Origin of the sequence: Sphingobacterium alkalisoli (genome assembly GCF_005049105.1) — a bacterium.
Classification (GTDB): Bacteria; Bacteroidota; Bacteroidia; order Sphingobacteriales; family Sphingobacteriaceae; genus Sphingobacterium; species Sphingobacterium alkalisoli.
In genome coordinates this window covers 460460-575802 of record NZ_SUKA01000003.1, presented here as the reverse complement: position 1 = coordinate 575802, position 115343 = coordinate 460460, and the positions used below count along the sequence as shown (strand labels likewise).

Sequence of the window (115343 nt, the reverse complement as noted above, 5' to 3'; positions counted from 1 at the left end):
AAAGGCTAATTTAAGTAGTTTTGATAGCAACTTACAATCTAAATATGAAGAATTCCCTTATTATCATGATCGCCTTTCTCACTCGTATCCAGTGATGAGTTTTCCACCAGTGTTCGGACACGCCTTCCCCAAATACAATAAACATAGCGCGGAGCCTCAGCTGCCGATAAGTAAGTTGTATTCGGTAATTCTTATTACACTTGAGATCGGGTTTTTAGTGTTTACGGCGAACTTACTTTTTATTATAGCAACCATTTATGCCATCGCTAGCCTCATTTTATTATTTAAGCCGCCTCATGCGAAAATCAATGCCAAGTTCGAAAGGTATTATAACACGTCGATTATACTAACGGACATATCGATATTTTCTGCAATATCGATTCATATAACGCTTCATTTACTAACAAACAGCCCGTAAATGGTGCAGGAGCTAATAAGCTACTGGCTTTGCAGCACGACGAATAGAACCGGCCTTTCTCCCGTACTCATCTTGCCATTCCGACCCATTTTTTTGTTTCAGATAATCATACATGACCTCATTGTATCTCTCAGCTCCGGGGAAAAAGCTACCTACATTAAGAAGGGTACTGCTATTCTCATAAATTAATGTAATGATAGTTACACTTGATAGCATCAACACACCATGCTCGCTAAATACATTAGGGGTATTTCTACGACCACCCCAACTTGAGGTCGCAATTTGCGACTTCAAGATTTCTACCTCGTCCTTGTCAAGAGTGAACATGAAATCCTCTGGAAAGCGAGTTAAATTTCTACGAACTTGTTCGTTTAAGCGCTTAGTTTCCACGCCATACAGTTCGGCTAGATCACTGTCTAGCATAATCTTTTGCCCTCTGAATTCGTATATCTTGTTCAAGAGTATGTCCTCAGTGATAAATTTTGGTGTTACATCTAGTTTATTCTTGCTCATAATTCCCCGTATTTATAATTTGCTATTAGCGGTCACACATTTTAATCTTAATGCATGGATATCATATTTATTACGATATAAATATACTAAAAATATTAGTTTCCGGGGGATGTTTATTTGTAAAAAAATCTTTTTAAACCATTTTGAGTTATATCGATCAAACCATTATTCATTGACTTTTTATTTATTCGGTATGAGATTTTTCTTGTTATGTGTACTGCTGATTTTCACAGGTCATTTATTTGGACAAACTATTAAACTTAGTACTGACAATCAAGACAAGAAACAGTTATTGCTTATGGAGACTAATGGGTTGATTGTAATGATATATTCCAATGGCAGTGTCCAAGACAAAGATCTTTCTTTCCCGAAAAACACGAGCGGAAACTCCGTTGATTATGATATACGCGATCGGGTCAGTAGGATTGGAGATATGACAGTAGACTATGATATCCATGATCGGGTCAGTAGGATTGGAGACAAGAGAATAGATTATAATATCCATGGCCAGGTAAGCCGTATAGGAGATGACCGTGTTGACTATGATATCCGCGATCGGGTCAGTAGGGTCGGAGACAAGAGAATAGATTATGATATCAGTGATCGTGTCAGCCGTATAGGGGGTGACCGTGTTGAGTATGATATCCACGATCGGGTCAGTAGGATCGGAGACAAGAGAATAGACTATAATATTCATGGCCGTGTCAGCCGTATAGGAGATGACCGTGTAGACTATGATATCCACGATCGTGTCAGTAGGGTCGGAGACAAGAGAATAGACTATGATATCCACGGCCGGGTCACCACGGGCGGATTAGGCAATTATTCCCTGCTTCTTGAATTGATTGAGAAGTATAATAGCAAATAATTTCAAATACTACCATATATTCGATCAGTTTGTGATCTCTGAGCGGGGTTAATTGATGTCATAATTTGATACTGAGGTAAGCTAAAATATGTAAAAAATAACGTATTCTTGGACAAATCTAAAGTTGAACTTTAAAAATGGCTAAATCAGAGTTTTTATAACGAGAACTAAAAAGTGAAATCCAACGATTGTCTAGTTTGTACGCTGTTATTGTAGTTACCGGACCAAGACAGTCTGGAAAGACGACCCTATGCAGAAATCATTTTCAGATTACCACCTTTCTTTCGAAATATAGGAAAAAGGTTGGTTAAATCTCCGAAACTGTATTTTTACTATACGGGCTTAGCTTGTTTTCTTTTGGGGATCGAAAATGAGCAACAATTAGCAATGCATCCATTGCGGGGAGCCATCTTTGAAAATATGGTGGTATTAGAGTTTTTCAAGAACAGGTACAATCAAGGTAAATTACCTCATCTTTATTTTTACAGAGATAAATCGCAACACGAAGTAGATCTCATTGAAGAAAAAGGTACAAAATTGTATGCTTATGAGGTCAAATCGGCAAAAGCATTTACCAAGAACTTTATAAAAAGCTAGGGTACTTCCGACGTGTGGTAGGTGATGATGTAGTCTCTACACAGGTTATCTACGATGGAGAAAATGACATCTACAGTTCGGAAAACGGGGGGCAGACATAATGAATCTTTTGTTCCAGTTTCTTGTTCAATTACCCCGATTTCGGAGTAATTAAAATTAAGATTGTTGATCTTTTCCCATACCAAGATATTCAAGGATTTTTTTATTGTTGATCCATTTTCCGATCAATCCACTGCCTCACGAAAAGAAGATGTAAGAATTCGGGAAATTAGTTGTCTGTGATTTGTATTTTTCGTTTATTTCGAATATTTCGTTTATATTTGTTTTATAAACAATAACATGAAAGACATGGAAACCCTAGATAGAATTAACAGGCCTTCAAAGGCTGAACAAAAAGTCGCAATGACATCGTATGATTCATTGGCTGCTGTTATCGAACAGCTAAATGCAGAAGAGACTGAGATTGAAATCGAAGAAACCAAGGACAAAATAGTCGTACCCTTACGGGCCCTGAAATTATTTGGCGGTATTCTGAAAGCGATGGCCGAGGGCAAGCCGATTTCAATTGTGCCACTTGCTACAGAGGTGACAACTCAAAAAGCTGCCGAAATGCTTGGGTGTTCGCGGCCTCATTTAGTCAAGTTGCTTGACGAAGGCAAGATTCAATATACAAAAGTAGGGAAGCACCGCAGGATAGTTTTTGAAGATGTCGTAGAATATAAAAAGCAAATGAAAGCTGCACAGAAAAATCATCTGATCGATATGATGAATTTTGACGAAGATCTTGGACTCTATGATACATAGCGTAAGATTTACAGCTGTACTGGATACTAATGTGATTTATCCGGTAATTATACGCGACCTTTTGCTGTGGTTTGCGCATTATGACATGTATACGCCAAAGTGGAGTGCAAACATCTTTGAGGAATGGAAAACAGTTATGGTACGTAAAGGTATTCCAGAAGAAGAAGCCAAAAAGAGAATACAAGCTCCAAATGCGGCTTTTCCGGATGCATTTGTGTTAAACTATGAGGGCATTATCCCCAGTCTTACCCTGCCTGATCCCAACGACTGCCATGTGTTGGCTGCTGCTATCAAATCCAACGCCAATGTCATTGTCACCAATAATATCAAGGATTTTCCGAAGGACTATCTGAATTCCTTTGGTGTTGGCATAAAAACCGCAGATGATTTTTTAACTGATATTATAGATCTCAATCATGAGGTATCTATACAGGCATTTCGCGAAATGGTTGTCCATAAGAAAAATCCCAAAATGGATGTCTATGAAGTGTTGGATCAACTTCGAAAATCCGGTTTAACAGACACAGCAAATTATTTGCATTCCTTACTTTAGTATCTGCATCCAAGGATTGTAGGGAGTGCACATAAAAAACTCCTGAAGCGGGGAGCTTCAGGATTTTCTATACTCTCGTTGGATGATCATACCTACCAACCAGCTCAGATTCTTGCAGTAACTATATAATTTTATTTTTCGTTGCGCGTGTATTCGTTAAAGTTTACGATAGCAGTATATAAAATCTTATATTGCCAATGAATAATCCATCGCTTGGGAGTCATCACAAAACTGTTCAATCCAGCTTGTTTTCTAAACCCCTCGAATTCGACGGGTTTAAAATTGGGATTATATATTGTCTCCCAAAAACCTAAGAGTTCAATTGTATTTCGGTTTCTCATCCAGTTTTTAACCAGATCGTCAGTATGGTTTGGATCTTTATGTCGTGCGATGTCCGTAAGTGATATGAAATCTTCATGGTTATTTTGATACAACAGTATATCAACTCCTTTGACGTTTATTTTTTTATTCTTGTTCATAATTCCCCGTATTTATGATTCGCTATTAGCGGTCACACATTTTAAATTTAATGCATGGATATCAAATTTTTTACGATATAAATATGCTAAAAATATTAGTATACAAAGTGTTTATTTGTAAAAAAACTACTACTACTATTAAACAACATCCTCGTCTCCAAGAACAGTTTGATCTGGTCAAGCACCGAAACCTTTATTTTATCCTCGTTCTCATCATAGCGGTGTATAAAGCAAATTTGTGTGCAACAAAATATTAAATAAATAATTGAGTAGGAAGGACACTTTGTTTTTACGTATGATCACACAAAAAACTCCTGAAGCGGGGAGCTTCAGGAGTTTTAACCTAACCAATTATTAACCTAAATTATGAATACTATATAAACGGCAGCATCTGTTCGAATATTACAGTATCTGGCGGAATTAACAAAAACTTAACATCCTATTGCTGCATCAGTGCTTTCACGATTGACAGATCAGCCGCCGCCCAGTCGTAATTCATTAGCCCACTATTAGCCGACCATAAAGCTTGCGTATGTTCTGTCGTTGTAGGCTACCCAAGTTTTGCAAGTATAGAAACGTCCCAAATCACATAACAGATACCTATTGATAAATTGTTCTTATAAAGGTTATATTAATATAAAAATAAGACGATGCGGCGAATAGTTGATTTATTCGCCGCAAAAATGCGGCGAATGTTTCGTATATTTGCCGTAAGAAAAGACTTCAGCAATGGCAAACTACATTTACCAACATAAAAACTGGACGAATTTCACCTGGGACGATAAGGTAATTAACGTTGTGTTTGGTGAAGTGCGTCACCTGCAAGGAAAAATTGCTGGTCAGATGAGTTCTTTAGGGTTCTCTATAAAGGAAGAGACCAATTTGATTACATTGACTTTGGACGTTGTTAAATCTTCCGAAATTGAGGGAGAACAACTTAATTATGATCAGGTACGTTCATCTATTGCCAGAAGGTTAGGTTTAGAAGTTGGAGGATTGGTTCCTACGGATAGGAATGTCGAAGGTGTGGTCGAAATGATGTTGGATGCTACGCAAAATTATCTGCAGCCTTTGACCGAAGACCGGTTATTTGGCTGGCATTCGGCTTTGTTTCCGACCGGAAGAAGCGGAATATATAAAATAGAAGTTGGACGTTACCGAACTGGAGAAATGCAGATTGTCTCGGGCGCGATGGGAAAAGAGAAGATCCATTATGAGGCTGTTCCAGTAGAAGCCGTCAAAAAAGAAGTGGATAATTTTCTGGATTGGTTCAACAATGACAGTTCGACAGATTTGGTTTTGAAAGCAGCTATTGCCCATTTCTGGTTTATCATCATCCATCCTTTCGATGACGGAAACGGTCGGATAGGCAGGGCTATTTCAGATTTATTGCTGACCAAAGCAGATAAAAGTCCGGAACGCTTTTACAGTATGTCGAGCCAGATTTTGGTAGAGCGAAAACGCTATTATGAAGTTTTGCAAAAAGTACAGCATAGCAGTGGCGATATCACCGAATGGTTGGACTGGTTCTTACATTGCCTGAAAAATGCTTTGCAGGAAACCGAAAAAACACTTGGTAAAGTAGTTTATAAAGCCGAATTCTGGAAACATCACGAACAGACCCTGTTAAACGAAAGACAACGTTTAGTGCTGAACAAACTGTTAGACGGTTTTGAAGGAAAACTAAAATCTTCCAAATGGGCAAAAATCAGCAAATGTTCACTGGACACCGCATTGAGAGATATAAAAGATCTGATGGAAAAAGGAATTTTACGACAAGAATCCGAAGGCGGAAGAAGTACGAATTATGAGTTGGTAGAATTAACAAACCAGAAATAAACGTAAAAAAAAATCCTGAAGCGGGGAGCTTCAGGATTTTCTAACTAACCAATTATTAACCTAAATTATGAATGCTATATAAACGGCAGTAGCTGCCAGAATATTACACGACCTGCCGGAATTAACAAAAGCTTAATATTTTTTTTCCGATCAAGTTTTTTTATCTTAGCTAATAGCTAAATATATACTTACTTATGAAAGAAACAAATCGAGCGATATCACCAATTGGCAATAAATTATGCATGCTTTCCGACGCTAAAGAAGAAATACAGCAACAGGTGGCCTTATTTAAAGATTACCTGGCTGATGGTCATATTGATGCAGCGTTAAAAACCTTCGCAGACGCATATCCCATGATCATTTCCCTTTACTATTCATTCGAGAAAGCGCAGAAATCCAAAGACAGCGATTGGATGAAAACGCAGGTAGATCTGTTAGTCCGTCCACTAAGTAATTTGTTTTCTGAAGATAGCTTTTCCACCGAACAGAAAGAATTATTATATCAGTCGCTCAAACTAACCTTTAACAGAGACTTGATTTCAATTCAGGATATTTGGTCTATTGCTAGTGCTGCATATCTTTTTATTAACCTTTGTATCGACCTAGAAAAAGATATTGAGATGAATGAGCTAATGGACGAGTTACATGATATTGACCTTCAGATTGGTCCTGCAAACCTTATTGCATCTATTTATTACCTCATGGCCAAGGTCAGAACGCACGAAGAAGCTACACGGTTTGCAAAGGAAAATCTGCATAGAGATCGTCATTTAGCAATAAATGTGAGCCGCAGTTTAATGAGTGACAACGGAGAGCAATATGTCGAAACTGTACGGGAGTTCTTGCTGCCCACGCTGCAGGATGATTATCCCGGAGACGAAGAGAAGTTTCAAGTAATGGAGGCAGTAACCTCACTGCTTGAAATCGATAAGACTAATGCTGCAGTATTAAGGAATTTTCTAATCCGGATGTTTAAAGAACATTGCGAATTGATGGGGAGAAGGCAGTACCAACTGATAAAAGACAATTCAACCACCGAAGAATGGGAAGATCTGTTTCCTAAGTTAGAAAAATGGGCTATTGCATTTGAGAAAAAGAATAAAGTAAACCTTGTTAAAGAATTATACGCGGTTTATAATAAGTAGTCAAGGTAGATCAAACGTTACAATCAATGAGGTGCCGAACACTCAGTGTCCCGTCGAGCTTTTTTTCTCGGGCTTCAGCGTAGTATGCTTTTCGCATCCAATATGATATAAATGGAAACAGTAAAAAGGGGAAAAGAAGGAACATTAGTATTAATCAACCTTTCGCCAGGTTCAATTTTACCGCCCTTTTCACTCCTTTCTTTATGTGTGAATTCAGCTATTAGGCAGTCGTAAACATAGCTGGCAGCGTATTAGATTAATGTTAGCATCATTCAGAAGGGGATAACCATATCAAATGATTTTCGTATATTGAGCGCTAACCAACATTATCTATACGCGTGACAGAGAAAAGTTTATCCGTTTTGACCGCTAATGGTATCTCATTCCCATACTTTACATCCGAAGAAGAAATTGAGCGTTTGATTGATTTATTTCGCGCACAGGTTTCCGAAAATAAAATAGATGAAGCAATTCAAACATTCTGTAAAGTCTATCCAACTGTTATTCATGATTTTTATGAGTTTGACCGATATGATTACCGAGATTGGAGGGACATTAGAATGCATCAGGTCAGACGGTTAAGCTATCCCTTATTTGTTCGGATCCTGGATGATGGGTTATCCGTCACTCACAAAGAGACCTTATATGCACCCGCAAAACTGACACTCTGCTGCGATTTGGTTCCAAATGGCTTTATTTGGAATATTTCATGTGCAGCAAACCTCGCCGTTTATTTATGCATCGAATTGGAAGATGACAAGACAATAAGTACCCTTTTGGACGAAATGCGTAACGTTAACCTTAGAACCCATAGATCTTCCATCACCACTTTATTTTATTTGGGTATAAAAGAATTACGTACGGTTGATGCAGCTATAACGTTCGCGAAGAAATACTTTAATGGCGATTACAAGCTAAAGATAGATGTAGTTCTTGATTTGATACAAGTCGAGGGACTCTCTTATATCGAGACGATAAAAGATATTTTACTGCCCCTTGTAAAGAGCGAGCGAATAGACGATGAAGAAAGAGAACAACTCATGATGGCCGTGACCAAATTTATAGAGCTTGATGGCGGCTGTCAAGAGCTATTAAGTGATTATCTTATTCAGATGTTCCGTGACTACTGCCCTTACATGGGGAAACCACATTATCGATTTATTAAAGAAAACTTGAGTACCGACGCGTGGAATGAATTATTTCCAGATCTGGAAATGTGGGCTATCGATTCTGACAGGAGGGAATCTCGTTTTTGTTCTAGTCAATTCGAATTGTACGATGCAGTTGGAGATCCAAAACTGATGCTCGATCTCTTCGCTCAAAACCCCTACAAACTAAGGGGATATCTTCGCAGTTTATTACCACAATACGGAAAAGAAGTAACGAAAATTTTCAGATCTTACTTGAAAACAGAACGAGCCCGCAAAGACTACATGGAACATTCCTTCGGTTTCATTTTTTTCTGCAAGAAGGTTTTAGGTTTCGAGATGCCCTGTCCAGGCATTTTGGCACAATATCGACTGCATACAGGATCTCCAGAAGGGATTTATTTCATTGATAACAAACAGGAAGCAGACATTTGTTTAGCATTTGTCAACCAATTATATGCGGCGAATAATTGCGTACCATTTTCAAACAAGCTTATGCGATATTTAATCGATGAAGGCTACCAGTTACTGATACATGACATATCTGAGGACGTGCTGTGGGCGTCCAAGGAAAGCATATCGTATTCCATTCACAACAGAAACTTTCCAGTAGATTGCGACGATATCATGTACATTTTATGCAATATTGCAAATGCTCCACATAATTTGGAATACTATTTTCATCTGTTTGGTATGCCTATCAAATTGGATTACACCTTGTAGTTTGCTGTACAATTTGGACATTATCACCACATTCTCCACATAAAAAACTCCTGAAGCGGGGAGCTTCAGGAGTTTCTAAAAGCTACACCCGAATTTCTTTTAGTTGATTTGGTTAATCATCTTGATAGTCTTGCAGAGGATCCGGGATATGGTTTTGAAAAATGCTTTGCTCAAGGCTAAAACAATGGACTTCAATAAATTGAAGTATGCCGTACGCGAGTATGGCCATACGAAGACTAAAAAGTTAATAGAACCAGTGCTAGATCAGAAGAAATCGGAAGCCTATGTCAACTAGCTATTTGCACGAACATAAGAACTTTCCAGACCTTTCACGTCTCATAGCGCAATGGAAGCTAAGTTTGACTGAGTTCGAGACGAGATTGATTTTTTGTTTGATATTTCAATCGTATTGTTTATTTTTGATCGAAATATCAAACATTTAGAAATGAAGAAACAAGTTGTTTTGCCAAAATATGGTATTCTCTTAGAAAAAATGGGAGAGAATATTAAACTCGCTCGTAAGCGTAGAAAGCTCACCGCTGTACAGGTGGCGGAGCGGGCTGGTATTGCTCGTTCTACCTTATATTTGGTTGAAAAGGGAGATGCAGGTGTAGCAATGGGGGCCTATTTTAATGTTTTACGTGTGTTGGGGCTGCAAGATGATTTTTCTAGGTTAGCTGCAGATGATGCATTTGGCAGAAAATTACAAGATTTAGCATTATTGTAAGATGGCAAAAGGTAAAATCGATATATATGTTTACGCCCACTGGGCGGGGATGTCACAACCAGAATTACTGGGTGTATTATCCGCGCATCAAGCAAAGGGTAGAAAAGCTTTTAGTTTTGAGTACGATAAAAATTGGTTGAAAACAAAAGAACAACGGTTGATAGATCCTGATATTCAATTCTATTCAGGACAGCAATTCCCTAATGACAAAGAAAACTTCGGGATTTTTCTAGACAGTATGATCCGAGACCTACGCCGGATTGCGTGACGGTTTTAGTGGTGTTGTTAACTACATCTTGTCCAAAGACCGCCGTGATCAATGACAAGAAAAATAGGGTTGTTACTAGCCTTTTCATATCTATTTGTTTTCTCCAATTTTGAATCCTATCTCGCCTTTCGAATTCGGCTTTGATACAATATTTTCCTGTTTATCCTGCAACCGGTCGATGTATTCGAAGAGCAGTTCGATGTTCTGATCGTGGCCTTTTTGTTTCTTAGCGATCTGTTCTACGGTATATTTCATCTCGGCGATTTCCAGTTTCATTTCTGTATTGATATGCAGTATGTCCCTCAGCTTCACAAATAAATCAATAATGCGGATGCTCATCGTGATAGCTTTTTCACTCTTTAATACATTTGAAAGCATCAGTACACCGTGTTCGGTAAAAGCAAAAGGTAGATACTTTGAGTAACGCCCCTGTTCTAAGGTCGCATTTTGCGATCTTAGAATTACATCATATTCTTCTTTCGTCAACTCGAACATAAAATGTTCGGGAAATCGGATGATATTCCTTCTAACTTGCTCTTTGAGCCTGCGCGTTTCTACATTATATAATTCAGCGAGGTCACTGTCCAGCATTACCTTTTGCCCTCTGAACTCGTATATCTTATTCACGATAACATCATCGGTTATGCTCTTTGGTGTAATAGATGTTTTACTCTTACTCATAATTCCCCGTGTTTATTAATTGGCTATTGGAGGTCACAAATTGTGATGTCCAGTTCCCAAACTGTTTATTTATCATCAGCTGTTCCTCATTACTATCCTTTATTTCTTTTAATACCAAGTTTTTCAGTTCCTCAGTAGGCAACAATAACTGATATTCCGCTATACCTATCGGTTTATTGATATCCTGTAGCGCTATTTCAACATCTAAATGATCTTTGTCTGCACACAAGATTATTCCTATGGATGGGTTTTCGTCGGGCTGTTTTTCTAGTTTGTCCAGTAGCCCAAGGTAAAAGTTCATCTTACCGACGTATTCTGGTTTGAACGACCCAATCTTTAGTTCGAGAGCCACTAGACTACGAAGGTTTCTATGGTAGAGTAGGATATCAACAAAATACTCTTTACCGTTATATTCTAGCCGATATTGATTCCCTATAAAAGTAAAACCACGACCCAGCTCCAGAACAAAATGCTTTATTTTCTCAATCAGCCGCTGTTCGAGCTCTTTTTCCTTCACAGATTGAATCAATCCTAGGAAACCTAGGTTGTAACTACTTTTTAGCATTTCGTCGGCTTGTTCTGCGAGAACTTCGGGCAAGGCTTCTGAAAAATTATGGGACTTCGGGAGATGTTTTTCATTGTTAAAGGCATCGGCTTTTATGTAATTTAGAAGTATATCTCTCGTCCAGCCAAGCTGAATGGCTTTCTCAGCATAGTACAACGCTTCCTTATCATCCGTGACTTTCTCTATCAATAGTAGGTTACGCCTCCACGGCAAAACTGCAACGCAGCGTTGCAGTTTTGGATCAACATGGCAATAGCGCTCATAGAAGCGTTTCATGTGCCATAGGTTACGGGGTGAAACACCGATATCTGGGAACTTTAACTTAAGATCAGCCGACAACCTTTTTACTACACCGGCACCATGGCCTCTTTCGATTTTCTTTTCAGGTATAGGCTCTTCTTCTTACTCTTCGCGACATCTAACCACCTTGCTCTCCATTCTTCGTTTTCTTTATCGCCGATTCCAGTTCTTCAATTGTAGGCATATCGCTTTTAAGTTTTTTCGGAAGTTGATAATCCGCTACACCTAATGGAGATTTGATCCCTTTGAGTGAATATTTGACTACCGTTTCGTTCGGTGTTTTGCATAGTAGCACGCCAATAGTCGGATTGTCCTGCTTGCCTTTTATCTGTTCGTCTATGGCATTGACATAAAAATTGAGTTTTCCGGCATACTCAGGTTTGAAAGCACCGATTTTCAGTTCAAAAACCACGAAGCAATGCAGGTGGAAATTGTAGAATAGCAGATCCAGGTAAAAGTCCTCGCTATCTACTTGCAGATGATATTGGTTACCAACATAAGCAAAGCCCTTACCGAGCTCTAACATGAGCTTCCGGATTTCTTTGATCAAGGCTTTCTCCAGTTCAAGTTCCTTTATATCTTCCCCCATACCCATGATATCGAATACGTACGGGTTCTTTAGCATTTGCTTGGCTATATCGGATTGTAATTTGGGAAGCGTGCTGTCGAAATTGGTGATTGCCTTTCCTTGACGTTCGTGGAGGCGGCTTTCTATTTGAAAAGTCAACACACTTTTAGTCCAGCCATTTTCTGCGGTCTTACGTATGTAAAATAATCTATCGTCAGCAGATTTGATCTTGTCCAGTATGATGGTATGATGTGTCCACGGTATTAGTGCAACCAATGGTTGCAAAATTGGATGATTAACTTGTGCAAGTGCGCCTTGCGCAAATTCATGCTGTTGATTATCTGTGCTTTGTAATTGTGCAACCGCCGGTTGCACAATTACTTTTTCAGATTTTGAAAAGTCTTCATGCAAAAAATCAGGATAGGCATCTGCGAATGCCCGCATATACTTTAGGTTACGAACAGAAAAACCCTTACTATCTGGAAACTCATTTCTTAGGTCTTTGGAAATTTGGTCAATAATCTTTGCACCCCAACTTGCTTCTTTAATCTTGATAGAAATATCAATTCCAATAGACCAGTAGAGAACTAGCATCTCTGTATTTACAGATAATGCAACGCGCTGTTGCGCCTGCCGAATTTTCTGTTTTAGTTCGGTAAGTAACTGTATATAGGTGTTCTCTGTTTCCATTGTCCTGATATTAAAATTTAGTTATGCCACGTCCATAAGATATGCTTCCAAGGCAAAACTGCGACACTGCGTCGCAGTTTCGGACCACCATGGGAATAATGCTCGCCAAATCTCGATCCAACATTACTTTCCGCTTTCTGATGATGTATATCTTGCTTGCAAGTATGTCGTCTTCTGGTGGTGTGATCTGTGTTAAAACTTTTTTACTCATAATTCCCCGTATTTATAATTTGCTATTAGAGATTAGACATTTTAAACTTAATGCATGGATATCAAATTTTTTACGATATAAATATACTAAAAATATTAGTATACAAAGTGTTTATTTGTAAAAAACTACTACTACTATTAAACAACATCCTCGTCTCCAAGAACAGTTTGATCTGGTCAAGCACCGAAACCTTTATTTTATCCTCGTTCTCATCATAGCGGTGCATAAAGCAAATTTGTGTGCAACAAAATATTAAATAAATAATTGAGTAGGAAGGACACTTTGTTTACGCATGATCACATAAAAAACTCCTGAAGCGGGGAGCTTCAGGAGTTTCTAACTAACCAATTATTAACCTAAATTATGAATACTATATAAACGGCAGCATCTGGCAGAATATTACAGCACCTGGCGGAATTAACAAAAACTTAACAGATTATAGTTATTGTATACAGGTGCCGTGTATTATGTTGGGTTAAAGAATAATAAAAGTCTTATTGATTTCTTATCTTTAAATCGCATATGAATCAACTCCAAACCTACCTTCAGGCATTTTTCAAACTTAAACGAGGTGGTACTAAGTATGGCCTAGCACCGCACAAGCCTATATTGCTTTTAACCCTTGTCGAGTTAATCGAAAAAGGACTTGATCAGGAGAACCATTTTCAGGTCAATGCCGATCTGGTTGGTATCTTTCAGGAAAACTGGCGCTTATTGGTTACGACTGCTCATCAGTCTGATTTTACGCAGCCATTCTACCACCTGCAGAATGATAAAGTCCAAGGACATCCGTTTTGGGTATTGCACACCTATACCGGGCTTCCCGTGCAGGCGCCTATTAAGAGTGTAAGTGTTTTATCTCAGGTAGTAGAATTTGGTACTTTATCAGCAGATCTTTATCTGTTATTACAATCTGCGGAAAATAGGCAGGAAGTACGTGGCAGTTTGCTGATGCAGTATTTTTCAGACCGGGCAAATAGCTATTATGAGCATAAGCAATTGGGAGATGGATTCTATCACGACATTCAGGCGTTGGTATTGAATGATCCTGAAACTAAATACAAGCGGATCGAAATCCATACAGAGGAAGATATCTTTGTGCGTTCCAATTTATTTAAGCGCTACATCCCTCAACTTTACCAAGATACATGTGCCATGACCGGCATGCAGCTGCGTTCAACCTACAATCACAATTTTATCGATGCATGTCATATCGTTCCTTTTGCTGTAACACATGATGACAAGGTAAGCAACGGATTAGCGCTTTGTCCTAATCTACACCGCGCATTCGATCGGGGTCTAGTGTCTGTTGATCAGGATTACAGGATAATGGTGTCAACTCATATACGTGAAAAAGTAGACCACCCTTATAATTTAGGCCAGTTGGCAGGTAACAAAATTATTTTGCCGTCCAATATCCAATACCACCCGTCCGCAGAAAATCTGGAATGGCATCGCATGAAAGTATTTAAGGGGTAATTAGGAATTTACTTTTCTTTTAGAAGCATAATAGCTACTTCCACAGCTTCCTCGTCTCCAAGAACAGTTCAATCTGATTAAGCACCTTAGGTAAGCTCTTTAGTACATCCTGCGACCAAAAGCGGAATACTGTATAACCCATATCGCGGAGGGCACGGTTCGTACGTTCATCCTTTTGCATATTACGTTCTATCTTGGGTATCCAGAATAGGCGGTTGGATTTAATCCGCTCGCGGTTCTTCTTCCAGTCGAAGCCATGCCAAAATTCACCATCCACGAAGATCGCCAACTTGTATTTTTTGATCACGATGTCAGGTCTTCCGTGGAGCGACTTATCGTGTAAGCGGAAGCGGATGTTCTTCGCCCATAGCGCCTTGCGCAATAGGAGTTCCGGCTTAGAATTTTTGCTCTTAATGCGCGACATGGTATAGCTCCGCTGCGTACTCGTGTAGAAGCCCGCCGATTCCTCAAACCGCGGTACCTTTATCTTATCTTCTTCCTCTTCATAGCGCTGCATAAAGCAAATTTATGTAAAACAAAATACTAAATGAATGACAAGTAGGAGGGACACTTTGTTTTTACGCACGATTATATAAAAAAGTCCTGAAGCAAGGGCGCTTCAGGACTTTCACTAACTAACCAACTATTAACCTAAATTATGAATACTATATAAACGGCGGTATCTGTTCTATTATTACACCCACGCTCGGTATTAACAAAAACTTAACATGTGGTATCTTAACCTCACGACTAACCTTTGACTTACGCTTGCATCTTTAACGACTTTCCGACCTCCATTTGATTGAGCGTGCGGATTACTTCCTTTCCTACCGCATACGCCAGATTTACCGGTACGGCATTGCCGATCTGTTTGTATTGTGCAGATACAGGCCCCGCAAACTTCCATTCATCGGGAAATGTTTGGATACGAGCATATTCCCTCACCGTAAAGGGTCTGGTTTCGTCTGGGTGGCAACGTTCCGTTTGTTTTTGAGCAGGACTACACGTTAACGTAAGGCAAGGCTCGTCCCAACTAATTCTTCTGGCCATACCTGTTTTACCTCCACCAAGGTAAAAACTCTTTTGCATATATTGCATTTGTATATCCAAGGGAAGATTTCGCCAATAACCACCCGGGGGAACCAATTCCAATACCTTGCGCTTGCTTTCAGGATATTTTGTACCAGGTGAATCCGGAACGTCAGACGCAAAAAGTTCTCCTTTCTTAAGCGCATCCTTCAGCGTGTATATCGTTTTCGAAGGCTTTGGATACTCGAAAGAAATATCCAGGTCCTTGCGTATCCCCACTAAAATAAGACGCTCACGCTTTTGTGGTACGTCGTAATAGATTGCTTTCAGTACGCGAGGTTCAAGCACCTTATAACCGATCTCATCTAAGATGGAAATCATGCCCTTTAAGGTATTTCCCCCCTCGTGGTTTAAAAGACCCCGTACATTTTCCCCGATGCAGATGGCAGGTTGGGTCTCTTGTACGGCACGGGCAAATTCGTAGAACAACGTTCCCCGGGCATCTTGTAAGCCAAGTTTTTTACCAGCATAGCTAAAAGCCTGACAGGGGAAACCACCCGTCACGACATCTACCTCACCTTTATATTTTTCAAAAGAGATATTTTTAATATCATCTTCGATCACGTCCCAGTGCGGTCTATTTGTACGAAGGGTTTCCGCTGCCCAGTGATCTATTTCATTTAGTGCTACACATTTTAATCCCGCTTTTTCTAGACCAATAGCTAGTCCACCTGCGCCGGCGAATAGCTCCAGTACACGGTATGGTCGAATAGGGGATATTTCAATATCAAGTTTTTTATTATCTATCATCTGAATGTTCTCAAACATCTGTAACTGTTCTTTTCTATATATCCTATAATTACTTATAGGTTCTCTCATAGCAATTAATTTCCCCTCTCTGTCCCATCTACGTAATGTTTCCGTACTTTTGCCTACCTTATCGGCAAATTCCGCAATTGTTAAATAATCTTTCATTATCTAAGTTTTAAAAGGATTAAAATTTATTAATATAAAATAACCAACTGGGTTAACCTTATACATGGTTACAAATATATTGGTTATATTTTTACTAAAAAAATTAGTTTTCAACATTCGACGTTTTACTAACATTTTTTTGATTAGGTTATTCAACCAATTTTATATAATATTGAACTATTAACTTGATGATATGGCATATTTGAACTGGATTTCGGACGAAGATTTAATAGAAGCTACGAAGAATTTGCTCGATAAAGCGGGCATGATTAAAATCGCCGCAGAAAAAAATATTAATAAAAACGTGGTTGACCCGTTTTCTTCATTATTTCAAATTGGTGGTTTTGGTATAGGGTATGAGGAGTGGTTTATTGGTGAAATAACAAGACAGGCACAAAAATCATTACAAAACCACGTGGGCGATTTCCATCAAAATATTTTGGGATCTGTTGTTGGATGGGATAATAAAAAAACAGGAAGTGTTATTGATCTTGTCAACGTCGATCGAATGATTATTGCAGAGGTGAAAAATAAACACAATACTGTAAAGGGGTCAGATTTGGTCGGTGTCTATGATACTTTGGCGGAGGCAGTCAACCGGAAAATGAGTGTTTATAAAGATTTTACCGCTTATTACGTTACCGTAATTCCTCCTAACACGCAGAGATTTAACAAGCCATTTACTCCCTCGGATAACAAAAAAGGGCAAAGGAGAGAAGCTATTGAACTAGTTCGTGCAGTGGACGGTGCATCATTTTATGAGCTGGTAACTGGAGATCATTACGCTTTAAGAAACCTTTTCAATATTTTGCCCACTATTATTACTGAATTAACAGGCAAAGTATTCGACAATCAGGAAGTCAGATCGTTATTATCATTGTTCAATGGAGCATATGGTACAGAATAATCGGAATCAACAGCCGAAATAATTTTTTCGTCGAAATTAAATAAGGGAGCATATTGCACTTCTTCGGTAAGGCGGATTAACTATTCTGAAACTAATCCATTTTATTGTTTTATCGCTATGCTCCAATCGGTTGTTGGTGTGATTGGCACATTAGTATGCATGCAGTATGTACGTAGGGATTAATTAAGTGCCCTGCTAATTGATAAAAATCTGAACGACGAGTCGCGAGGAAGATTTATTTAATGGTTTCCCGTAATTTAATCATTATGACTTATTGTAATTTTAGGTGAGTTTCGTTCAATACTATATCTAGAATATTCTTTATTATAAACTGCAGCTGTTTAGTAGTTTATTTGTAATTGATTATATTTATTGGTATTTTAACGCAGACCATTGACAAATGAAACGACGCTAGACAAAAACGTTATTGCTAGGTTTTGTTGGTTGAATATGAAAAGTATTGACTTGAAGATGAGCTAGTATGCCAATTAAATTTTTGAATAATTATCCAGAGAATAATCTAAAGGATTCTATTGTTAAGAAAGATGGGTCTCCATTAAATGGGGAGATTTGGCTTTATCAACAATTGTTAAATATTAATAATCAAATTGACTTTCAGGACAATGATGAATGGTATTTTTACCATAACTATAATCTTTCGATGCATCCTGGTAGTAAAGGCAAAGTAGAAGGGCAAGTTGACTTTTTATTATTAAATAGAGATGGCCTAATTGTAATAGAAGTAAAAGGCGGGACAGTGAAAGTCGAAAATGGCTGTTTTTATTCTTTAAAAGAGGAAGATTTTTATATAGCTCAAAATCCATTTATTCAGGCGAAGGAATATGTGAATTCTTTAAGGGACTTAATAGGGAACTCTAAACTATTTATTTGTAAGGCGATAGTTTTTCCTCATACAAATAATTTTCAACTGGTAGGTCCAGAACTAGAAGGTTACAAGCATTGTTTTTACTCCTATTCTAACTTTAGAAATATTCAAACAGATTTTGCCAAAACTGAAAATTTTTATAGGTTTCTCTGTGGACTTATTAAAGAAACAAAAAAAGTCATTAATAGTTCAATAAATGTTTACAGGGAAAGAAATAGAGTTTTTACAAACTTTCCTCGAATGTCTCTTCAAGAATTAAGAAGAATTAAAAACCAATTATTTCCGAATCAAATAGCATACAGCTACAATATTGACACAATAAATTCGGATTTAATTTTAAATACGAATTATGATATTTTAAAAGGATTGAAGAAGAATAGGAGGGTCTTAATCCAAGGTAAACCGGGAACAGGAAAAACTGCGCTAGGATTAAAGTTAATTGCCGAAAATTATTTAAATCAAAAAAAAGGAGTAATATTTTGTGCTAATTTATTAGTGAAGAAAAAAATTGAATATTTGCTAATTTCAGAATACAAAATTGATCCTACTTATATAGCCTTTGAAATTTTTTCTAAAAACAAAGCAGAACAGTATTTAACCAAGGAATTAGATTACTACATATTTGATGAGGCTCAAGAGTATTTCGATAATGACCTTTATGAGTATGTAAATCAATTTGATAAACTAAATTGTGCGCCCATTTTTTATATATTGTATGATATTGATCAAACTATACTTTCTGATACGGAAGATTTAGGATTCTATGAGGATTATTTTATTCAAGAAGGGTTTATCCATTATTTTTTTGATAATGTTTTTAGGACAGCACAGCACCCACAGATTAACGAGATATGCACAGCGATTAGGTCATTAAATATTGGGTTTGTTTACAAAAAGTTGGGACAAAAATTTCTCCAAAGTGACGATGTCATAAAAAAAATAGCGTTCTTCTCGTATTTTATTAAAAATAATAGTTTTCATCCTAAGGATAAAGTGATTCTGATTGAAAGCCACATATTTGACGAAGTTAAAAATCTGTTAATCAGTTATTTTGATGATTTTGTGCTTGAACTTTCTGAGAATAATATCAATCTGCTCTCGGAAAAGATTAAATTTACTACCCCAATAAAATATAGAGGGTTGGAAAATGAGGATGTTCTTTTAGTAGGTAAAGGTCTTTCAGATGTGAATCGAACTCAATTGTATATTGGTGCTACTAGAGCCATGGTGAGCTTAAATCTTATGGTATGGAATTAGCCGGTTTCAAGAGAATAAATAATGTAGTCTTAAAAAGTTTAGATATAAATGATTTAAGGATTATAAAAGAGTTGAGCTTTATTGGCAAGATCTATTTTCGTTTCAAGCAGTCTAATGCTAATTCAATTTGTATTCATCTCCCATTTTTTTCTAAGCAAAATATAAAATATTTTGAAAAATATATAAAATATTTTGACCATGCTATTAACATGCAGAACCAAAGTGAACCGATTGGTTTAGATGAGTGTTTCTTGATTAATTTTTTCGATGATAAAAATGAGATTTTCAAATTTAATGAAACATTCGATAATGTGTCAAAATGGGGGGATGCAAACAATTATTGCTATACAACGGTAGATGCTTTTACCCCAGTATTTTATTCGAATGGAGAGAATGAGCTTAGTTACATAAAGAATAATCTACCGTTGTATCAAGCGATGCGAGAAGTAGACGTTGTAAAAGATGTCGTGAAGATTAATTTGGATGTAAAGAATATTTACGTTCAAGAATACGATAAATCTTTGGAATGCTTTAAAAATGGTCTGTTCAGTGATTTTAGATTAGAATCGACGGGTGATACTGATTATCTAAATGAAATTTATGAAGAAATCCATGGACAAAATGTTATGCTGCAGATATCAGTTAAATATCCATACTTTTCCAATATAAACTCCCACTTTATAAGAGATGATATAAATAACCTCCAAGTCACATTTAATAATCGCTTTACAATTAGAGATGCTAAGGCAATTTCTAGTAATGACTTGATCGTGCTGCCAAATGAGTTGTTTGAATGGGAGAAGCCTTTGATCGATGCAAATCCTTATTTTGAGATTGTCCAAACGAATGCAGGTGGTAGAATTCGAGAATTACTTACTGATGTTTTGGAAGGTTGGAAAAATTTAGATGTTAATAAGTATCAATATCCATTTCCAAAATATTTTTTCTTGTTGATTTGCAAGGAAGAACCAATTAGCTTTTGGATATCAAACTTTAAAAAATCGTATCCGTTCATTTTCGATAAACCAATTTATCATCTACTATCGGAGTTGTTTAACCTCATCTATGAATTAGATTGGTCAAGGACTTTAAGTAAAGTTGATGAAAAGATAAATTTTATTTTTCCTGATTTAGATAACAATTCTACTAAATCGAGGATATTAAGAGAACCTTTTGGCGTTTTTAAGCAATATCATAGTAAACTTAAAGCTTATACCTCTTTTTCTAGCGAGATCAAAGAAGATAAAATGAACTATGTTCTAAATAATTTTGATATTAACTATTTGATCAATAATGCACTTGTTGATAGGAAGAAGATTGTTAAAGTTGTTATTCCGGATTTTCTTTACTACAATATTAATCCTTTCGGACTATATCAATTATATAATTATCAGTTTTTATCCTACTTTACTGATATCCGTCAAAGAATTTTTCCGGAAATAACCCCTTATAGAGCTGACTGTGAATCCTATAAAAGCAAATTATTAAGTAAATCGAGGGAAGATTTAAAAAAATACGTTAAATCGATTAGTGTTGAGGAAAAATCGAACGTAAATGTTGATAAGTTCGATGTTATTACATTCGATGAGATTTTAGATGAAGTTGAAGAAACCGAAAAGGTTAAAATTTTACGGCGGAATATAAATGAAAATTCGATAAAAGTAACTGGAAATTTAAATGGTGAAATAGTTTCTTTTGATTCGGAAAGCCTAGTTTATATACTAAGGAATAATTTTTTAAAAATTAAGGCTGTGGAAATCCTCGAAAATGATTTGTATCTGAATATAAAAAAGATCAAAGTCAGTATGAAGAATGCATTTTTAATTCAACTAGAAGCAATTCCTGAAAGTGTAAAATATTTTAATTATAATTTATATCGAAAAGGTGATGCGTTTAAGAAATTGAAGAGGATTGGTCTTAAGATTACGGGGGAAGATTACTTTAACAAAACTTATATATCGAACGTAAGAGAGTTTGATATAGAGAATTTCAAATTACCAAGAAAGCAAGATAGAGGCTTAATCTGTGAATTTCTAAATATAGCTTCTTCGGAAATGCAAATAGCCTATGTAGCAAAGTATAAAAATAACGTAGAGCTTAAGAGGTTATATTCGGAAATAATAGATTTAATAATCGATGAGGGCTACATTGATATTGTAAGATCAGATATAGTAACTAATAGAATTGTTAAGATACTTGACGATAGTAGCTTGGATATTTCTGAGGAATACAATCTTGAAGAGTTTGCAAATAATATAGTCGATGGTATTCTTGATAAATTAACAGACTTTTTAGAACCAATTACTAATTTGAAACATGAAATTAAGTCATATAAATAAAAGAGAGGGACTTGAAAACCTCGTTAGGGAGCAATTAATCGGACCTGGAGCTTATAAGTTTAAATATCATTTTCAGGCTGATTTAAGCACAGATAACAAAGATTTCGAAGTGATTCCAGAAGTGCCGGCTTATCAATATAGTACTGCTATACTATTTCCTGAAACGGAGTCCGAAAATGAAGATTCGTTAAAAGATGTTGACGGTCAAGAAGGTGATTTGGACGAGGTGAACCGACAGGATACTTCAGCAAACAATGATGAAATAGGATCTGATGTTTCTGAGACATTATCCAGTAAGCAGCAGAATTACCCAACTGATTTTGGTTTGTCTTTTGTTGTAAATGAAGACGCGAATGTGAATAATGAATTGGATATAGTGTTATCTTTTAGAAGATATAATAGGTTCACTAAGAAAAAAATCAGAGAATTAGGATATTCTATTTTGTTATTTGAGAACCAGGATGATATTGAGAGACTAGTTAATCAATATTTAAGTCAATATCTGAAGATAATACGAAGAGATAATTTGATTTTTATAGGTTTTGGAAATGATTTTGACGTCGATAGTTTTTATAAAATTGACTATGTAAATTTAAATTCATTAATATCTGACATAATTGTCGAGCCATTTAAAAAATTATTAGGTAATGACTTGGTGCAGTTGGAGGAAAAATCTAATGTTAAATATTACGGACAAAATAGTTCAGGAAAGAAATATTTTGCAATCGGAGAAAGAAAGTATGGTTCCGAGAATTTTGCTGAAGTTTATACAATCTATGAAGACCAATTCGTTGATTATTTTAAACAGCTGTTGGCGGGAAATTGTGACTCTTATGAGAAGATAAAAGAGATCATAAATGGCTTTGAGTTATATAATCAACTGAAAAGTATTATATTAGATTTTAAAGATGTTTTAAAAAAAAACTCTCCTACGCATGTTTGGAAGTCATTTTCTGAAAAAATATCCTTAAAGCTGCCTGTTTATACAGGAGGAAAGATTGAAAGGTTTAACCCGTTTCCTGTATCGGCTGAATACCCTGACCTAAGGTTTGCCGTTCAATATCTCCGTAGCGCCAAAAATGGGGGGATATATGTCAAAATTCTTATTTCTAACAAAGAAAAGTTATTCCTTAAACCCAACGAATTTCCCGCTTTAAACAAAAAAGATGAAGCAAATTTAAAATCATATTTTGGTATTGAACTTAAGGTTGTTGAGAAGGTTAAGAATACGTTGATACGATACAATTCCCCACAATTTATTGCTTTCGATCAAGAAGATAACTTTAACAAGCTATTGTATAGGAATTTTGAAGATTATGGAGAGGGTTATAATACCTCAATTAATTGGTCGAAATTGGAATTGAATAGGTTTATAAGTACAGATTTTCTACCCGTTCAAGATTCGCCTAGCATTGGGTTTTCTCCCAGTAAGATTACAGACAATGGTGTCGTTTCTCTTTTGACAGATGAGTCCGTCTTGTCTATGAGGGATTTGTCGACATTGTCTTCTATTCATGACATGGAAATAGCTTTTAAATTACATCTTTTTATCGATGATTACCGGAGTTGGATTATTGCTAAAAGGGTAGAATTAGTTAATGATCCTAATGCAGAAATTTTGTTAAATCAATTGAGATCCTGTGAGATTGATTACAATAGGCTTAAGCGAAATGTGAGACTTTTAGAGTCAGATTCGGCTGCGATGGCAGCATTTCGGTTAATGAATACTGCCATGTTTATGCAGCTGCATAACAGTGTCCTGAAAAAAAATAATTCGTCTGATTTATTAAATCACAAGCTAGATGAAGAATACTATAAAACTGTCTTTATAGAGCAACCATATAGGTGGAGGGCTTTTCAGTTGGCTTTCGTACTTTTGAATATAGACGGCTTTGTTAAACCAGATATCGGTGATAGCACAATTGCAGATATATTTGAGACAGGCTGGCCAGAAAGAAATGAAATAGCAGATTTGGTTTGGTTCCCAGCGGGGGGAGGGAAAACAGAAGCATATCTTGGTATCATAGCGTTCTGCATTAATTATAGAAGATTCATGAAGGGGGCTCTTGGCAATGGGACTACCGTTTTAATGCGATATACATTGCGATTGTTGACGTTACAGCAGTTTCAAAGAGCCACGATTCTAATTTGTGCCTTAGAGGTAATTAGAAAAGCTAATTTTGAGATACCTAATAATTATTCGCTTGGAGGTGCCAAAATAACAATCGGGCTATTTGTAGGAGGGGACTCACTACCAAATAACTGGACAGGGTCGGGAGATCGTAAAGGTATGAAAGAAAATTTGATGGATATATCCGAGCAAATTTCTAGTCATAGGAAAGCAAATAAGGATATAGAGACTATAATATTAAAAACAAATCTACCTTTTGTTGAGTGCCCTTGGTGTGGATCTGATTTATTTATCCATGAATCATTGTTAAATGTTTCTCCTAATCATTTTAATGGAAGGTATCGAAAGGAGAGTCCAGTTAATATTTGTTGTAATAATAAAAAGTGTGATTTTCATAATAAAGGAACATTTTTTGGTGAGGGAGAGAGTATACCATTTCTATTATTTGACGAAGATATTTATAGATTTCCACCGACTTTACTTTTTGGTACCGTTGATAAATTTGCCGCATTAGCCAATAAAGTATCAATAAAGAAAGAAGAAGTCAGTAAAGATTCTAGTCGTTTTTTTGGAAGGTATAATGGTATACAAACGAATTTTCCACCGGAGCTGATTATACAAGATGAACTTCATTTATTGTTGGGTCCGCTGGGAAGTGCGGTTGGATTGTTCGAGAAATCCTTAGACTCGTTATGTTCTTACGTCGATACACATGGTACAAAGGTTAAGCCTAAAGTTGTGACATCTACTGCTACCACTAGAAATACGGATAAACAAATATTTGGCTTGTTTAATAGAAGAAGCGAAATATTTCCAAAACAGGGTCCATCAGCTGATGATTCTTTTTTTGCATACTATGATCGTGACGAATTTAATAATTACCTGTCCAAAAGACGTTACATGGGAATTTTACCTGTTGGCAAAACCCAAGTATGGATGCAACTTAGGGTAGCATCCGTTGCATTAGCTCATAGGCTTCAGTATCTAAAGGCTAACTTTTCCTTGGAGGATATATTTAATAACACAGAGGAATTTAAAAATGCCCAGTCAATTTTTGATTATTATCATACCGTTTTATCCTATTTCAATAGTTTAAAAGAAGTAGGCAAAACACAGTCTCAAATTAATCATTATTTACCTGGTGATGTGAACTATGTAGTTAGAAACACTGTTTCATGGACATTTATCGATAAGTTAATTAGAGATGATGACAAAATATCATATTCTGAATTGACAGGACGCTTGACAGGTGAAGAGGTGAAAACTAATTTAACCGAAATTGGTCAACAATTAAAGCTAATCAACGTTGAGGAAAATAAAATAGTTTTAAATTCTAAATTACCTCCTGAATTTGTGATTTCGACAAATATGATTTCTGTTGGTATTGATGTATCGAGATTCAATACCATGATAATTAGTTCCATGCCAAGAAATATAGCAGAGTATATACAAGCATCAAGCCGTGTCGCACGTGATAAAGAGGGAATCGTCTTTACAGTTCATCACCCTTTTAGATCAAGAGATATTTCACATTATCAGCGGTTTAAAGAGTTTCATGAGAAGTTTTATAGTTATGTTGAACCCATATCAGTAACTCCGTTTGCTAGCAAAGCTCTCGATCGATATCTACCGATGTATTTAGCTGTAGTCATTAGGCATAATTTAGAGTTTGGATTGACTAATAATGACAATGCTATAGATGTCGATAATGATGTTTCTAATAGAATTTTGAATTATGTAGAGGATGAAATACGAGACGTATTAGAAAATTCAGTAAAACTAGAGAAATATCTGAAATGCCCAACTAAGCCCGGATTTTCGACTTCAATTGATGGTGTTATTTCTGAAGAGTTAGTCACAGAGGTTCTTGTTAAATCTAAAAAGTTATTGGATAATTGGCAGAAATTAATCACGGAAAGTGGTGAAAATACCTTTTTTTACAGAAAGGACACTATGCCGAATGAATCTTTATTTACGACATTGACTGATAACTCACGCCCTTTAAAATGGAAAGTAGGTCATTCGTTGAGAGAAGTTTCTCCAGAAGTGGTTATTAGGACCGTTCAACAATAAAATTAATCGATCGATGTTTACTTTATCTAGAAACAATCAAGCAAACGAGTCGCTAAGTAAGTTTAAACTACTATCGGCATATGGAGGAGCAGGATCTATATTACATACTCAATATGGAAGTATAATTGTGTCTTGTATAGAAGAATGGGGCTTTTTAAACAAAATTAATCAATTACACAAAGACGCTATAAATCGAAAAGAAGAAAATGTTTTTGAATCAGTGAGAAAGCATGCTATAGCTTCAAATGAGGGAGGGATTGCCTTATCAAATGACAATAGATTTATTTCATTGCTGAAAAATAAGAAGAAGTTAGAGAATCTTAAGTACCTAGTGCTTATCCCTGACCTAGAAATAAACGAGAAATCGAACACCGTAGACTATGGAATCGGAAACTTGACTATAGCTAGTACATATATGCCCAAGAATTTCTCCGATTCTAATTATACTATTAAGCCATATAGCAGTTGGTATAAAGAATGGGTGGAGAATAGCTTAGGAGATAAATTTGCGACACAATTTTTTCCAGTAAAGAAGGAAATAATATCCAAAAAAGGTACTTCTTTTTTTCAACCATTGAAGCAGGATAACGTCGTGTTGATATGCTCTAACGGTCATATAAGTGATTTTCCTTGGTCAAAATATTTGAATTGGAAGAGCTCAAATCCTCACTATGATCAAAAAGGTCTAGATCTATTCAATTTTGATGATTGTTGTTCCGAGCCGGAGCTAACAATTAGGCTGGCAAATTCGAATGCGTCCGGATTTGACGGTAAATGGTTGCGATGTGAAAATAACGGATGTCGAGGAAGCAAGGGAACCTCCTTAAAAGGTCTGTTTAGCATTAAAGTGCTATGTCCCGGTCATAAGCCATGGGAGGCATCTGTTTCGGATAATGACAATTTTCCGTATTCCGGCTCTAAAAATTCAAGAAGGAATGAGTCGCCAAGAGAAAATTGCAAAGCAGTGAAGCCTATGAAGGCAGCACTTACAACAGGAAATAATTTGTATTTCTCAAGAATAATGTCAAGCATATATCTGCCATCTGAGTTGTTCAAAAGTCAAATTGAAATGAGAATTGAAGACCTCGTAAAGAAAAAAAATGAGGCCATGAGAAATGATGACTTTGACTTAGCAAAGGATTTAAATAAAAATATTTTAGAGCTAAAGGGTGTGCAACCCCCTGTTGTAGATAACGTCAGTGAAGCAGAACAGGATCTCAATTATAAATATGAAGAATTTTCTGCATTCCATTTTAAGACGGAAGATGAAATTAATATAGATATTTCTAATCTAAAAGTAAAAGATACCACAAGGAATCTAGATGGGTTATTAGAAGAGTATTTTGCTAAGATATTGAGAATTGATAACATGAAGATGTCTTCTACACAATTAGATTTCTCTCGTGTTGAACCATTTGACCCCGACCAAGAAATGAAGGTTCAAGATATATTTAGAAGTCGCCCTGAAGATATTATTAGTTATCCAGGGATTGAAAATTATGGAGAAGGTATTTTTTTTGCATTAAATCAAACACTGCTTGAAAAATATGAAATCGAATTCAATAGCTATATAGGGGATTGGATATCACAATTGCCGAGTCCTAGAGATCACTATAGTCGTAAAATTATCGAAAAAGCTCGATCAGAGAATTGGTTATTGTATTTAATCCATACACTTTCCCATTTAATCATGAGAGAATTGGAGTTTCGATCAGGCTATCCAACAGCGTCACTACAAGAGCGATTATATGTCTCAAATAATGATTCTTATAAAATGTCTGGATTTTTGATATACACAGTGGAGGGCTCGGAAGGCAGTATGGGAGGCTTGATAGCCCAGACAACACCGGATAATTTAAATAACTTAATAAAAAGTGCTTTAACAAGAGCGACGATTTGCCAGAGCGATCCGCTTTGTTGGACATCTGAAGGGCAGGGGTTATTTAATTTAAATTATGCTGCATGTTTTTCGTGTGGTCTAGTAAGTGAAACTTCTTGTGAAGAACGAAATCTTTATTTGGATAGAAAATTACTTGTTGACCAAGAATTTGGCTTTTTTAAGAATATTCTAAATTTCGAATAATATGGGATTTAAGGCATCAAATAAGAATTTTATAATTCACGAATTGAATCGTCCGGTGAAACATTTGGATCTGACGGCTAGACTTGAATATTACAAAACTGTACAAATCGAAACAAGAGTTCGTTTAAAAAGGTCGTATTTAACGTCAATAAATGATAAAGAACAATTCTATATAGATGCCTTCGAAGTATTAGGTGAGTATGAAAGTGAATACCTTCTTACAAATCTCTTATTGGAATCAAAATGGTTTCAATTACTTAAAAAAGTATTACTAAAAATAAAAGAAAGCAAAATTAATATCCAATTTCCTTTAGTATTAAACAGTTTTATAGAATCAATTGAAAATTCAAGTCATGATCAATTAAGATTAAACATTGTAGAGAATACAAAGTATCAAGGAGATTTCGCCTATGTTCTGCCATTTTTTGAACGTTTTGTCAAGAGTGATATAGATTTGGTGGCAGACTTTCTTATTCCTAGATCTAATGAACTTATTAAAAGTTTAGCAGAATATTTTACTAATGTAGATGATAGTAATGATTTAAAGTTTTGGATATTTTTATTTTTCAATAAAATCTGGAATGAGTATTATTTAGATGGAACTTTGCATCGTCTACGGGGAGCAATTTTTTATCGGGATTTAAATAAACATTTGAATAGAGAAGACGTACTCTCAAATTATATAAAATTTCTTGATTTTGTCAATAATAAGTTGGATGAATACTTTGTTTTATTTCAGAAGTCTTCACTGCATCTTAATATTTCCGATTTTGAGTCAAGTACTGAGTTGAAGAGATATTATAATGAATATCAAATTCGTATAAACGAAGGAAGAGAAATTATGAGACTGTGTGAAGAATCATCATTTCTAGATATTTTAAAATATGTGGAAGAGCAAAAAAACTTTAATAAAAGAGCATTAACAGTTATCCGGAACAAACTTACAAAGTTTCAATACCCCAGTTCAACTGAACTGGGGCTCTTCGAAAATTTGTATCGAGATTTCGGATATCACAGCAAGGATGTAAGGAAGATTGCTAGAACCTTATATTTGTTCCAATTAATCTGATTGATTTGCAATAGATACAATCTTATTAACTCCATATAAAGCAAGAATCTGTGACAGTGGTATTTTGTCCTTATATTTGAAAATTTTAAAATCTTTGGATTGATGATAAAACTCATTTTCAGCAGAAATTCTGTTTATAATACCCTTCAGATCATCTATTAAATAAGTTGGTTCTTCCTTATTACCAACTGATTTTTGAGATTCGTACATTTTCTGCATCAGCCTAGAATTAGCTACTTTTTCAGAAAATCCATTATTTATTATTTTAAGGAACTGGAGCCCCTCTGGTAACTCTTTTTTGATGATTTCTTCTAAAGATTTATAAAAATTATCTTCAATAACTTGATGTCGGAAATTTATTCCAGTACCATATTGAATAGATGTCATCCATCTACCGTCAGGTTTATTTTTTTCTTTTATATCAAAGTTGGATAATGTAACTGTCAAGTTACCATCCTTGATAGGATGGCGTCTAAACTTTGAATCTCTGGTTCTTTTAGGTGGGTTTGTGAAAACTGTTTCAATAAAGGTGTTTAAATTTAATATTCCTTCTAAACGTACTTCTTTCTCTAAATTTAACTCGGTTGGCACCGGATAATTATTCTGTATCAAGAATTCCTTGGCTAATGCTCTGCTTACACAGGGGCATACCGCATTCCCTACCTGTCTCCATTTAGCGTATTGGTTGCCAGTAAATTGATAAGTAATTGGAAATCCCATAATACAAGCAATTTCGCGGATTGTGGGGGACCGAAATTCTCCATCTCCAGTGCGATTGTAATCGGATTTATAGATAAGTGCTTCTCGCGAAGTACTGCTTTTTGTTGCGGTGACTGTTCTACTCGGATTTTCCATATTCTCGGGAAATGCCATTTTACCCATACAATGGTGATTAACTTTCAATTCTCTCGACTGTCTCCACTCACATTCATATAACCCACTGTCGTAAAAATGGTCCGTCAAATCATCCATTTTAATTTTGATACTAGGATAGATTGGATCTCTAACAATACCTACTGCAGATTTTAATATAGGGATAGGAAGTTTTACTATTAGCTCACCAAGTGTTTTCCATTGTTCTTGTTTTACACCAGTATTAATATGAGTAGAGGACGGGACGATAAACTTACCTTTTGAAATTATTTCGCCAGATATAGAACGTTTTCTTGCTTGATGAGATCCGTAGTCTGCAGAATTTATTACGAAGGTATTTGGATTGACTCGCAAAGCTTCATCTTCTGGATTCTTTCCGATACTAATTGCCCAATCACTGAGATTGAGATCTTTAAATGTATAATATACTTGGAGATATTTTTTGGAGTTGGTTACGTTTTCCATAAACCATCCTTCTAAAATCGAGTTAGATTGGTGCTTTTTCACAGCAATGACGCGTAAAAAAGATTTGATTAATTTGAGTCCTAGGCCTTTTTCACCTCTTCCTGATTTATTAGATGTAGAGAAACTAACACAGGGAGGGCTGCCCAAGATAACTGTGCTATCAGGCACATTATTGATTTCTTCTATAGAATTTAAAAAAACAGATACGTCTTTTGTTCCACAATTCAGTTGATAATTGTGATTATACGTTTGGGTAGCAGGTAACCAGGAATCATATCCATATAAGGTCTGAAAGCCCATTTGGCGAAACCCTTCGGTAAATCCACCAGCACCACAAAAAAAGTCTATTAAGGTATATTGTTTTAATTGTTTCACTTTAATGATAAAAAACTAAAAATACTAATTGTTTTTTGAGTTGACAAACCTCTTTTAAATGATATTCTAGATTCCCCGGTTTGGATTATATAGTGTAGATATTTAGAAAGCACACTGTTAGATGAGTTTTTTAAAAATTGCTTTCTTTTCGCTAATTTCTTATCTGACAAAAATTTCAATGAATAATCCTAGAATAATGAATAGTTCGCCTAATACGAAAATAACAATTGAATATTTGAATAAGATCCAGGTACATTTATCTTTTTGTGTCACTTCATTCCTCAAACTTTTAATATTAGTTCTATTCTCCGTTTCACGTTGTCTAGCGATTTGTGCGGTGCTTTTGAAAGAGTTTAATCTGTTAAGCATAACTAACAACAAAATAATCGTATCAAATAGAAGTGCTAAACTTCCTATTAATATGAACACTTTACCTATGCAACTGTTAAATGAGAAGTCTTTCTCAAGAAATTTGGAAACTACAAAACCTATTGTAGCTAAGCACAAAGCTAATAATAAATTGACAGTTTTTCCTAACTCTTCGATTGCTCTTCCTTGCCAGCGGATGAAGCTTTGATTTTTATTAGTCATGTCATTTTCTTTTTTAGATTTCATTTCAGGTAAAGGCTTAGACTTATCTTAAGTATTAAATATTATAATAATTAATAATTCTGTTGAAAATCTAGTGTGTATCCAGGACATTCTTGAATTACAACGTTATTAAGGAATGTAAAGATTCACCTCTTTTTGTCCTTGCGATTTGTCTTAATCCCGTCAAATATATTGCTTTTCGAGAAATAGCGGTTTTTTTTGGCCTAGATCTATTTTATATATTTACAGTTTTATGTCCTCTCTTTCAATTTCTTTAGCATCTTTGAAAGATATTATCAAGCCATTTTCTCTGTTCTCATCTGACTTCATTCCATTGCTAAATTTGCAAGTGCAGAACAGAAATTTACCCATCTGGTATTTCTCCTAAACTAGCAGATTTAACTGTTTGGTTCTCGATTATCTCGTTAAGTTTATCTGTTAATTATTTCAAATCTTATTTCTCAGTTATATTTTTTCTTTCGGTTGTCTCGATTGTTGTATTTGTTCATTCCATCCTCGATGCAACATTCGATGACAATTAGCACAAACCAGCATCAGGTCATCCAATCTTGTACTTGTATTCTTGGTAAGGAGATGTAATGGTTTTCGATGGTGGCACTCGATAAATCCGTATCCTTTTTCACCATAAACCTTAAAGAAGTCAAATGAGCATAATTCACATTCTAGTTTACCATATTTTTTTAATGACTGCTCTTTTTTCTTTTTTACTAAAGTTGGATTACGCTCTCTCGACAGATGGTATCGATATAAGATCGAACCTTCTTGTCGTTCGTAACCTTCATCCTCTAAATCTTCTTTGGCTGTTAGTATCTGATCTTTTATTTCAGGATATTCAGCAGTTGATCTGATAGCTTGAGCTAATTGTGCTAGCAATTCTCTTTTGTTCTTAAAATCAGAAAAGACTTCCTTATCCAATTTGCTAGTAGCTACCATGCCCTTACCTTTGTAAGTGTCATCTAAAGCCAAAAAATTACTGAGTTTTAGACCAACACCGTTTGGATTTCTGAATTTTTCATATTCTTCTTTATCCCCATGAATAGGTAGCTTGTTTAAAGTGTCTGATAATTCAATAACCAACGGATTTCTAGCATGTATCTGACCTGGTTCCAATTGAAAATATAGATCCAAAGCGAGAATAAGCTCATCACGCTGCCATTTCGGATTACGCTTTTTTTCCATCGGAATCTCTTACTTTTTCTTCGAATTCTTTTAGCCAAGTAGGATCGACACTTTCTCTTGCTTTTTTTATAAGTTCAGCTGAGATAGGAGAGATCAACTTATATACTTTTCTTTTAATTTCGGCCCCTTTATTTATATCTTCAAAACAATGTTTAATATTTGTTTTACCTAGTTCAATGGACTTGTTGATTAAATTAGGTGGTAAGTAAAGACGGATGACTTTATTACTAACTATATCACGTGTTTTATAGTGCTTAGCAATTATAATTATTAAGTATGAAGTCAAATCTAATCTTTCCTGGCTTCTCACTGTGTTACGTCCAGCTGTTAATTCTCGAATTTCTTTAGGTAGATTATCCTCTTTAGGAATTTTTCCATCTAGGTTCAATAGCTCCTTCACAGTTAGATTGTATATCTTTTTGCATACGTCTCGCAATGATTCTAAATCAATCTTTTGATTTTTTCCAACCATCCTTGAATATTGACCTGCTTTGAGTTCGGCCAACCTGTCTACCTCATTTTTTTCAAGTCTAAAATGATTTCGTAGGAATTCCAAAAGTTCAATAATAGAAGCAATTTCGTCAAATTCAGAATGATCCATAATTTTTAAAATTCGAGTATTAAATATTTTTATATTCGCATTATTGTTCTTACATTTGTTTAGTTAATTGAAAAAGCGACAACTTGGGTAGCGCTTAAGCGTCACCAACAACGATGTCTCTCGCCCAAAAACCGCAAAAATTTGTCTGCGAGAAGATCGGAGGTTCGCCATTTTTCTACTGGAAATGCTATCTTTACGATATATTACCCAGTAGGGCGAACTTTCTGTAAGTCTTCTTGAAGACAAGATCGGAATCTCGTGTAGGTTCCGTGACTGGTTTCTTTGCGGTTTCCAGGTCAAGAAGCGTGAAGTTCGCCTTATTGGTTCTTTCAAACCGATAGGCTTCTTTTCAAGCTTTCTGAGTAAACATCGTTATCATAAACTAAATGATTATGAAAACGAATTGTAAAACCACAAGTATCCACCACGTCTCGATCAATGATCGTTGCCCACGGTTTTCCCGTAAACTTCTCTTTAAGAACATTATCCGACATCCCGAATAAAGGTTTGCGCAAAAAACACAGACAGTAGGGGATAGGAGAATGTAACGCCCGCAAACGCAAGGGGTATTACCAGTCAATACAGCATAATATTGCTTCTCCTAGTCCCGCTATTGCCTGTTTACCGATCTTTCTATATTATCTGTAACTAATCGTTTGCAGAGGTTTTTGGAATCAGTTTTCTATTATAAATTTTAACCGAAATAAAAATAGGTTATTTTTTCCTTACGTCCAAATGATTTGAAAAAACATTTTGTTGTTTTACAATAATTAGAAGATCGGTATTTTCCATATTTCCGTGAATGGCGTAACAAAGAACCGTTGAAACCTTGTTATGAAGAACTAAACGCGCATTCGGAAAAAGAATTAATTAATTTTTTTGATCTGCAAAGGTTGGGTAGGATTTAGGTAGAAAGAGATAGGCTTAAGTGTGATAGCTTACTGACAACCTTTGCATTAAGCAATTAAAAGAATGCGAAAATTACGTAAAGGGGAGAGGTATGCGCTATGGCGAGACCTTGCTAATACATTTAATAAAGTAAAAAGATTACCGCGTCACTGCGTTCCTCGTAATGACGAGTATAAAAAATCGATTATGCCATCCAATGGCAGATCGCTTCTTCGCTGTGCTCATCGTGATGACGGCGAGAGCGGAAGGAGTGAGCAGGTAAAATTTGATTTATCGAAATCTTATCGGCCTTTCAAGGCTATCTATAAAGGAAATTATAACAGCAGTAGAACATTGTTCTCGCTGCTCATGGTCTGGTTTGTTGTGTTGTTTAGTGATGCCCAGGCGCAGTCCGCTGGAGAGCGGGCTGCCGATGGGCTAAACAAGATCAAGCCACTGGAAATAGGGGATAGGGTGCCCGAAGAGCTGTGGGAGAGCACAGTGGAGATCCAATTTACAGACGGACGTAAACAGTCCCTTCGCCTAGACGAATTGTGCGGCAAATTGATACTGATTGATTTCTGGGCATCGTGGTGTGCGTCCTGTATCGAGGGATTTCCCAAAATGGAAAAAATCCAACAAAAGTACGGAGATGATGTTGCTGTACTGTTGGTGAATACCGTCCAGAATAGGGATACCGAGGAGCGTGTCAATAAACTGTTTTCCGGTTACAGCGTGAAACATGGGTACTCACTTTCACTTCCTTACATCCTGCAGGACAGTGTTTTTCAGACAATGTTTCCGCATAATACCATTCCACATATTGTATGGATCAATAAGGATGGTGTATTGATCGCCAATTCCTATCCTTCCGCATTAACTTCAAAAAACATCGAGGCTGTTTTAACCGGTGGCAGTGCGGTTATACACCAGAAAAAACTACAGGAAGTTACGGACCGTCCGGTCAAACTGATTAACGAAGGCAATATCGTATCCGGTTCCTTTTTTACCACCCATCAGGAGGGTTATAAAGCACACGGTGGGAAAATATACGAGGACAATAACCAGACCATTTATCAGGTGATCAACATGAGTTTGCTGCGGGCGCTCAGTTCGCTTTTTCGACCCGAAATTAATGGGCTCCCCTCGCGGCAATGGGTCTTTGATACGACAGAAGGTGCCGAATGGAAACACGATATTTTACTGAATAGAGGCTATGATAAGATGTTTTGCTACCACGGAGTCCATAATAAAAATGTGGGTATGGAAGAAGCCAGGGCTGTATACAAACAGGATTTCAGGAGGGTGTTTGATATAAATGTCGCAAGGCGTGATACCATACACGATGTCTTCGAAGTACACTTTAACGATAATATACAACGTATAAAGACTAAGGGAGGAATACGACAGGCGATGGTAGACTCGGCCGAGGAACCCGTAGTTTTCCAGAATATAGATCTCGATTTTGTGATCAATCATTTGAGCGTCTACTTCGATAAACCCCTGATTCTCGACACAGCTTACAGGGCATCTGTAGATATTGTTATCCCGCCTGACTTTTTCGATTATACACTCGGCGCAAAGTTGGAATTTCTGTCTGCACGTGGTGTGGATCTAATGCCTGTCACACGGCGCACAGAAGTCGTCCACTTCTATAAAAGTTCCGGAAAGGAGGGCGAAGCGATATGAAAGCGTTAATGTGTGTACTATTATTCTTTACTACCCTGCTTACAGTTAGTGGGCAGACAGGCAAGGCCCCGTTACAGGGGAGAATTTTGTCTGCAGGCACGCAACATCCGGTGGAAGGCGCGCGGATCGACGATATAAACGGCTTACATATTACTGTCACCGACAACAAAGGTTATTTTAATATTGCTGCCCGCGAATATCCGGTTTCGTTAAAGATTTCTTCCATGGGCCACCGGGATACCGTAGTGGTTTTTGATCCTACGCAGCAGCCCTTTACCGTATATCTACAGGAGATCATAAACCAACTGCAAGAAGTGAACATACAGACGGGATACCAGACGCTGAAACCCAACGAAGTGACGGGAGCTGTGGAGGTAGTTTCCAAAGAAACCCTGAACCAACAGACCGGCACCAATATCTTACAGCGGCTGAACAATGTCACCGCAGGTATACGTTTTGACAACCAGCCTATAGTAAGTCCCGACCGGCAGAAGCTGAATGTCTCCGTGCGCGGTCTGAGCACCATAAACGGTAATCTGGATCCACTAGTGGTATTGGACGGCTTTATATACGAAGGCGATATCAACAACATCGACCCCAATAGCATCGAATCGGTCACGATTTTGAAAGATGCTGCCGCCAGCTCCATCTGGGGGGCGAGAGCGGGTAATGGCGTAATAGTAATAACCTCAAAGAAAGGTGCTTTTTCGGTAGATTCGCCCACCAGCGTATCCTTTAACAGCACAATGATATGGCGGAACAAACCTGATCTGCACCAGATCTATCAGTTGGACAATGCCGATTTTATCAAAACGGAGGAGATGCTCTACCATAACGGATATTACGACTGGATCGTCAAAGGACTGGATTACATGGCCGTCACACCTGCCATCGATATTTTTGACAGACGGTGCCTGGGATTGATAACGGCTTCGGACTCCGCCGCGGCCATTCAGAACCTGCTGCTACAGGACGGAAGAGCTGCCTATGCAGATAATTTTTATACCACACCATTTTCCAATCAGTACAGCCTGAATTTAACAGGAGGCGCACAGCGGAATACCTATGGGCTCTCGGTGGGTTATACCGGGGCGCGGAATGAAAACAGCGTACGGGACAGAAAGATAAATCTGCAGCTTACCAACAGTTACAGGCCGACCGATAAATTGCAGATCGACCTGAATGTTCTTTATACCCGTGCAGACAATGAATCGGGAACACCAGCTTACGAGTCATTGTCTTTTAATGGCAAGCGAGTTCCGTACCTACAGTTTACTGACCAAATTGGTGGTGAAATACCTTTTTTTATGGATTACAGGCAACTTGTTTTGGAGGATAGATATGCCAGTGGATTTCAGGGCTGGGCGTATTACCCGCTTTCGGATTACAGAAATGCGAAAATCAATGCAGTCCGAAACGAATTGTATGCTACAGTAGCGGTGCGCTATAAGCTGCTGCGTATGCTCGATCTCAATACGAGTGTGCAATATCAACAGCAGACAGTGGATCAGATCAATCTGTATCAGCAGGACAGCCATTATGCCCGGAGATATATAAACCAGTTTACCGAAGTAGATCCCAATACCGGAGCTGTAAAATATAATGTTCCAGTCGGTGGGATAAAGGATCAGGATAATGCAAGGGTCTCTTCGTACACAGCACGGAGTCAGTTGAACCTGAATGAGACCAGGGGCGACCATCGGATCGTGGGAATTGTTGGAGCGGAGATCCGCCAAATTCTGACAGAAGGGAACAGCTTTACAGCATACGGTTATAATGATGATCCGTTGCGGACAGCGCCCGTAGACCACGTAAAAACATTTCGAATCAACCCCACAAACCAGGCGCGGACGATCACCGGCCATCCCCTGTACTCAAGACGCATAAACAGGTTCGTATCATTATATGGTAACGGAAGCTATATCTTCAAAAATAGATACGCACTCTCCGGAAGTATCAGAAGGGACGGAGGTAATATATTTGGTGCCGCTACGAACGATAAATGGTCTCCGCTGTGGTCCATCGGAGGGTCATGGGATGCAGCGAATGAAGAATTTCTCAAATGGGAATTCATGGACCGGCTAAAATTTAGGACCACGTTTGGCTATAGCGGAAATGTCGATCTGCGTAAGACACCAGATCCTGTGGCAAGCATAACAACCGGTACCTACACGTTGTTCCCCGCACTGACCATAGGCACAATAAATGATCCTGAGCTACGGTGGGAAAAAATTTCCACCCTGAATTTTGGATTGGACTTTTCGGTATTTAACGGTAGGATCAGTGGCTCGTTTGATCATTATATTAAAGATGGACGTGACCTCTACGGCTTGACAGCTTTCGATTACACGGCATGGGGCAGACAGAGTACCGTGACAAAAAATGTGGGCAGAATGGAAGGGAGAGGCTGGGATATTACCTTAAATGTTAAGAATATCGATCGTGTGTTTAAATGGGATACCCGGTATATCCTGAATTTAAACAGAAATAAAACAGTAGAATACTATAATACCGTCAACTCCGGCGTGAGTTCATTTTTGAGCAACGGTAATACGATAACACCGATTGTCGGTATGCCGCTTAATGCGCTTGCCGGATTCAGATGGCTTGGTCTCAACGAGGAAGGCGATCCTATGGGTATGTTGGATGGCGCACCAAGCACGAACTACATCGGCATAAATACGCAGTCCCTGTACGAGGGGGAAGACAGTGGCAGCATCGTTTTCTACGGTTCCGCGAAACCTCAGATTTTTGGATCCATGATCAATTCATTTGGATGGAAAGATTTTTCGTTCACCTTCAACGTCAGCTTTAGAGGCAATTATTACTTTCGGAAGCCGGTTACTTCCTATACCAGCCTGTTCAGCAATGGTACGGTATATCCTGATTTCGAGGAGCGTTGGCAGGCCCCCGGAGATGAAAACAGTACAGATGTTCCCGGTATGCAATACCCTTTAAAATCTAACAGAGACAGTTTTTATGGGCAGGCCGAGATAAATATACATCGGGCAGATCACCTCCGTTTAGAATATATTACTGCATCATGGCACAAGGGCTTGATGCTGGGCGGCAAACAGATCAATAGTCGTTTGTATGGCAACGTTGCCAATCTCGGGCTCTTATGGACAGCCAATAAAAAGGGGATAGATCCAGAGTTTGCGTATCGCCTGACTCCACCGACGACATTTTCTTTGGGTATTCAGATAGATTATTAACTCCTAACAGAACACGATGAAAACAATAAAAAAATACCGATTAATGCTGATGTGCGTACTCCTGTGTACGTTATTGCCATCCTGCGAGAAGTACCTCAACGTGAAGTCAGATGCCAGATTGGTCAGGCCGGATGATTTGGAGAGCTTGCAGCAGATCCTCGATGCCTCGCAGAACATGAATTTTAACATCTGTGCATATGGTGAGGTGGCTGCGGATGACTACTTTTTGAAACAAGCGAGCTTTAATAGTCTTGCTGACGAACAGAAGCGGGCCTATGTCTGGGAAAATTATGTTTATAATTTCAACAATGACTGGGCGCGCGCGTACTATACTGTTTTTAATGCCAATACGGTATTGGACAGGTTAGGACAGATAGAGCGTACTCCGGCGAATAGTGCCACCTTTGACGCGATAAAGGGAGCTGCGCTCTATTTTCGAGCGTTGCAGTATTTAAGTTTGGTGTGGACATATGCGAGAGCATACAATTCGGGTACGGCAGAAGAAGATCTGGGCATTGTTTTACGTACGTCGGCAAATTTTAACGATCCTTCTTCGAGGTCATCGGTGGCAGCATCGTACACTGCAATATTGGCTGATCTGAAAGCGGCCGAAGATTTAGTGCCTGCAAGTACAGCTCATGTGATGAGACCATCTAAAAGTGCTGTATATGGGAGTTTGGCGCGTACATATCTTTCTATGGCCCGCTACGATTCTGCTTATTATTATTCAAATGCATTATTGCAGGTAAATGATCAGCTGTTGGATTTTAATGAAAATGATGATATGAACAGTGCCGTTACCTATCCTTTTTCGAGATTTAACCGTGAAACTGTATTTTACGCCGAGCTGACGACAGCCAATCCGCAGATAGGAGAAAGTAATCTGAGGATAGACACCAACCTATATGGTTCGTACAGTGACGACGATCTGCGAAAAGTAGCCTATTTTAGGCTGAACACGGATGGGTATCGATCTTACCGGGGTAGCTACTCGTCAGCCAACCGTATGTTTGGCGGGATAGCGACCAATGAAATGTACCTGATCCGGGCAGAATGCGCTGCAAGGATGGGTAAAGCGGCGGAGGCTCTTAAGGATCTGAATATACTGCTGAAACATAGGTTTAGACATGATACATTTCAACCCTTGGTCGTCGACAACGATCAGGAAGTTTTGACCTTGATATTGCAGGAGAGGAGGAAAGAACTCATTTTCCGGGGTCTACGTTGGATGGACATAAAGCGTCTGAACGAGACCGGAAGCAGTATCCGGATAGAAAGAAAACTAGAAGATAGAGAATATACGTTGATGCCTGGGGACAATAGGTTTGCGTTACCTATTCCAGACGACGTGATCAAACTATCTGGTATGCCGCAAAATCCTATTTAGTTTAACAAAGAAAACCGTCCGCGCTTGCGCGGACGGTTCCCCTCCAAAAGAATTCTTACTAGTTTCGATTGGATATTTCGGGTTCTGTCGGGCTTTCACCTCCGGTCTTTTCTGGGGTATAGCCGGTAGGACTCTGAGATGCACCTAACTGTATCTTATTGGGATCCAATGTACCTGACGATGTCAGGTCGTCCGTATCAACCGCCATGGAACACGCCAGGTTTTCTCCACTGCAGGACTGCCCGTTTGGCGTATCGCTCCAGTTTGATTCGTCTTCTACCTCACTGGGATTTGTTGGATCACCGTGAAAATAGATCGTAACCGGGGCTAATATTTTTTTTGTTCCTTGATCAGCCATTTTAAATGCTGAGAATCCGAGTATTGTAACTACCGCTGCGATAGCTAAAAATTGTGTTTTGATGAATTTATTCATCTTATGGTCTTTTTTATAATAGCAAAAAAAGGTTGCCTCAAAAAACTTTATGTCAAGTTTGATCTCTCTTCGATCTTTAGCGGGGTGGAGTGATCACTAAAGCCCCGGATATACTTTTTACGGGGTATATCAGCACGTATCATAATTTATACCCATACCGGCCTACCCGGGAAGGGAGCAAACTTTCTTGGAAAACGCCTATAAACAACTAAAACAATATGGTAGACCGGTATCGAGACAAACAATAGGAAGGTACGAAACAGCTTGATGGATTTTTTATAGCGTATAGCTGTATCGATTGGGTTGGTTGGGCCACTCAAGTACCAACCGAGGGTCGATAGCCCCAATAACACTATATTCACCAGCAGGTGCCATTCCCATGATAGTCCAGAAAATACCGAAGCGCATCCACAGGGCTTTTTGGCGTAAAGACCGGCTACACCTAAAGCGATGTATATGGTAAAGATCAATAGGAGTAGGGCGGAAAGGAGGTAGGGATTAAAAACCACGTCATTGCGATGAGCGAAGCGAGGAAGCAATCTTTGTTTATTTAAAAGATTGCGTCGGTCATCCTTTCCTCGCGATGACGCCACGAACGCAAGTAGTAACGCTATTACCAACTCCGTCAAAGGAAGCGCCCAATATAGGATATCTGCCCACCAATTCGGAAAGGGTTGCCGCAGTAATGAAACGTGGAAAGCTTTTAGTCCCCACAATTTATCCAGTGCAACGTACAGCCAAAAGATCATCAGAAAAATCTGCAGGCTATAACCAATTATATGTCTTTTTCTTGTTTTCATTTTTGCTATATCTTTATTTCTAGATACGGTTACTTAATTAGTACCGATTGTCTAAAACAAAGGTATAGCACAAATCATACGTGGACTTGTCCAGTTCCGATTTCTTGATTTAACAGGTTTCGAAAAGTAAGATAGTTTTGTGGTTCGCCGAGGATTACAATGGCTTTATAAAAATATTTCGAAATGCAATGGAGTCGGTATGGTTTTGCAAAGCAATCTTACCGTTACTGTAGGTCGCAAAATCTGGATACGCTTTCATGTGGCTATCTGCAACTTGTTGTTTAAATGTTATGCTGTTAATATCCGATGTAAAGGTGAGCTTGTCGTTGAGCCAAAAGCTCACTATGCCGTTCTGCTGTTTTATCCGGCTTCGATTCCAGCTGTTATATGGCGCGGGGTTAGAATCTGCAGCCTTACAATCCACACCGTACAGACAACCCGCCCAATGGGTCGAATCTTTTTTGTGACGTTCTTCCGCATGCGCATTGTCCAGAAGTTGCATTTCAAGTCCTGTTGCAAATGTTGCGGCATACTTCGCTTCTTCTTCGACATTGATAAATACACCACTATTTCCACCTTTTGCCACTTTCCAGTCAAATAGTAATTCGAAATCATGGTAACTGCTATCGGCAACCAGATCCGCAAAGACACCGTCCGGTTTTCGAGGATCGCAGATAAGCTCCCCATCTTTAACGGTCCATTTCGATGAGGTATCGCCCAGATTGTACAGGTGCCAGCCATTTAGGCTTTTCCCGTCGAACAAAAGCTTCCATCCCTCGCGCTGCTGGGCGGAGCTCAGTGTATTGATGCCTTGTTCGTTCGACGTGCAGCCAATGATAAAAAGTGCAGCTATACAGTAGTATAAAAGTTTCATAGGCTGCTAAGATAATTAATGTGCTTCCCATTTCAAATGGGCGCTGATCTTTTCCATAGGAACTTCGTTGCTATTCGTCAAATCGTAAAAGTATTCACATTGCCACTTTTGGCTAGCTAGCGCTTGGCGATTTGTTGGCGTGTCCCAGGCAGGGTAGAGGCGGAAGCCCCGCTTGCCTTCTTTTTGCGCACTACTGAGGATCTGTTTACCAGCGAGTGCCGCCTTTGGGAAAATAAATATACCCAATTGATGATCCTGCCGAACAGCTATAATGTAGCAATCAAAAGGATCATCAAGTTGAAAAGGCTGGGTTTGTCCATCTGCGCCTCTTTTCCAGAGCGTAACAAACTGCCCGACTTTCTTTGGCGTTATTTTAGCCTTACGGTATTTAACGGCCATGGCATTCAATCGGAAGTTGTATCCACTATATTCCTCGGCTTCTTGATCCGCTTCAAGGGCGTTAACACTTAGGCCAAGTGGCTCGAATAAGATCTGTTCTAATACCCGTAGTTCATCCGTCATGCTGCAAAGGTAATGCTATTATTTGCCCTTTATAAATTCGATCGCCTGTTCAAGCAATTCGTCTTTTCCATTTCGTATGCCCTCGATAGTCGGTTTAACCTCGATGTCCGGAATAATTCCTACACGCTGCGTTTCAGTACCATCCGGATAATACACGCCTATCCCCGAAATTGCAGTACCGAGACCACCTGGAAGATAAAATCGAGAAACATTGCCATCTGCTCCAGCCGTAGTACTCCCGATCACTGTTGTGTTTTGTCCTGCTTGGAGAGACATCGCCGCGTACTCAGCCGCACTCTGTGAGGTCTCATTTAACAGAACGACGACTGGACCGGCATAGCTTTTATTGTCATTTGGTATATCAGCACCTTTTCTAAAGATAAACTCGCCAGGATTATTAGCAACTGAGCTTGTAAATTTAACGAATGAAGTCGGAGATGACAGGAAATACGAACCGAGACTAAAGAGCGTAAATGGAGCCGGATAATTACGGATGTCGATAATAATGCCCTTTGCATCTTTAAAGTGTTGCTTTATTAACGGTATATCATCATCTTTGATCGTTTGTAAAGTAATATATCCGATGCTATCTTCGAGCATCTTATAAGATTCAGGCGGTTTTTGGTTAATCCGGGTGAACGTCCTAAGGCTGTCACTCGAATAAAGCGCCAAGATCTTCGTTTGTTTTTGGCCACTAACAGATGTAAATTCGATCGTTATGGATTCCTTATTTGATCGCAATAGGTCGTAAGCCATATTACGTAGCTGTGTCGGTTTGTTGGAAGCGGGATAATAGGGTGTTTGTTTGGTTATGATATCGTCTATCTTTTTTCCGTCAATGCTATGGATAACGTCGCCAACGGTGAGCCCGGTTCTTTCTTGCAGTTCGGGATAGAAAAAGTCGGTTACCGTAAGCTTTTCTTCAATAAAGCGTACCCGGAAGGGCGCGTAGTTTTTTCCTTTCCATTCGGCGATTTTATCTCCTCCTTCCCAAAGAGTAGCGTGTGTATCGTTTACTTCGGCTATGATCTGGAGTACAGCTAGTTCGTAAGCTAATTCATCTTTTGCTTGTATAAACATTGGCAGGTATTCGGATAATGTCATATCCCAATTCTTGTCTGTTAGGTGTCGGTAAGGGAAGAGGTAATTTACGATGTTCCAATATCTGAACAATGATAGCAATCTGAATCCGTCATCGGGATAAGAAGTCATCGCATAGGATTTTTCATTTTTGAAATCGGGGTTTCCAACATTTGGATGCCAGCTGACGTAATGTTGCTTTTCAGATTGTCGATTTTTATAGACATGCTTTAGCGCATTTTTGAGGTTTTCGGTCTGTTTCTCGACCCAACCTAAGTCGGCCCTTAAAAAAGCATTGCTCGCTGTAGTAACGCAATTTTGGCAGGATTTGACTTCGCCCAACGAACTGATCCAATGAACAAGCATCTTGTCTCGCTCTACTTTTCCTTTGTTAAGGAGATAATTTGGAACAAACCGAAACAATTCGTAATCCCAATTGAAATTGCCTTTGGCTATCTCTGGATGGTGATATTTTAAAAATCCCCAAATCTTTCCCAACAATTCAAGATCGTCTAATTGTTGTGCGCTTAGTTCCTGGAGTTCGACCAATGAACCGTTATCAAATTCTTTATCGGTGAGTGCTTTGGGCATTTGTTTTTGAATCTCCTGCAACGTCTGAATATCCTGACTATCGATCTTTACGACAAAGTCGTCAAACCAGGCTTCTCCTTTGCCAGATAATATGCCTGCCACGTAAATAGTTTCTCCGTACTCGGGATAGGGTAATGTTATGCTATATTTCTGCCAGTCTTTTGTACCCTTGACTTGCTGACTCTGCATGTTATCAAGAGCAAGCAATTCACCGTTGCCATCAATGCGCAGCAACAGTCCAGCAAAGCCATCAACATCTTTTATTTTTATGTTTCCCTCCAGCTGGATTGTTCGGCCATCGTAATTGGCTGGAATACTGTATACAATACAACCGAAGCTGTTACCCCCCGGGTCCGAGGTTATCTTTCCTGCGAAATTTCCCGAAAGAGCGGACGAATCGATGGACAGGTCATAATTATTCCATTTAAACCAACCTGTTGGGAGGCTTTCATTTACTTTCTTATCTTCAAATCCCAGGTTAAATTTGTTCGTGTCCTGCGCTCGGGAAGTTATTGTAAGACAAAGTATTGTAATGAGGATAAGAAACGGAAATACTTTTTTTTTCATCAGTCTTTGTGGTTTATTGGGAAAGCACAAAATAAGTCTTTTTTTGGACCGGTACAAATCTTCACCATTTTTTATTCTTCTCCCGTTCGCAATCGCCGTACATATTCACTAACACTCATGCCGGCCTGTGTTTTAAAAAAGCGACTGAACGAATAAATGGAGCTATAATTAAGCACATAAGCAGTTTGGGTAGCGGTCTGACCTTCGCGGAGGTATTCTTTTGCTTTTTCCAGTAGCAGTTCTTCTCGTAGGTCGCTTAAGGTCGTGTCTAGATTAAAGGTACGGAGGAAATAAATCTAAAAATCGGTTAAAGTTGTGGTAGTACTGATAAAAGTTGTGATTTTTTTTGGTTAAAGTTGAGAAAATGTTGGTGAAAATTGGGGTAATACTGGTGGAGGTTGTGATAATTTTGGTAAAAGTTGTGATAATTTTGGTAAAAATTGGGATAATGCGGGTAAAAGTTGGGGTAAGATTAATTTAATATAAATTTAATGGGTAGATATAATGATTTGATAATCAGTTTTTATTAACTTTACCTTACATCACTTAAACTAAAATTAGCCATGCCACAATTTATCAGTATTCCGAGTGTTATCGAACGCCAGAATAAACCTATTACGCAACTTACAGCTCCATTGGACAAGCGTCTCCAACTTTTTGAATCAGGTGCTGGATATTTAGTGGGCAATCTGGCCCTCTCCCAGGGGCTTGCTCCTTACCGGAACATCAACAGTTCCCCTGCTTCGATCGATTACCAGCTATTGGCTAAAGCCGGTCTACTGGTAGCTTCGGGTGCAAAATCAGGTGAATTGGTTTTAACGATTGGATTCCCTTCGGCTGTTTATGACTTATACAAGCAGCAAGCAGAAGATTTTTTTGCCCTAAGGGATGTCATGATTGATTATCAGCTAGATACAATCAACAGTATTGAACGCGGCCGTACGCAGCTAACCATTACCCATTTGGAAATAACTTCTGAAATACTGGGCTGTATCAATGGGTTGCGCAAAGGGCCGCAGGCTGAAGCCGATAATTTCTTTATCGTGAGCTTAGGGTACGGCACCTGCGAAACAGCGCTGAGTACCACCGCTGGACCGGTAGCCCGTACCTGTATGAGTGCGCCTGGACTCCGTTATGCCGTCAATAATCTCTATCAGGAGCTGAGTGGTAGCTATTACCTTGGTATGAAAAATGAACACATGATCAATCAGGGTTTCCAAAAGGGAGAAATTGTAATTGACCGGAAGCGTAAAGATCTGCTTGGACTGCGACGCAACCACCTTGCTGGTTATTACGAAGAAATTCTGTCTCCAACATTCAGAAAAGCATTTACGGATTCTGATTACGAACAGGCGAGTAAACTGTATCTTGTGGGTGGAGGAGCGCTTTATCCTGAGCTGTTAGAGCTATTTCAGCGCGAATTTGACGGTGTACTGGATATTATTGTTCCTGAGGATGCCGGTAATACCGCGGCCATGGGATATTATCATCGATCGGCACAATGGTGTGGTCCAAACCATACGCAAAAGGCGGTAGGGCTGGATATTGGAAATGCCTATACGGTAATCGGTACGCCATCAGCAGCTAAGGTGGAGAATACGGTACCGATTACGAACAATAATTTTCAATCAACATTTTCTGCAGTAACCGATTAACTGTAGTAAGTAGGGTTCAGCGCCTATAGCTGCTGAACCCTAAAATACAATGCGCAGGTCAAGTGGCTCGAATAAGATTTGTTGTAATATCGTTAACTCTTCGCTCGTGTTTCAAAGATAGTGCTACTATTTTTCTTTAATAAGCGATATGGCTTTTTCCAACAATTCATCTTTTCCATTGCGTATCCCTTCGACAGTTGGTTTAACCTCGATGTCTGGAATAATGCCTACACGCTGTGTTTCCGTGCCATCAGGATAATAAATACCTACGCCCGAAATTGCAGTACGGAGGCCACCGGGAAGCCATATTTCCGAAACATTCCCGTCGGCTCCCGCCGTTGTACTTCCCATGATGGTCGTATTTGTACCAGCCCTAAAGGCCATAGCCGTATATTCGGATTGGCTGATGCTTAACTCGTTGACAAGGACGACGACAGGTCCTTTGTAATGCTTTTGCTTGTTGGTTATTTTTAGATTATCAGAAAGCGTAAAAAAGCCAGGATGATCCAGACTTCCCGTAGTGAACTTCACAAAGGGGCTGCTTCCTGAAATGAAATAAGAGCCTAACGTAAATGGAACGAATGTGGCAGGATAGTTCCTGATATCTATGATGATGCCTTTTGCCTGACCAAAATCCTTCTTGATATGAGGAATGTCTTCCGACTTTATCGTCTGTAAGGTGATGTACCCGATATTATCGTCGAGCATTTTAAAAGATTCAGGCGGTTTTGGGTTGATCCGCGTGTAGGTACGGAGGCTATCACCGGGATAGAGCGTCAATACCTTCGTTTGCTTTGCGCCATTAGCGGAAGTAAATTCGATCTCTATGGATTCCTTATCGGATCGCAACAGATCATATGCCATATTACGCAACTGTGCCGGTTTGTTGGATGCAGGGTAATAGCGTGAACGCTCGGTAATGATATCTCCAATTTTTTTCCCGTCGATACTATGGATTACATCACCGACGGCAAGTCCGGTACTTTCCTGCAGCTCGGGATAGTAAAGGTAGGTTACCGTAAGTTTATCTTCTATAAAACGGGTCTGGAATGTGGGGTAATTAATACCTTTCCATGCCGCGATTTTATCGGCCCCTTGGCCAAGACCTGCGTGTGTATCGTTAACCTCGGCTATGATTTGGAGTACAGCAAGTTCGTAAGCTAATTCGTCTTTTGCCTGTATAAAAACGGGTAAGTATTCCTTTAACGTCGTATCCCAATTCTTGTCTGTTAAATATTTATAAGGAAAGAAATAGTTGATCATATTCCAATAGCGGTAAAGAGAGAGCAGCCTGAAACCGTCGTCGGGGTATGACATTTTTGCATAGGCTTGTTCGTTTTTAAACAGCGGGTTTCCAACTCCTGCTGCCATGCCAATATAATAGTGTTCGTCACCTGTACGGTTAATATAGACATGTAGTAGTGCCGTTCTTAATTTGTCATGCTGACGTTCGATCCACGAAAAATCAGGCTTTAAATGAGTTTCGGAGGGAGCTTCCAGACAAGGTTGGCATGCTTTTACCTCGCCTAAAGAATAGATCCAACTCACCAAAAGATCATCTCGTTGCGTGTCTATATTTGCATCAATATACTTCGGTAGAAAACGGAACAGTTCATAATCCCAATTGAAGTTTCCTTTGGCAATCTCAGGATGATGATATTTTAAGAAGCCCCAGATTCTACCCAATAGCTCTAAATTATCCAGTTGCTTTGGTGATAATTTGGATAGATTTATAGTAGATCCGTTATCAAACTCTTTGTCTGTTTGTGCTTTTGGTAATTGCTTCTCTTGTAGCATCTGCACGTCCTGACCATCGATTGTGACCACAAAGTCATCAAACCAGGCTTCGCCTTTTCCAGATAGCATACCCGCTACAAGGATAAGTTCTCCATCTTCCGGATAATCGAGCGTGACGCTGTATTTTTGCCAATCTTTGGTGCCTTTTACCTGTTGATTCTGCATGTTATCAAAAACGAGTGATTTTCCATTGCCATCAATACGGAGCAACAACCCGGCAAAGCCTTCAACGTCTTTTATTTTCATGTATCCTTCTAGCTTGATCGTTTTGCCACTGTAATTGGCTGGAATGCTATACGCAATACTTCCGAAGCTACCGCTCGCTTCATCAGACGTGATCTTTGCAGCGAGATTGCCCGAATGATTAAGCGAATCGACGGATAGATTATAAGTCCCCCATTTAAACCAACCTGTTGCTAGGGCGGCATTTGCTTTTTTTTCTTCAAAACCTAAATTAAATTTATCGTTTTGCTGGGCGTGGCAGTATATCGTGAAGAAAGTAAATATTACGGTCAGAATGCTTTTCATAAGTATAGAGCGGTTTAATTAAATAACATACTCTAAAATAACAATTTTTGGACGCTAAATGAAATTATTCTTCTCCCGATCGCAACCGCTGTATGTATTCACTAACGCTTATGCCGGCCTGTGTTTTAAAAAAGCGACTGAATGAATAGATGTAACTATAATTAAGCGCATAAGCAGTCTCGGTAGCGGTATGCCCCGCGCGGAGATATTCTTTTGCTTTTTCCAATAGCAATTCTTCTCGTAGGTCGCTTAAGGTCGTGCCAAAATAGCGCTTGTAAGATCGGCTTATGGTATCCGAATCGAGCTTTAAATCTGTTTCTAATCTTTTCAAGCTGGCAGACTGTCCTTCGTCTTCAATATACAGCGCCAGCAGGTTTCGGGCATTTACGGCAATGCGCTTATCATGCTGCTCTTTGGTTTGCTCCTGCCCAACTTTTTCCAAGGAGAGTTCGATCAGTTGGATCAGCTTAGCGTAGATAAAAGCTTCGTTATTGAGCTGCTTCGCGCGTAGTTCCCTACAGATGATCTCGATCTGCAGCTTCGTCTGCGGGCCGACTCTAAAATCGATACTGCATTGTGGTTCCGCTGCTTTATCACGGTAGGCGCTATTATTTGCGCTTTATAAATTCTATGGAGTTTTCGCCGTTGGGATCATTTCGAAGATATCCTCGAAATGATCCGAAAGCTGCGCGTATCATGGTAAAAATATATAAGTACGGTTATCAACTGCATGCAGTCGTTAAAGGTGTTCCGTTTTTATTTAAGGCCAAGATTCGCGTTAGCATTAAAAACTATGGAATTTTAAGGTCGGTTGTAATGTAAGCAAACATTTTAAGGTGAAAATTTACGTTTACCTTAAAAAATGGATTGTTTTAAGGTGTGATGATCTTTTTTTTACATATATTTGTATATGGCTTATAAAATAAATCCAGATCGTAATAAACCATGGAATGAATTACCGGAGCTGCCTATTGAGCAAAAAATTTATCAATCAATAGCTATTTATGAACAGCTTGGAAATGCCAAAGCTGCGCTAGGTCGTTTACAGGGGCGAAGTATTGTAATTCCAAATCAAGGCCTGCTCATTAATTCAATTAGTTTACAGGAAGCAAAAGCTTCAAGTGCGATTGAAAATATTTTTACAACAGATGATGAGCTGTATAAGGCTTATAGTCAAGACCAAGTTAAACAAGCAAGTGGACCAGCAAAAGAGGTGCTCAATTACCGATCGGCACTTTGGGAAGGTTATCAATACTTAAATGATGATCAGAAATTCGATGTAGCTTATTTCGAAAAAGTATACCGTGCGGTTACCGGATATAGCGATGGGATCAGACCTCCGGTCGCGCAGACATATATTAAACAAGGAGGAACCGGACTAAATGCAGGAAAGGCTATTTATACCCCGCCTAGAGGAACGGGAATTATAACAGCGAAGATTAACAATCTAATTGATTTTATGAATGACGATCAGATATACCCTTTAGACCCGCTATTGAAAATGGCTATAGGACATTTTCAATTTGAAGCAATCCATCCTTTTAGAGATGGGAATGGGCGTACTGGTCGTATCTTTAATATTCACTATCTGACAAAAAAAGGCTTGCTCGATTACCCAATCCTTTATTTAAGCCGTTATATCCTCGAAAACAAAGAGGAATATTACGCCGGATTGGCAGGTGTTACCCAACGTGGCAACTGGGAAAAGTGGTTGATATATATGCTCAAAGCACTAGAGGTAACAGCAAATATTACTTATAATAAAATTAATGATATTGTCAGCGCTAAAGATGCAATTTTACAGTTGGTTGAAAAAGAAACAGATTTTAGTAGACCAGCTATTTTAGTAAATGCATTATTTACCCAACCATTTACTCGTGTACAACATTTGGATACCGATTATGCCGAAAATACCGCAAGAAAGTATCTTGATCAACTAGTAGGTATGGGCGTATTAGAAAAGAGAATAATGTCTGGAAGTGCTTATTATCTTAATTTGGAACTTTACCGCATTCTTTCTGAATAATTTTTCATTCTTCTCCCTTCCGCAATCGCCGTACATATTCACTAACGCTTATGCCGGCCTGTGTTTTAAAAAAGCGACTGAATGAATAGATGGAACTATAATTAAGCGCATAAGCAGTCTCGGTAGCGGTATGCCCCGCGCGGAGATATTCTTTTGCTTTTTCCAATAGCAATTCTTCTCGTAGGTCGCTTAAGGTCGTGCCAAAATAGCGCTTGTAAGATCGGCTTATGGTATCCGAATCGAGCTTTAAATCTTTTTTCAATCTTTTCAAGCTGGCAGACTGTCCTTCATCTTCAATATATAGCGCCAGCAGGTTTCGGGCATTTACGGCAATGCGCTTATCATGCTGCTCTTTCGTCTGTTCCTGCCCAACTTTTTCCAAGGAGAGTTCGATCAGTTGGATCAGCTTAGCGTAGATAAAAGCTTCGTTATTGAGCTGCTTTGCGCGTAGTTCCCTACAGATGATCTCGATCTGCAGCTTCGTCTGCGGGCCGACGCTAAAATCGATACTGCATTGTGGTTCCGCTGCTTTATCGCGGTAGGCTGCAATGAGTGGCTTAAGAAAATCGTAGGGTCGCTCGTTGCCGTGCCGAAATATCCGCCCGCTAAAATAAAGTCCGAAGATCTGCGAGCGGCCCTTAGGCAGTTCTATCGCGTAATCATCTGGTGGCAGATAAAGGTAACGTGCCCGCTCGCAAGCAATGTCGGTAAGGGGCTCGGCAGTTGTATCGTATAGAAAGAGGGATCCATCACTGGATAATACGTACAGGATATGGAGATCGCTCCGGTCGATTTCAAGTGGAATCATGCGAGCCGCTTCGAGGGTGACATCAAGGTGGTAGAGGAAGCCCCGCTGCCCGTCAAATTCCTGTAGGATGGCCTCGTCCTTACCGGTCTTCCAGTAGCTGGCTTCGGCATGCTGCATCAGGAGGGTAGGTTCGAGTTGTAGCTCGCCGAGGCTTTCTACCGAATTAAAATATTCGTGGAGCTGTAAATGGAAACTTTTCTTCATAATCGTTTAGTATTTAATTAGTTAAATATAGGTTTTAAAGTTCCGAATACATTTTTAGAAAAACGAAAGTAAGCCTATAATGCCATTTGCTACCCCATAAAGTGCCGTTTGCCTATAATCTTTTTGGCAAACAACATCATTACCTTATGCAACCTGCATCTTACCTACAGGAGCTTTGATTTCGTTTCTTTTTACCACAATTTTATCTCGATCGATCGCTAGTCTTCAGTGCCTGAAGCCGTAAATCCGGTGCGAGACCGGACTATGGTTTTATATTGACATCATATTCAAAATGGAATTAAATCAGCTTTTGGAAATGTGGGATGTATTAGCCAATACGCCCATTTCCCTAGAAGAGATGACCGACTTATTACAAGAAAGAGATCCGGCGCGCAAGTGCCAGATCATCTTTCCGCTAGAGGTCGAATCATAAAATAATCTTAAAAGGCGAGGGCAACGGAACTTCTGTTGCTCACGCCTACTTAACCAATGTATAAATAACAATTGTTAGTATATATATATGAACAACATATTTACACACAAAGGCATCTTGTCGGGTAACGACAGTGCGGCATTTGCTTTCTTTTCCGCCAATGTGCACCATGTATTGGGTATTTCAGCATTCGACGAGCAGGTCGACCTATTTCATAAAGCGAATAGTTTCGCAGACCAACAGGCCGGTGATGCGCATCCGTTCTTACTTGCTGATCTACCATTTAACGCGGAGTGGCAAATGCTAACGCCGGGTATCATAGCGACTTTTCATTTTGGACATTATCGACTTTTACCGCTTTTGCTGGCCCTATCTCATATACCCATCTGTATAATGGTGAGCCAGACGGTCAAAGAAAAACAACAAGCGTATTATCAGAACATCCTAGATGAGGAGAGGTGTGCAAACGTAGGCTTTATCGTCGCGGAGGACCCGCGCTTGTTTTTTCAGATAAGGTCTTACCTCGGGAAGGGATATCACATCCTCTGCTATGTGGATGGGGGTAAAGGACTGGGAAAAACTGAGTTGCAGACTCATGCCATGTCAATGGATTTTTTGCACTGCACGTTGTGGATCAGAACTGGATTTGCGCATATAGCGTACCTCAGCGATGTGCCTATTTATGCCGCCTGGGAATGCATGGATCGTAATAATAACCGAGAATTTAAACCAACTATTTATCGGCCGCTGGCGAATGATTCAAGAATCAATTTTGTTTATCGTTGCGTCCATGCGCTATATGCTGATTTTGCGCGTAGCCTGAGATCCCGTCCATTTGCATGGGAAAATTTATTTTATCTGCAGGACAGCATCCGGCTCTCGGCAGATAAGATTTACCTCCCAGATACAGACCGGTATGTGCCTTTCAGACAGGAAGATCATTACTTTATACTGGATAAATCGAATTATCTATCGTACCCGTTGAATTTAGATAAGTTCGATAGATTATGTAATATTTTTTGTCAACAAATAACTATTTAAGTATATTGTTTTCCTTTAACGTAATATAACTACGGATCACAAGTCTCTTGAATGCCGATTGCTTATGAAAAAACTACTACTACTGGCGGAAAAATTACGTCCGCATATTACTTTTTGGGTCATCTATGGGCTGTACTTCTACGGTATGAACGTCTTAGAAAATCCGCGTATTTCATGGCTCACTGTTATCGTTACTATTCCGGTCTTTGCTGTCGTATTCTATAGTGTACTGGGGATTCTTGTAAAGTACTTCCTTCATGGGAAGCATTGGCGCGGAGCAACGTATTTAATTTTATTTTACGGGCTGTCTGGCCTCTTGATATACTATGTATTATATGGAATGAACAATACGGCGTTATATTATGGAAACTACCTGGTCCCAGATCGTAATTTTAACTGGCGGGAGTTTGTACAGTCGGTGCTGGTGATGATGGGTAATTTTAGCATACTGGCATTACTATATTTCCAGTATCGGAGGAAACTGTACGCTGCCGAGCAAAAGACGACAGAAATGGAAAAGCGTCTGGAAGCCGAAAAGCTCAAAAGTAGGTATGAATACACCTCATTGGCCGCACAGGTAAGTCCGCATATCATGGCTACTATTTTTGATGACTGGAAAAAAAAGGCGAACCCCGACCAGCCAGAACTAGCAGCTATCGTAGAAGATACCTATCAGCTCATGCTCTTTTACATGAAAGCCAGCGATATGGACGGCCCTGAAACCATACTGCTCCAAGAGGAAATCCAGCAGGTAAAACGCTTCTTAAAGATACAGCATACCTCCAGTCACGAGCAACTGCATTTCTCCTGGAATATAACGGGCAACGTCTTTCGGTTCGTCGTGCCACCGACTACATTATTATCACTGGTAAAAAACGCCTTGAAACATGGCGACCTGTCAGATCCCGACAAGCCGTTACAGATTGATATCAGCACCGGGGCGGATGCGTTTTCGTTGACAATAAGCAACCGGTTGAGAAAAGGAAAAAGTACTGCAAGCCATGGAACGGGGTTGAAAAACCTAGAACGGAGGCTAGATCTCATTTTTGGAGATTGCTACAGTTTTAATACAACAAGAACGGACAACGAATTTATCGCGCACTTGCACGTAACCATATAAACACATAACAACACACAGATGAGACGAAAAATAGTAGGTATTATCATTGATGACCAGCGAAAGTATATGGATGATTTAATGAAAATGTTTGAACGGATATATCATGTCGAGATAGCAGGCTGCTTTGAGGACGAGCAAGACGCCTTGATATACATGAGAACGAACCCGGTAGATTTTATCATTCTGGATATCGAACTAAAAAAAATGACCGGATTTGAGTTTATCACCTTACTGACGGATAAAAACATACAGATCATCTTATATACGGCACACCACAGCTATGAAGACCGGGGCTATGACCTCCGTGTAGCGGATGTCTTATTGAAGCCGGTGTCTGAAAGTCGACTGAAAGGCGCATTGCGCCGCTTGGACAGTGAGCTCGAGAAGCTGATCCCAATATCTGAAGATTCATTAGAGGGACACAATTCTTATTTCAATATCAAGGCCCATATAAAATATTCCCGTGTGATCATCTGGCTTAAAAATATCATTTACATCGAAAGTAGGGATGGCAAGCTGAAAATTTACCTCGTCGGCGAATCAGAACCGCGCATCAGTAACCAACCATTTAAGGAGATTCTCGAGGTATTGCCCAGTAAATGGTTCAAACAATGCCAACAAAGCTTCGTTTTTAACATCAATTTTTACAGGGGATTTTCCAAGAAGACCGTTGAACTAACGATTAGGGAATCGCAGTTTGCAACGGCACCCAAGCAGCAAGGCTTCAATAAAAAGCCAGATCTGAGCGAAAGAATAACGTTGCCAGCCGGGGATAGGCTTGTTTATAAACAGTTCTACAATTTTGTAGACAGCAACACATTTGGAACCTAAATGAAAGACCATGAAAAACCAAAATGAAAAAATATTACTGACACTTGTGGCTATGCTGGAACTGCTGCAAAAACGTCTTCCGGGATCAGAAAATCAGCAGGGGGATGAAAGACAAAATGAGGCGGAGGAGAAACAGATCGCCTATACGGAAGAGGAATTAATGACCGTGCGACAGGCTTACCTGGAGTTGAATGTATCGCGTACCACGATCAATAAACTACGACGGGAGGGGAAGTTGACCAGCCTTAACCAATTGAAAAACGTGCGGCTCATACGCGCAGAAGTTATTGCCGCGAAGAAGTGGTACAGTGGAAACAAAGGTAAACTGTAATTGCCCTTAGCTTAAATTTCGATGATGCAATTTATCTTTTATTGCTTTGCCAACTTTATTATGCCCATTGACCAATATCCCTGCGAATAGTAAAGGACAAAAGCCACACCTTGTCGTACCACTTGTAAAAATCATTACTTATACAATTAACAGGACGGTGCCGACGGTGCCCAACTGCATTTGCAATTGCTAACGCCGCATTTGTGTTCGCATATGCGGCATTTGTGTTTGCTAGTCACGCATTTGGGATTGCGTTTACCGCATTCGCAAACACGTGCGATGTATTTGCAATTGCTAACGCCGTATTTGTGTTTGCATATGCGGCATTTGTATTTGCTAGTCACGCATTTGGGATTGCGTTTACCGCATTCGCAAACACGTGCTATGTATTTGCAATTGCTAAAGCCGTATTTGTGTTTGCATATGCGGCATTTGTGTTTGCTAGTCACGCATTTGGGATTGCGTTTACCGCATTCGCAAACACGTGCTATGTATTTGCAATTGCTAAAGCCGTATTTGTGTTTGCATATGCGGCATTTGTGTTTGCTAGTCACGCATTTGGGATTGCGTTTACCGCATTCGCAATCACGTATCAGGTATTTGCAATTGCTAACGCCGCATTTGTGTCTGCATATGCGGCATTTGTGTTTGCTAGTCACGCATTTGGGATTGCGTTTACCGCATTCGCAAACACGTATCAGGTATTTGCAATTGCTAACGCCGCATTTGTGTTCGCATATGCGGCATTCGTGTTTGCAAACGCCGCACTTAGGTTTGCTACCTGCGTTTTTTAGATTTAGTTCCGTGCATTTGCAATCGCTAAAGGAGTAGAGTTTGACCAACTTTGACCAGTAAAATGGGCGATGTTGAACAACCTTGACCATCTTTGACCATAAAATCTCAAAACAATTTGTGTCCCTACATCTTTGGGACATGATACACAAACAGCACCTTCATTTACGTGGCCCGCCTAACGAAATCCACCGCTTCAGATACTTAGTTAAGTATGGTTTCGGAAAGTAAGTCATGTCCAAAATTTTTAAATAATACAACAAATCATGAGAAAAGAAAAGGTGATATCAAATTACAGTCCATGGTCCGACTATGAACTATCTACACTAGCAGGTAGAGTGCTTAAAGCAATGCAGGACACGAATGCAATTGCAAATTTCCCGACGCCTAACCCTGCACTAGACGTGCTCGAAACGCTGGTAAACAACTATATAGCGCAGCATGAGATTGCGAGCAGGCGCGGAAGCGCATTGGAGATCAGTCAGAAGAATGAGAGCCGCGAGGCGTTACTGGTTGGTCTTCGTAATCTGGCGCACTACGTCAATGAAATAGCCAACGGACAACTGTCTATGCTGCTCAGTACTGGGCTGGTATTGGTTGCACAACCCTCATCGTCGCAGTTACCCCTGGTACCACAAAGGCTACGCCTGCGCGACGGTCGCGTCAGCGGTATGATGCATATTGATATGACACCCGTTAAAGGAGCCTGGGACTATGAGATAGCGATTGGCGGCAGCATCAACGAGCAGGGCGAAATTCAGTGGAATCAGACCTTGATGACGACCTCTTCCCGTGGCAATTTCGTAATGGAGCTGACACCCGGGACGCAATATTACGTCCGTGTCCGTGCCCGCAATGGAAAAGGAACGGGAGATTGGAGCGAACCGGTATCCTTGATCGCGCGATAATGATACTCGTAGTAAAACGTATTCGGCAGGGGAAAAACAGTACCCTGTCCGAATTATTTATCGACGGTAAATTTTTCTGCTATGGACTGGAGGACTCGATTCGGGAAGTCAAGATCAAAGGAGCCACGGCCATACCAGCAGGGAAGTATAAGCTAGAATTGAATACCTATGGAGCTATGAATGCCCGGTACAAGAAACGTTTTCCGGATCTGCACCGCGGCATGATCGAGATAAAGCATATACCGAACTTCTCGTATGTGTACATCCACATCGGCAATAATATCGGTGATACCTCGGGATGTCTACTGGTTGGCGATAGTTATAAGCAGGAGAAAGACAAAGACAAGGATTATGTCCTGACCAAGTCCGCGAAGGCGTATAAACGTCTGTATAGCTTGCTGATAGGTTCAGTGGCAGAGGGTGAAGCATGGATCGAAATTGGTAACCCGTGATTGGTGATTGGTGACTAGGGGTTAGTGACTGGTGAATCGTGACTGGAAATCAGGAAAACGGGTAGCCGGAATCAGGAATTGGTGAGTCGTAAATCGTGACTGGTGACTAGGGGTTAGTGACTAGACTGTTTTTCTCGTCATCGCGAGGAGCGCAGCGACGTGGCGATCTTTAACGTAGTTAATCTAAGACTGCTTCGTCGTGCCTTCTCGCAGTGACGTGATAACAACTTTTGATCTCACTACTAAATACTAAATACTTAATACTTAATACTTAATACTTAATACTAAATACTTAATACTTAATACTATGCGTAGCATCATAAACAAAATAAGCCGAGCGGTACAGGTGGTACTGTTGGCTCCAATTAAATTACCGGGCAAAGCCCTGAATATTCTGAAATACGTCGCCGTGGGATTAGGCATCATCGAATCGGTACTGGATAACGGAAAGGAGGGACCGGATATCGGGAAGCAGGAATTGGAGACCGGGAAACAGGGATCGGATAACGGGAAGCAGGAATTGGATATCGAGGAGCAGGAATCGGATATCGCAAAGGAGGAACGCGATGAAGCCCCTGAATAATGTGCAGATAGGTACCCTCGGGGGTACCATCTGTTCCGTTTGGGCAAGCATCCAATGGGGCGATATCTTACAAACGGCAATCCTATCGGCCGTGGGTGCTTGCGTCAGTTTCTTGGTGAGCAGGCTACTGGCTAAGACGATAAAAAAGAAACATCCGCAGTAACGGAAATGTCCTGCAAACAGTAACCGAGTAGGTGTTACTGTTTCGCAGGACATTTATTGATTTGCCTTTAACTTATATTTCGGTGCCTCAGCTCATCCTCTAGGGCCTTGCCCGTCTTATTGTGCCTACTGACCAAAATCCCTGCAAATACCAATGGACAAAAGGAAAAAAAGGTTACCCCATTTTTCCATATGCTATACAGGGATATACCTATTAATAAGCCAATAAATCCTGCACTTATTATTTTGTTGGATTTTGTTTTCTGAAGCTTGTCTAACAGCTCTTGGTCGCTTAGCGCTTTAATTTCGTCTTCTTTCATAAATTCATGTTAAGGTAGCTCAACTTTTGAATGAAGGTAAAAATTTATTTGATAAGTTGCTGCAAAAATTCTTATTCCAAAATAGTTCACCAAGGTTAATAAAGGGCCTAGGTAGAGCATAAGTAAAAGCCTGGAGCCTTTTGTGATAAGGGCTCTAGCTTTTTTTATCTTTTACTGATGTACAGTTTTGCTTTTTATTTCGTTTTGGTAAGCTTATAAGTAAATGTTGTTTTCTTATCAGTCAAGTCCCAGGTTGAGGTTTCAGCTAACACTTTCTCGGGATGATGTTTACTGATATCCCGAAGTGCATTGCCAACGGATTTACGTAAGTATTCACTATCATCAGATTTGTGTAAACTGATGAGCTGTATGGCTAAGGTAGGATTATCTTTAAAATAAGGACGACTTGTCCAGATACGTAATCCTTCAATAACAGCTCTTCTTATATTTGCGTTTTTGTCTGACAGCCACTTTTGTATGGTTGGTAAACTTTTTTCATAGCCAATGATCTGGCAGTAATGATCAAATGCTTTTGCGAGCATTTCCTGCACTCTCCAATTAGTGTCATGTGCAATCCGTGTTTCCAGCATTTCAAGTGCGCGAGGATCGTCTGCAGAAAGCTGCCCGAACAAATAGGTCGCCAACATCCTTACCTGATAATATTCATCGGTTGAGAAGCTTACAGCTAGGTCAAAAGGATTGTCCGGTTTATCTTTTAGGATGAGACTACCAGCTTCGACAATGTGCTTAAAGCCGTGTTCAATTTTCTTTATACCTTCCAATAGTTGATCCATATTACCCAGTTTATTGACCCTCACCGCATTCATTCTTGATGTGGAAAAAGTATAGTAAACTTAGTGAAAAGTTATTTGAAAAGTGTTATATTAGTATAAACAAAAATATGACCAGCGTTGCCCGTGGCTCAACCGCCTACAGTTAGTAAACTTAACGCAATCTATTGGATATAGAAACATCGCCCATGTTTGGGCTGAGTTAAGAGGAAATTATTTAAAACAGTTAATCAAAATAAACGGATATGAATACCAATTTTGTCCACGAGTGGCTCGATGCATGGAACAGCCATGATTTAGACAAGATAATGGAACATTACAGCGAAAGCATAGATTTTGTTTCGCCCATTATTCAGCAAATGGGAATAAACGCGGAAGGCAAAATTTCTAATAAAAGTGATTTAAGGGAATACTTTTCAAAAGCCCTGCGAAAATATCCCGACCTGCATTTTGAATTCTATCACGAACTCAAAGGAGCACATTCAACGGTACTGTTTTACCGAAGCGTGAATAATTCCTTTTCGGCAGAATATATGGAATTGAATGATGAAGGGAAAGTAAGTAAAGTCAGAGCACATTATAAGTTTGGCGAATAAAAAATGCATGGACTTTCAAGCTTTACTATATAAGTTTGGACGTATGATGTTCTATTCGTGAATGTGGCTTTTTTGTTCAGATTACTCTTGTTTAGATTGATTTTAAATAAGTATATTTGCGCCTGTATGTTGAAACTGCCGAAATGTTTAAATTAGCTGAATCATCGTCGTTGAACATCAATGATGAAACCTTTACCGAGATATATAATACGTATTGGGAGAAAGTGTTTACCATATGTTATAAGAATACCGACGACCTAGAGGTCGCGAAAGAGCTGGTGCAGGATATTTTCAAATCGCTTTGGGAAAGACGCGACACCTTGGAGATTAACACCTCCTACGAACGTTATCTATTGCGGGCTGCTAAGCTTAAAGTTTTTGAATACATCCGCAATAAGCAATTACGGGCACAGCATTTAAAATGTGTTGCTGAACACAGCCAAAAACATTCGAACATCACGGAAGATACCATCATGCAGCGCTCGTTATCAGAAACATTAGAAATGCTGGTAGAACGCCTACCGCAACATTGCCGTCAAATCTTTCAGATGCGGCATCAAAGGGGATTGACCAACAGGGAGATTGCCGGCCTGTTGACGATTTCGGAGCGCACCGTCGAATACCATTGGGCAAATGCTTTGAAGTTGCTGAAGAAAAAGCTAGACGGAAAATACAACGCCGACTTATCCTAACTTTCCATATTTATTTTTGTATTTTTGTACAAACTATCGTGCTAATTAGCTATGGATATTTCCAAAGAACTTATCGCAAAATACCATCAGGGGCGCTGTTCCGAACAGGAAAAGGCGCAGGTGGAAGCTTGGTTAAATACGGATAGTGATGAAGTGTTATCGGCACCGTTGGAAATAGCGGATAAAAATGCGATAAAAGAAGACATATGGGGCTCTTTAAAGGCCGAAACAATTGAAAAAGAGCCACGGGAGAAAACGGTAATTACCTTTATAAACAACCTCCGCTTGCGTAGCACATATTGGGGTGCGGCAGCTGTTTTAGTAGCTGGTTTTATATGTTTTTGGGTACTCGATAGTGGTAAAACACCGTATAACAACCAAATAAAAAACGATCAAACAGTAGCTGGCAGCGGCATAGCTGGTGTAAGTGTCGTGACAGGCGAAAATAGCAAGGCCAATTTTATTGATAAATTAGAGCTCGTTAATTTTTGTGGCACGGTAAAAGTTACCGTAAATAAAACCATGAGACTGGCATTCGCGGCCAAGAATTCGTATGATAATAAGGAATATCGGAAAGAACTGTTGGTCAATGCGGGCGAAACCTATTTTGCCTTGGATCTTGGTGATCATAAAAATAGAGAGATTATTGTCAAAAGTGAGCGTGATCTGAACGACTTACCTCCGTTATTACAAAACTCGTTACGGGCACAGTTCGGCATTTAAGCACATGAAAGAAAAGAATAAGGGGAAGGTTGGTGTTATCTTAATTCTCTTCGGTATGCTGTGCGGCATGCTGTCTTTTACTTCATGCCAACCGGAGAAAGGAAGGGAAAAGCTTCCTTACAGCATGCTGTTCATGACGACAGATGGACAGCAGTACATCTGGCAGGCCGAACAGCTTGATACCGGTACGATAGATCCCGTGATAAACGGGGCTTTGCTTGACCGTCCAGCCAAAATCTGGTACTACATGCTCGTTCGCGATGGCTTCTATTACTTTGTAGATTCCAAAACCGAATACCTCATTAAAGGGAAAATACAGGATAAAAAGTTTTTACGGCTAGATTCCGTATACCTGGAAGGATTTAGTTATCCCGACAATGCACTCTTTCTCGATGATAGGCACCTTTTTATAGTGAACCATAGCGTCGGACGGAAAAAGAAGCGTTATGCAAAGATCAATGTACAGGATATGCGTGTACACATTGACGAACTCGCTTTGGATGCACCCGCAGGTCCTTTCGATAATATGTCGGTCGGGTTTGTCTATAAAAGAGGGGAACAGCTATGGATGGGATATACGTACCATTATACCAATTCGGAAATGGGCTATGGATCTGCCGACACGGTATACGTGGCGCAATTCTCGTATCCGGAGATGAAGCTGCTCAATGTCGATAAGGATGCACGTTCAACCTATCCTGGAAACGTTAATACGGCGCAGCAGAATACGTTTGAAGATGAAAAAGGCGACTTCTACTTTATGTCTGCTCCGGGAATTGTGCGCGGTGCAAATCCGCAACAACCCACGGCAATCTACCGGATCAAAGCAGGAGAGCAGCATCTGGATACCTCATACTTTTATAATGTATCGGACTCGCAAATCCACAACCATGCGTATGGTATGTGGTACCTGGGTGGCAACAAAGCTATTGTCCGTAGTGAACGTAAAGATCTATTTCGCGATTATAAAGAACATTACCTGCTACCGCACAATGAGTTCTACGAAATCGACCTTTTGGATCCGTCCTATAGCCGTAAATTAGATCTGCCACTCGATAGAGGGTCTTCGCGTACCTGTGTATTGGTAGAGGGTGATACAGCTTACATCACCATAAATGACGGTAAGGGCAATAATGATGTCTGGCTTTACCGAACAAAAGACCAACACCTCGAAATGGGCTTACATATAGCCGGAAACATCGATTATATCTTCCGTCTAGAGCGGCTACATACCGAGTAAACCACCTTATTTAAATTTATTCTAAAAAAAGATAAGATCGCATTGCGGAAAATACGCAGTTGTGCTACTATGGTATTGTATCAAGTAAAGAATCATGGTCGCATTTTTTAGGAATAAGGGGTTCCGCATCAGTTTAATTTTTCTTTTTGCGATGATCCTGCTCCAGGGGCTAGGGCAGACGCAACAACAATATGTCATTACGGCACGGGTCGTTGACGCGGATAATACCCCTCTGGAAGGGGTAACGGTAAAAATTGCAGAAACAGCACATTCGACCCGTACCGATCAAGCTGGCGTATTTCTTCTTCCCGTGCCAAATACCGGAAGCTATTCGATAGCATTGAGCAGTATTGGTTTCAGGGTACAGCGGCAGGAAATAGAGGCGCAACAGCCGGACCGGGTAAATACCAACCTGATCATCCTTAGGCGAAATGCGCGACAGATGGATGAAGTAGCAGTTGCCGGCCGTTCGGAAACACGCCAACTGAAGGAGCAGGGATTTGCGGTTAATGCGATCGATACGCGTAGGCTTGCCAATACAACGGCCGATCTAAATCAGGTACTTAACCGTTCAACGGGTGTAAAGGTCAGAGAGCAGGGAGGTATGGGTTCCGACTTTGAGTTTTCGGTCAATGGGTTATCCGGCAGTGCTGTTAAGTTTTTTATGGATGGGGTGCCGCTCGATATCATGGGGAGCGCAATGTCGCTTAACAATATACCGGTAAACCTGGCCGACCGGATAGAAGTATACAAGGGTGTGGCGCCGATCGAGTTGGGATCCGATGCGTTGGGCGGCGCGGTCAATATCGTGACGAACAAATCGCTAGCAAATTATTTGGATATCAGCCATAGTTATGGGTCTTTTCAAAGTAATCAGTCTGCTTTGAATACACAATATGTGCATCATCCCACTGGGCTGGTATTCAAAGCAAGTGGTTTTTTAAACTATTCTAAAAATAATTACCTCATGCGCGATGTAGAGGCAGTGGAGAATAATGCCTTCGTATTACGCGATCTGCCACGTTTTAATGACAGATACCGTTCGATAATGGGGCGTTTTGAGGTCGGCGTAGTCAATAAATCCTGGGCAGATGCTCTTTTTATTGGGGTAGGTTATACTGATTTTGACAAGCAGGTGCAAACCGGTGTAAGGCAATCTATTGTTTACGGCAATGTAAGTCGCGACGGAAACGCAAAAGCAGCTAGCCTTCGCTATAGCAAAACAGGTTTGTTGGCCGATAAGCTTGACCTCAGCTTATTTGCAAACTATTCTAGGGACTATAGCGTAGTGGCCGACACGGTGCTCCGTAACTACCGTTGGGACGGCTCGTATACGGAAGGAAATTCAGAGACGGGAACATTTGGGCTAGCGACAGTAAAAAGGCCACGTATATTTACACGGGCAAATGCCAATTATCGCCTATCTGGCCATCATAAGCTAAGTTTGAATTATACCCTAGACCAGATTGAGAATAATGCATACAACGCCTATTATGTTGAAAATGATGATATGCCAGGGAAGTTGGGTAAACATATTGTCGGATTGGCTTACCAGCACGAATGGTTTGACCGGTGGACAAACACCTTCATGGCTAAATATTATGGATTGAGCACGGAAAAGCGACAGTATGATTATGGGGTGCAGGGCATGGTGAATGTGTCGGATTACAACAGTTATTATGGTTATGCGATCGCTTCGGTTTATAAATGGGCACCGCATGCAGGTATTAAGGCATCGTATGAAAACACGTACCGCTTACAGGATGTTAACGAGATGTTTGGTGATGGTTTCCAGATATTTAACAACCTTGACCTAAAGCCGGAGGCCAGCAACAACATGAATCTGGGACTGTATTACGGGCTGCAGTCGGGCAAGCACGATTGGTTTGTGGAAGCGCTCGGTACGTATCGCAACGTCAAGGATTTTATCTCTCCGAATCAGTACGCAAATAATATGATACAGTACCAGAACCTGACCAACAGCTTGGTGCGTGGTGTAGAAGGCGAAGTGCGGTATGGGTATGGAAATTGGTTGTCGGCCATGGTTAACCTGACGTACCAACAGGCGATTGATAATACCAAGTACTTGAATAACGATCCATCTAACGGAATCTCCAGTACGTATGAAAGCGAAATCCCTAACCGTCCGTGGTTATTCGGGAATTTTGATCTGGGCATTACCAAGCAGGGATGGCCAAATTACGACAGCCGCCTGCAGCTCAACCTGATGACGCACTTTACGCAGTGGTATTACCGTTCCTGGGCAAATATATCGACCGAAAATTCAACAGAGATTATCCCAAAGCAATTGATCCATAGTGCCATTGTATCCTATGCTACACCGGGCGGTAAGTACAATATTTCGTTTGAATGTAGAAACCTCACAAATGAACTTACGTTTGATAATTTTCGCTTGCAAAGGCCCGGCAGAGCATGCTATGTAAAACTTCGTTACTTATTAATTCAAAATAACTAAATCAACATGTATACTAAATTTTTAAAATTAGCCTTGGTGCTGCTTATATGCACTACTTCTTGTAAGAAAGACAACAATGACGACGACATTCCCGTAGCGGATGATGCGGCCTTTGCCTTGTGGATTCAGTTAGGAACCTGGCCCAATACCAGTTATTATGCGCTTAACGTGAACGACCTGACACAAGGATCGACTAAATTGCAGGGAAATGGGATCGACGTGACAACCAAGCTGAACAACTCTGTTATTGTGAAAGACGGCTTCTATTACTTTTATAATGCAGCGGAAGGAAGATTGGGAAAATATAAGCTCGAGAATGGAGCGGTGAATGTCGTGAAGGAGGTTCCGTTTTCGCATCTGGCTTCTCTGGCTGGTCATACCTGGGTAAATGATCATACACTCGTGATGATCGGAAATAACGCGTCGGGCGATGCGGTGAATACTGTCGTCATCGACACAGACGATCTGTCTATTACCACAGGTACTATTACTGGTCTTCCCCAACGGCCTGAAAGCTATAACAAATATCTGGTAGGTGGAGATCTTCAATTTAAAGATGGTAAATTATTTTTTTCGGTAAATATGCAAAATACTACTGCTTTTCGCGTATATCCACGCTTGTACACCATGGCGGTGAGCTACCCGGGATTTGCCGTGACCAACATCTCTACGGACGACCGATCAGTAGGAGTGGGCAACACATCGGGATATTTTGCAACTTCTTTTGTGGATCATAACGGCGATATGTACTTCCTGACCAGCTGGAATCTAGTTTGGAACGAGAACGGATCGCGTGCGCCAAAAGGAATCTACCGGATCAAAAAAGGGGAAGATGAGCTGGATAAAACGTATTATGTGGATGTATTACAGGAAACCGGTAAAGAGGCAGCTGCCGGGGTATTTATGGATCTCGGTAACGGAAAGGCGATCTTAAAGGTGCAAGAAATGGAAGGCTATGAAAACACGAAATTCGGATACATTATCCTTGATCTGGCGACAGGAAATGAGGTGCGCAAATTGACGGAGATACCTGCAGTTGCGTCGGGCGAAAGAAACATTTACGTGGAAGATGGTAAAGCCTATATAGCGGTTTTATCCGGACAAGGAACGGATTATATCTGGATTTATGACGCTGACAGCGATAAAGTAACCCGGGGCTTGAGCATACAGGGTGGTTACAATTCCTTTTCTCGTATTGATAAACTGAAATAATACGTTTTAATGATCGAGGAGAAAAAGAATCCCATCCGTTCTAGAAAGAAAAAGCAGAAGAAAGTTTGGTGGCGACGTGCAAACGATTGGTTTCATCTGTGGGTGGGTATTGTATCGGGTATCCCTGTAGTACTTATCAGTCTAACGGGCTGTATCTTAGTCTTTCAAAAAGAGATTACGGAATGGTCGCGCCCCTGGTGGAACGTAGAAAACCTGGGACAAGAAAATCTTCTACCCCCCTCGGAGATGCGCAAACGGGTAGCGCAGCAGATACCGGATATGCACATTCGAAAATTCTGGTACTATGGTGATGATGCCCCTGTAAAAATCACGCCCGACGACAGTGAACTCTTGATTTATGCGAATCCCTATACTGGAAAGGTATTGGCGCAGATTGATCATGAAGATTTTTTCCATGAGATAGACGAGGGGCATCGCAACCTGTGGATGCCCCCTGAACTCGGAAGGGCGGTAGTGTCTTGGACCACCCTCATATTTGGCCTGCTGTTGCTTACAGGTATTGTACTGTGGTGGCCTAAAAAGTGGAAAAAGCGGCAGATGAGGCAGGCTTTTATGATTACTTGGAAGGGCAAATGGAAGCGGATCAATTACGATCTTCATAATGTATTGGGTTTCTATGCCCTTTTATTGGGGCTATTAATGGCGTTTACAGGATTGGTTATGGGGTTTATCGTGGTTCGCGAAAGTGTCTTTTCGGCCTTGGGCGGGACTAAAGCGATTGATCCGCCGATGTATGTGATCGAAAAATGGACGAGCCCCCTGCCGACAGGTATGGATAAAAAGATGGATGTCATTTGGCATAAAGTGACACACGAGATAGCGAAGCACAACCCAATGGAAATCAGTATTCACTTCCCGAAGGACACCGACGAAGCTATTTATGCATGTACCGATATGACGGGCGGTACATGGCGTGTGCTGTACTTTGATCGCGAGAACCTTAATTTGTTATCGAGCTCGGACAAACCGATGGACGAGGAGGATACTGCAAACTGGTTTATGCGTGCGAATTACGGACTGCACACGGGATACATTGGTGGAATGTTTACCAAATGGCTTTATTTTTTTGCGAGTCTTATCTGTGCATCTTTACCCATAACAGGTTTTTGCGTATGGCTGGGTAAGCGCAAATAGTGGCTACGATCTACTGGTAACCAGATGGTGCCGATATGTTGGGTAGTTAATTTTTTTAACATCAATTGATTCTTTATACATGAGTGCGAAATACGTGTTTTTATTGGCGTTATCTTTTTTTATACATACGGCATTGACTGCGCAAGTATCCTTATCTGGAAAAGTATTGACAGAGGAGGGGAATGCGTTGGGTGATGCCAGCATAAGTTTATTATCTATACCGGATTCGCTGGTCTACGCCCAACAGAAAACGGATCAGCGGGGGAATTTCAGCTTTCGGGTGGATAGGCCGGGAACCTATAAACTGCACTACAAGATCTTGGGGTTTGAGCCGCATCTGAGTGCTGATCTTGATTTGAAAACAGGGGGGCTCCATACGGCAGTACCGGTCATCTTACGGGCTGTGGGGCAGGAAATTGAAGCGGTGAGCGTGGTGGGTAAACAGCCTGGAATTAGACAATATGTAGATAAGATGGTGGTCGACGTGGAAGGTACGGTTCTGAGCGAGGGAAATAACCTGTTGGAGCTACTGGAGAAAACTCCAGGCGTATTGGCCGATGGAAAAGGTAATTTTTCGATTCAAGGCCGTGCAGGTGCACGGGTGATTATTGACGGTCGGGATACCTATCTTTCGGGCGAACAGTTGGCCAGCATGCTCCGGGGTATGCAGGCCAGCGATGTAGCAAAGCTGGAATTGATGAGTAATCCATCGACCCGGGAGGACGCTGCGGGAACTGCGGGTATCATTAACATAGTGACCAAACGCAATAAAAAATTAGGTTTTGGCGGCGACGTATTCGTTAGGGGCTCGCGGTCGCGTGGTTCGCAGGGTGTCGGAGGTGGTGGAATTCATTACCGGGTCAATAGCCTGGATATGTACATAAATGGGTCGCTCGGCTATGAGCAATCAAAAGATAGTTCGGCAATTGAGCGCAAATTTTATACGGATGGTTGCGTCACAATGGTACAGCGGCAAAAGGAAGAGAAACGGCTTGATCCGGGACGATACCACAGCTTGCGCACAGGAGCAAGCTATACCTTTGATGACGGTGGAGTGTTGGATGCCAGTTTCCACTGGATGAGAGGCCGCTTCATTAGCGCAGCAGATATAGACATGTGGATAGACGACCGTACGCATGTGGACATGGAGCGGGCTACGACAAATAATCGCTTTGATGAAATGTATAACAACTTGACTTTTAATATAAACTATGTCAATAAATACGAAGGAGAAGACCATTTCCTAAAAATAAACCTAGACTATGCGCCACATACGAATGAATATGACAATATTTTTCAGACGAATTTCTTTGACAGGGAGGGAACAGACCGCGGTAACACAGCACGTACGAATAAACAAGCATTGAGTAATACGACCTATGCCGGTAGGTTGGATTATAGCGCACCTTTAGGAGACGCAGGAAAACTGGAATTGGGATGGAAGGCTACGTATTTTTTTATAAATAATGACGTTGCGAATGACACGCTACAGGATAACCGCTGGGTGCGTGATTATACGACCTCTAATCGTTTTCAATATACGCAACATATTGAAGCGCTCTATTTTATATTCTCCGGTAAGCTGCAGAAGCTGGAATACCAGGTTGGGCTGCGTGGAGAATATACCTTTATCAAGGCTGAACAGATGACGCTTCAAGAAACAAATAGGCAACGTTATATGCATATCTTCCCAAATGCGTCGGCTACTTATCACCTCAATGAACAACACCTGTTTCGTGCTTCAGTAAGCAGTAGAATCGAACGTCCGGGAGATCACGACATTAATGCTTTTAGGATATACGAGGATGCATATAGTTATACAGAAGGAAACCCAAACCTTCAACCTGAACGGAGCTACATCGCTGAGCTGGGACACGGATTTAGGAATAAATTGTTTACCACGCTGAGCATGAGCTATGGTCTGAATGTAATAAATTGGGTGAGCCGAGTGGGAAGCCTGCCCGCTGAAAATTTGACAAGGCCGGAAAATATAGGCCGTTATCGGAACTATAGTGCCAGCATGATGTACAATAACAGCTTTAGTTCGTGGTGGACCGCCAGTCATTACCTCAATGGTTTTTATAATAGCTATAGTGGAGCGATAAATGATATTACATTAGACAATAGTGGTAGCAGCTGGTCTGCAAATAGCAAGCATACGCTTCACTTTACCCCGGGGCTGAGAGGGGAGGCTTCGGCATACTATAACTCGGGCGTAACGACCGGAGCAACACGTTCCGATCGGCGATATGGGCTCGATCTCGCTGCAGAGAAAAAGATGTGGAAAGATCGTGCTATGGTAAAAATTGCGGCGACTGGACTTATACGAAATGCAAACCCCAGATATACGAGTCAATACGGCGACCTCATTGTATACCATTCGGATTTTCCGGACAATCAAAAAATAATTGTTTCCGTTAGCTATCGGTTTGGCGAATAAAAAATGTTATATATACGTATAACGACATCTGTTAAAATACTTTTTCATCCATTTGCACGGCGTTAATGGTATATTTACAGTAGATAACATATACTGATATGCAAACTAAACATTGGAAATTGCATTACAAGTTCAATATTTTACTCCATGTACTCGCGTGGTTAGCATTCTTGTCCTTACCCATTCTGTTTATAAGTAACAGTGAAGTTGGCTTTTTAGAGATGTTTCGTCATTGGGAGTTTTGGTTTTTTGCGCTATGCTTTATCATCCCTTATTATATCAATAGTTACTTATGGACACCATACATCATTCGCAAACGAAAATATGTGTTGTATGCAACTTCCATTGTATTGGTAGGCGTATCCTTCGCTTTTTGGTTGCGACCTTTTGATAGGTTGATACGATTGGAAAGCGTTGTACAACGAGAAGTGCCTGCTCCCGAAAGGAGATTTGTTCCACCGCTTCTACATGAAAATAACAGACCTTTTCCGCCAGATTTTCGAAGCGAAATGCAACATCCCCCAAAAAGGAGTATAGGAAGTCTAGACATTGCCTCTGTTTACATTATAGCTTTGGTTGTTATTTTAGGTTCTCTGTTTAGAATGGTCCAATACTGGACACGATCGCAACACAAGATACAACAGGTGCGGCATGAGTTAATCAAATCTGAGCTTGCTTTTCTAAAGGCTCAGGTTCACCCACACTTTTTGTTCAATACGTTGAATAATATCTATTCATTGGCGTTGATAGGCGATTCTGCCACAGCTACAAGCATCTTTAAATTATCACAGTTGATGCGGTATTATATGGATGAACGAAATGAAGAGGAAGTTGACCTAAAAGAAGAAATTCAGGCTATTCAGGATTTTATAAGTTTGCAAAAACTTCGGGCCGGTACGAATTGCACACTCACGGAGCGGTACGAAGGATTGGACATTCCGAAGAAGATATACCCGTTCATTTTATTACCTTTTATAGAAAACGCATTTAAATATGGCTTGCGTGCTTCGGAACCGTGTTATCTTGATTTTTGGATACAGGTCTCGCATGATAACTGTTTAATGGAAGTGAAAAACTCCATTTCGTCCGAGTTATTTGAACAGCCGAGTTCGGGTATCGGATTGAAAAACACCAAAAAGCTATTGGAGAATCTGTATCCGAATAAATTCAAATTGGATATCGTCGAAGGAAGGAATGAGTTTTTTGTTAAGCTTTTGTTGTATATTTAACTCATGTTATCCTGTATTGCTGTTGATGATGAACCGCTGGCACTACGCCTAGTAGCCGAGTTTGCAGAAAGGCATCCTGCATTGCTCTTGCTGCGTACATTTTCGAATCCACTCGAAGCCAAGACATTTATGGAAAAAGAGTCCGTAGATCTGCTTTTTCTGGACGTGGATATGCTTGAGATTAATGGTGTGGATTTTGCCCGAACACTCTCTCCGCGACCCTTGCTTGTATTTACAACGGCACACAGAGCATACGCAGTCGATGGTTTTGATCTTGATTCTGTAGATTATTTATTGAAACCCTTTGATTACACTCGTTTTGAAAGAGCGGTCGATAAAGCATTGACTCGAAGCGCTCCGCATACATATCGGCCTTTTTTGACCGTATATGAAGAATATCAACTGGTAAAGATTCATTTGGATGAGATAGAATGTATAGAAAGCATGCAAGATTATGTGAAAATTCATTTGATCAACGGACGGACAGTATTGACACTTTCGACACTGAAAGCCATGCATGATCGACTGCCCAAAAACATTTTTGTACGTATACACCGCAGTTATATTGTCTCTGTTACGCATGTTGTTTCTTTTTACAATAAAAAAATAGAACTTCCCCGTTTTCTGCTCAATGTAGGAGAAAGTTACTATAAAGATGTTGCTCGACTATTAAAGGACTCATCGACACATTAAACCTATTCATCGGTACTTAACATTATTTTACATCTTGTCCGTGTAAATTTCTCCCATAATTTAAATGGAGAGATCATTATGGAAAGAAAGCAATTTATAAAAACGTTATCCTTTTTGGCGTTTTCAGGACCTATGACATGGGCTGCCTGTAAAAAAGATGGTAGTAATACATCTACGGATGAAGCGGGGACAGATGTGTCCGTGGACGAGAGCTGTGTGGTTACACCCGCGGAAACAGAGGGGCCATTTCCTACAAAAACACCAACATCGTACGTGCGTTCGGATATACGAAAGGGAGATGGAATCGGTGTGGACATGACAACGCTGATTACAATTACTAATGTAAAGGACAACTGTACCCCGCTGTCGGGTGTGTTGGTTGATATTTGGCATTGTGATGTGGATGGAAACTATTCGCAATATGGGGGTATGCAAATGCAATCTACCAATTACCAATCTGTCAATTGGTTTCGTGGGAGACAGGTAACGGATAGCAATGGACTGGTTAATTTCAAAACCATCTTCCCTGGCTGGTATCAAAGCCGTGCTACGCATATACATGTGCATATTTATGATGCTTCGGGCAAATCGCTGTTGGTTACGCAGATAGCTTTTCAGGATAGTTTGTCTGTCGATGTGAATACGAATGGGTCCAAATATGGATACACAAAAGGCATCTCGGGCTATACCTATAACAATAGGGATAATGTGTTTGGCGATGGTGTGGATAAAGAGATGTCTACCGTAACAGGAACGATGGCAGAAGGCTTCGAAATGAAAATTACACTTAAGGTTAATGCCTAAGCAATAAGATTATGGAAGAGGTGAGGATCTATATCGCGGAACAAAGGGGAGAAATGGTAATTGACGAGGGAAAGCTTAGTAGCACGCTGAATTATGGAGAGTACGCTTCTCCTCATCGTAAACCGATAGGTCGTTTGCATCACGTAAACGAATGGAGGGGATGTTCCGGACAGGTACTTACCTTGCCATTAGTCGAACTAAGTGTTTCGATTTTTATTCCGTTAGAAGAAGGACTGGTGCTGCGGATCAAGGAACAGGAATATATCGTGCCTTTGGGTAGTTTGCTGATATTACCCACGGATGTGGAAGCGGATGTGTTGACCAGACAGTTCGGAGCTGGTGATGGTTATTTTACTTTTCAGCAATTCGTATTTTCAACTACGGAATCGCATGCTCAAGAAATTCGTAGTTACGTGCTGCCGATCGTAAATCCGTTGGATAAAAATAGGATGATACCTGTTTTGGATAATGAAGACACTCCGTTTCAAATTTATGTGGGGGCTTTTGTCGGGAAAGTAGACTATAAGCTAGCTCTTGATGCGGGATTCGACTATGTTTTTGCACTGGCGTTAGACGGTAATTTCGAAGTCGAAGATCGTTTACTGTTTCAGGGAGATGCATTATCACTTCCTGGATTTCATAAGCTGGAGATGGAATGCTTATCCGACACAGGTTTATTGTTGGCTATCTATTATTAGCACATCGTATTTAAAAGTATTGTTCATTACTAAAATATCAAAATTAATTATTTATGAAAACGAAAATATATTTTTCTCTTCTTCTGTCGTCCATTCTTGTGGTATCCTGTGCGAAAGATGACAAAATCAGTGATACGGAAGAGGGAACAGTTATAACAACAGATGGAGGAGTAAGCATTGCTGGAAGTTCTATAAATGGAACTGCGGAGGGTTCGGTGGAGACCGGATACGACGAAGAGGATCTGCTCGAAAATTCTACATTCAGTTCTACAATTAAAATCGGATTCAACGGTGTAAATACGACGGTAGAAAATGGAGTAACGGGTGTCACTATTACGACTCTCGGGGCGGATGTGGTTATTGAATCTACCGTTGCTCAGGTGGCTTACGAATTGACGGGTACGACCACAGATGGTTCAGTGAAGATATATAGCGACAAAAAATTTAAGCTATTGCTGAATGGTGTTTCGATTACCAATCTTGACGGACCAGCTATTAATATACAATCAAGTAAGCGTGCCTTTATCGTTCTTGCTGCCGGAACAAGTAACACACTGGCAGACGGTACGATATATGCGACATCTTCCGAAGACCAGAAAGGGACATTTTTTAGCGAAGGGCAGTTACTGTTTTCGGGAACGGGTACGCTTCAGCTTACTGGAAATTACAAACATGCCATTGCTAGTGATGATTATATACGTGTTACCGATGGAACTGTCCGGATTACCGCGGCGGTTTCGGACGGGTTGCACAGCAATGATGGTATTTTTATAGATGGAGGCATACTTGATATTAAAGCAGGTAGCGATGGGATAGAAGCTGAAAAAGGACAGATATTTATCAATGATGGCGATATTACTATCGATGTAGTAGATGATGGTATAGTTGCTTCATATGAAACGGATAATACAATCGATCCCTACATCGTGATCAATGGCGGTACGATCCATATTAATACTACGGGTGAAGGAGGAGAAGGCATCGAAAGTAAAAGCACACTAACCGTAAATGGTGGAGATATCTATGTTAAAGCTGTTGACGATGCAGTTAATGCCGGCAAAGCAATTTATATAAACGGTGGAAACATAGTGGCTTACAGTACAACAAATGATGGAATGGACTCTAATGGCATATTGACCGTGACCGGAGGAAGGATACTTGCTATTGGAGCGAGAAGTCCGGAAGCTGGATTTGACTGTGACAACAATACATTCCGGATTACTGGTGGTGTACTGATAGGTGCTGGTGGCTCAACAAGTACACCGACTGCAAGTGCTTCGACACAGGCCTCGGCAATTCTAGGTAGCGGAAATGCGGGAACAATATACAGTGTATTGACAAGCGATAATGAAGAGGTAATGACCTTTAAGTCGCCCGTCAGTTTTACCACATTGTTGTTGTCCGGTAATAAATTTAGCTCGGGAGAGACATACAAATTGGTGACTGTATCTGACATAGCCACTGCTTCGGACTTCAATGGGATTTATCTTGGCGGTACTTTTAGCAACCCAACCCTGTCATCAACGTTCACACTGACCGCTATGGTAACACGTATAGGAGGAAGCTCAGGACCAGGAGGAAGATAGAAGCAGTATAGAGATTGTCTACTTAGGTCTAGTTTCTGCATCAATTACCACGGTGACACATAAAAATAGGACAGGAATGCAAAGCATTTTAGTTAAATTTGGAAAAAAACACAGATGAAAAAAAATATATTTTTGCTCTTCTGTCTGGGGTTTTCATCCTTAGCGATTGCCCAGCAAGACGAGCGTAAGCCACTTCCTAAAGAAACACAAATAAAGATTGCCCTGCAGGCAGCTCCTGCCGATTTAAGAGAAGGTGCTAAGGTATACGGATACGATGAAACAGGTAAATTTATTGTGCTCCAAGAAGCGTTTAATAACAGTAAAATGGTTTGTTTAGCGCCTGATTTCAAAATGTCTACGTATTATGCATATGCTTACCCACAATCCTTGGATCCTTTTATGGAGCGTGGTCGCCAATTAATCGCAGAAGGTAAACGAAAAGAGCGGGATGCGATACGTGAGCAAGAGTTTAAAGAAGGGAAATTAGTTATCCCGCAGACACCGACCATTTTATATGGCTATTGGGGAAAGGCTTCTGATGTAATCAAAGAAACTGGGGAAATTAAAGATGCACAAAGACGATATGTCATTTACATGCCGTTTGCGAAAGCCGAAGATATTGGCTTATCGAGTAAGCATAATAACCTGGGTACACCTTGGTTGATGGATGAAGGAGGTTATAAGGCACATATTATGATCACTCCACCGATGGAACATAATCATGGAAAATAATAGAAAAGGGCATTGCACATTTTGCAATGCCCTTTTCTATTATCCATGCATTTTTGCACGCAATCTATTCTTCGTTTTTAAGGCTTCGTCTTTTACTTCTTTAGGAGCCTTTTCTTGGTTTAAAATCAGTTCGCATGCTTCTTGAATTTTTGGTCTGTGCACTGAAATGACATACCAGCCCATCACATCTAAGGCTGTTTTTCGCAGCTCGGCAGACTCTTCCTGATCTTGTGCTATACTGATCAACGTTGGAATCAATGCATGTTGCCGATATAGTCTTAAGCTATTCATTTCACTGATACGATCTTTATCAGCCTTTGTTGTATCGGTTAGCGTAGCTTTACTTTTTTCTAATTTTTCTGCATGATAGGTGATGTCTTTATCTAGCTTGTCGGCTAGTGTACTAGCCTGAACTAATGCGGGATTTTTTCGGATCACTTCATCAATATACCGATGGGCTAACGTAGGGTTCAAGAACTGTAAATTCCACCTCGTACGGTAGGCGATACGCTCGGAATGCGGGTCGGATGCGTAAAATTCCAACTGGTCTTTCACAAAATCATCTCCACCAAAATCAGCTAGGTCATATATTGCCCGTCGGCGGATAAATTCGTATGAATCTGTTTTTGCGGCATGTAGCACATCAAAATAATGGGAATCTTCAAAATTACGCAGCAACTGAAAGGCTTCCATACGGACGGTTTCAAAAGGGGATTCGAAATAGTACTTACGTAGTAATGGAGAAGCATCTTCTTGCGGTAAGATACGGCTTAGATATACGAGTGAGAGGGCTTGCAGATCGGCATCATTTTTTGTCAGCAACGTTTGCCAGTATTTTTTATCGTTTGTTTTGCTGACTAAAGCCTCGTTAAGCGAATAATCGGTTGAAGCGGTAAAAGAAAATGTGGGATCGCCCAGAAGATGGGTCTCTAGGTAAGCAATATGCTTAAGCCAATGGCCTACGCGTACACCATGCTGTAATGTACCCATGAGCTCGGCGGGCCATAGATCCTGTAATACACCTATAGAGTTTGCTAAGGCTGTAATATTTTCATTTTTAGAGAACGGATAGTACCCTGCCAAATAATTATCGAGGTGAAATGATCCGGTTAAGCACGAGTTTAAATAGACAAGACGTGCCTGTACGCCTGCGTCACGGATATCATGTATCTGCATATCCATGTGCTCATTGTAAATAGAGTCTTCAGCAATGGACGAGGGATCAAAGGCATCCGTAAACCATTTTTCATTTACCCCCAAAGATGTTTTAAATCCTTCTTTGACTTGTGCAGTATCCCTGCCATCTTCTTTCGCATTCCGCATTTTCGAACGGAGATAACGCGCAACATTGGCCATAGATGGCTGTGGAGCGGAGGCCTCGGGGTATCCGTTTAACAATTGCAGCGTGGCGGTGCCATGACCGGTCATATAGGCAAAGTCTAATCCGGGGCGCTTTAGTTCGCTTAAGAGATTGAATTTAATAAACTCGGCATTTCTGTAATTCAAAAATTTGATTGAATTTCCGGGTTTAAAAAGATCTGGGAACTGGGATTTCAACGCTAGGGCTTCTCCCGAGACGGCATTGATGGAATTTGAATTGTATCCGTGACCAGTGGAAACAATCATATCGCTCAAGCGGTTATCCTCTTTACGGAGCCTAACTACCTTTTGTAGATATTCCTTTATCTTGGGTTTGGGATCTTCGCCCGCCTCTATCGGTGGCTTGATCCGCGCAGAATAAATGTCCATCTCGATAAATTGTGTAGACGCTGGTTTCAGGCTATAATAAAAGTAGTGCTCGCGGCCTTTGGTGGTATCCTGACGTAAGAAATCGAACTGTAGATCAAAATCATCATAATACCTATCTGAGGGAACAGACGATTTATCCCAACGAATTTTTTGGTTCATCTTGAAAGCCGAAGTAAGATATTGGGCATCTCGTATCATTGGAATCGGAATGGCGCCCACCAATACGACACCCTCCAAAGGGGAAGATTTTTGCTGATGGAGCTTTAGGAGCTCAGTGCGTATCGCTTCCGGGTTTTTCCATTCGTCTACCAGAATATAGGTGCCTAGACCGTCTTGCTCGATGGCATTTTTATAGGCAATGACCTCCTCTCGAGCAACCCGGTAAGTTTCGCTATCGATGACGATAGCAAAGGTCGTACTGGATTTAATCCCAGGTTTTTCGATCTGCTGTCCATGTGCCAGACCGAAGCTGGATAAAGCAAGCAAGCAGGCAATGATTTTATTTTTTAACATAAAGTATACGTTTTTAGCGATGATGTGCAATATTACAAAGAATATAATCCAATACTTAGCTGCCCCTGGATTCTTGACATATCTTTGTTGAAATAGGTCTCGTTTGAGGTAGGCTGAAGGTAGTTGCCGGATAACCTGACGTAAAACTGGTTATTTCTATTTTCGGCTCTTTTAAAGTTATATTGTAAAGCTGCGTCGGCTCCCCAATAGTTGATGGATAAAAACTGATTGGCAGGGTAGAGGATATGATGGGCGATAAAATTCGTACTATACGATTTTTCATCATAGGCGAAATCAGCGTTCACGGCATCGCTATAGATAAATCCTACCTGGACATTTATACCCGACGCATTTTCAGAAACAAAGTACCGTTTAAAGTCGGCCCGGTAGGTTAGTCGGTCTACGGTTTGTTGGCTCTGGTTGCTGGCGTAGCGGTTGTCCAAACCATCGTATGTTACCGAAATACCCGTTTGCCATCGTAGGATATTGTTCTTCAGACTACCCATTTGATAGCCTATAGAAGCCTCAGTGACGAGATTGGTGTTAAAGACATCTGAAAATAAGGTGATGTATTCGCGTGTCGTTGGATCTTGGTACTGATGATATTCGGTATTGTCGACGTCTTTTTGATCCCAGTTAATACGGAATGTATGCAAGGCCGATTCACGGATTATATTCGATACGATATGGGTACCGTACTGGAGATATTGATGTTTACCTGCCTGCTGCGGAGATATAACACCATCGGTAGCATGTTCAGAATAGGTGTTGAGGAAGCCATCTACGAGTAATTTAATGTTTTCGGATTGATAAAGATACTGTAGATTGCCGCCAAATTTATTTCCGGTATACTTCCGCGTAATCGGACTGGATGAAATAAACAGCGGGCTACTTCCAACATATTCGCCCAGACCGATCAATTTGTACATATTATGCACGGTCTGTGTATTGATGTTGGACACGGCAAGATCTTCTACAAAATAGCTGTAGTTACCGTTGATGCCAAGCGTGCTTTTAGGATCGAGAACATATGTTAAAGACGGTGTTAATTCCAAATAATTGTTGGTGTTTTCGGGTCTTGGATCGCGTTGTCGCGCACCGGTACTGACGTTGTATTGGAGCCCCAGCCCAAATCCTATTCTGTCGTTGACAAGCGGAGAGGCTATTTTTGCCTGTAAAGCGTAACGTTGCTTATTCCAATTGCCACCCAACGAATCGACCACGGTATAAGGGTTAATTCGAAGGGGATTAAGTTGTGTGGTGTAGGCGACTTCTTTTTCATTTCCTACGTCAAGATTGAACTTACCATAAAACTTCCAGTCTTTTAGCTGTTGGTACCGCTCGGATGAAAACCCAACGTACTGTTGCTCCCGGGCCATGAGCGGATGTTTGAAATCACCTTTGGTGAGATCGTATTTTAGGGATGTATTCCCGATATTGCTGAATTTGGTTTGTTGCAGAAATGCTGCATTATCGCTGTTCAGCAAAACCTCTTGCTGTTTGAACTTTTCGAGATCTTGTTGAATATGCTGTGCGTTGGAAATGGAAGAGATAGCCAGCAGGGCGACGGTATATAAAATTTTAGTATGCATGGTTAATTCCATTTTCGGGGTGAGGGAGTATCGTTGATTTCAAAGTCTGCGGATGAATTGTTGGTGTCTTGGAAGATAGTCTGCCCATTGATCACATTCTTAATTTTACGACGGACGGATTTTCCACTATAAGAAGCGCCAACGGTAGTCATACCGGCATCGACCGTAACTGGGAGCCGCTTTTTGTCTGCAGTAATATTGCTATTGGAAACGGCATCTAAGGCGTCTATCACTGCCGAAGTGGGCACTGCTTTATATTGGGTAGTTGAACTGGTGCCGGGCTCCTTACTTACAGGGAGGTCATCAAAACCATTCAATTTAAATAGTACGAGTCCTGTTCCTCCAACACCCGGTAACCAGTCGAATCCGGCGGTTGTACTGGCGTAGGCATGGATTAGATTCGGTACATCTGGTGCATCGGTATCTCGATTGGTATATGGCCAATAAGTTTCAAAATCGGCAATACCCGGCCCCAGATTTACGGGTGAATTTGGATTTCCATTTGGATCGGTTTTGTGGTTGATACCGTCCATGGCAATAATAAGGGATTGACCCGGAGCTAACGATCGCTCCTGGCCTGATCCGGGAATCATCCATACTTGGGCTAAGTATACCGAATCGACCTCGTTTATAAAACCATATGCGGCTGAACTTGCTGACTTGGTATTGCCCATATAGAGGCTATCCATATAGATTGTTTCATTCGAATTATTGTAAATTTCGACGAAACAGTCGTAGAAATAGGAGGTAGGCACACCGGAATAATAAAATTCGCGGATCACCAAACCGCCTGCTCGACTTCCATTTAGTTTGACTTCGATTTGGGTGGCTTCTGTAATGACGATAGGCGTCAAACTTGCGTTGACAAATGATTCTTCCGCATGCCCAATGAGGTTGTCAGATTCTTCCGCGGTATAGGTATGGGACGCGGTGAAGGAATATGTGCCGGGTATGAGGTCTAGGGCTATCTTCCCTTCTTGATCGGACGAAACCGTTTTTAATTCGCCCGTAATATTGTTACGGATCTGTATGCCGATATCGTGAGGAATAGATCCTTCGCTGAAATTGTCTGGAAAACGTAATTGGAATACGACCGCAACCGATTCTATTTCGGTGAAATCTTTTCGACAGCTAGCCAAAAGGCTGATCGAGCAGATAAGGAGTACCGCCTTGATATATTTCATATTGATATAATTGTTCATTCTCGTAATAGCAAATAGCTTTATGTATAGGGTTTAAAACTTAAAAGTTAACTCACTACCGAAGAAGATGGGTATATTTCGCTTTTCGTATTCTGTCGGAGATCTTGTGCTCGCTTGTAAAGGCCTGTTGTTGGTGATATTATTGACATAAAAAGAGAAACCGTAATTTTTCCCAAACTCTTTAGTCACTTTCATATTAAACAACCACAGCGGTTTCCAGGATTCCTCTCGGTGGTATGTATCGGCTACGCTGATATAAAGGCCTGAAGTCTCCGGAATAGCAGCGATCTCAGCCTCTGATAATGGAATAACCTCCCTATTTCCATTTTTCGTAATATTAATTATGGCATAAGGACGACTTGTGTAGTTAAAGTAACGGTTTTTGTCTATCCAAATAGTCTGGGCGGTAAGGCTTATGATGAGACGGATCTCAGGGATATGATGGATGCCGCGTAAAGTAGAAATAAATAGTTCATGCTCTTGTCCACGGGCATTAAATACGCCAAGCTTATCAAAAGGTTGGTTAGCAACCTGATGTCCATATACATAGGGTAGGTTACCTTCTCGTTTAGTATAGCTGTAAGCACCAGTGAGTGTAAAAGCAGTCCGGATCGATGCAAACCGCCCCAGGTCTAGCTCAAATTCAAAACCTTTGTTTCTAACATGTACATTATTCGTTGGTGTATTGTAATCTACCACAAATAAAGAGTCTTTTACAACATTACTGAGCACAGGCTTTTCGTTAGCTTCTTGTGATAATACCGTATATCGCGGCACGGTAGTAAAGTTGTAATATTGTGTCATATCGTACGCATTCGCGGTATTGTCTTGATAATAGGTTAGCGAAAGTCGTTTATTGTTGTTCCATTTATAATCCAGACCTATTTCCGCTTTCTTAGAGGTTGCAATTTCTAATTTTTTATTTACCGTGTTAAAAACTCGGGTGGTCATCAGGGCCAAACTTTCGTTGGGGTTTTCTTTATAATAGTTTAAACTGAATATATCGGCGTAGGCATTTTCGGGATATAGATATATAAGGGTGGGAAGTTTTGCACTTAAACCGTATCCTGCACGTACCTTTAAATTATCCCATACGGTATAGGAAGCGTTTATCCGGGGCGAAATGGCGAACTTGTTATCGTCTTGGAAAGGTTGGATGTGGTCGTAACGTAGCCCGGCTACTATACTTAATTCCCGATCTGCTATCCGGGCCGAAATTTGATCTTCGATAAATCCCGATAGTTGGTGGAGACCGGGTATATCGTCGAATGATCTACCCCTGAAACCAAGTCCATCGGTGGCTTTCGGGGGTAAGGTTTGATCGAAATATTTTCCCGCACCGTAGTTTTTGTCGAAAGCATACTGCACTCCGGCCAAAATACCGTGTTGCACGCTTCCGGTCGAAAAATAAAAGTTGTCCGATAGTTTGGCCTGTAGGCTCAGTGGCCTGCCTTCTATGCGGATGCGTTGCAAATAGTTTGATGGCAAATAACCCACTTCCTGGGTTATATCGGTAAGTGCATTTGACACAGCGCTCACATCGCCGGTATTCAAACGCTGCTGCATCCCGTTTTGGAAACCGAGTTGCGCAGCAAAAACATACTGTATGTTTCTGGCAAATCGCCTGTTAACGTTCCATCGTCCGTTGGTAGAGAAACGTAAGTCGTAATTCTCGGCTTGATTGATGGTTTGATTAACGGCAAGATCGGGGTCTGTCTTACTGTCGTCGTAGTAACCTCCAACTGCAAGTGTGCTGTTGGTATACAATTGGTTCCTATTGCCAAATGTATTGGTATATTGTAAGGAGGTATTAAAACGTTGGTAGGATTCGCTCGTCTGTATTTGCTCATTGGCGGCATAAGTATAATCTGCATCGACGAATAGTGCACCTTTATGTGCGCCCATATCGAACCCTTTTCCCGCCCATACTTGTTTTAGCTTAGGATTGAGCCTGAATTTTGTCTGCATGGGCTCTACGGATGCTTTTGTCTTGACATCGATAACACCTGAGGTCAAGTCGCCATATGCAACGGAGGGAATTCCACGGATGACTTCCACTGATTCAATATTGTCTGCAGAAATTTGACGTAAATCTGTACCCATACCTGCGGACGTAGAGAAAGAGGATAGTACACCCGCGCTTGCGGTATTAGACGCTTGCATATTGGCATTATTTGACAATTGAGCTCCGTTAATAATGATCGAAGTACCGAGTGATGCCGTGTTCTTTGTTTGAGAATCACTTAATTGACGTATACTGGGCGCATTGACTTCTGAAAAGGAGGGATTGGAAATAAGTTGCCCAGGCAATAGTTGCAGTACTTCACCAAGATTGGTGGCCTGTAGATGTTCGATAGCTTGTCTGGAGATAAAGGTGGAAGTAGCTCCTTTTACATTGGATACCTGTCCCACGACCTGCACATCTGCAATGGCGATCGAATTTTCTTTTAACTCGACAGTGGTACGCTGACCAACTTCTGCTTTTACTTCCGCGGATTGCATACCCGTATAGGAGATTTTTAACGTGTAGGTTCCCGGTGGTAGTTTTTCAAACGTAAACTGACCATCGCTATCGCTTGTGGTTACAAGCTGTAGTTCGAGCAACGTAATTGTGGCCCCTACTACCGGTTTTTTAGCATTTTGAACGTTTCCACGGATTTGACCTTGTTGTGATAATTGCTGGAAATTTTGGTTTGCTTTAACATATGAAAGACTCGGTAATGATAGCGTCCACAAGACGGCTAGGGTTAATAAAATTTTATTCATTCTTGACGATCTAGGCCACAAATATAAGAGTTATTTAAATTAAATCTAAATAACGATGCTCTTTTATATTATTTGAAGCTTAGTTTCAGGCAACTATCTTTTATTTTCGATCTGCTATGCTCTTGCTTCCGAAAGCTTTTTGTTGTGATCGGCGCTTCCCGAATTATCGGTGTACCCATTGATCGCGAGCTTAAGGGCCTTATAGGCCTGCAAGACTTTGACGATTTCATTCACAGCAGTTAAGCCATCTTGCTTTAAAGTAGCCTTGTCTGTGTCGAAGTTAATGTGCAGTACCGCCTTCCCGTTCTGATCAAGTTGCGATTTGATTTCGTCGGATTTCAGCATGGTGATGGTCTAAAGACCATTCGCCATGTTTTCGTTCTTCTATACTGATGCCGGCTTTCCATACCCTTCCTTCAATCGGTGTCATGATACCATCAATAGGAAAAAAGATCCGGTCAAACTTGCGTTCGATTGGTTTTTTATTGAGCAGGGCTAATCCCTCTGGCAAATTGAAAAATGGAAATTCACCCCCCCAGTTCTTTGTCCGATATGGCAATCGTATTGATGTCGAAGGACGATGCTGTGCTGGTGTACACATCTTGCTTTTTTTCGGTTTGGTATCGCGAATGTAAAGCATTTTATCTAAGTTTGAATATGAGGTAACTTAGATCAGGACCACTGTTAACGATAGCCACTATTAAGAATGCGTAATACCAAATCCGTTACAGAGTATTTTCAACCGAAAATGATAATATGACAGAAAATAGCCAAAAGATAAATCAACTGTTCGACAAGCTAGACTTATTACTGAAAAGACAGAACGACTTCTCACGGGAGATTAATGACCTAAGGATTGAGTTAAGTAAGCTGAAAGCCGCCGAGCAAAAAACTGCACCGGAAACGGGTTTTGACGCTGCCAAAGAAAACACGGTTCCTGTCTTAAAATCAGATCAGCACCAAAGATGGCGATTGCCGAAACAAAAATCGGACATAGAAAAATTTATCGGTGAAAATCTGATCAATAAAGTAGGAATAGCTATCACGATTATCGGTGTCGCAATTGGTGCTAAATACTCGATTGAAAATGATTTAATAAGTCCTTTGACACGAATAATTTTGGGATATTTATTTGGTTTCGTATTGCTGGGTTTGGGCATTAAGTTAAAGCGTAATTATGAAAATTACAGCGCCGTGCTTGTGAGCGGTGCAATGGCAATTATGTACTTCATAACGTATTTTGCCTACGGTTTATACCATCTGATTCCGCAATTTACTGCATTTGCATTAATGGTCGTTTTTACGGTATTCACGGTTATTGCTGCCCTAAATTATAAGAGACAGATAATAGCACATGTCGGACTGGTTGGGGCATACGCCGTTCCATTCTTGTTGAGTAACAGTTCTGGAAATGTAGCTGTTCTCTTTTCATATATGACCATTTTAAACATGGGGATTCTTACCATAGCTGTTAAAAAATATTGGAAGCCGCTGCATTATACATCTTTTGCGCTAACCTGGTTCATTTATTTTTCATGGTATGTATCTAATTATCAGACAATAGAACATTTCGGCTTAGCGTTGATATTCCTTTCTATTTTCTTTGTTTTATTTTACATGACATTCCTTGCATACAAGTTGCTTCACAAAGAAAAATATGTAGTAGACGATATTATTCTGTTGATTGTCAACTCTTTTGTGTATTACGGCATTGGATACACCATACTCGAAAAACATCCGACAGGTGAGCAATTGTTGGGGGTGTTTACTATATGCAATGCGGTTGCTCATTTTATAGTCAGTGTCATTATTTACCGTCAAAAACTTGCGGATAGAAATCTTTTTTACCTGATTCTAGGCTTAGTGCTTATTTTTATTACCATCGCTGTTCCAGTCCAATTAAGTGGTAACTGGGTGACACTCTTATGGGCAGGTGAAGCGGCCTTACTATTTTGGATAGGGAGAACGAGCAATGCCACTTTTTATGAGAAGATATCTTATCCGTTGATCCTCCTTGCTTTTTTTAGCCTTCTGCACGATTGGAAGTCCGTTTATGACACGTACGATCCGGAAGATCCCACCACAAGAATAACACCGATACTGAATGTGAATTTTTTAACCTCCATATTGTCTATTGCTGCTTTTGGATTTATCAACATGCTTCGTATCAATAAGAAATACGCTGCTGGATCAGCACCTAAAACAGTAATTTCAACCATTATCTTCTACGCTATCCCGACAATTTTCCTTTTTACAACTTACTACGCGTTTCGGATGGAGATTGCTAATTACTGGAATCAACTTTATAAGGATGCCGTATTTGTCATTCATTCCGGCAATCAGCAGTATATCAACTATTCCTCTAGTACGTATTTGAAACAGTTTAAAACGATCTGGATAATTAATTACTCGCTGCTCTTTGTGTCTGTTCTCTCGATTACAAATTATAAATTCTTTAAGAACCGTCAGCTTGGCTTGATTAATTTTGTTTTGATCATTTTGGCAGTAGGTGTTTTTTTAACGTATGGATTGTATGTTCTTAGTGAATTGCGGGAAAGTGTGGCACATGTTGGAGTAAGATATGTTTCATTTGCCCTAGTTGCATTGGCACTGTTTTCCTGTTATCGATACACCTGCCGGGATTTTACAGAAAGAGACTTCAAAATGAAGTTTGATTTTCTATTACATACATCTATTTTATGGATCGCCAGTAGTGAATTAATTAATTGGATGGATATGAGCGAATCAACGCATTCCTATAAACTCGGATTGAGTATCCTGTGGGGCAGTTATTCACTGGTCCTGATAGCCTTTGGAATTTGGAAAAAGAATAAGCCTTTGCGAATTGGAGCAATGGTATTGTTTGGCAGCACCCTTCTGAAGTTATTTTTATATGATATTTCTCATCTTAATACCATATCAAAAACAATCGTTTTTGTATCGTTGGGTGTGTTGCTTTTAATCATCTCCTTTTTATACCACAAGTATAAGAATTTGATAGCACCCGACACCATCGGGGAGATAGAGTCGTAATGTTAAATTTTAGCAATGGCTTATGTACCGCTATCCATCTCTTGCGATAGCATTCTCTTTTTGGTGCCAACTCTATTTATTATTGTAGCGACCATTGCGTCACCGGATACATTTACCGATGTTCTGAGCATATCCAATGGCCGATCCACAGCGAATATCAGGGCGATTCCGGCTGGACTAACACCGATAGATTCTAATACAATTACCAACATCAATATTCCTGCTCCTGGCACGGCTGCAGCGCCAATAGAAGCAAGTGTTGCCGTAGCGATTACGCTAAGTTGCTGCGCCATAGTAAGGTCGTAGCCCATAACCTGTGCAATGAAAATTGCCGCAACTCCCTGATATAGACAGGTGCCATCCATATTGATCGTGGCACCGATAGGAAGGACAAAACTCAGTACCTCCTTCCGTATACCCAAGTTCTCTTCTGCACATTCCATCGTAACGGGTAGCGTAGCCGCACTAGAGCTGGTTGAAAAACCGAGTAGCTGTGCCGGAAGAATAGCCTTGAAGAAATGAAAGGGATTCATCTTTCCAAAGAAGTAGATGAAAAAAGAATATACACCATAGACTAGTATGACAAGACCCAGTACCACCGTAAATGCGTACATACCCAAAGCTTTAAATACGTCGATAGAGGGGGCTTCCGCGATGAGTGCTGCAAGAAGTGCAAACACCCCGTAAGGAGCAAATATCATCATGATGTCGACAATCTTTAAGACAATGGCATTTCCGGAATCCAGTACTTTTTTAAATGACTTGATCTCGCCGAAAGGTAGTGTAATCATGGCAACACCGACTAGCAGACTGAAAAAGATGATTTGAAGCATATTGCTGTTTGCTGTAGCCGCATGAAAGATATTGTCTGGAACGATATCGACCAATACTTGCAATGGTCCCCTGGTTTCCTTAATTCCGGTAGCCTCGTCGATCTTAAACTGCATTTCGCCAGCAAATGACTGCAGCATATCCTGCCTGGTGTCTTCCGTAATAAAGTTACCGGGCTGTATAAAGTTGACGAGCGCCAGTCCTAAGCTCACTGCGATAACAGTGGTCAGGATGTAAAGCCCAAATGTACGAAAACCCAAAGCGGAGAGCTGAGTGACATCTTTTAAATCGGAAACGCCTTTGATTAAGGAAACAATGATTAACGGAATAGCTATCAATTTTAACAGGTTGATAAAAATAGTACCAAAAGGCTTGATCCAGTCGATAGCAAACTCCCTTCCGCCAGCAAATTGGGTGCATAACAATCCGACTATGATACCTCCTGTAATGCCTATCAGGATCTGCCAGTGTAATGGGATTTTTTTCATCTTTCTTTTAGGGTTTTACAATTATTTGTCAGAATCTGTTGTACGACAAAACGCCCAAACTTAAATAAAATGCTGTAGAATCGCAAACCGGCTGTTATGCGTTCAGGTATGTCATGAGAGTCCATGCCGTTATTTTCGATCGGATTTTCGCAGCCGGTCTAAAGAGTTCATGCTCCATAGTGCCCATACAATCAAGACGGGCTGAAAGAAAAGCCGAATCAGACGGGCTCGATCGCTATCTAATCCAAAAGCGTCAATCCGGTTGACATATTGGGCCCAGTTTCCCGGAAATACTGCTACAAAAAATAAGGCGAGCAACCAGGGTAACCACTTCTTTTTATGGCCTAAAATGATAACGGCAAAACCTAACGCAAGCTCAACTACTCCCGATAAAATCACGACCAGGTCCTTTTCCAAAGGTACCCAATTCGGAACTTGCGCCTGAAACTCAAACCCTGAATAGGATAAATGTGCAGCGCCGGCAAATACCATAAAGGATCCTAAAATAATGCGTGCTATATGCTGAATCTTGCTGATTTTTCGTGTAGTTATCATGAATCTGTTCTCTTACAATCAAAACGAATGATCTTAAACAATGTTTTTACGATTAGCATTATTGTTTTTTTTGTAGATTAGCTTTGCCATTCCGTTAATACATGAAGGAATGGGGAATCGGTTAGAAAAATTTAAAACTAAAATATGCAATACACGCCCAATCCAGATAGATACAAGAATATGTTGTACAACAGATGCGGCAAGAGCGGCTTGATGCTGCCTGCAATATCACTTGGTCTATGGCATAATTTCGGGGATGACAAACCCCACCGTATAAAACAGGATATTTGCCGTACGGCATTTGATCTTGGCATTACGCATTTTGATCTTGCGAATAATTATGGTCCGCCTCCGGGAAGCGCGGAAGTTGCTTTCGGTAAGATATTAAAGGAAGATTTTGCGGGTCTGCGAGATGAATTGCTTATATCCTCGAAAGCCGGTTATGAAATGTGGCCTGGACCGTACGGTGAATGGGGTAGTAAAAAGTATCTAATCGCGAGTTGCGAACAAAGCTTAAAGCGAATGGGTGTAGACTATGTAGATATCTTTTATTCACATCGGTATGATCCTAATACGCCATTGGAGGAAACGATGCAGGCACTGGATCAATTGGTTCGGTCGGGAAAGGCGTTATATGTAGGTTTATCTTCGTATAACAGTAAAAGAACAAGAGAAGCGGTCGCTATATTAAAATCTTTGGGTACGCCCTGTTTAATTCACCAGCCCAGCTACTCTTTGCTAAACCGATGGGTAGAGGAGGATGGATTGATCGATACCTTGGAGGAACTGGGGGTTGGCTCTATTGTTTTTTCGCCGCTTGCTCAGGGTATGCTCACTACAAAATACCTCAAGGATATTCCGGAAAATAGCCGCGCAAGCCAACACAAGTCGTTAAATCCGAAATTTTTAAGTCCGCAAAATCTGGATAGGATAAAGGCATTGAACGAAATAGCGGAAAGCCGTGGTCAGACGCTGGCACAGATGGCTATCGCATGGGTGCTCAAAAAGGGAAAGATAACATCGGCATTAATTGGCGCAAGCAGACCAGAACAGGTTGTCGACTGCGCGGGAGCGATCAAGAACCTAAACTTTACAGCCGACGAACTCTGGAAAATCGACCAACACGCCAAAGATGGGGAGCTCAATATATGGGCTCAATCGGCGGAGCTAGGGTAGTATCGTGCTGTTCTGATGGTCAATACGAGGCTGTAGCGGATGGAATAGTTTAAGTCAAAGCACGGCCGACGTATTTTCCATCTACTCGGAAGTGTTTTTTACTTGCCCCAGCATTTTGGCGAGGCTTCCGAGCTGTTTTAGCTTCGACTGTAATTCATCCGTCCATGGCAAGCCGATACAAAGCCGCATGCAATGCTGAAATTGATTTTGTAGTGTAAACATTCTACCGGGTGCAATACTTATTTGGCTTTTTAAAGCAAAATGGTGCAGTTCGGTTGTATCTATTTCTTTCGGGAATTCTACCCATAGCGCAAGCCCGCCCTGCGGTCTGCTTATTTTAGTTCCTTCAGGGAAGTATGCGGATATAGCAAGGGCATAATGTTGGTAATTTTCTTGCAGCGTCTTCCGAAAATGACGAAGATGGTGGTCATATCGGCCTGTCATGAGAAAGTTTCCAACGGCTTCGTGGATGATCGAGGTAGAGGATAAGGCGTGTATAAATTTTAGCTTTAGTATTTGGTCTTTGTATTTTCCGGGTGCTACCCAACCCACGCGATAACCGGGAGCAAGTGTTTTGGAAACAGAACCACACCATAAAACATTTCCTTCGGTATCGAAAGATTTGCAGCATTTTGGACGTTCGGCACCAAAATGGATATCCCCGTATGTATCATCTTCAATGAGTGGAATATTATACGTCGCCAATAGCGTTACTATTTCTTTTTTACGCTGATCAGGCATACAGTATCCCAATGGTGTATTGAAATTAGGTACTAAAAGGCACACATTTACGTGGGGAAGCAGGTTTTTCAGGGCATCAATATCTATTCCGGTAACCGGATGGGTAGCAACTTCCAGCACATGTAGCCCTAGACTAACTGCAAGCTGCAAAATACCTGGATAACAGGGGCTTTCCAACGCGATAGTATCACCAGGTTTGGTCAATGCAATAAGACATAAAGCCAAGGCATTCATACAGCCATTGGTCGTGACCACATCCTCTTCTTTTAACCATCCTTCCCAGGCGAGCGAACGAACAGCTATCATTCTGCGGAGCTTCACATTGCCCTGCAAGGGTTCGTATTCTGTACCTCCTTCTTTTAACGATCGCGTAGCCAGTATGATTTCTTTTTTCAGCTTGGACAATGGTAAGATATTGCCGGAGGGTACACCGATCGAAAACAACGTTAAGTCCGTACGGCCCATAGTAGAATACACATCAGTCATTAAATCCTTTGGCTCCTTGTTGTTAGCAACGGGCAATGGTTTACTTACTTCAGGCAGCGGAAGTTTGAGGTAAGCTAAGGGACTGACAAAATAACCGGACTGTGGTTTTGATTGTACGAGGGATTGCGCCTCCAATTCAAGGAATATTCGCTTGGCGGTATTCACACTTATTCCATGTTCTTTACTCAGCATTCTAACAGAGGGCAGACGTTCACCTTGTTTTAATACGCCTGTTTTGATTTTACTGGCAATATTCTCCGCTATCTCCCGGTATAAAAAGTCTTTCTTCACGGTTTAAAATTTAACTGTGTCTATTGAAATAACAAAAACTGTGACTGTGTTTGTTTTTGCAAATTAGCGAATTTTACACAAAATAGAATATAATGGCAGAAATATGTATAAGTAAGGTGGAAGAAAACACCACACAGGGCTGGCTGAATGGTATGATTGGGGTGTTATTGTTTAGTGGCTCGCTACCTGCAACAAAGATTGCGGTGTTGGAACTGAGCCCTATGTTCCTGACGGCTGCTCGAGCATCTATTGCTGGAGTAATTGCCCTTGTTGTACTGCTGTTTTTTAAGGAAAAACGCCCTGATCGAAAACAACTCTCATCATTAGCTATTATCGCGCTGGGGGTGGTCGTGGGCTTTCCGTTATTAAGTGCTTTGGCGTTACAGTATGTTACCTCGGCTCACTCTATTGTCTTCTTGGGTATATTGCCAGTGGCGACAGCAGTCTTTGGTGTTATTCGTGGTGGCGAACGCCCAAAACCCGTGTTTTGGATTTTCTCGGTCATAGGTAGTCTTTTGGTAGTGGGCTATGCCGTCGCGCAGGGGCTTACTGCTTCACCAGTCGGCGATATACTCATGCTGGCGGCTGTCGTTTTTTGTGGATTGGGGTATGCGGAAGGGGCGAAACTTACCAAGACATTGGGGGGCTGGCAGGTCATCTCTTGGGCATTGGTACTCGCGCTACCGATTATGTTGCCGCTATCGTTTTTTTATAAGCCTGTGTCGGTAGAGGCCATTAGCACCGGGGCTTGGCTCGGACTGGCTTATGTTTCCGTATTCAGCATGTTTATTGCTTTTATCTTTTGGTACCGGGGTTTAGCACAGGGAGGTATCGCAACCGTGGGTCAATTGCAATTGCTACAACCATTTCTAGGCTTGGCGGTAGCTACTTCATTGCTTCACGAAGCGGTGAGCCTTGATATGATAGCTGTTACGGTTGGTGTAATATTGTGTGTTGCGGGTACAAAGAAATTTGCGAAGTAAAGGGGCTGTCTCCTATGTCTGTAGAATGCAAACATAGGAGGCAACACCTTACAATATAAATTAAATATTTACCAAGGATTGGGTGTGAAATTCCACATGTCGTAAAATGGCGTAGTACCCGTACGACCTGTAACCACATAAGCCACATCGCCATGTACAAAACTCACCGCTTGGTGACGGGCGGAACCTGCAAAGGCCTGGTGCTCTTCCCAATAGTCTCCGGATACAACATATCGCCAGGTTGTATTAGTGGAAGATCCGCTGCTGCTACCCAGACCGCCTGTAATAAATGCGGTGCCATTGAGCACAAATGCCGATGGGCTGAGTCTGGTGAGGCTATAATCATAATCATCGTCGCGTCCTGAAAGGGGCTCTTTTTCGGTCCATGTGGTGCCATCAAAGGTATAGAAGGTACTCACATTTTGGTTATTACTGGTTCCGCCTCCCAGATATGCGAGACCATTAAGTACGAATACAAAGGGAAATGATCGTTTATTAGGTGTACTCGCGACTTTCGTCCAGCTACCACCGTTACTTCCTGGGGTATACGAATAGAAATCATTATAATCTTGTCCGTCGAAATCTCGACCGGTACCTACGTAAGCAACTCCGTTTAAGGAAAATGCCACGGCTCCGTAACGGGCAGCTCCGCCAAAATCTGCAACTCGGCTCCAGCTATCCGCTGTGGGATCATACTCGTAAAAATCTGTGTACATCACGGTAGAATTAGTACCTAGACCGACATAACCTTTTCCGTTGGCAACAAACGACACGGCATTATTACGTGCTTCGCCGGGAAAATCAGCCATTTTATCCCAGCTTTGGAGGGCAGGATTGAAGCGCCAGGTATCCACAAAGCGATTGGAATTGGTTCCGTAGCCTGTGGTTAGATAGGTGTAATCGCCAATGGTAAAACCAGCAGCTCCGCTCCGCGGCAAGCCTTCGAAATCTGCTCCTCTTGTCCACTCATCGGGGTCGTCGTCGTCGTCTTCAGAGCAAGATACACTCGCAAAGCATACAACGGTCAATAATAAAAGTTTGATTATCCATTTCATCTTCATGATTGTTAAAAGTTTACGTATAATAGATTTAATTTAATTGCAGGTTTTGTGTTATAGGTGGCAAGACGCAACTTATTGACGGTCGACAACAGATCTGCCGTAGGCATCGAAAGCAGAAGGCTTTGCGTTTCGTCGAATCCAGCCTGTGTCTTCACGTTGGATACATAATCCGTGATATTGAATTCATATTTACCATTGCCACCGCCGCCACTTTGGCTAGCACTGCGATAAACTGCGGTCACATTACCACTGCTTCCCTGTACGAGCGAAACAGGCGTTCCATATTTATTGGCAACCATCAGCACCAAGGATGAAGGAGGGGGGTAGTCGCCAATTTCTGACTGGTCGGTTTCAATAACGAGTGTCGCCTTACTCAGCGATAGATTGCCGCTGTTGAGAAAAGACCGCAGGCTTGGAAATCGTAACCTAGTAACGATGCCTGACCCGCCTTGCAGATAGGTACGGTAATCTGTTAGTGAGGCTGCTAGTTCTTGGTTGTCATATGATAAGTTGGCAAGTGGACTGTCGGTAAGATCGGTAACGATGTGGTTGTATTGATAACTGCTTGAACCGATACCGCACGCGAGAATTCCCTCAACTCTTTTTCCGTCGGACTGCCGCTCGTAAGAATAATGGATACGAAATCTCACCGAATCTTGCAAGCCGATGGTCGCATGGCTTTCTCCTCGCGGTATTAATGCAAGGCCCTTGAAGAAATCGGTAAAGTCGTCAGTATTGATCAACCTATTGTCATTGTTGATGGCCATCTCGAGGAGTGATCGACCAAGTACGTCATCGAGTCTAATACATAAGGTGTCTGTGGTGGATTGCGGTCTTGGATGAAAGGTGATACCACCGAGTGGGGTGGGATCGTAACCAAAAGTCTGATTACTATATAATGTAGCAGCCGACACAAATACAGGATATTCATCGTCTTCAAGTGCAATGGATAATTCTTTGGGTTCGATATCTTCCGTGATCCGATGGACATCCAGCGCTAGCGTTTTTGTCGTATCACCGTAGCTGTAACTATCATAATAGAGTTCGAGCGATAGCGAATCATATTGTATGTTGTCTGGAAGGGAAGAAATGGAAAGATCCGTATTTGTTAATCTAAAATAGGAGGAAAGTACAAGGTCGCCCAGGTGTTTGTCTTGGTTGCCTCCGACGAGTAGCCTGCCCGTTGCAGCGGTGGGTAGCGCATCCAATAGGAAAGTAGACGCTTCCACGGTAAGTGTATCTGCACTATTGACCATTAATGGCTCATCATTGTTGTCTAAGGTAATCCCGTCTGCATCCTTACAACTGCTCACGAAACCGAGTGAGAGCACGAATAGGATAAGACGAAAATTTACTGAAATAAGTCTTGTCATTTATCTAAATATTGATAGGCCAAAACTGGGCATATGTCGTGTTAACCAATGTTACATTTTGTTAAACTAGGTTAAGCCTAAATAGAAGCGCGGATTTGATCAGTATTTTTGTCGCGAAGATGAAGAAGAAACTTAAGCTCATACTTTTCCTGGTTTTGATCGGTGGCATCGGGATATTACTAATTCTGGGGACTTGGCTCTATGGGAGTTATAATCAACGCCAGGAGCTATTCCTCGCTACGGCGGAACACACCTTGTTTAATGCGATACAAGAAACTGTGCAACAAAGACAAAAGGCAGACACCTTAACGGACGTTGACGGAATACGACGACCAACCTCCAGACTAGAGACGCAATTGGTGACGAAAATTGTTCAAAAATTCCCCAATGTACCGCTTGATTACCTCAATACATTGCTGGATAGTTTGTATCACAACGAAATTAAGAGCGTACCCGCTTTTCGGAAATTACCGGAAATTCGCGTTCAGAGACTAAATTCGACGAATGGTGTTGATCGGCCACGGATGCTGTTGCCTTTTTTCCTTTTTTTACGGGATTCATTAGATCAACAGGCGCTGGACCAAATCAGGATAAAGTTTCAAAAAGATCTTATTGCCAAGGGTATTAATACCAAATATGACTTCAAGGTAGTTATCCGGTCGGAAGATAGTACGTTGCGTGGTGGTTCATCGTCTTCTTTCATGCGGCACCGTATACCAAGCCATAGAGATATCGCTGCAGCTGATTTTTCGATTCGACCTGTCTTGATCGATCCTGATAAAAGTAAATTCATCACGGTCGATTTTCGCAATCCTTGGCAGTTTGTGCTCTATAGTTTGAGTTGGCAGTTAATGATCTCTGTCGTGCTGGTCGGTACCATTATGGGCTCGTTTGTCTATCTCTTCCATACGCTATTGAAACAGAATAAACTTGATACGCTTAGAAAGGCTTTCGTGAATAATCTGACACATGAACTGCGCACGCCGGTAACTACGGTATCCGTCGCACTACAGGCGCTAGAGGGATCTGTAGGTAACATGCGTGAGCGCGACTCGTACCATAGCATAGCCAGGGAAGAGCTAAACCACCTGTCTTCCATGATTGATAAGGTGTTACAGATTGCAGAAGATGACTTATTGATAGATAGGCAGTTAGCGTGTAAAGAATATGACATGGTAGCGCTGATTCATAAGTGTGTAGCAAATGCGCAATTGAGTGGTATGCAAAATGGTGTCAATATTGTTTTTAAGCCATCGATAGAAAGTGAAATGATATTTGGAGATCCCGATCATATGAAGAATGTAATCGGAAACCTGATGGAAAATGCGATAAAATACGGGTCTACTGAAGTGAATGTGTTCTTGGATGGAAAGAAAGATAGTCGATACCTATCCTTGTCTATACAGGATAATGGTATCGGGATCTCCTCGGCCTATCATTTGCAGGTTTTTGAACCTTTTTTCCGGGTACCACAAGGAAATCTGTATCCAGTAAAGGGATTTGGACTGGGGTTGGCCTATGTCCGGCAGATTGTGCGCCAACATGGGGGCGATATTAAAGTGAAAAGTGTGCTCAACGAAGGAAGTACATTTATCCTAACTATTCCTAAAAATATGAAACGATGATCGATATTTTATTTGTAGAAGATGAAGAGAAAATGGCGCAGATCGTCAGTGATGTATTGCGAGCCAAAGATTTCAATGTGCGCTATTGTAAGGATGGACAACAGGCTTGGGAAGCTTTTTTTCTGGCTAAACCCGATATTGTGGTTACGGATGTGATGATGCCGAGAATGGACGGTTTTACCCTCGCATCTAAAATTCGTGAAGTGGATAGCGCAATTCCTTTGATATTTCTCACGGCCCGCACTGCCGAAGAGGACGTGCTAAAGGGATTTGATATGGGTGGTAATGATTATCTGAGAAAACCCTTTAGTATTGATGAGCTTATTGCACGTATCAATTCGTTGAATAGAATGCGAAATAAATATAATCCCAATGAACGTATCATCATTGGAAAATACGAGTTAAACCCCATCAAGCATATGTTGCGATGCGGCGATGAATGTATTACGCTGTCGTTTCGGGAAAGCGAATTGTTGAAAAGGCTATACGAACGTCGTAACACCGTCATCCATCGTAAAGAGATCCTTTTCGAATTTTGGCACGGTAATCAGTTTTCGGGAAGGAGCCTGGATGTTTTTGTGTCCAGACTGCGAAAGCATCTCAAAGATGACCCCAACATTAACATTATTAACGTACGGAATGTGGGTTATAAAATGGTGATTACCTAGCGTCAAAAGCGCGGAAGGGTAAATTAAAACAAGTAATTATGTTCTACATAATAAATAAATACCGTAAATCGTAACTATCAGATATTAACCTAATAAAGGCTGCTTTATTAAATCTAATAGGGTCTTTTCTTGTTCGAGAAAAAAAATATTTTAAAATTTTCCTTTTTGGTTGGTTTTTAAAAAACAATAATTATATTTGTAGTACATAACTACAATATACGAACCAGTAGTGATGTGACGCAATCAATTTAGTAACGAGTAATATTAATTGTAGACCAAAAGAAATACCTATGCATTCTCTCTATTCACGCGGCCTTTATATAGCCATGATAATATGCTGTTGCTTCTTCCAATCATGCAACAAGGAGTTTATGGATTACTATAATCCGGAAAGTACCTTAGGAAACAACATCCTGGGGATCTTGGAAGAAAAAGGTGAGTTTGACTTATTTATTACACTGATTGATAAGGCGGACTTGCGTAAGACTTTAGGCGAATCGGCTATCTATACCTGTCTGGCACCTAGAGATGAATATGTCAGGGCGTATTTTTTAGATCACCTAGGCTATACAACTATAGATGAGGTGCCGCTACCGGATATCCGGGCGTATATTAATTACCATTTTATTAATGGAATGTATTATATGCATGATCTGGAAAAAAGGTACCATACGACAGATGTGCTCATCAATAAAAGTCGTATTACCAATTACAAAACGAGGACGGAAGGCAAGGTGAGCGGTAAAAGTATACGGGTTTTTACACCATCGTTTTTTTCAACACAGGCGGCGGACTATTCGTTTATGTTTGGAGAAAATGGGAGCGACTATCGTATAGAAGGTGTGAAACTATCGGCAGTAGATCGTGATATCGATGCACGCAACGGTGTGGTTCACGTATTGGATGCACCACTGTACCCCAGCCGACGGACAGATCTGGCGCTAAAAAATGATCCCGAGCTGAGCATGTTTAGTCAATGGGTTGAAAAACATGCGCAGTTTATGTTGGGGGACATGGATGAAAATGGCAATGTAGATACGACATTATATAAAAACTATAGTTTTGGACGAAATCTGGCTGATGAGAATACCTTATCGACCATCTTTGCACCGACCAACGAAGCAATCAGCGCTTATTTCGCACCTTATATGGATATGATCCATAATACGCTGGATTCGGTGCCAGTGCATGTGATGTATTCGTTTATCCGGTCTAGTATCCATGCCAACCTGTGGTATAAATCTGATCTGGAACGAAGTATACCTGAATGGAGTTCGTTAAGCGGTTTTATACAGTATGCTAATCCGGTTTTGGATGCGATTACCGGGGTAACTCATGCGAGTAATTCGTTTATCTATAAAGTGAATACACTGATGGAATCTCCAGATATGCACAGCGTGCGCTCGGGGATCATGATGCAATACAAACGCTACAGTCAATGGTACTGGATGCTCACCAATAGAAATCTCGGTGCAGGGTTGGTAGATGGTCTGTATTATCAGCATAGCCCCAAGACCTTGTTGGTCCAATCGGATGAAGTTTGGGGATTTCCTTTTGCCCAAGATATGGAACCACTTGAACAGGAATTGCGGTACCAGCAATGCCGGACAGGTATCTTTAACCTCGATATACGCGCAGACGGCGGCTTCCGGAAGCGATTTTACCCCACGGATCATGGATTTGTTCTTTTTGACAACGATCAATTTGAGGATTACTCGGGACACAAGGTAAATCTCCTCACTAAAAATCCGGTATGGGAGAAATCAAATGGCGCAATCTACGAGATTGACGGTTTTTTGAATCCGATCGATAGGTTGGATAATACAATCACGGTAATACGTAAGATGGAGCAAGAGCAGCAACTGTCTACTTTTTTGGCGATCGTTAATAAATCAGGCTTGGCCGGTGAACTCCAGCTGACAGGTTTTTTTAGCTACTCGGTTTTTGCTCCAAGCAATGCGGCACTTAGCGCCGCTGGGATTAGTGCTGCAACATTGAACGAAGCGCAGGCGCGTACGCTGGTAAACCGATACATCATCGCAAACCGGTTTATCTTTACCGATGGCGTGTTTAACGGACAGATCGCGAATAAAAATGGTGAGCAGCTGGTCTTCGGTGGTGCATGGGATACCTTCTCTGCAAGCTATCAAGGGAATATGGCGATGGTCTCTAAAGGAAATGTGCAGGCGAGCAATGGCGTATTACATATCATTAATAACGTATTATAACCTAAGTAATATTATGAATTTATATAAGCTTATTAGTTTTAAGGCTAGTGTATGTGCACTTTTTATGCACATGTGGGTTTTATCCGTATGTGCACAGGAAGCTAAAATCGAAGGACGGGTATTTGATCAGGCATTGAATAATCCCTTTGCGCAGGTCTCTATATTATTGGTGAATAGCAATAACCTGATTCTTCGCGCCGTGAAAACAGAAGCCGACGGTACGTTTGTAATTAATAAACCAGAAAATGCTACTAAGATCGTTATCTCCAGTGTGGGCTATGCAAAGCAAGAGTTTACCATAGCGACAATCAATACGCCGCTACAGGTCGTATTGAAACCGGATGATAATTTAATTGAAGAAGTTGAAATCCTGGCCAGAGGAAAGGAAGAGGCCGATCTCGGGTTTGTACGTATTGACAAACGTGAACTGTCCAGTTCGATTGCGTCGGTAGATCTAAAAGGAATTGAAAATTTACCCGTGGTATCTGTTGATCAGCTACTGCAGGGTATGGCTCCCGGACTACAGGTGGTCGCCGCAAGTGGTGATCCGGGTGCGGCAGCTTCGATCCGGATTCGCGGTATCTCAAGTATTTCTGGTATCAATGATCCGTTATGGATCGTAGATGGTGCGGAAGTGATCGGTAATAATTACTCCGTACAGAGCATATCCGATTTCGGATTTAGCGCGATAGGAGATCTAGATCCAGCGGATATCGCTGCAATTGATATCTTAAAGGATGCTTCTGCCACTGCACTCTACGGTTCAAAGGGTGCAAATGGTGTAATTGTGATCACTACAAAACGAGGAAAGAGAGGAAAGCCCATCTTCAATTTTAATAACCGCTTTACGCTATCACAGGTGCCCCGTACTATTCCGTTACTAAGTGGTGAGGAGCATCGGATTTATTCTATAGAACGCTGGACAGGTGGCGCTGACGACGGATCGGCACTACCACAGCTACGTGGCGATATGACACGGCCAGACGCGTGGATGTACAGTAATAACACGGATTGGGTCAAGGCGATTAACAGAACGGGGGTATATCAACAGTACAATACTTCGTTGAGTGGTGGGGGCGATCGGATAAATTATTACTGGGGACTCGGATACACCAACCAGTACGGGACAACAAAGGGAACGGGATACGACCGATTTAATACCCGTTTTAACTTGAACTACAGGGTTTCCGACAAAGTATCAATTTCTGCTGACCTGAGTTATACCAATTCCTTGACCGACAAACGAGGTACAGCACACCCTACGGATATAAATCCAATAGAAATTGCACGTCAGATGCCTTCTTATTTTCCGATGTATGCTAAAAATGGATTGGATTATTTTGTGGAGCGCAACGAGCCGATTTCTGCACGTTCGCGTTACAATCCGCTGGCTATCATTGATTATTCGTCGTACCTATCGAAAGCTAACCGGCTAATGGCTTCCACCAGCCTGAATTATAAGATACTGGATAACCTGGAGTTTCGGACGCAAGTATCTACGGATTTTAGAGAGGCTGCGGATGAGTACTTTCTACCTGCCTACGCGACCGGAGCTATTGCTAGTGAGTCGTTATATAATGCCGGTGAGCAAACAGAGGGATATCAACTACTGGTCAATAATACGAATCGGATGATATGGAACCCGGTGAGAAAAGAGAATCATCGCCTTACCGTTACTGGCGTTGTCAATTTAAGCATAGATAAAAGTAATTCCACAGCGATTAATTACTTTAACGGTGGATCGCCGCATTTGCGTGCTGCTGACGCTTCAGCGCGGATTTCCGGTATAACAGGGGGATTTTCGGATCAGCGCTACCTCGGGATGTTCTTGCAGGGCCATTATGGGCTATACGATCGGTATTTCCTGACCGTGACGGGTAAAACGGAAGGTGATTCGCGATATGGTAGCGACAATCCATATTCTATATTCCCGGCAATCGGAGCGGCATGGGATATGACCCGAGAAGTGGGTATTCGGGACCTGGAATGGATATCATCAATGAAACCTCGTTTTGCGTATGGTGTAACGGGAAATTTGCCTCGTATTGCTAATATTTACGATATCGCCTACAGCACGGCTCTGGGGTATCTTGGACAGACATATATCTACCCTTCTAAGTTTGCTTACGATAACATTAAAGAGGAGCGTACAACGGAATATAACCTTGGGTTGGACTGGGGGCTATTTAAGAATAGAGTTACAGGACAATTCGATATTTATAAGCGCATCACAACGGATTTGCTGTTGCGGGAAAACCTGTCCTCGACATTGGGCTACGCGAATCAGTTTGTCAATTTTGGAACGATCGAGAACGCGGGTATAGAGATTGGTATTACAGCAGATATATTGAAGGGCGGAAAGGATAGGCCACGCTTTAAATCGTTTTTCAACATTGCTTTTAATAGAAACAAGTTGATCAAATTGCCAGATAATTTTGACGCGAATTCATTTGCAACGACCCGCAATGGATTTTCCTCTAAATTACAGGAAGGCGACGTGGTAGGGGGCTTCTATGGATATAGGGCGTTGGGTGTATATTCGAGAGATGAGGATGCATATCTGCGGGATGAAACCGGACAGCTGATCCTGGAAGCGGATGGGACGACCCCAAAAATAATGCGGTACGGCTCGGTCTCCGGACACCAATTCCAGGGTGGCGACATGATCTATGCGGATATTAACGGCGACGGTATTATCAATGAATTGGATCAGGTACAAATTGGTGATGCCAATCCATCTTTTTTTGGCGGATGGAACAACACAATAGGATATAAACAGCTTACCCTAGCCATTAATTTTCAGTATCAATTCGGAAATGATGTGATTAACGCAGCCAGGATGAGTATGGAAGAAATGAGTAATTCGTACAACCAGTCTCAATCTATCATGGCACGGTGGCGGAGGCAAGGTGATGTAACAGATATGCCCCGAGCACAACCCTCGAGTGATTGGAACAGAGCGGCATCTACTCGATGGGTGGAAGATGGTTCGTATGTCAGATTAAAATCGGTGTCGTTTACTTATGAAGCGAATAACCTACTGCAAGGCTGGGGCATAAAGCAACTTAGCTTTTTTGTGACTGCATTTAACTTGCTTACCTGGACTAATTATCTAGGGGTAGATCCCGAAGTACCCATCACAGGAAGCGTTTATTTGTTTGGTATCGACAACAATTATACAGCACCGCCGAGACAATACACATTAGGTTTACGGTTTAATTTATAACTACTTATAAACTAAGGATATGATAAAATTATTAAATTATATGCTCTTCCTCATACCGTTCATGATGACCGGTTGTGATAAGTTTCTCGCGGTTGAGGTGCCGGATAATCTGACCCACGATGAGTATTGGGCTAATCGCGAACAGGTTGTTGCGTCGATGAATGGGATGTACTCTTCCTTGCACAATAACCTAAACCGCTTTCAGGTCTGGGGTGATTCGCGTTCAAGCTTATATACTCCTGGTCCAGGGGATTCGTTTACAACAGACTACAGGCAGTTTATGGCACAGGATATCTATCCAGAAAATGGTCTGTTAGGCTGGGGCTCGGTCTATACAGCGATTACATGGATAAACTCATTTATCAAAAATGCGCCCGGTGCGCTGGAACGTGACCAAACTTTCACAGAAAGCGAACTCAACGTAATGATGGGCGAAGCTTATGCATTGCGAGCATTAAACTATTTTTATCTGGTGCGCACGTTTAAGGAAGTACCTATTATTGAGCAACCCTACGAGTCGGATAGCCAGCAGTTCAATACGGCAGCCAGCTCGGAGGAAGAGGTATTGAATTTTATAGAAGCAGATTTGGATCGCGCACTGTCTGCAGTAGCTCCGGACTTCGAAAATATTAATGAACGTTACGGACGTATTACAAAGAATACGGTAAAGGCCATTTGGGCAGATGTTAAATTATGGCGAAACGAATACCAGGCTTGCTTGGATCTATGTGCCGATTTGAGTGCCGTCTATGGAGATAAACTTGTAGAGCCGTTGAACTGGTTTTCTATTTTTAGTCCGGGTAATTCGAGTGAAGGGATATTTGAATACCAGTATGTACAAACGGGTTTTGCATCTCCACTATATAATTGGTTTTCGCACTTTCAGCAGAACAATGCCAAGTATCTGGCCAACATCGCCAATATCCAGGTCAATGCGGGTGAAAAGCTTTATCTTCCCACAGACCCGCTCCACTTTAGCGCAGATACAATACGTCTGAAAAACTATTCTGCCTTTCGGTTTTCCCCAGTGTCGTATGCCGGTGGCTCGGGATATGAAGTATATAAATTTATTGGTCAATCTCCCTATGAACTTAATTATCGGCCTACAGGTGCTCGAAATGCAAATTATATAATATATCGCTATCGCGAGATCTTATTTATGGAGGCGGAGGCCTTGGCGATGCTCAATCGCTATGAGGAGGCAGAAGCCCGAATCAATAAAATACGGCTGCAATGTAATATTCCAGCGGTATCGACCGGTGTTATGGGGGCAGACCTAGAATTTATGACTAATCTCTTGATGGAACGGGAATTTGAACTGGGCTTTGAAGGGAAGGAATGGTTTGCTGCTGTCCGAATTGCTAGAAGATCGGGCTTTGCGGACGCACTCATTGTGAAGGCTGCTGAAAATAACCCGTTAGGTGAATCTTATCAGGTAGTGCGTGCCCGGCTTCTAAACCCGGAGAGCTGGTTTTTGCCTTATCATCGTACAGAGCTAGAAAGTAATAGGTTGCTCGTGCAAAAAGATTATTATAAAAATAAGTAAATCAGAGTAAGTACATTAATAACATAAAGATATGGTTACGTTAAGCAAAATGAGTATGTGGTGTTGTATGTGTATAGGCATAGCAACGTTTATACTTTCCTGTAAAGAGCCATTTTCGGATGCCCGCTATAATTCGAATGACGAGATTCAGATCATGGACTACCTCAGTGAACGGGAAGATCTTAGTATATTTACGGAACTGGCGGGATATGTTGGACAACGAAATCTGTTAAAAACAGCGGGATCTTACACCTTGTTCGTGCCCAATAATGCAGCTTTTAATACGCTTTTTGAAACGTTGACCGTCGATGGAAAGCCCGTAAAAAAGATTGCAGATGCTCCGGTCGAATATTGGGTCAATTTTTTTCGGTATCATCTGTTGGATCAGAAAATTAATACCAACGTATTTATACATGGACCGCTGCCGGCTCCGACCTCTTTCCAAGATAAATATCTGATTGCAGACATCAGTGCTTCTTATGAAGCCATTCGCTTGAATAACCTGGCGACTATTACAGAAAGCAACATCAACTTTAATAACGGTTTTATTAATGTATTGGATGCTGTGTTGATACCACCGACGGCTACCTTGTATGACATGGTCAAAACATCGGGGAAATACAATACCATGCTAACCATTTTTGAAGAGACCGGTTTAGATAATTATCTAAAAGATAGTATGATTACGCTGGTTATTGAAAGTGATGAAGCACTGTTAAAGAGTAACTTTGATAAAAGCGAAATAGAGAATCTAAAGGATTGGGCGGGATATCACATTATTCCCGATTCCGGTTATTATCTTAATTTATTGACTACACAACGACACTATCCGTTGTATAAGAAGGAATCGTTAGCTTTCACAGTGGATACCTATGGTCAGTATGCAGTAAATCAAAAATTTAAATTTAATCAGTCTGCCGAGTTTGGAATCGATAACGTAGGTAAAAATGGGATTTTCCATTCGTTGGACACGTTGCTTGTGATTACTCCTGCGGTTCCTTCCCGGATTAGGTTCAATATTTATCCTCCTGGTAGTTCATATGGTGAACAGAACGTTTTTACCAATGCACCGGCGCGCATTTTACGAAATACCGGAACGCAAAGTTATCATCAGGACAAAAAGCTAATGATTGCACAGTTTGATGCGACGCAGGTTGGTGATTATTTCTGGATGACCATCCCAGATGTACCGGCCGGAAAGTATAGAATCAGAATAATGCATCGTGGTGCCGCAACGCGCGGCAAATTCTTGACAATCTATAACGACCAGATCGTTCGTGAGCTTGTCGATTTTGCAAAAAAGGATGGTGATTTTGAGGAATATAACTACTTCGTATTCAACTATGGCGGTGATATTACTGTTGAGGAACGTGAGGATGTGAAACTTTACTTTGCCTTCACAGGCTTTGGTTCTAATCCAAATCCAAGTTATTGCTGCGACTTATTGCTTGACATTGTTGAACTCATACCAATTAATTAAAAGTCTAAATACTTATTCATGAATAGGTTAAAATACATTATATCATCTGTTGCTTTGGGGTTATTAGGTAGTCCACAGCTACTTGCACAGCAAGATACAGTAGCCGCGCTTAGGGAAAATAATAGGTTATTTACGGATACCAACCCATCTTCTATATCTATTGCGGGCAGGCTATATAGCAAAGCGGGAGTTTTCGTTATGGACAATGGCAATGTAGGAGCGAGTCCGGTGATCATGCTCCGGGGCACAAACAGTATAAACTTGACCAGTAGTCCTCAATTGTATATCGATGGTATCCCTATGCGATATGCTAGCGTACAGCCTACTTTTTTATCCACGTTTGAACCTGATCGGCTTGGCTTCTTAAATCCACTTGACGTGGAAGCAGTCGACATACGGCCATCAGCACAGTACTTACATAAAGCGGGCGGGAGAGGCTCCAATGGTATATTGGATATCCGTACAGAACGGGGCGAATTTGGAGGTACAAAACTGGATTTCAACGCAAGCTACGGTGTTAATACATTTGATTACCACGTACCGCGGTTTGGTGCACAGGAATTTAAATCGTATCTGTGGACCCGATTTACAGAGGAAGGAATGTCGGCACAAGAGCGAGATGTACACCCGATATTTAGCACGACCGATCCAACATACCACAACAATACAGATTGGTTGGAAATGATACAGCAAAAAGGTGCATTTCAGGATTATCATGTTAAGCTGAAAGGTGGCGATGGCGACGCGAACTACCTATTCTCGATAGGATATACCAACAAAGAGGGCTCTATTAAAAACACGGGGTTTGAGCGTGTGGGGCTGCGGTTTAATTTGGACTATGCATTATCGCCTAATGTCAAAATTTATAATAACCTTTCTTACACGAATACGAGCGGACATTACAAAGAGTTTGGATCCAACTATGCCGTTCATCCTATCTATGTAGCGGCAGCAAAAGCACCTTTTTTAGGAACAAACTATTTTAATGAGAATGGAGAACAGAGCAAAATACTAGCTGGTGTGGATGTTCTGGGTTTTAGTAATCCAGTTGCGCTGATTGAAAATATGGATAATAAAAACCAGTTTAATAGAGTCGATGGTGTCATGGGGGTGGAATGGACACTGCCGTTAGACTGGAGGCTGGTATCCGATTTATCCGTATCCTATTTTAGTCTATCCGAAAAACAATATCGCCCGGCATTGGGTATCGTACCGGATAAATACCGCATCAGACAGAATGCGCAGCGAAGTTCGAGCGAGTTTGATCTCAATTGGAATACCGCCTTGTTGAAGAAAGGTCAGTTGTCGTCTAACATGACCTACGATGCCTCCTTGAAAGCGGCAATAGAAACCTTTGAGGAGAAGAGCCTCTATGGCCGAAAGATCAATGCGGGTACAGACGACTTTGAAACGCTAGCGCAAGGTATTGTGGATAGTGCTTCTAATACCAAATTTAGATCTAATTTGATGACCTTGATCGCGCAAGGGGCCATCAACTGGAAGAATAGAATTGATTTAACTGCATTTGTAAATCTGCAGGGAACCTCAAATTTAGGCGCGAACACCCGATGGAACGTATATCCTGGAATACACGCGCTCTTCTATCTGGCAGGAGAAAAGCAAAATAATGTATGGAATATGTCGCTCGGTTACGACCGCACAGGAAATCATGAGGTGCGCGGGTTCTATCATTATGCCCAATATTACCCTGTTAATTATTTCGGATATGGAGGGGTATATCTTGGTAACGTAGCCAACCCCGATTTAAAGCCTGAAATAACGGATACGTACGAGATCAAATCTAATTTTAATCTACTGGAGAATCGTGTTCAAGTGAATGTGGGCTACTATTATAAGCGTACGCATGATTTGATAACACAACAGAGTATTGCAAAGGAGATCGGCGTAAATCCGGTGTTTGACAACGCCGGAACAATTGAAAACAGCGGAGTGGAAGTTGATGCTACCGCGTATTTGGTAAAAAAACAGGACTGGAACTGGGTTGTATCGGCCGCTGTCTCTACCTTGAAAAATAAAGTGCTCGAATTGCCAAATGGCGCGGTGGAACAGACATTGGGCTTATATAGCGGTGTTGCTATGGAAGGGGAAGCACTGGGGGCTTTCTACGGATACAATGTGCTGGGTGTATTTCAGAATGAAAATGAAGTGAATCTCAACAAGGCCGACGGTACCCCCTATAAAGCAGGAGATTATCGTATAGAGGATATGAACGAGGATGGAAAGATTAATGAATTGGATAGACAGGTCATTGGATCACCTTTGCCAGATGTGTTTGGTACATTATCAAGCAGCCTTACCTATAAAAATTGGGGTATATCCGCTTTATTTAATTTCGTTAAAGGTGCGGACATCTACAACAGCTTTGCCCAACAGATGCATGCCATGAAAGACTATGCAAATCAGGATCCTGCTGTTCTGGATAGATGGACTTCGGCTAATACACCCGGATCAGGTCTAAGCCGAGCTGCAATAAACGATCCTTCTAACAACGGGAAGCCTTCTTCACTATGGGTGGAGGACGGTAGCTATCTGAAAATTAGAAATGTAACATTACATTATGATATTGCCGGTCCATCGGATAGGTATTTCAAAAATATCAAAGTGTACGTCAGTGTGGACAACCTATTAACATTTACGAATTACAGCGGTTTTGATCCGGAGATCAACAGTATGAACAACGCAATGTTACGTAATATAGATTTTGGAGCACCACCGTTGGGTACGACTTACAAATTGGGTTTAAAGGCTTCGTTTTAAACTCATGGTCTGTTATTTAAGCAAAATAATTATGAAAATAAAAAGGATAACTACTTATATCGTTACTTTAAGTATTGCAGTTACCGGGCTGAGTGCCTGTTCAAGCTTTTTTGAGGTAGAGCCCTATCAAACGGTTGCGGAAGATAATTTCTACCGAAATCAAGAAGATATTAATGCTTCCGCGTTGGGCATGTATGCACCATTGACCAACGATGTGCACAAATTTCTGTTATGGGGTGATGCCCGTGCGGATATGGTGACGACGGGTGAATCGGAACCAACTCCCTATATCAATGAATTTGTGATCAACAATGTAAGTGTTCAAAACCCCTATGCGGATTATGGCAATATCTACCAGACGATTGCGCGATGCAACAGGCAGATGGAAAAGGTGTATGATGTGATGGATCAGGACAATAAGTTGCTCGTGCGCGATGCAAATGCCTATTATGCAGAGGCACTATTGCTTCGTACATTCTGTTACTATTACCTCTTGCGTACCTTTGATAAATTTCCGATTATTCGATCCGATTATGCCGAGAATATATCGTATGTAAACGAAGAGGGTGATACGGTGAGTACGAAAACAGCAGCCCTTCGTGCCGACGAGATCAAAGGTTTGTTAAAGTTTCCAACGGATCAGCAGGAAGTTTGGCATATGATTTACAATGATGCGCTTACTGTACTGGGAATGCTCCCGTTAAATTATACATGGAACAGGAATAACCTTCCTTCGGAAGAACGTTATGGTCGGGTGTCTCAACCCATGGCGGCTACTTTTGCTGCCGAGATAGCGATTTGGCTCGGCGAGTTTCAAACAGCCTCGGCTTTTTGTAATTCACCTATAATTAATAATTTCCATTCCTTGGGTACGGCAGGTGCCTGGCCTAATCAGTTCACAGCAAGCTATGCTGCGCAACATAGTCTTTTTTTGCTCGGATATCGCTTTGATAATAGTTTTGAAACGAATCGCTTGCAGGAATTTACATCGAATCGGCCAGAAGATGGTGGAAAATATTATCTTAAACCGAGTTCTCACGTGATCAACACCATTTTCGCATTTGAAGAAAATGATATACGAAGTAGCTTCAGTTATAAGGTTTTTGGCCAAGACACGGTGATATGGAAGTATATCGGGCTCGATGATGTGTCCTCACAGCGACCATCTTATCAAAGCATAGCCAGCTGGCAGTTTTATCGTTCTGCAGATGCTTTTCTATTAAAGGCGCTTGCAGATCTATACCTGAATGATTATTCATCCACCTTCAATTTTATTAACATGCTAAGGGAAGCCAGAGGATTGCCACTTTTGTTGATTACGGACCTGGATTATACGAACAGGGAGGTGATGCTTAATGTAATCTTTACCGAAAGGGCCAGAGAATTTGCTTTTGAAGGAAAGCGATGGTACGACCTGATGTTATGGTCGAAGCTAACTGGGCGTAACATTCTTGCTGATAAAGTGGCCTCGAAATACAGTGGGGGGCTGAAAGATGAAATATACCTAAAATTACAGGATCAAAACAATTGGTTCATACCGGTACAATAAAGTTGATCTATTAACAAATATTAAACGAATGCAAAAAGATAAGTTATGAAGAGATTAGCTTGTAAATTATGGTTGTTGACCCTTTGTCTTTTAGTCTTGGGATCTTGTTACAAAGAACAGCATTTTGATTTTCCCGGACCTTTTGAGGAAGATGTTGCATTGCCTGATTCACTGCCTTTTCCTTTCGACCCGAATAGGGAGGCAGGGATATGGCTGATGAAAGAAGGTGAGGCATTTCACGACCGTATACTTTTTAAGGGATATACCGATTATTATGCCAAAGGAGATACGACTTCCTGGGTGCAAGAGCCTAATGGTATGCGCTTGATCCCGCACCGTAATTACTATCCCCTGAGTAACGCAGATCATTTTGGAGGCGACCCGAATAGTTATCGAAACAACTGGGTAGTGTCTAAGTATTTTGTTCCTATCGGTAAGGGGAAGAGTTTTTATATGTACTTTAAAGGCACTATAGGTACATTTAATGGTACTGCAGCCGGACTCGTACTGGGCAACAGTTGGGAGAGTGGTAAAGAATTTATTTTCGGATTTGACGGATTCTCTAATATTGCCCCACAGTTCTTTTTGGACCTCTACGATAATACAGGGATCAGCGTGAACCCTTCGGCGGGCTGGCCTACAGTAAATGAGGTAATTACACCGGGGATACCAGCTGAATTTGAAACTATAATCGTAGATAATCTTTTCTATATTAAAATAAACGGTGTTCTTTGTTTCAAATTCAAGATCCCAGATCAACAACTGTATTATTATACGCCTAGTATCCGTCCATGGCGAAATTTTTTGACCGTACATGACGTATATATTGAGGCGACGGATCCGTATACGGTTGATTACGCATTTTACAAAAATGAATTTGACTATCATCTGGTTCAACGACCTGCTTTAGCTGCTGCTACGAACGGGGATGTATTGCTTTTTGCCGAGGGAAGAGCAGACTATGCTAACGGAGTGCAGCGTGTACTGCAGCAGAGCAGAGCGATTGGCAATACAGACATTATCCTCAGACGTTCGATCGATGCGGCCCATAGTTGGGAAGATAACATGACGGTTATTGCTGGAGAAAACTCCCCCGATACGTATGCCTATCCGCAGATTGTACAGACGGATAACGGAACATTAATTTTACATTATAGTAAACTTTTCTATACCCATACAGGGAACAATTATGTAATTGATCCGGGCCAACAGATAATTTATCAACGCATCTCGACTGATAATGGCCGCACATGGTCTAACGAGACCGATATCACCACGCAACTCCGATCAACGGATATTGAAATCCAACATGCGTCTGGCCATGGAATTTCATTAAAAAGTGGTGATTATAACGGCCGTGTATTGATGCCATTGAATGTAGGAACCAATCAGGTGCGTGTAGCCTATTCGGATGATATGGGATTATCCTGGACGCTAGGGGATGCTGTTTCAGGAAGTAATCTCCGGACTGGTTCTATTGTAGAAATGAGTGACGGTACACTCATGATGTTGCTCTCTCATGCTAACGTTAACCCCAAAAACAAGATGGTAAGCTACAGCAGCGACGGCGGAACGACGTGGACGACAGCCAATGGATTCGGGAATGGAATTGCAACGGGAGATTTTGGCCATATGTATAGTAGTGTACTGGTTAACGACGGGAATAACAAACTTTTTTATATCACGCCGCAGGGAAGAGGAACGGATGTGAGATCATACAACAAGAGTCCGATATATGCCAATACGCCAACACTTTTTACAAGTGATAACAACGCCCAAAATTTTACAAACGTGGGAGCTTTGTTTACTAAACAGACTTACAATAACTATGTCGTACCTGTCGGAAATATGGACGCGGTTGTGACGGGTACCGGTCAGCTTATTGTAGCAACTGAAGGGGGAGTGGATACGCCTTATGAAGGGATTGTAATCTATAAAAAGTAAAATAGAAAATTATGAACAACAAACAACATATAGCTAAGATTAGAAGACTACCACTTGTAATTGGCCTAGTTGCTTTAGCGATGCTCTCTTGTGCAGACAAAGATACTGGTATGGTATACGTAACCGATTTTGATAAGCCCGTATATAACCCGGATGATGAGGGCGAAAACAATATAATCAAAGAAACGGTACGTGTGTTTGAACAAGCAACGGAAGGGTACCACTCGTATCGGATTCCTAGCCTTACTGCTGCTCCGAATGGCGATCTGATTGCATTCGCCGAAGGGCGAAAATTGACCAGTTTGGATTATGGAGATATTGATATTGTGGTAAAAATATCCTCGGACAAAGGAAAAACATGGGGCGCATTAAAAACAGTAGTAAGTGAAGGCGAGGGTACATGGGGTAACTCGACAGTGGTAACGGATTTTAAAAACAATAGAATCTGGCTATTTATGTCCTGGAACTCGGATTCGCATAGTCAACATGGGGGCAGTTTCAATGGTAAAGATTATCCCGCTGTCTCACAGTGGGGCGATCGGAAAGTATATACAATTTATAGCGACGACAATGGACAGCATTGGTCGGAGCCAGTTGATCGAACCGCGGACTTAGTTCCTTTGGATTTTATCTGGGATGCTGTAGGTCCAGGTACCGGTATCCAGATCGAACAGGGACCTAACGAAGGCCGGCTAATCATACCAGCTGGAGAGCGGAATATTTATAGTGATGATTACGGACAGACCTGGAAATTTCAGCGCCTTCCCAAAAATACATTCGAGGGATCTGTCGTAGAGCTTAGCAGTGGTCTGTTGTTACGAAACGATAGGGCTGTAGCAGGTACTTGGAACAGAGGTAGGTACCGGTATGTGTCCAAAGGATCAATCGAAGGTGGTTTTCCGGCTTTCAGTGCAGATATAAACTTAATCGATCCACGAGCGCAGGGTTCTATTCTTAGATTATCATTTCAACCTAATCTGATCGCTTTTATCAACCCGGCTCGAAATGATGGAGATACTATGCCCTATCGGTGCAATATGACGCTTCGCCTTAGCAGCGATGATGGACGGTCATGGTTTGCATCTAAACAATTAAACTATCCAGGAATTGCACAGGATGATCTATGTGCATTAGGGTATGGAGGATATACAAGCATGACAAAAATCAATCAAGAAGAAATAGGCTTGCTTGTAGAACACGTAACGGATCCGACTGCTGGAGCTGCGGTAGATCGAAAACACTCTATAGATTTTCATTACGTGAATTTGAATTGGATAAAACAATAAGCTGGAATAAAGGATATCGAACTTTCTATCTCTTTGAGGGGAGAAGGTGAAAGAGCGACATTGTGGGGTGTCTGGTTTGCTATGAGAAAAACGTTAATATTGAATAGCAAAGTTCTTAATAATTTGGTAACATCTGTAGTTTAATAAAAATTTTATGTTAATTTGTAGCACATAAACAGAATTCGCTTGCATATGTCAACAACGAAATTGAAAAAAGGTTTGGAACCTATTGCCGTCAATACCAGAGCAGATATGGTGGAGATAAGGCTTAGAGAATATCTGAATAAAAAAGAGCTGAAAACAGGTGATGTATTGCCTACGGAAATGGAGCTTTCTGAAGCGCTAGGGGTAAGTAGAAATGTGTTAAGGGAAGCGCTGAGTAGACTTCGGATGTTAGGCCTGGTGGAGTCCAAAAAGAAGCGGGGTATGGTATTGACTAATCCTGATATTTTGGGCAGTTTTGAACGGGTGTTAAATCCGCAACGCATGGATAATGATACCTTGAAGAACCTGTTTGAACTTCGATTGGTATTGGAGCTGGGGTTGGCCGACCTACTTTTTGTTAGAAAAACACCAAAAGATATTAAAGACCTGGAAGCAATTGTAAAAAATGGCAAACCGGAGGATGATGATGTCTTTAGGGTGAGTAGGGAAATCGCCTTCCATGGAAAACTGTATGAAATTACGGGGAACGATACCTTAAAGAGGTTTCAAATTATGCTTTTGCCTGTATTTGATTATGTTGTGAAGAATGAGAATAGAAGCGTGAAATCTAATGTAACCCATGGTGATCTAGTACGTATACTGAAAGACGGTACAAAAGAAGAATTTGTGGTGGGCATGAGAGAACATTTGAGACCGCACTTCGAATTGCTTAAAAATTTAAAGTAAAAAAATATGATATTCTTAGGGATATCATATTTTTTTACTACTTTTATATGTAGTACATAAGTACTAATTATAATTGGAGAATAATAAACCTATTTATACTTTTTACTAAATATGCAAAGACACACAATGTGTCAAAATAGACTAAATATGAAAGAGCTAAGAATACTACTAATATCCGTCTTCTTGTTATGGGGCTTAACGGCCGCCGCGCAGACTAATATAGCCGTGAAGACCTATCAACTTCCCGTATTAGCGGACCAAGAAATCAATGTGGTCAAAAGATTTCAAATCAACAGTACAGCCTCATCGACATCATCAAACGGGGAGCTCGTGCTGCAAGTGGATGAGCGGGCATACGAAGTGATTGAAGAAATAGGTCTGTGGTATACAGCAGGTGATTCGACCCTAATCAAACAGAATAATATATCTAAATATACGCGCACCAAAAAAATAAAGGCCCAACGGGGTAAGAATAAGATTTCGTTCCAAACCGAACTGGAAAAAGGTGCAAATTTTTTGTGGCTTACCATTAAAGTAAGGTCTGTTAAAGACCTCGAACTTCCGTTTGCAATTCGGCTTGATAAATTCGAAATAGCCAAGCGCAAGATAGGTAATAGCACAAAGGGGGAATCCTCGGTGCATCGTATGGCGGTGGCTGTAAGAAGACACAAACAGGAAAACGTACACACGAGTCGTATTCCCGGTATCATTACAGCTAAGGACGGCTCCTTAATTTCTGTATATGATG

93 protein-coding genes (1 of these 93 cut by a window edge) are annotated in these 115343 nt (G+C 40.8%); 59 read left to right on the top strand and 34 right to left on the bottom strand.

Features of this window, described 5'->3' with window-relative positions; all coding sequences use genetic code 11:
* Positions 1 to 430: 430 nt before the first annotated feature.
* Positions 431 to 931 (bottom strand): ORF6N domain-containing protein, encoded by a 501-nt coding sequence (locus FAZ19_RS12050; protein WP_136820968.1) that lies wholly within the window; start codon positions 929 to 931, stop codon positions 431 to 433.
* 193 nt (positions 932 to 1124) lie between these two features.
* Here FAZ19_RS12050 and FAZ19_RS12045 point away from each other — a divergent pair, with 193 nt between their 5' ends.
* From FAZ19_RS12045 to FAZ19_RS12025, 4 genes are all read left to right on the top strand, one after another.
* Positions 1125 to 1799, top strand: a complete 675-nt coding sequence (locus FAZ19_RS12045) for a hypothetical protein (protein ID WP_136820967.1) — start codon at positions 1125 to 1127, stop codon at positions 1797 to 1799.
* 234 nt (positions 1800 to 2033) lie between these two features.
* Positions 2034 to 2396: a DUF4143 domain-containing protein gene (locus FAZ19_RS12040; protein ID WP_136820966.1), complete on the top strand. Its 363-nt coding sequence runs from the start codon at positions 2034 to 2036 to the stop codon at positions 2394 to 2396.
* Positions 2397 to 2735: 339 nt separating this feature from the next.
* Complete coding sequence (locus tag FAZ19_RS12030; RefSeq protein ID WP_229707481.1) at positions 2736 to 3200, top strand: helix-turn-helix domain-containing protein; 465 nt, start codon at positions 2736 to 2738, stop codon at positions 3198 to 3200.
* Positions 3190 to 3753 (top strand): PIN domain-containing protein, encoded by a 564-nt coding sequence (locus FAZ19_RS12025; RefSeq protein ID WP_136820965.1) that lies wholly within the window; start codon positions 3190 to 3192, stop codon positions 3751 to 3753. Before FAZ19_RS12030 ends, FAZ19_RS12025 begins: the two co-directional genes overlap by 11 nt.
* Before the next feature lie 131 nt (positions 3754 to 3884).
* On the opposite strand, the gene FAZ19_RS12020 is transcribed toward FAZ19_RS12025, so the two are convergent.
* Complete coding sequence (locus FAZ19_RS12020) at positions 3885 to 4232, bottom strand: KilA-N domain-containing protein (RefSeq protein WP_136820964.1); 348 nt, start codon at positions 4230 to 4232, stop codon at positions 3885 to 3887.
* Between the two features lie 729 nt (positions 4233 to 4961).
* Between FAZ19_RS12020 and FAZ19_RS12015 the strand changes: the two genes are divergently transcribed.
* The 5 genes from FAZ19_RS12015 (at position 4962) to FAZ19_RS11995 (ending at position 10082) form a co-directional block, all read left to right on the top strand.
* Positions 4962 to 6071, top strand: a complete 1110-nt coding sequence (locus FAZ19_RS12015; RefSeq protein ID WP_136820963.1) for a Fic family protein — start codon at positions 4962 to 4964, stop codon at positions 6069 to 6071.
* Between the two features lie 194 nt (positions 6072 to 6265).
* Complete coding sequence (locus FAZ19_RS12010) at positions 6266 to 7216, top strand: hypothetical protein (protein ID WP_136820962.1); 951 nt, start codon at positions 6266 to 6268, stop codon at positions 7214 to 7216.
* Between the two features lie 338 nt (positions 7217 to 7554).
* On the top strand, positions 7555 to 9087 hold the full coding sequence (locus FAZ19_RS12005) for a hypothetical protein (RefSeq protein WP_136820961.1): 1533 nt from the start codon (positions 7555 to 7557) through the stop codon (positions 9085 to 9087).
* 445 nt (positions 9088 to 9532) lie between these two features.
* Complete coding sequence (locus FAZ19_RS12000; protein ID WP_136820960.1) at positions 9533 to 9814, top strand: helix-turn-helix transcriptional regulator; 282 nt, start codon at positions 9533 to 9535, stop codon at positions 9812 to 9814.
* Position 9815: 1 nt separating this feature from the next.
* The gene (locus tag FAZ19_RS11995; protein WP_229707483.1) at positions 9816 to 10082 is read left to right on the top strand and encodes a hypothetical protein; all 267 of its coding nucleotides are present in this window, start codon (positions 9816 to 9818) and stop codon (positions 10080 to 10082) included.
* Between the two features lie 90 nt (positions 10083 to 10172).
* On the opposite strand, the gene FAZ19_RS11990 is transcribed toward FAZ19_RS11995, so the two are convergent.
* The 4 genes from FAZ19_RS11990 to FAZ19_RS11975 are packed head-to-tail and all read right to left on the bottom strand — an operon-like array spanning position 10173 to position 13097.
* On the bottom strand, positions 10173 to 10763 hold the full coding sequence (locus tag FAZ19_RS11990; protein ID WP_188876114.1) for an ORF6N domain-containing protein: 591 nt from the start codon (positions 10761 to 10763) through the stop codon (positions 10173 to 10175).
* Positions 10756 to 11703: a PDDEXK nuclease domain-containing protein gene (locus FAZ19_RS11985; RefSeq protein ID WP_394343983.1), complete on the bottom strand. Its 948-nt coding sequence runs from the start codon at positions 11701 to 11703 to the stop codon at positions 10756 to 10758. The genes FAZ19_RS11990 and FAZ19_RS11985 overlap by 8 nt, the downstream gene beginning before the upstream one ends.
* 43 nt (positions 11704 to 11746) lie before the next feature.
* Positions 11747 to 12886, bottom strand: a complete 1140-nt coding sequence (locus FAZ19_RS11980) for a PDDEXK nuclease domain-containing protein (RefSeq protein ID WP_136820958.1) — start codon at positions 12884 to 12886, stop codon at positions 11747 to 11749.
* A gap of 10 nt (positions 12887 to 12896) precedes the next feature.
* Entirely contained in the window at positions 12897 to 13097 is a 201-nt protein-coding gene (locus FAZ19_RS11975; protein ID WP_136820957.1) for an ORF6N domain-containing protein, read from the bottom strand.
* 522 nt (positions 13098 to 13619) lie between these two features.
* Here FAZ19_RS11975 and FAZ19_RS11970 point away from each other — a divergent pair.
* Positions 13620 to 14576 carry an HNH endonuclease gene (locus tag FAZ19_RS11970; RefSeq protein ID WP_136820956.1) on the top strand — a complete coding sequence of 319 codons (957 nt, stop codon included), beginning with the start codon at positions 13620 to 13622 and terminating at the stop codon, positions 14574 to 14576.
* 34 nt (positions 14577 to 14610) lie between these two features.
* Here the strand turns inward: FAZ19_RS11970 and FAZ19_RS11965 are convergent, their stop codons facing one another.
* Together FAZ19_RS11965 and dcm are read right to left on the bottom strand one after the other, a co-directional pair.
* Positions 14611 to 15093 carry a very short patch repair endonuclease gene (locus tag FAZ19_RS11965; protein WP_136820955.1) on the bottom strand — a complete coding sequence of 161 codons (483 nt, stop codon included), beginning with the start codon at positions 15091 to 15093 and terminating at the stop codon, positions 14611 to 14613.
* 245 nt (positions 15094 to 15338) lie between these two features.
* Positions 15339 to 16580, bottom strand: a complete 1242-nt coding sequence (gene dcm / locus FAZ19_RS11960) for a DNA (cytosine-5-)-methyltransferase (RefSeq protein ID WP_136820954.1) — start codon at positions 16578 to 16580, stop codon at positions 15339 to 15341.
* 193 nt (positions 16581 to 16773) lie between these two features.
* Here dcm and FAZ19_RS11955 point away from each other — a divergent pair, with 193 nt between their 5' ends.
* From FAZ19_RS11955 to FAZ19_RS11930, 6 genes are all read left to right on the top strand, one after another.
* Complete coding sequence (locus tag FAZ19_RS11955) at positions 16774 to 17487, top strand: Eco47II family restriction endonuclease (RefSeq protein WP_136820953.1); 714 nt, start codon at positions 16774 to 16776, stop codon at positions 17485 to 17487.
* Positions 17488 to 17968: 481 nt separating this feature from the next.
* Complete coding sequence (locus FAZ19_RS11950) at positions 17969 to 19630, top strand: NERD domain-containing protein (protein WP_136820952.1); 1662 nt, start codon at positions 17969 to 17971, stop codon at positions 19628 to 19630.
* The gene (locus FAZ19_RS11945; protein WP_136820951.1) at positions 19621 to 21969 is read left to right on the top strand and encodes a hypothetical protein; all 2349 of its coding nucleotides are present in this window, start codon (positions 19621 to 19623) and stop codon (positions 21967 to 21969) included. Before FAZ19_RS11950 ends, FAZ19_RS11945 begins: the two co-directional genes overlap by 10 nt.
* Entirely contained in the window at positions 21947 to 26173 is a 4227-nt protein-coding gene (locus FAZ19_RS11940; protein ID WP_136820950.1) for a helicase-related protein, read from the top strand. The genes FAZ19_RS11945 and FAZ19_RS11940 overlap by 23 nt, the downstream gene beginning before the upstream one ends.
* Positions 26174 to 26186: 13 nt before the next feature.
* Positions 26187 to 28256, top strand: coding sequence for a DrmB family protein (drmB, locus tag FAZ19_RS11935; protein ID WP_136820949.1), 2070 nt, complete (start codon positions 26187 to 26189; stop codon positions 28254 to 28256).
* A 1-nt stretch (position 28257) separates the two neighbouring features.
* Positions 28258 to 29325 (top strand): hypothetical protein, encoded by a 1068-nt coding sequence (locus tag FAZ19_RS11930; RefSeq protein ID WP_136820948.1) that lies wholly within the window; start codon positions 28258 to 28260, stop codon positions 29323 to 29325.
* On the opposite strand, the gene FAZ19_RS11925 is transcribed toward FAZ19_RS11930, so the two are convergent.
* The 4 genes from FAZ19_RS11925 to FAZ19_RS11910 form a co-directional block, all read right to left on the bottom strand.
* Positions 29317 to 31038: a DNA cytosine methyltransferase gene (locus FAZ19_RS11925; protein ID WP_136820947.1), complete on the bottom strand. Its 1722-nt coding sequence runs from the start codon at positions 31036 to 31038 to the stop codon at positions 29317 to 29319. The two genes, FAZ19_RS11930 and FAZ19_RS11925, sit on opposite strands and share 9 nt — an antisense overlap.
* Before the next feature lie 159 nt (positions 31039 to 31197).
* A complete protein-coding gene (locus FAZ19_RS11920; RefSeq protein ID WP_136820946.1) occupies positions 31198 to 31653 on the bottom strand; it encodes a hypothetical protein in 456 nt (151 codons plus the stop codon).
* Positions 31654 to 32094: 441 nt separating this feature from the next.
* Positions 32095 to 32829 carry an HNH endonuclease gene (locus FAZ19_RS11915; RefSeq protein WP_136820945.1) on the bottom strand — a complete coding sequence of 245 codons (735 nt, stop codon included), beginning with the start codon at positions 32827 to 32829 and terminating at the stop codon, positions 32095 to 32097.
* Entirely contained in the window at positions 32813 to 33430 is a 618-nt protein-coding gene (locus FAZ19_RS11910; protein ID WP_136820944.1) for a hypothetical protein, read from the bottom strand. The genes FAZ19_RS11915 and FAZ19_RS11910 overlap by 17 nt, the downstream gene beginning before the upstream one ends.
* Before the next feature lie 972 nt (positions 33431 to 34402).
* Between FAZ19_RS11910 and FAZ19_RS11905 the strand changes: the two genes are divergently transcribed.
* From FAZ19_RS11905 to FAZ19_RS11895, 3 genes are read left to right on the top strand one after another with little or no spacing between them, the layout of a single operon-like run.
* Positions 34403 to 36007 carry a TlpA family protein disulfide reductase gene (locus FAZ19_RS11905; protein WP_136820943.1) on the top strand — a complete coding sequence of 535 codons (1605 nt, stop codon included), beginning with the start codon at positions 34403 to 34405 and terminating at the stop codon, positions 36005 to 36007.
* Positions 36004 to 39222, top strand: a complete 3219-nt coding sequence (locus FAZ19_RS11900) for a SusC/RagA family TonB-linked outer membrane protein (RefSeq protein ID WP_136820942.1) — start codon at positions 36004 to 36006, stop codon at positions 39220 to 39222. Before FAZ19_RS11905 ends, FAZ19_RS11900 begins: the two co-directional genes overlap by 4 nt.
* A 16-nt stretch (positions 39223 to 39238) precedes the next feature.
* Complete coding sequence (locus tag FAZ19_RS11895) at positions 39239 to 40609, top strand: RagB/SusD family nutrient uptake outer membrane protein (RefSeq protein WP_136820941.1); 1371 nt, start codon at positions 39239 to 39241, stop codon at positions 40607 to 40609.
* Between the two features lie 58 nt (positions 40610 to 40667).
* Here FAZ19_RS11895 and FAZ19_RS11890 read toward each other — a convergent pair whose 3' ends face one another.
* From FAZ19_RS11890 to FAZ19_RS24490, 6 genes are all read right to left on the bottom strand, one after another.
* Positions 40668 to 41042: a hypothetical protein gene (locus tag FAZ19_RS11890; protein ID WP_136820940.1), complete on the bottom strand. Its 375-nt coding sequence runs from the start codon at positions 41040 to 41042 to the stop codon at positions 40668 to 40670.
* A gap of 146 nt (positions 41043 to 41188) precedes the next feature.
* Positions 41189 to 41842, bottom strand: coding sequence for a MauE/DoxX family redox-associated membrane protein (locus FAZ19_RS11885; protein WP_136820939.1), 654 nt, complete (start codon positions 41840 to 41842; stop codon positions 41189 to 41191).
* A gap of 154 nt (positions 41843 to 41996) precedes the next feature.
* Complete coding sequence (locus tag FAZ19_RS11880; RefSeq protein WP_136820938.1) at positions 41997 to 42716, bottom strand: 3-keto-disaccharide hydrolase; 720 nt, start codon at positions 42714 to 42716, stop codon at positions 41997 to 41999.
* Between the two features lie 15 nt (positions 42717 to 42731).
* Positions 42732 to 43238: a MepB family protein gene (locus FAZ19_RS11875; protein WP_136820937.1), complete on the bottom strand. Its 507-nt coding sequence runs from the start codon at positions 43236 to 43238 to the stop codon at positions 42732 to 42734.
* 18 nt (positions 43239 to 43256) lie between these two features.
* Positions 43257 to 45476, bottom strand: a complete 2220-nt coding sequence (locus FAZ19_RS11870) for a S41 family peptidase (protein WP_136820936.1) — start codon at positions 45474 to 45476, stop codon at positions 43257 to 43259.
* Positions 45477 to 45547: 71 nt separating this feature from the next.
* Positions 45548 to 45772: a helix-turn-helix domain-containing protein gene (locus FAZ19_RS24490; protein ID WP_136821209.1), complete on the bottom strand. Its 225-nt coding sequence runs from the start codon at positions 45770 to 45772 to the stop codon at positions 45548 to 45550.
* 267 nt (positions 45773 to 46039) lie between these two features.
* Between FAZ19_RS24490 and FAZ19_RS11860 the strand changes: the two genes are divergently transcribed.
* Positions 46040 to 47131 carry a ParM/StbA family protein gene (locus FAZ19_RS11860; RefSeq protein WP_136820935.1) on the top strand — a complete coding sequence of 364 codons (1092 nt, stop codon included), beginning with the start codon at positions 46040 to 46042 and terminating at the stop codon, positions 47129 to 47131.
* A 126-nt stretch (positions 47132 to 47257) separates the two neighbouring features.
* Here FAZ19_RS11860 and FAZ19_RS11855 read toward each other — a convergent pair whose 3' ends face one another.
* Both FAZ19_RS11855 and FAZ19_RS11850 read right to left on the bottom strand, forming a co-directional pair.
* Positions 47258 to 49456, bottom strand: coding sequence for a S41 family peptidase (locus tag FAZ19_RS11855; protein ID WP_136820934.1), 2199 nt, complete (start codon positions 49454 to 49456; stop codon positions 47258 to 47260).
* A 64-nt stretch (positions 49457 to 49520) separates the two neighbouring features.
* On the bottom strand, positions 49521 to 49898 hold the full coding sequence (locus FAZ19_RS11850; RefSeq protein WP_169305645.1) for a helix-turn-helix domain-containing protein: 378 nt from the start codon (positions 49896 to 49898) through the stop codon (positions 49521 to 49523).
* Between the two features lie 468 nt (positions 49899 to 50366).
* Here FAZ19_RS11850 and FAZ19_RS11845 point away from each other — a divergent pair, with 468 nt between their 5' ends.
* Positions 50367 to 51482 carry a Fic family protein gene (locus tag FAZ19_RS11845; RefSeq protein WP_136820932.1) on the top strand — a complete coding sequence of 372 codons (1116 nt, stop codon included), beginning with the start codon at positions 50367 to 50369 and terminating at the stop codon, positions 51480 to 51482.
* Between the two features lie 4 nt (positions 51483 to 51486).
* On the opposite strand, the gene FAZ19_RS11840 is transcribed toward FAZ19_RS11845, so the two are convergent.
* The gene (locus FAZ19_RS11840; RefSeq protein ID WP_136820931.1) at positions 51487 to 52494 is read right to left on the bottom strand and encodes a helix-turn-helix domain-containing protein; all 1008 of its coding nucleotides are present in this window, start codon (positions 52492 to 52494) and stop codon (positions 51487 to 51489) included.
* 520 nt (positions 52495 to 53014) lie between these two features.
* Here FAZ19_RS11840 and FAZ19_RS11835 point away from each other — a divergent pair.
* The 9 genes from FAZ19_RS11835 (at position 53015) to FAZ19_RS11800 (ending at position 59148) form a co-directional block, all read left to right on the top strand.
* Positions 53015 to 53968 carry a hypothetical protein gene (locus tag FAZ19_RS11835; protein ID WP_136820930.1) on the top strand — a complete coding sequence of 318 codons (954 nt, stop codon included), beginning with the start codon at positions 53015 to 53017 and terminating at the stop codon, positions 53966 to 53968.
* 64 nt (positions 53969 to 54032) lie between these two features.
* Positions 54033 to 55088, top strand: coding sequence for a sensor histidine kinase (locus tag FAZ19_RS11830; RefSeq protein WP_136820929.1), 1056 nt, complete (start codon positions 54033 to 54035; stop codon positions 55086 to 55088).
* Between the two features lie 18 nt (positions 55089 to 55106).
* Entirely contained in the window at positions 55107 to 55919 is an 813-nt protein-coding gene (locus FAZ19_RS11825) for a LytR/AlgR family response regulator transcription factor (RefSeq protein WP_136820928.1), read from the top strand.
* 10 nt (positions 55920 to 55929) lie between these two features.
* The gene (locus FAZ19_RS11820) at positions 55930 to 56250 is read left to right on the top strand and encodes a MerR family transcriptional regulator (RefSeq protein ID WP_136820927.1); all 321 of its coding nucleotides are present in this window, start codon (positions 55930 to 55932) and stop codon (positions 56248 to 56250) included.
* A gap of 203 nt (positions 56251 to 56453) precedes the next feature.
* Complete coding sequence (locus FAZ19_RS11815) at positions 56454 to 57044, top strand: hypothetical protein (protein WP_136820926.1); 591 nt, start codon at positions 56454 to 56456, stop codon at positions 57042 to 57044.
* A gap of 264 nt (positions 57045 to 57308) precedes the next feature.
* Positions 57309 to 57950: a fibronectin type III domain-containing protein gene (locus FAZ19_RS11810; RefSeq protein ID WP_136820925.1), complete on the top strand. Its 642-nt coding sequence runs from the start codon at positions 57309 to 57311 to the stop codon at positions 57948 to 57950.
* On the top strand, positions 57950 to 58402 hold the full coding sequence (locus FAZ19_RS11805; protein WP_136820924.1) for a DUF5675 family protein: 453 nt from the start codon (positions 57950 to 57952) through the stop codon (positions 58400 to 58402). Before FAZ19_RS11810 ends, FAZ19_RS11805 begins: the two co-directional genes overlap by 1 nt.
* Positions 58403 to 58709: 307 nt before the next feature.
* Complete coding sequence (locus FAZ19_RS23880) at positions 58710 to 58985, top strand: hypothetical protein (RefSeq protein ID WP_169305644.1); 276 nt, start codon at positions 58710 to 58712, stop codon at positions 58983 to 58985.
* On the top strand, positions 58969 to 59148 hold the full coding sequence (locus FAZ19_RS11800) for a hypothetical protein (protein WP_136820923.1): 180 nt from the start codon (positions 58969 to 58971) through the stop codon (positions 59146 to 59148). The genes FAZ19_RS23880 and FAZ19_RS11800 overlap by 17 nt, the downstream gene beginning before the upstream one ends.
* 67 nt (positions 59149 to 59215) lie before the next feature.
* On the opposite strand, the gene FAZ19_RS11795 is transcribed toward FAZ19_RS11800, so the two are convergent.
* Both FAZ19_RS11795 and FAZ19_RS11790 read right to left on the bottom strand, forming a co-directional pair.
* Positions 59216 to 59467, bottom strand: a complete 252-nt coding sequence (locus FAZ19_RS11795) for a hypothetical protein (RefSeq protein ID WP_136820922.1) — start codon at positions 59465 to 59467, stop codon at positions 59216 to 59218.
* Between the two features lie 194 nt (positions 59468 to 59661).
* Positions 59662 to 60261: a DNA alkylation repair protein gene (locus FAZ19_RS11790; RefSeq protein WP_136820921.1), complete on the bottom strand. Its 600-nt coding sequence runs from the start codon at positions 60259 to 60261 to the stop codon at positions 59662 to 59664.
* Positions 60262 to 60503: 242 nt separating this feature from the next.
* Between FAZ19_RS11790 and FAZ19_RS11785 the strand changes: the two genes are divergently transcribed.
* The 14 genes from FAZ19_RS11785 to FAZ19_RS11720 all read left to right on the top strand — a co-directional run bounded on the left by FAZ19_RS11785 (position 60504) and on the right by FAZ19_RS11720 (position 76534).
* Positions 60504 to 60854: a nuclear transport factor 2 family protein gene (locus FAZ19_RS11785; protein WP_136820920.1), complete on the top strand. Its 351-nt coding sequence runs from the start codon at positions 60504 to 60506 to the stop codon at positions 60852 to 60854.
* Positions 60855 to 60997: 143 nt separating this feature from the next.
* On the top strand, positions 60998 to 61546 hold the full coding sequence (locus FAZ19_RS11780) for an RNA polymerase sigma-70 factor (protein ID WP_136820919.1): 549 nt from the start codon (positions 60998 to 61000) through the stop codon (positions 61544 to 61546).
* 51 nt (positions 61547 to 61597) lie between these two features.
* Entirely contained in the window at positions 61598 to 62269 is a 672-nt protein-coding gene (locus tag FAZ19_RS11775) for a hypothetical protein (protein ID WP_136820918.1), read from the top strand.
* 4 nt (positions 62270 to 62273) lie between these two features.
* Positions 62274 to 63509, top strand: coding sequence for a hypothetical protein (locus FAZ19_RS11770; RefSeq protein ID WP_136820917.1), 1236 nt, complete (start codon positions 62274 to 62276; stop codon positions 63507 to 63509).
* 94 nt (positions 63510 to 63603) lie between these two features.
* Complete coding sequence (locus tag FAZ19_RS11765; protein ID WP_136820916.1) at positions 63604 to 65985, top strand: TonB-dependent receptor plug domain-containing protein; 2382 nt, start codon at positions 63604 to 63606, stop codon at positions 65983 to 65985.
* A 6-nt stretch (positions 65986 to 65991) separates the two neighbouring features.
* Positions 65992 to 67197, top strand: a complete 1206-nt coding sequence (locus FAZ19_RS11760; protein WP_136820915.1) for a DUF4374 domain-containing protein — start codon at positions 65992 to 65994, stop codon at positions 67195 to 67197.
* Between the two features lie 9 nt (positions 67198 to 67206).
* Complete coding sequence (locus FAZ19_RS11755) at positions 67207 to 68352, top strand: PepSY-associated TM helix domain-containing protein (protein WP_136820914.1); 1146 nt, start codon at positions 67207 to 67209, stop codon at positions 68350 to 68352.
* A gap of 79 nt (positions 68353 to 68431) precedes the next feature.
* The gene (locus tag FAZ19_RS11750; RefSeq protein WP_136820913.1) at positions 68432 to 70792 is read left to right on the top strand and encodes an outer membrane beta-barrel family protein; all 2361 of its coding nucleotides are present in this window, start codon (positions 68432 to 68434) and stop codon (positions 70790 to 70792) included.
* Between the two features lie 98 nt (positions 70793 to 70890).
* Positions 70891 to 72021, top strand: a complete 1131-nt coding sequence (locus tag FAZ19_RS11745) for a sensor histidine kinase (RefSeq protein ID WP_136820912.1) — start codon at positions 70891 to 70893, stop codon at positions 72019 to 72021.
* Positions 72022 to 72024: 3 nt separating this feature from the next.
* Entirely contained in the window at positions 72025 to 72714 is a 690-nt protein-coding gene (locus tag FAZ19_RS11740) for a LytR/AlgR family response regulator transcription factor (protein WP_136820911.1), read from the top strand.
* A gap of 78 nt (positions 72715 to 72792) precedes the next feature.
* Positions 72793 to 73518, top strand: a complete 726-nt coding sequence (locus FAZ19_RS11735) for a dioxygenase family protein (protein ID WP_136820910.1) — start codon at positions 72793 to 72795, stop codon at positions 73516 to 73518.
* Between the two features lie 11 nt (positions 73519 to 73529).
* Complete coding sequence (locus tag FAZ19_RS11730) at positions 73530 to 74216, top strand: hypothetical protein (RefSeq protein ID WP_136820909.1); 687 nt, start codon at positions 73530 to 73532, stop codon at positions 74214 to 74216.
* Between the two features lie 53 nt (positions 74217 to 74269).
* A complete protein-coding gene (locus tag FAZ19_RS11725; protein ID WP_136820908.1) occupies positions 74270 to 75802 on the top strand; it encodes a carbohydrate-binding domain-containing protein in 1533 nt (510 codons plus the stop codon).
* Between the two features lie 114 nt (positions 75803 to 75916).
* Positions 75917 to 76534: a hypothetical protein gene (locus FAZ19_RS11720; RefSeq protein ID WP_136820907.1), complete on the top strand. Its 618-nt coding sequence runs from the start codon at positions 75917 to 75919 to the stop codon at positions 76532 to 76534.
* Between the two features lie 39 nt (positions 76535 to 76573).
* Here the strand turns inward: FAZ19_RS11720 and FAZ19_RS11715 are convergent, their stop codons facing one another.
* The 6 genes from FAZ19_RS11715 to FAZ19_RS24105 form a co-directional block, all read right to left on the bottom strand.
* On the bottom strand, positions 76574 to 78796 hold the full coding sequence (locus tag FAZ19_RS11715) for a HEAT repeat domain-containing protein (protein ID WP_136820906.1): 2223 nt from the start codon (positions 78794 to 78796) through the stop codon (positions 76574 to 76576).
* A 32-nt stretch (positions 78797 to 78828) separates the two neighbouring features.
* Positions 78829 to 80388 carry a DUF6850 family outer membrane beta-barrel protein gene (locus FAZ19_RS11710; protein WP_136820905.1) on the bottom strand — a complete coding sequence of 520 codons (1560 nt, stop codon included), beginning with the start codon at positions 80386 to 80388 and terminating at the stop codon, positions 78829 to 78831.
* A 2-nt stretch (positions 80389 to 80390) separates the two neighbouring features.
* Complete coding sequence (locus FAZ19_RS11705; protein ID WP_169305643.1) at positions 80391 to 81572, bottom strand: DUF4876 domain-containing protein; 1182 nt, start codon at positions 81570 to 81572, stop codon at positions 80391 to 80393.
* 51 nt (positions 81573 to 81623) lie between these two features.
* Positions 81624 to 84356: a TonB-dependent receptor gene (locus tag FAZ19_RS11700; protein ID WP_136820903.1), complete on the bottom strand. Its 2733-nt coding sequence runs from the start codon at positions 84354 to 84356 to the stop codon at positions 81624 to 81626.
* 114 nt (positions 84357 to 84470) lie between these two features.
* Positions 84471 to 84701, bottom strand: a complete 231-nt coding sequence (locus tag FAZ19_RS24110; protein ID WP_211245493.1) for an OmpA family protein — start codon at positions 84699 to 84701, stop codon at positions 84471 to 84473.
* Positions 84667 to 84996 carry a hypothetical protein gene (locus FAZ19_RS24105; RefSeq protein ID WP_211245492.1) on the bottom strand — a complete coding sequence of 110 codons (330 nt, stop codon included), beginning with the start codon at positions 84994 to 84996 and terminating at the stop codon, positions 84667 to 84669. Before FAZ19_RS24105 ends, FAZ19_RS24110 begins: the two co-directional genes overlap by 35 nt.
* A gap of 116 nt (positions 84997 to 85112) precedes the next feature.
* Here FAZ19_RS24105 and FAZ19_RS11690 point away from each other — a divergent pair, with 116 nt between their 5' ends.
* Complete coding sequence (locus FAZ19_RS11690; RefSeq protein ID WP_136820902.1) at positions 85113 to 87389, top strand: DUF2339 domain-containing protein; 2277 nt, start codon at positions 85113 to 85115, stop codon at positions 87387 to 87389.
* A 20-nt stretch (positions 87390 to 87409) separates the two neighbouring features.
* Here FAZ19_RS11690 and FAZ19_RS11685 read toward each other — a convergent pair whose 3' ends face one another.
* A complete protein-coding gene (locus tag FAZ19_RS11685; protein ID WP_136820901.1) occupies positions 87410 to 88708 on the bottom strand; it encodes a dicarboxylate/amino acid:cation symporter in 1299 nt (432 codons plus the stop codon).
* 129 nt (positions 88709 to 88837) lie between these two features.
* On the bottom strand, positions 88838 to 89263 hold the full coding sequence (locus tag FAZ19_RS11680; protein WP_136820900.1) for a DoxX family protein: 426 nt from the start codon (positions 89261 to 89263) through the stop codon (positions 88838 to 88840).
* Between the two features lie 144 nt (positions 89264 to 89407).
* On the opposite strand from FAZ19_RS11680, the gene mgrA reads away from it, so the two are divergent.
* Positions 89408 to 90439 carry an L-glyceraldehyde 3-phosphate reductase gene (gene mgrA, locus FAZ19_RS11675; protein ID WP_136820899.1) on the top strand — a complete coding sequence of 344 codons (1032 nt, stop codon included), beginning with the start codon at positions 89408 to 89410 and terminating at the stop codon, positions 90437 to 90439.
* A gap of 81 nt (positions 90440 to 90520) precedes the next feature.
* Here mgrA and FAZ19_RS11670 read toward each other — a convergent pair whose 3' ends face one another.
* Positions 90521 to 91957 carry an aminotransferase-like domain-containing protein gene (locus tag FAZ19_RS11670; RefSeq protein WP_136820898.1) on the bottom strand — a complete coding sequence of 479 codons (1437 nt, stop codon included), beginning with the start codon at positions 91955 to 91957 and terminating at the stop codon, positions 90521 to 90523.
* A 92-nt stretch (positions 91958 to 92049) separates the two neighbouring features.
* Here FAZ19_RS11670 and FAZ19_RS11665 point away from each other — a divergent pair, with 92 nt between their 5' ends.
* Positions 92050 to 92940 carry a DMT family transporter gene (locus FAZ19_RS11665; RefSeq protein ID WP_136820897.1) on the top strand — a complete coding sequence of 297 codons (891 nt, stop codon included), beginning with the start codon at positions 92050 to 92052 and terminating at the stop codon, positions 92938 to 92940.
* A gap of 68 nt (positions 92941 to 93008) precedes the next feature.
* Here the strand turns inward: FAZ19_RS11665 and FAZ19_RS11660 are convergent, their stop codons facing one another.
* A complete protein-coding gene (locus FAZ19_RS11660) occupies positions 93009 to 93995 on the bottom strand; it encodes a Kelch repeat-containing protein (RefSeq protein ID WP_136820896.1) in 987 nt (328 codons plus the stop codon).
* 11 nt (positions 93996 to 94006) lie between these two features.
* Positions 94007 to 95374 (bottom strand): DUF4270 family protein, encoded by a 1368-nt coding sequence (locus FAZ19_RS11655; RefSeq protein WP_136820895.1) that lies wholly within the window; start codon positions 95372 to 95374, stop codon positions 94007 to 94009.
* A gap of 119 nt (positions 95375 to 95493) precedes the next feature.
* Here FAZ19_RS11655 and FAZ19_RS11650 point away from each other — a divergent pair, with 119 nt between their 5' ends.
* From FAZ19_RS11650 to FAZ19_RS11595, 12 genes are all read left to right on the top strand, one after another.
* Positions 95494 to 96999, top strand: coding sequence for a sensor histidine kinase (locus tag FAZ19_RS11650; RefSeq protein ID WP_136820894.1), 1506 nt, complete (start codon positions 95494 to 95496; stop codon positions 96997 to 96999).
* Positions 96996 to 97667 carry a response regulator transcription factor gene (locus FAZ19_RS11645; RefSeq protein ID WP_136820893.1) on the top strand — a complete coding sequence of 224 codons (672 nt, stop codon included), beginning with the start codon at positions 96996 to 96998 and terminating at the stop codon, positions 97665 to 97667. The genes FAZ19_RS11650 and FAZ19_RS11645 overlap by 4 nt, the downstream gene beginning before the upstream one ends.
* A gap of 371 nt (positions 97668 to 98038) precedes the next feature.
* A complete protein-coding gene (locus FAZ19_RS11640; protein ID WP_211245491.1) occupies positions 98039 to 99895 on the top strand; it encodes a fasciclin domain-containing protein in 1857 nt (618 codons plus the stop codon).
* A 13-nt stretch (positions 99896 to 99908) separates the two neighbouring features.
* Entirely contained in the window at positions 99909 to 103121 is a 3213-nt protein-coding gene (locus tag FAZ19_RS11635) for a SusC/RagA family TonB-linked outer membrane protein (RefSeq protein ID WP_229707485.1), read from the top strand.
* A gap of 19 nt (positions 103122 to 103140) precedes the next feature.
* Entirely contained in the window at positions 103141 to 104667 is a 1527-nt protein-coding gene (locus FAZ19_RS11630; RefSeq protein ID WP_136820891.1) for a RagB/SusD family nutrient uptake outer membrane protein, read from the top strand.
* A gap of 31 nt (positions 104668 to 104698) precedes the next feature.
* Positions 104699 to 106147, top strand: coding sequence for a fasciclin domain-containing protein (locus FAZ19_RS11625; protein ID WP_136820890.1), 1449 nt, complete (start codon positions 104699 to 104701; stop codon positions 106145 to 106147).
* An 18-nt stretch (positions 106148 to 106165) separates the two neighbouring features.
* Complete coding sequence (locus tag FAZ19_RS11620; RefSeq protein ID WP_136820889.1) at positions 106166 to 108925, top strand: SusC/RagA family TonB-linked outer membrane protein; 2760 nt, start codon at positions 106166 to 106168, stop codon at positions 108923 to 108925.
* 31 nt (positions 108926 to 108956) lie between these two features.
* Complete coding sequence (locus FAZ19_RS11615) at positions 108957 to 110474, top strand: RagB/SusD family nutrient uptake outer membrane protein (RefSeq protein WP_136820888.1); 1518 nt, start codon at positions 108957 to 108959, stop codon at positions 110472 to 110474.
* Between the two features lie 45 nt (positions 110475 to 110519).
* Positions 110520 to 112418, top strand: a complete 1899-nt coding sequence (locus tag FAZ19_RS11610) for a sialidase family protein (protein ID WP_136820887.1) — start codon at positions 110520 to 110522, stop codon at positions 112416 to 112418.
* Positions 112419 to 112429: 11 nt separating this feature from the next.
* Entirely contained in the window at positions 112430 to 113704 is a 1275-nt protein-coding gene (locus FAZ19_RS11605) for a sialidase family protein (RefSeq protein WP_136820886.1), read from the top strand.
* Positions 113705 to 113896: 192 nt separating this feature from the next.
* Positions 113897 to 114595, top strand: a complete 699-nt coding sequence (locus tag FAZ19_RS11600; RefSeq protein WP_136820885.1) for a FadR/GntR family transcriptional regulator — start codon at positions 113897 to 113899, stop codon at positions 114593 to 114595.
* Between the two features lie 147 nt (positions 114596 to 114742).
* Positions 114743 to 115343 carry the 5' end (the start) of a sialidase family protein gene (locus FAZ19_RS11595; RefSeq protein WP_136820884.1) on the top strand. The gene runs 1040 nt beyond the window's last position, so 601 of the gene's 1641 nt are visible here — the first part of the coding sequence; its start codon is at positions 114743 to 114745; its stop codon lies off the right edge, out of view.

Bases quoted from the DNA above. Each gene is read 5' to 3' on its own strand.
- FAZ19_RS11625 (WP_136820890.1), top strand. From the start codon at position 104,699: ATGGTTACGTTAAGCAAAATGAGTATGTGGTGTTGTATGTGTATAGGC.
- FAZ19_RS11770 (WP_136820917.1), top strand. From the start codon at position 62,274: ATGAAAGAAAAGAATAAGGGGAAGGTTGGTGTTATCTTAATTCTCTTC.
- FAZ19_RS11705 (WP_169305643.1), bottom strand. From the start codon at position 81,572: ATGAAATATATCAAGGCGGTACTCCTTATCTGCTCGATCAGCCTTTTG.
- FAZ19_RS11760 (WP_136820915.1), top strand. From the start codon at position 65,992: ATGTATACTAAATTTTTAAAATTAGCCTTGGTGCTGCTTATATGCACT.
- FAZ19_RS11685 (WP_136820901.1), bottom strand. From the start codon at position 88,708: ATGAAAAAAATCCCATTACACTGGCAGATCCTGATAGGCATTACAGGA.
- FAZ19_RS11635 (WP_229707485.1), top strand. From the start codon at position 99,909: ATGAATTTATATAAGCTTATTAGTTTTAAGGCTAGTGTATGTGCACTT.
- FAZ19_RS11810 (WP_136820925.1), top strand. From the start codon at position 57,309: ATGAGAAAAGAAAAGGTGATATCAAATTACAGTCCATGGTCCGACTAT.
- FAZ19_RS11830 (WP_136820929.1), top strand. From the start codon at position 54,033: ATGAAAAAACTACTACTACTGGCGGAAAAATTACGTCCGCATATTACT.
- FAZ19_RS11740 (WP_136820911.1), top strand. From the start codon at position 72,025: ATGTTATCCTGTATTGCTGTTGATGATGAACCGCTGGCACTACGCCTA.
- FAZ19_RS11900 (WP_136820942.1), top strand. From the start codon at position 36,004: ATGAAAGCGTTAATGTGTGTACTATTATTCTTTACTACCCTGCTTACA.
- FAZ19_RS11930 (WP_136820948.1), top strand. From the start codon at position 28,258: ATGGGATTTAAGGCATCAAATAAGAATTTTATAATTCACGAATTGAAT.
- FAZ19_RS11950 (WP_136820952.1), top strand. From the start codon at position 17,969: ATGCCAATTAAATTTTTGAATAATTATCCAGAGAATAATCTAAAGGAT.
- FAZ19_RS11875 (WP_136820937.1), bottom strand. From the start codon at position 43,238: ATGACGGATGAACTACGGGTATTAGAACAGATCTTATTCGAGCCACTT.
- FAZ19_RS11980 (WP_136820958.1), bottom strand. From the start codon at position 12,886: ATGGAAACAGAGAACACCTATATACAGTTACTTACCGAACTAAAACAG.
- FAZ19_RS11845 (WP_136820932.1), top strand. From the start codon at position 50,367: ATGGCTTATAAAATAAATCCAGATCGTAATAAACCATGGAATGAATTA.
- FAZ19_RS11680 (WP_136820900.1), bottom strand. From the start codon at position 89,263: ATGATAACTACACGAAAAATCAGCAAGATTCAGCATATAGCACGCATT.
- FAZ19_RS11820 (WP_136820927.1), top strand. From the start codon at position 55,930: ATGAAAAACCAAAATGAAAAAATATTACTGACACTTGTGGCTATGCTG.
- FAZ19_RS24105 (WP_211245492.1), bottom strand. From the start codon at position 84,996: ATGCTTTACATTCGCGATACCAAACCGAAAAAAAGCAAGATGTGTACA.
- FAZ19_RS11905 (WP_136820943.1), top strand. From the start codon at position 34,403: ATGCGAAAATTACGTAAAGGGGAGAGGTATGCGCTATGGCGAGACCTT.
- FAZ19_RS11700 (WP_136820903.1), bottom strand. From the start codon at position 84,356: ATGAATAAAATTTTATTAACCCTAGCCGTCTTGTGGACGCTATCATTA.
- FAZ19_RS11955 (WP_136820953.1), top strand. From the start codon at position 16,774: ATGGCATATTTGAACTGGATTTCGGACGAAGATTTAATAGAAGCTACG.
- FAZ19_RS11885 (WP_136820939.1), bottom strand. From the start codon at position 41,842: ATGAAAACAAGAAAAAGACATATAATTGGTTATAGCCTGCAGATTTTT.
- FAZ19_RS11870 (WP_136820936.1), bottom strand. From the start codon at position 45,476: ATGAAAAAAAAAGTATTTCCGTTTCTTATCCTCATTACAATACTTTGT.
- FAZ19_RS11975 (WP_136820957.1), bottom strand. From the start codon at position 13,097: ATGAGTAAAAAAGTTTTAACACAGATCACACCACCAGAAGACGACATA.
- FAZ19_RS11735 (WP_136820910.1), top strand. From the start codon at position 72,793: ATGGAAAGAAAGCAATTTATAAAAACGTTATCCTTTTTGGCGTTTTCA.
- FAZ19_RS11840 (WP_136820931.1), bottom strand. From the start codon at position 52,494: ATGAAGAAAAGTTTCCATTTACAGCTCCACGAATATTTTAATTCGGTA.
- FAZ19_RS23880 (WP_169305644.1), top strand. From the start codon at position 58,710: ATGCGTAGCATCATAAACAAAATAAGCCGAGCGGTACAGGTGGTACTG.
- FAZ19_RS11940 (WP_136820950.1), top strand. From the start codon at position 21,947: ATGAAATTAAGTCATATAAATAAAAGAGAGGGACTTGAAAACCTCGTT.
- FAZ19_RS11640 (WP_211245491.1), top strand. From the start codon at position 98,039: ATGGATTACTATAATCCGGAAAGTACCTTAGGAAACAACATCCTGGGG.
- FAZ19_RS11660 (WP_136820896.1), bottom strand. From the start codon at position 93,995: ATGAAATGGATAATCAAACTTTTATTATTGACCGTTGTATGCTTTGCG.
- FAZ19_RS11710 (WP_136820905.1), bottom strand. From the start codon at position 80,388: ATGCATACTAAAATTTTATATACCGTCGCCCTGCTGGCTATCTCTTCC.
- FAZ19_RS11755 (WP_136820914.1), top strand. From the start codon at position 67,207: ATGATCGAGGAGAAAAAGAATCCCATCCGTTCTAGAAAGAAAAAGCAG.
- FAZ19_RS12015 (WP_136820963.1), top strand. From the start codon at position 4,962: ATGGCAAACTACATTTACCAACATAAAAACTGGACGAATTTCACCTGG.
- FAZ19_RS11775 (WP_136820918.1), top strand. From the start codon at position 61,598: ATGGATATTTCCAAAGAACTTATCGCAAAATACCATCAGGGGCGCTGT.
- FAZ19_RS11730 (WP_136820909.1), top strand. From the start codon at position 73,530: ATGGAAGAGGTGAGGATCTATATCGCGGAACAAAGGGGAGAAATGGTA.
- FAZ19_RS11855 (WP_136820934.1), bottom strand. From the start codon at position 49,456: ATGAAAAGCATTCTGACCGTAATATTTACTTTCTTCACGATATACTGC.
- FAZ19_RS11765 (WP_136820916.1), top strand. From the start codon at position 63,604: ATGGTCGCATTTTTTAGGAATAAGGGGTTCCGCATCAGTTTAATTTTT.
- FAZ19_RS11970 (WP_136820956.1), top strand. From the start codon at position 13,620: ATGAATCAACTCCAAACCTACCTTCAGGCATTTTTCAAACTTAAACGA.
- FAZ19_RS11605 (WP_136820886.1), top strand. From the start codon at position 112,430: ATGAACAACAAACAACATATAGCTAAGATTAGAAGACTACCACTTGTA.
- FAZ19_RS11650 (WP_136820894.1), top strand. From the start codon at position 95,494: ATGAAGAAGAAACTTAAGCTCATACTTTTCCTGGTTTTGATCGGTGGC.
- FAZ19_RS11645 (WP_136820893.1), top strand. From the start codon at position 96,996: ATGATCGATATTTTATTTGTAGAAGATGAAGAGAAAATGGCGCAGATC.
- FAZ19_RS24110 (WP_211245493.1), bottom strand. From the start codon at position 84,701: ATGCTGAAATCCGACGAAATCAAATCGCAACTTGATCAGAACGGGAAG.
- FAZ19_RS12030 (WP_229707481.1), top strand. From the start codon at position 2,736: ATGAAAGACATGGAAACCCTAGATAGAATTAACAGGCCTTCAAAGGCT.
- FAZ19_RS11785 (WP_136820920.1), top strand. From the start codon at position 60,504: ATGAATACCAATTTTGTCCACGAGTGGCTCGATGCATGGAACAGCCAT.
- FAZ19_RS11800 (WP_136820923.1), top strand. From the start codon at position 58,969: ATGAAGCCCCTGAATAATGTGCAGATAGGTACCCTCGGGGGTACCATC.
- FAZ19_RS11630 (WP_136820891.1), top strand. From the start codon at position 103,141: ATGATAAAATTATTAAATTATATGCTCTTCCTCATACCGTTCATGATG.
- mgrA (WP_136820899.1), top strand. From the start codon at position 89,408: ATGCAATACACGCCCAATCCAGATAGATACAAGAATATGTTGTACAAC.
- FAZ19_RS11715 (WP_136820906.1), bottom strand. From the start codon at position 78,796: ATGTTAAAAAATAAAATCATTGCCTGCTTGCTTGCTTTATCCAGCTTC.
- FAZ19_RS11615 (WP_136820888.1), top strand. From the start codon at position 108,957: ATGAAAATAAAAAGGATAACTACTTATATCGTTACTTTAAGTATTGCA.
- FAZ19_RS11825 (WP_136820928.1), top strand. From the start codon at position 55,107: ATGAGACGAAAAATAGTAGGTATTATCATTGATGACCAGCGAAAGTAT.
- FAZ19_RS11910 (WP_136820944.1), bottom strand. From the start codon at position 33,430: ATGGATCATTCTGAATTTGACGAAATTGCTTCTATTATTGAACTTTTG.
- FAZ19_RS11750 (WP_136820913.1), top strand. From the start codon at position 68,432: ATGAGTGCGAAATACGTGTTTTTATTGGCGTTATCTTTTTTTATACAT.
- FAZ19_RS11995 (WP_229707483.1), top strand. From the start codon at position 9,816: ATGGCAAAAGGTAAAATCGATATATATGTTTACGCCCACTGGGCGGGG.
- FAZ19_RS11965 (WP_136820955.1), bottom strand. From the start codon at position 15,093: ATGCAGCGCTATGAAGAGGAAGAAGATAAGATAAAGGTACCGCGGTTT.
- FAZ19_RS12020 (WP_136820964.1), bottom strand. From the start codon at position 4,232: ATGAACAAGAATAAAAAAATAAACGTCAAAGGAGTTGATATACTGTTG.
- FAZ19_RS11795 (WP_136820922.1), bottom strand. From the start codon at position 59,467: ATGAAAGAAGACGAAATTAAAGCGCTAAGCGACCAAGAGCTGTTAGAC.
- FAZ19_RS11880 (WP_136820938.1), bottom strand. From the start codon at position 42,716: ATGAAACTTTTATACTACTGTATAGCTGCACTTTTTATCATTGGCTGC.
- FAZ19_RS12050 (WP_136820968.1), bottom strand. From the start codon at position 931: ATGAGCAAGAATAAACTAGATGTAACACCAAAATTTATCACTGAGGAC.
- FAZ19_RS11780 (WP_136820919.1), top strand. From the start codon at position 60,998: ATGTTTAAATTAGCTGAATCATCGTCGTTGAACATCAATGATGAAACC.
- FAZ19_RS12025 (WP_136820965.1), top strand. From the start codon at position 3,190: ATGATACATAGCGTAAGATTTACAGCTGTACTGGATACTAATGTGATT.
- FAZ19_RS11860 (WP_136820935.1), top strand. From the start codon at position 46,040: ATGCCACAATTTATCAGTATTCCGAGTGTTATCGAACGCCAGAATAAA.
- FAZ19_RS11790 (WP_136820921.1), bottom strand. From the start codon at position 60,261: ATGGATCAACTATTGGAAGGTATAAAGAAAATTGAACACGGCTTTAAG.
- FAZ19_RS12010 (WP_136820962.1), top strand. From the start codon at position 6,266: ATGAAAGAAACAAATCGAGCGATATCACCAATTGGCAATAAATTATGC.
- FAZ19_RS11990 (WP_188876114.1), bottom strand. From the start codon at position 10,763: ATGAGTAAGAGTAAAACATCTATTACACCAAAGAGCATAACCGATGAT.
- FAZ19_RS11920 (WP_136820946.1), bottom strand. From the start codon at position 31,653: ATGAAATCTAAAAAAGAAAATGACATGACTAATAAAAATCAAAGCTTC.
- FAZ19_RS11835 (WP_136820930.1), top strand. From the start codon at position 53,015: ATGAACAACATATTTACACACAAAGGCATCTTGTCGGGTAACGACAGT.
- dcm (WP_136820954.1), bottom strand. From the start codon at position 16,580: ATGAAAGATTATTTAACAATTGCGGAATTTGCCGATAAGGTAGGCAAA.
- FAZ19_RS11610 (WP_136820887.1), top strand. From the start codon at position 110,520: ATGAAGAGATTAGCTTGTAAATTATGGTTGTTGACCCTTTGTCTTTTA.
- FAZ19_RS11665 (WP_136820897.1), top strand. From the start codon at position 92,050: ATGGCAGAAATATGTATAAGTAAGGTGGAAGAAAACACCACACAGGGC.
- FAZ19_RS11805 (WP_136820924.1), top strand. From the start codon at position 57,950: ATGATACTCGTAGTAAAACGTATTCGGCAGGGGAAAAACAGTACCCTG.
- FAZ19_RS11600 (WP_136820885.1), top strand. From the start codon at position 113,897: ATGTCAACAACGAAATTGAAAAAAGGTTTGGAACCTATTGCCGTCAAT.
- FAZ19_RS11620 (WP_136820889.1), top strand. From the start codon at position 106,166: ATGAATAGGTTAAAATACATTATATCATCTGTTGCTTTGGGGTTATTA.
- FAZ19_RS11890 (WP_136820940.1), bottom strand. From the start codon at position 41,042: ATGAATAAATTCATCAAAACACAATTTTTAGCTATCGCAGCGGTAGTT.
- FAZ19_RS11895 (WP_136820941.1), top strand. From the start codon at position 39,239: ATGAAAACAATAAAAAAATACCGATTAATGCTGATGTGCGTACTCCTG.
- FAZ19_RS11690 (WP_136820902.1), top strand. From the start codon at position 85,113: ATGACAGAAAATAGCCAAAAGATAAATCAACTGTTCGACAAGCTAGAC.
- FAZ19_RS11945 (WP_136820951.1), top strand. From the start codon at position 19,621: ATGGAATTAGCCGGTTTCAAGAGAATAAATAATGTAGTCTTAAAAAGT.
- FAZ19_RS12045 (WP_136820967.1), top strand. From the start codon at position 1,125: ATGAGATTTTTCTTGTTATGTGTACTGCTGATTTTCACAGGTCATTTA.
- FAZ19_RS11915 (WP_136820945.1), bottom strand. From the start codon at position 32,829: ATGGAAAAAAAGCGTAATCCGAAATGGCAGCGTGATGAGCTTATTCTC.
- FAZ19_RS11725 (WP_136820908.1), top strand. From the start codon at position 74,270: ATGAAAACGAAAATATATTTTTCTCTTCTTCTGTCGTCCATTCTTGTG.
- FAZ19_RS11655 (WP_136820895.1), bottom strand. From the start codon at position 95,374: ATGACAAGACTTATTTCAGTAAATTTTCGTCTTATCCTATTCGTGCTC.
- FAZ19_RS12000 (WP_136820960.1), top strand. From the start codon at position 9,533: ATGAAGAAACAAGTTGTTTTGCCAAAATATGGTATTCTCTTAGAAAAA.
- drmB (WP_136820949.1), top strand. From the start codon at position 26,187: ATGTTTACTTTATCTAGAAACAATCAAGCAAACGAGTCGCTAAGTAAG.
- FAZ19_RS11720 (WP_136820907.1), top strand. From the start codon at position 75,917: ATGAAAAAAAATATATTTTTGCTCTTCTGTCTGGGGTTTTCATCCTTA.
- FAZ19_RS11745 (WP_136820912.1), top strand. From the start codon at position 70,891: ATGCAAACTAAACATTGGAAATTGCATTACAAGTTCAATATTTTACTC.